The 115,343-nt window shown below is 42.6% G+C and carries 108 protein-coding genes, 2 tRNA genes, 1 other RNA gene and 1 pseudogene (1 of these 112 only partly in view); 63 read left to right on the top strand and 49 right to left on the bottom strand.

Annotated features, from left to right (window positions below):
- Positions 1 to 219, top strand: partial view of an NAD(P)/FAD-dependent oxidoreductase gene (locus GO009_RS07565; RefSeq protein WP_163625658.1) — the final stretch only. It extends 1,089 nt beyond the left edge of the window; the window shows 219 of its 1,308 coding nt (coding positions 1,090-1,308); its start codon lies off the left edge, out of view; it ends in the stop codon at positions 217 to 219.
- 95 nt (positions 220 to 314) lie between these two features.
- A complete protein-coding gene (locus GO009_RS07560) occupies positions 315 to 824 on the top strand; it encodes a hypothetical protein (RefSeq protein WP_163625596.1) in 510 nt (169 codons plus the stop codon).
- Positions 825 to 830: 6 nt separating this feature from the next.
- Here GO009_RS07560 and xerD read toward each other — a convergent pair whose 3' ends face one another.
- Positions 831 to 1,727 carry a site-specific tyrosine recombinase XerD gene (xerD, locus tag GO009_RS07555; protein WP_163625595.1) on the bottom strand — a complete coding sequence of 299 codons (897 nt, stop codon included), beginning with the start codon at positions 1,725 to 1,727 and terminating at the stop codon, positions 831 to 833.
- A gap of 228 nt (positions 1,728 to 1,955) precedes the next feature.
- Between xerD and GO009_RS07550 the strand changes: the two genes are divergently transcribed.
- The 3 genes from GO009_RS07550 (at position 1,956) to aroQ (ending at position 3,506) form a co-directional block, all read left to right on the top strand.
- Positions 1,956 to 2,480: a hypothetical protein gene (locus GO009_RS07550; protein WP_163625594.1), complete on the top strand. Its 525-nt coding sequence runs from the start codon at positions 1,956 to 1,958 to the stop codon at positions 2,478 to 2,480.
- A gap of 77 nt (positions 2,481 to 2,557) precedes the next feature.
- Positions 2,558 to 3,022: a hypothetical protein gene (locus GO009_RS07545; RefSeq protein WP_163625593.1), complete on the top strand. Its 465-nt coding sequence runs from the start codon at positions 2,558 to 2,560 to the stop codon at positions 3,020 to 3,022.
- Positions 3,023 to 3,089: 67 nt separating this feature from the next.
- The gene (gene aroQ, locus GO009_RS07540) at positions 3,090 to 3,506 is read left to right on the top strand and encodes a type II 3-dehydroquinate dehydratase (RefSeq protein WP_163625592.1); all 417 of its coding nucleotides are present in this window, start codon (positions 3,090 to 3,092) and stop codon (positions 3,504 to 3,506) included.
- Here the strand turns inward: aroQ and GO009_RS07535 are convergent.
- The 5 genes from GO009_RS07535 to GO009_RS07515 all read right to left on the bottom strand — a co-directional run bounded on the left by GO009_RS07535 (position 3,498) and on the right by GO009_RS07515 (position 6,931).
- A complete protein-coding gene (locus tag GO009_RS07535) occupies positions 3,498 to 3,779 on the bottom strand; it encodes a DUF3817 domain-containing protein (RefSeq protein ID WP_163625591.1) in 282 nt (93 codons plus the stop codon). The genes aroQ and GO009_RS07535 overlap by 9 nt on opposite strands.
- Positions 3,780 to 3,782: 3 nt before the next feature.
- Positions 3,783 to 5,174 carry a dihydrolipoyl dehydrogenase gene (gene lpdA / locus GO009_RS07530; RefSeq protein WP_163625590.1) on the bottom strand — a complete coding sequence of 464 codons (1,392 nt, stop codon included), beginning with the start codon at positions 5,172 to 5,174 and terminating at the stop codon, positions 3,783 to 3,785.
- Positions 5,175 to 5,338: 164 nt separating this feature from the next.
- Entirely contained in the window at positions 5,339 to 5,743 is a 405-nt protein-coding gene (gene msrB / locus GO009_RS07525) for a peptide-methionine (R)-S-oxide reductase MsrB (protein WP_163625589.1), read from the bottom strand.
- A gap of 16 nt (positions 5,744 to 5,759) precedes the next feature.
- Positions 5,760 to 6,251, bottom strand: coding sequence for a peptide-methionine (R)-S-oxide reductase MsrB (msrB, locus tag GO009_RS07520; RefSeq protein ID WP_163625588.1), 492 nt, complete (start codon positions 6,249 to 6,251; stop codon positions 5,760 to 5,762).
- 110 nt (positions 6,252 to 6,361) lie between these two features.
- The gene (locus tag GO009_RS07515; protein WP_163625587.1) at positions 6,362 to 6,931 is read right to left on the bottom strand and encodes a collagen-like protein; all 570 of its coding nucleotides are present in this window, start codon (positions 6,929 to 6,931) and stop codon (positions 6,362 to 6,364) included.
- A gap of 160 nt (positions 6,932 to 7,091) precedes the next feature.
- Here GO009_RS07515 and glgB point away from each other — a divergent pair, with 160 nt between their 5' ends.
- From glgB to GO009_RS07490, 5 genes are all read left to right on the top strand, one after another.
- Positions 7,092 to 8,987 carry a 1,4-alpha-glucan branching protein GlgB gene (gene glgB / locus GO009_RS07510; protein ID WP_163625586.1) on the top strand — a complete coding sequence of 632 codons (1,896 nt, stop codon included), beginning with the start codon at positions 7,092 to 7,094 and terminating at the stop codon, positions 8,985 to 8,987.
- A gap of 96 nt (positions 8,988 to 9,083) precedes the next feature.
- Positions 9,084 to 11,483 carry a glycoside hydrolase family 31 protein gene (locus tag GO009_RS07505; protein WP_163625585.1) on the top strand — a complete coding sequence of 800 codons (2,400 nt, stop codon included), beginning with the start codon at positions 9,084 to 9,086 and terminating at the stop codon, positions 11,481 to 11,483.
- A 37-nt stretch (positions 11,484 to 11,520) separates the two neighbouring features.
- Positions 11,521 to 12,330: a M48 family metallopeptidase gene (locus GO009_RS07500; protein ID WP_163625584.1), complete on the top strand. Its 810-nt coding sequence runs from the start codon at positions 11,521 to 11,523 to the stop codon at positions 12,328 to 12,330.
- Positions 12,331 to 12,439: 109 nt separating this feature from the next.
- On the top strand, positions 12,440 to 13,762 hold the full coding sequence (locus GO009_RS07495; protein WP_163625583.1) for an MFS transporter: 1,323 nt from the start codon (positions 12,440 to 12,442) through the stop codon (positions 13,760 to 13,762).
- 2 nt (positions 13,763 to 13,764) lie between these two features.
- The gene (locus tag GO009_RS07490) at positions 13,765 to 14,685 is read left to right on the top strand and encodes a polysaccharide deacetylase family protein (protein ID WP_163625582.1); all 921 of its coding nucleotides are present in this window, start codon (positions 13,765 to 13,767) and stop codon (positions 14,683 to 14,685) included.
- Positions 14,686 to 14,871: 186 nt separating this feature from the next.
- Here the strand turns inward: GO009_RS07490 and GO009_RS07485 are convergent, their stop codons facing one another.
- Genes GO009_RS07485 through GO009_RS07470 form a run of 4 tightly spaced genes read right to left on the bottom strand, consistent with a single transcriptional unit; the run spans position 14,872 to position 17,829 of the window.
- Positions 14,872 to 15,597: a head GIN domain-containing protein gene (locus tag GO009_RS07485; protein ID WP_163625581.1), complete on the bottom strand. Its 726-nt coding sequence runs from the start codon at positions 15,595 to 15,597 to the stop codon at positions 14,872 to 14,874.
- Positions 15,598 to 15,630: 33 nt separating this feature from the next.
- Positions 15,631 to 16,728, bottom strand: a complete 1,098-nt coding sequence (locus tag GO009_RS07480) for a DUF4097 family beta strand repeat-containing protein (protein WP_163625657.1) — start codon at positions 16,726 to 16,728, stop codon at positions 15,631 to 15,633.
- Complete coding sequence (locus GO009_RS07475) at positions 16,709 to 17,269, bottom strand: hypothetical protein (protein WP_163625580.1); 561 nt, start codon at positions 17,267 to 17,269, stop codon at positions 16,709 to 16,711. The genes GO009_RS07480 and GO009_RS07475 overlap by 20 nt, the downstream gene beginning before the upstream one ends.
- A gap of 2 nt (positions 17,270 to 17,271) precedes the next feature.
- Complete coding sequence (locus GO009_RS07470) at positions 17,272 to 17,829, bottom strand: RNA polymerase sigma factor (RefSeq protein WP_163625579.1); 558 nt, start codon at positions 17,827 to 17,829, stop codon at positions 17,272 to 17,274.
- A gap of 218 nt (positions 17,830 to 18,047) precedes the next feature.
- On the opposite strand from GO009_RS07470, the gene lon reads away from it, so the two are divergent.
- Entirely contained in the window at positions 18,048 to 20,498 is a 2,451-nt protein-coding gene (lon, locus tag GO009_RS07465) for an endopeptidase La (protein ID WP_163625578.1), read from the top strand.
- Between the two features lie 49 nt (positions 20,499 to 20,547).
- On the top strand, positions 20,548 to 21,246 hold the full coding sequence (cmk, locus tag GO009_RS07460; protein WP_163625577.1) for a (d)CMP kinase: 699 nt from the start codon (positions 20,548 to 20,550) through the stop codon (positions 21,244 to 21,246).
- A 12-nt stretch (positions 21,247 to 21,258) separates the two neighbouring features.
- Here the strand turns inward: cmk and GO009_RS17625 are convergent.
- Positions 21,259 to 21,483: pseudogene (locus tag GO009_RS17625) on the bottom strand (type II toxin-antitoxin system HigA family antitoxin); the annotation flags it as partial.
- A 381-nt stretch (positions 21,484 to 21,864) separates the two neighbouring features.
- On the opposite strand from GO009_RS17625, the gene GO009_RS07450 reads away from it, so the two are divergent.
- The 5 genes from GO009_RS07450 to GO009_RS07430 all read left to right on the top strand — a co-directional run bounded on the left by GO009_RS07450 (position 21,865) and on the right by GO009_RS07430 (position 27,365).
- Positions 21,865 to 22,725: a universal stress protein gene (locus GO009_RS07450; RefSeq protein ID WP_163625576.1), complete on the top strand. Its 861-nt coding sequence runs from the start codon at positions 21,865 to 21,867 to the stop codon at positions 22,723 to 22,725.
- The gene (locus tag GO009_RS07445) at positions 22,722 to 23,567 is read left to right on the top strand and encodes a universal stress protein (protein WP_163625575.1); all 846 of its coding nucleotides are present in this window, start codon (positions 22,722 to 22,724) and stop codon (positions 23,565 to 23,567) included. Before GO009_RS07450 ends, GO009_RS07445 begins: the two co-directional genes overlap by 4 nt.
- Before the next feature lie 756 nt (positions 23,568 to 24,323).
- Entirely contained in the window at positions 24,324 to 25,538 is a 1,215-nt protein-coding gene (locus GO009_RS07440; RefSeq protein WP_239057416.1) for a DUF5690 family protein, read from the top strand.
- The gene (locus GO009_RS07435) at positions 25,522 to 26,694 is read left to right on the top strand and encodes a TIGR03364 family FAD-dependent oxidoreductase (RefSeq protein ID WP_163625574.1); all 1,173 of its coding nucleotides are present in this window, start codon (positions 25,522 to 25,524) and stop codon (positions 26,692 to 26,694) included. Before GO009_RS07440 ends, GO009_RS07435 begins: the two co-directional genes overlap by 17 nt.
- Positions 26,691 to 27,365 carry a phosphonatase-like hydrolase gene (locus GO009_RS07430; protein WP_163625573.1) on the top strand — a complete coding sequence of 225 codons (675 nt, stop codon included), beginning with the start codon at positions 26,691 to 26,693 and terminating at the stop codon, positions 27,363 to 27,365. Before GO009_RS07435 ends, GO009_RS07430 begins: the two co-directional genes overlap by 4 nt.
- Here the strand turns inward: GO009_RS07430 and GO009_RS07425 are convergent, their stop codons facing one another.
- Positions 27,366 to 27,932 (bottom strand): XRE family transcriptional regulator, encoded by a 567-nt coding sequence (locus GO009_RS07425; RefSeq protein WP_163625572.1) that lies wholly within the window; start codon positions 27,930 to 27,932, stop codon positions 27,366 to 27,368.
- A 282-nt stretch (positions 27,933 to 28,214) separates the two neighbouring features.
- On the opposite strand from GO009_RS07425, the gene GO009_RS07420 reads away from it, so the two are divergent.
- The 13 genes from GO009_RS07420 to GO009_RS07360 all read left to right on the top strand — a co-directional run bounded on the left by GO009_RS07420 (position 28,215) and on the right by GO009_RS07360 (position 47,846).
- On the top strand, positions 28,215 to 31,502 hold the full coding sequence (locus tag GO009_RS07420) for a SusC/RagA family TonB-linked outer membrane protein (RefSeq protein ID WP_163625571.1): 3,288 nt from the start codon (positions 28,215 to 28,217) through the stop codon (positions 31,500 to 31,502).
- A 19-nt stretch (positions 31,503 to 31,521) separates the two neighbouring features.
- On the top strand, positions 31,522 to 32,976 hold the full coding sequence (locus GO009_RS07415; RefSeq protein ID WP_163625570.1) for a SusD/RagB family nutrient-binding outer membrane lipoprotein: 1,455 nt from the start codon (positions 31,522 to 31,524) through the stop codon (positions 32,974 to 32,976).
- A gap of 9 nt (positions 32,977 to 32,985) precedes the next feature.
- On the top strand, positions 32,986 to 34,656 hold the full coding sequence (locus tag GO009_RS07410; RefSeq protein ID WP_239057412.1) for an alkaline phosphatase family protein: 1,671 nt from the start codon (positions 32,986 to 32,988) through the stop codon (positions 34,654 to 34,656).
- Between the two features lie 29 nt (positions 34,657 to 34,685).
- A complete protein-coding gene (locus tag GO009_RS07405; protein ID WP_239057411.1) occupies positions 34,686 to 35,930 on the top strand; it encodes a hypothetical protein in 1,245 nt (414 codons plus the stop codon).
- Positions 35,908 to 37,278, top strand: coding sequence for an aspartate aminotransferase family protein (locus GO009_RS07400; RefSeq protein WP_163625568.1), 1,371 nt, complete (start codon positions 35,908 to 35,910; stop codon positions 37,276 to 37,278). The genes GO009_RS07405 and GO009_RS07400 overlap by 23 nt, the downstream gene beginning before the upstream one ends.
- Entirely contained in the window at positions 37,278 to 38,882 is a 1,605-nt protein-coding gene (locus tag GO009_RS07395; protein ID WP_163625567.1) for a fibronectin type III domain-containing protein, read from the top strand. Before GO009_RS07400 ends, GO009_RS07395 begins: the two co-directional genes overlap by 1 nt.
- The gene (locus tag GO009_RS07390; protein WP_163625566.1) at positions 38,872 to 39,948 is read left to right on the top strand and encodes a sulfatase-like hydrolase/transferase; all 1,077 of its coding nucleotides are present in this window, start codon (positions 38,872 to 38,874) and stop codon (positions 39,946 to 39,948) included. The genes GO009_RS07395 and GO009_RS07390 overlap by 11 nt, the downstream gene beginning before the upstream one ends.
- A gap of 786 nt (positions 39,949 to 40,734) precedes the next feature.
- Positions 40,735 to 41,820: a sensor histidine kinase gene (locus GO009_RS07385; protein WP_163625565.1), complete on the top strand. Its 1,086-nt coding sequence runs from the start codon at positions 40,735 to 40,737 to the stop codon at positions 41,818 to 41,820.
- A gap of 5 nt (positions 41,821 to 41,825) precedes the next feature.
- Positions 41,826 to 43,148, top strand: coding sequence for a sigma-54 dependent transcriptional regulator (locus GO009_RS07380; protein WP_163625564.1), 1,323 nt, complete (start codon positions 41,826 to 41,828; stop codon positions 43,146 to 43,148).
- 544 nt (positions 43,149 to 43,692) lie between these two features.
- Positions 43,693 to 44,985, top strand: coding sequence for a Glu/Leu/Phe/Val dehydrogenase (locus tag GO009_RS07375; protein WP_163625563.1), 1,293 nt, complete (start codon positions 43,693 to 43,695; stop codon positions 44,983 to 44,985).
- Between the two features lie 71 nt (positions 44,986 to 45,056).
- On the top strand, positions 45,057 to 45,476 hold the full coding sequence (locus GO009_RS07370; protein WP_163625562.1) for a GreA/GreB family elongation factor: 420 nt from the start codon (positions 45,057 to 45,059) through the stop codon (positions 45,474 to 45,476).
- Entirely contained in the window at positions 45,473 to 45,874 is a 402-nt protein-coding gene (locus GO009_RS07365; RefSeq protein ID WP_163625561.1) for a hypothetical protein, read from the top strand. The genes GO009_RS07370 and GO009_RS07365 overlap by 4 nt, the downstream gene beginning before the upstream one ends.
- Positions 45,875 to 45,977: 103 nt before the next feature.
- Complete coding sequence (locus GO009_RS07360) at positions 45,978 to 47,846, top strand: SulP family inorganic anion transporter (protein WP_163625560.1); 1,869 nt, start codon at positions 45,978 to 45,980, stop codon at positions 47,844 to 47,846.
- Positions 47,847 to 48,067: 221 nt separating this feature from the next.
- Here GO009_RS07360 and GO009_RS07355 read toward each other — a convergent pair whose 3' ends face one another.
- Positions 48,068 to 48,448, bottom strand: a complete 381-nt coding sequence (locus GO009_RS07355; protein WP_163625559.1) for a LysM peptidoglycan-binding domain-containing protein — start codon at positions 48,446 to 48,448, stop codon at positions 48,068 to 48,070.
- Between the two features lie 257 nt (positions 48,449 to 48,705).
- Here GO009_RS07355 and rpsA point away from each other — a divergent pair, with 257 nt between their 5' ends.
- The 8 genes from rpsA to ppk1 all read left to right on the top strand — a co-directional run bounded on the left by rpsA (position 48,706) and on the right by ppk1 (position 56,660).
- Positions 48,706 to 50,541 (top strand): 30S ribosomal protein S1, encoded by a 1,836-nt coding sequence (gene rpsA, locus GO009_RS07350; RefSeq protein WP_163625558.1) that lies wholly within the window; start codon positions 48,706 to 48,708, stop codon positions 50,539 to 50,541.
- Between the two features lie 114 nt (positions 50,542 to 50,655).
- Entirely contained in the window at positions 50,656 to 51,192 is a 537-nt protein-coding gene (gene pyrR / locus GO009_RS07345; protein ID WP_163625557.1) for a bifunctional pyr operon transcriptional regulator/uracil phosphoribosyltransferase PyrR, read from the top strand.
- 6 nt (positions 51,193 to 51,198) lie between these two features.
- Positions 51,199 to 52,125 (top strand): aspartate carbamoyltransferase catalytic subunit, encoded by a 927-nt coding sequence (locus tag GO009_RS07340; protein ID WP_163625556.1) that lies wholly within the window; start codon positions 51,199 to 51,201, stop codon positions 52,123 to 52,125.
- 3 nt (positions 52,126 to 52,128) lie between these two features.
- The gene (locus tag GO009_RS07335; protein WP_163625555.1) at positions 52,129 to 52,461 is read left to right on the top strand and encodes a ribonuclease Z; all 333 of its coding nucleotides are present in this window, start codon (positions 52,129 to 52,131) and stop codon (positions 52,459 to 52,461) included.
- Complete coding sequence (locus tag GO009_RS07330) at positions 52,458 to 53,369, top strand: ribonuclease Z (RefSeq protein ID WP_163625554.1); 912 nt, start codon at positions 52,458 to 52,460, stop codon at positions 53,367 to 53,369. Before GO009_RS07335 ends, GO009_RS07330 begins: the two co-directional genes overlap by 4 nt.
- Before the next feature lie 65 nt (positions 53,370 to 53,434).
- Positions 53,435 to 54,082 (top strand): pyridoxamine 5'-phosphate oxidase, encoded by a 648-nt coding sequence (pdxH, locus tag GO009_RS07325; protein WP_163625553.1) that lies wholly within the window; start codon positions 53,435 to 53,437, stop codon positions 54,080 to 54,082.
- A 13-nt stretch (positions 54,083 to 54,095) separates the two neighbouring features.
- A complete protein-coding gene (locus tag GO009_RS07320) occupies positions 54,096 to 54,584 on the top strand; it encodes a histidine phosphatase family protein (protein WP_163625552.1) in 489 nt (162 codons plus the stop codon).
- Positions 54,585 to 56,660: a polyphosphate kinase 1 gene (ppk1, locus tag GO009_RS07315; protein ID WP_163625551.1), complete on the top strand. Its 2,076-nt coding sequence runs from the start codon at positions 54,585 to 54,587 to the stop codon at positions 56,658 to 56,660.
- Here ppk1 and GO009_RS07310 read toward each other — a convergent pair.
- Positions 56,657 to 57,238: a tRNA-(ms[2]io[6]A)-hydroxylase gene (locus GO009_RS07310; protein WP_163625550.1), complete on the bottom strand. Its 582-nt coding sequence runs from the start codon at positions 57,236 to 57,238 to the stop codon at positions 56,657 to 56,659. The two genes, ppk1 and GO009_RS07310, sit on opposite strands and share 4 nt — an antisense overlap.
- Before the next feature lie 97 nt (positions 57,239 to 57,335).
- Between GO009_RS07310 and GO009_RS07305 the strand changes: the two genes are divergently transcribed.
- From GO009_RS07305 to GO009_RS07275, 7 genes are read left to right on the top strand one after another with little or no spacing between them, the layout of a single operon-like run.
- Entirely contained in the window at positions 57,336 to 58,181 is an 846-nt protein-coding gene (locus tag GO009_RS07305) for an EboA domain-containing protein (RefSeq protein WP_163625549.1), read from the top strand.
- A 4-nt stretch (positions 58,182 to 58,185) separates the two neighbouring features.
- Complete coding sequence (locus GO009_RS07300) at positions 58,186 to 59,094, top strand: TatD family hydrolase (RefSeq protein ID WP_163625548.1); 909 nt, start codon at positions 58,186 to 58,188, stop codon at positions 59,092 to 59,094.
- Positions 59,094 to 59,993 (top strand): UbiA-like protein EboC, encoded by a 900-nt coding sequence (eboC, locus tag GO009_RS07295; RefSeq protein ID WP_163625547.1) that lies wholly within the window; start codon positions 59,094 to 59,096, stop codon positions 59,991 to 59,993. Before GO009_RS07300 ends, eboC begins: the two co-directional genes overlap by 1 nt.
- Positions 59,994 to 59,996: 3 nt before the next feature.
- Positions 59,997 to 61,166 (top strand): 3-dehydroquinate synthase, encoded by a 1,170-nt coding sequence (locus GO009_RS07290; protein ID WP_163625546.1) that lies wholly within the window; start codon positions 59,997 to 59,999, stop codon positions 61,164 to 61,166.
- Positions 61,163 to 62,353, top strand: a complete 1,191-nt coding sequence (gene eboE, locus GO009_RS07285; RefSeq protein WP_163625545.1) for a metabolite traffic protein EboE — start codon at positions 61,163 to 61,165, stop codon at positions 62,351 to 62,353. The genes GO009_RS07290 and eboE overlap by 4 nt, the downstream gene beginning before the upstream one ends.
- Positions 62,350 to 63,723: an alkaline phosphatase family protein gene (locus GO009_RS07280; RefSeq protein WP_163625544.1), complete on the top strand. Its 1,374-nt coding sequence runs from the start codon at positions 62,350 to 62,352 to the stop codon at positions 63,721 to 63,723. The genes eboE and GO009_RS07280 overlap by 4 nt, the downstream gene beginning before the upstream one ends.
- Positions 63,724 to 63,725: 2 nt before the next feature.
- Positions 63,726 to 64,088: a transmembrane 220 family protein gene (locus tag GO009_RS07275; RefSeq protein WP_163625543.1), complete on the top strand. Its 363-nt coding sequence runs from the start codon at positions 63,726 to 63,728 to the stop codon at positions 64,086 to 64,088.
- On the opposite strand, the gene GO009_RS07270 is transcribed toward GO009_RS07275, so the two are convergent.
- The gene (locus tag GO009_RS07270) at positions 64,077 to 65,909 is read right to left on the bottom strand and encodes a DNA polymerase III subunit gamma/tau (RefSeq protein ID WP_239057410.1); all 1,833 of its coding nucleotides are present in this window, start codon (positions 65,907 to 65,909) and stop codon (positions 64,077 to 64,079) included. The two genes, GO009_RS07275 and GO009_RS07270, sit on opposite strands and share 12 nt — an antisense overlap.
- Positions 65,910 to 65,956: 47 nt before the next feature.
- Here GO009_RS07270 and rnpB point away from each other — a divergent pair.
- Positions 65,957 to 66,258, top strand: an RNA gene (gene rnpB, locus GO009_RS07265) — RNase P RNA component class A.
- Here the strand turns inward: rnpB and GO009_RS07260 are convergent.
- Genes GO009_RS07260 through GO009_RS07250 form a run of 3 tightly spaced genes read right to left on the bottom strand, consistent with a single transcriptional unit; the run spans position 66,254 to position 68,345 of the window.
- Positions 66,254 to 66,793 carry an RsmD family RNA methyltransferase gene (locus GO009_RS07260; protein ID WP_163625542.1) on the bottom strand — a complete coding sequence of 180 codons (540 nt, stop codon included), beginning with the start codon at positions 66,791 to 66,793 and terminating at the stop codon, positions 66,254 to 66,256. The genes rnpB and GO009_RS07260 overlap by 5 nt on opposite strands.
- Complete coding sequence (locus GO009_RS07255; protein WP_239057409.1) at positions 66,793 to 67,551, bottom strand: DUF3822 family protein; 759 nt, start codon at positions 67,549 to 67,551, stop codon at positions 66,793 to 66,795. Before GO009_RS07255 ends, GO009_RS07260 begins: the two co-directional genes overlap by 1 nt.
- Before the next feature lie 56 nt (positions 67,552 to 67,607).
- On the bottom strand, positions 67,608 to 68,345 hold the full coding sequence (locus GO009_RS07250) for a hypothetical protein (protein WP_163625541.1): 738 nt from the start codon (positions 68,343 to 68,345) through the stop codon (positions 67,608 to 67,610).
- 107 nt (positions 68,346 to 68,452) lie between these two features.
- On the opposite strand from GO009_RS07250, the gene GO009_RS07245 reads away from it, so the two are divergent.
- The 7 genes from GO009_RS07245 to GO009_RS07215 all read left to right on the top strand — a co-directional run bounded on the left by GO009_RS07245 (position 68,453) and on the right by GO009_RS07215 (position 74,795).
- A complete protein-coding gene (locus GO009_RS07245) occupies positions 68,453 to 69,886 on the top strand; it encodes an ATP-binding domain-containing protein (RefSeq protein WP_163625540.1) in 1,434 nt (477 codons plus the stop codon).
- A gap of 30 nt (positions 69,887 to 69,916) precedes the next feature.
- Positions 69,917 to 70,480, top strand: a complete 564-nt coding sequence (locus GO009_RS07240; protein ID WP_163625652.1) for a DUF4126 domain-containing protein — start codon at positions 69,917 to 69,919, stop codon at positions 70,478 to 70,480.
- A 40-nt stretch (positions 70,481 to 70,520) separates the two neighbouring features.
- Positions 70,521 to 71,234: a 3-deoxy-manno-octulosonate cytidylyltransferase gene (gene kdsB, locus GO009_RS07235; protein WP_203532412.1), complete on the top strand. Its 714-nt coding sequence runs from the start codon at positions 70,521 to 70,523 to the stop codon at positions 71,232 to 71,234.
- A complete protein-coding gene (locus tag GO009_RS07230) occupies positions 71,225 to 71,929 on the top strand; it encodes an HAD family hydrolase (RefSeq protein WP_163625538.1) in 705 nt (234 codons plus the stop codon). Before kdsB ends, GO009_RS07230 begins: the two co-directional genes overlap by 10 nt.
- Positions 71,929 to 73,056, top strand: a complete 1,128-nt coding sequence (locus tag GO009_RS07225; RefSeq protein WP_163625537.1) for an iron-containing alcohol dehydrogenase family protein — start codon at positions 71,929 to 71,931, stop codon at positions 73,054 to 73,056. The genes GO009_RS07230 and GO009_RS07225 overlap by 1 nt, the downstream gene beginning before the upstream one ends.
- A gap of 32 nt (positions 73,057 to 73,088) precedes the next feature.
- Positions 73,089 to 73,631, top strand: a complete 543-nt coding sequence (locus GO009_RS07220) for a 1-acyl-sn-glycerol-3-phosphate acyltransferase (protein WP_163625536.1) — start codon at positions 73,089 to 73,091, stop codon at positions 73,629 to 73,631.
- Positions 73,632 to 73,790: 159 nt separating this feature from the next.
- Positions 73,791 to 74,795, top strand: a complete 1,005-nt coding sequence (locus GO009_RS07215) for an amidohydrolase family protein (RefSeq protein WP_163625535.1) — start codon at positions 73,791 to 73,793, stop codon at positions 74,793 to 74,795.
- Positions 74,796 to 74,876: 81 nt separating this feature from the next.
- Here the strand turns inward: GO009_RS07215 and GO009_RS07210 are convergent, their stop codons facing one another.
- From GO009_RS07210 to thrA, 7 genes are all read right to left on the bottom strand, one after another.
- On the bottom strand, positions 74,877 to 75,587 hold the full coding sequence (locus tag GO009_RS07210) for a YebC/PmpR family DNA-binding transcriptional regulator (protein ID WP_163625534.1): 711 nt from the start codon (positions 75,585 to 75,587) through the stop codon (positions 74,877 to 74,879).
- 71 nt (positions 75,588 to 75,658) lie between these two features.
- Positions 75,659 to 75,940, bottom strand: coding sequence for a 4a-hydroxytetrahydrobiopterin dehydratase (locus tag GO009_RS07205; RefSeq protein WP_163625533.1), 282 nt, complete (start codon positions 75,938 to 75,940; stop codon positions 75,659 to 75,661).
- Between the two features lie 48 nt (positions 75,941 to 75,988).
- Positions 75,989 to 76,807 carry a sugar nucleotide-binding protein gene (locus tag GO009_RS07200; RefSeq protein ID WP_014033762.1) on the bottom strand — a complete coding sequence of 273 codons (819 nt, stop codon included), beginning with the start codon at positions 76,805 to 76,807 and terminating at the stop codon, positions 75,989 to 75,991.
- A gap of 7 nt (positions 76,808 to 76,814) precedes the next feature.
- Positions 76,815 to 77,903 carry a glycine cleavage system aminomethyltransferase GcvT gene (gene gcvT, locus GO009_RS07195; RefSeq protein WP_163625532.1) on the bottom strand — a complete coding sequence of 363 codons (1,089 nt, stop codon included), beginning with the start codon at positions 77,901 to 77,903 and terminating at the stop codon, positions 76,815 to 76,817.
- 101 nt (positions 77,904 to 78,004) lie between these two features.
- Positions 78,005 to 79,300, bottom strand: coding sequence for a threonine synthase (thrC, locus tag GO009_RS07190; protein WP_163625531.1), 1,296 nt, complete (start codon positions 79,298 to 79,300; stop codon positions 78,005 to 78,007).
- A 4-nt stretch (positions 79,301 to 79,304) separates the two neighbouring features.
- The gene (locus GO009_RS07185) at positions 79,305 to 80,228 is read right to left on the bottom strand and encodes a homoserine kinase (protein ID WP_163625530.1); all 924 of its coding nucleotides are present in this window, start codon (positions 80,226 to 80,228) and stop codon (positions 79,305 to 79,307) included.
- Positions 80,229 to 80,231: 3 nt separating this feature from the next.
- On the bottom strand, positions 80,232 to 82,676 hold the full coding sequence (thrA, locus tag GO009_RS07180) for a bifunctional aspartate kinase/homoserine dehydrogenase I (protein WP_163625529.1): 2,445 nt from the start codon (positions 82,674 to 82,676) through the stop codon (positions 80,232 to 80,234).
- A gap of 258 nt (positions 82,677 to 82,934) precedes the next feature.
- On the opposite strand from thrA, the gene GO009_RS07175 reads away from it, so the two are divergent.
- Positions 82,935 to 84,473 (top strand): NAD(P)H-hydrate dehydratase, encoded by a 1,539-nt coding sequence (locus GO009_RS07175; RefSeq protein ID WP_163625528.1) that lies wholly within the window; start codon positions 82,935 to 82,937, stop codon positions 84,471 to 84,473.
- Here GO009_RS07175 and GO009_RS07170 read toward each other — a convergent pair whose 3' ends face one another.
- Both GO009_RS07170 and GO009_RS07165 read right to left on the bottom strand, forming a co-directional pair.
- A complete protein-coding gene (locus GO009_RS07170; RefSeq protein WP_163625527.1) occupies positions 84,474 to 84,893 on the bottom strand; it encodes an STAS/SEC14 domain-containing protein in 420 nt (139 codons plus the stop codon).
- A gap of 157 nt (positions 84,894 to 85,050) precedes the next feature.
- Complete coding sequence (locus tag GO009_RS07165) at positions 85,051 to 87,609, bottom strand: ATP-dependent Clp protease ATP-binding subunit (RefSeq protein ID WP_163625526.1); 2,559 nt, start codon at positions 87,607 to 87,609, stop codon at positions 85,051 to 85,053.
- A 261-nt stretch (positions 87,610 to 87,870) separates the two neighbouring features.
- Here GO009_RS07165 and gyrA point away from each other — a divergent pair, with 261 nt between their 5' ends.
- Both gyrA and GO009_RS07155 read left to right on the top strand, forming a co-directional pair.
- Positions 87,871 to 90,399 (top strand): DNA gyrase subunit A, encoded by a 2,529-nt coding sequence (gene gyrA / locus GO009_RS07160; protein ID WP_163625525.1) that lies wholly within the window; start codon positions 87,871 to 87,873, stop codon positions 90,397 to 90,399.
- A gap of 51 nt (positions 90,400 to 90,450) precedes the next feature.
- Positions 90,451 to 91,713, top strand: a complete 1,263-nt coding sequence (locus GO009_RS07155) for a tetratricopeptide repeat protein (protein ID WP_163625524.1) — start codon at positions 90,451 to 90,453, stop codon at positions 91,711 to 91,713.
- A gap of 52 nt (positions 91,714 to 91,765) precedes the next feature.
- Here GO009_RS07155 and GO009_RS07150 read toward each other — a convergent pair whose 3' ends face one another.
- Positions 91,766 to 92,518 (bottom strand): NlpC/P60 family protein, encoded by a 753-nt coding sequence (locus tag GO009_RS07150; RefSeq protein WP_163625523.1) that lies wholly within the window; start codon positions 92,516 to 92,518, stop codon positions 91,766 to 91,768.
- A 118-nt stretch (positions 92,519 to 92,636) separates the two neighbouring features.
- On the bottom strand, positions 92,637 to 93,812 hold the full coding sequence (locus tag GO009_RS07145) for an acetyl-CoA C-acyltransferase (RefSeq protein WP_163625522.1): 1,176 nt from the start codon (positions 93,810 to 93,812) through the stop codon (positions 92,637 to 92,639).
- Positions 93,813 to 93,925: 113 nt separating this feature from the next.
- Between GO009_RS07145 and GO009_RS07140 the strand changes: the two genes are divergently transcribed.
- The 6 genes from GO009_RS07140 to GO009_RS07115 all read left to right on the top strand — a co-directional run bounded on the left by GO009_RS07140 (position 93,926) and on the right by GO009_RS07115 (position 98,903).
- On the top strand, positions 93,926 to 95,962 hold the full coding sequence (locus GO009_RS07140) for an HD family phosphohydrolase (protein WP_163625521.1): 2,037 nt from the start codon (positions 93,926 to 93,928) through the stop codon (positions 95,960 to 95,962).
- A 113-nt stretch (positions 95,963 to 96,075) separates the two neighbouring features.
- Positions 96,076 to 96,159: transfer RNA gene (locus GO009_RS07135), tRNA-Ser, on the top strand.
- 17 nt (positions 96,160 to 96,176) lie between these two features.
- A tRNA-Pro gene (locus GO009_RS07130) sits at positions 96,177 to 96,251 on the top strand.
- Between the two features lie 248 nt (positions 96,252 to 96,499).
- Complete coding sequence (locus GO009_RS07125) at positions 96,500 to 97,765, top strand: site-specific integrase (RefSeq protein ID WP_163625520.1); 1,266 nt, start codon at positions 96,500 to 96,502, stop codon at positions 97,763 to 97,765.
- A gap of 129 nt (positions 97,766 to 97,894) precedes the next feature.
- A complete protein-coding gene (locus tag GO009_RS07120) occupies positions 97,895 to 98,350 on the top strand; it encodes a helix-turn-helix domain-containing protein (protein ID WP_163625519.1) in 456 nt (151 codons plus the stop codon).
- Positions 98,340 to 98,903, top strand: a complete 564-nt coding sequence (locus GO009_RS07115) for a PIN domain-containing protein (RefSeq protein ID WP_163625518.1) — start codon at positions 98,340 to 98,342, stop codon at positions 98,901 to 98,903. Before GO009_RS07120 ends, GO009_RS07115 begins: the two co-directional genes overlap by 11 nt.
- A gap of 118 nt (positions 98,904 to 99,021) precedes the next feature.
- Here GO009_RS07115 and GO009_RS07110 read toward each other — a convergent pair whose 3' ends face one another.
- The 8 genes from GO009_RS07110 to GO009_RS07075 are packed head-to-tail and all read right to left on the bottom strand — an operon-like array spanning position 99,022 to position 105,821.
- Positions 99,022 to 99,822, bottom strand: coding sequence for a DUF4138 domain-containing protein (locus GO009_RS07110; RefSeq protein WP_163625517.1), 801 nt, complete (start codon positions 99,820 to 99,822; stop codon positions 99,022 to 99,024).
- Entirely contained in the window at positions 99,819 to 100,757 is a 939-nt protein-coding gene (traM, locus tag GO009_RS07105; protein ID WP_163625516.1) for a conjugative transposon protein TraM, read from the bottom strand. Before traM ends, GO009_RS07110 begins: the two co-directional genes overlap by 4 nt.
- An 11-nt stretch (positions 100,758 to 100,768) precedes the next feature.
- The gene (locus GO009_RS07100; protein WP_163625515.1) at positions 100,769 to 101,398 is read right to left on the bottom strand and encodes a conjugal transfer protein TraK; all 630 of its coding nucleotides are present in this window, start codon (positions 101,396 to 101,398) and stop codon (positions 100,769 to 100,771) included.
- A gap of 21 nt (positions 101,399 to 101,419) precedes the next feature.
- Complete coding sequence (locus tag GO009_RS07095; RefSeq protein ID WP_163625514.1) at positions 101,420 to 102,247, bottom strand: hypothetical protein; 828 nt, start codon at positions 102,245 to 102,247, stop codon at positions 101,420 to 101,422.
- Complete coding sequence (locus GO009_RS07090; protein WP_239057408.1) at positions 102,247 to 102,828, bottom strand: type IV secretion system protein; 582 nt, start codon at positions 102,826 to 102,828, stop codon at positions 102,247 to 102,249. The genes GO009_RS07095 and GO009_RS07090 overlap by 1 nt, the downstream gene beginning before the upstream one ends.
- A gap of 20 nt (positions 102,829 to 102,848) precedes the next feature.
- Positions 102,849 to 105,263 (bottom strand): TraG family conjugative transposon ATPase, encoded by a 2,415-nt coding sequence (locus tag GO009_RS07085; protein ID WP_163625513.1) that lies wholly within the window; start codon positions 105,261 to 105,263, stop codon positions 102,849 to 102,851.
- Positions 105,250 to 105,534 carry a hypothetical protein gene (locus GO009_RS07080; RefSeq protein WP_163625512.1) on the bottom strand — a complete coding sequence of 95 codons (285 nt, stop codon included), beginning with the start codon at positions 105,532 to 105,534 and terminating at the stop codon, positions 105,250 to 105,252. The genes GO009_RS07085 and GO009_RS07080 overlap by 14 nt, the downstream gene beginning before the upstream one ends.
- Positions 105,534 to 105,821, bottom strand: a complete 288-nt coding sequence (locus tag GO009_RS07075) for a hypothetical protein (RefSeq protein WP_123215865.1) — start codon at positions 105,819 to 105,821, stop codon at positions 105,534 to 105,536. Before GO009_RS07075 ends, GO009_RS07080 begins: the two co-directional genes overlap by 1 nt.
- A 193-nt stretch (positions 105,822 to 106,014) precedes the next feature.
- Here GO009_RS07075 and GO009_RS07070 point away from each other — a divergent pair, with 193 nt between their 5' ends.
- Complete coding sequence (locus GO009_RS07070) at positions 106,015 to 106,674, top strand: N-acetylmuramoyl-L-alanine amidase (RefSeq protein WP_163625511.1); 660 nt, start codon at positions 106,015 to 106,017, stop codon at positions 106,672 to 106,674.
- Between the two features lie 40 nt (positions 106,675 to 106,714).
- Here the strand turns inward: GO009_RS07070 and GO009_RS07065 are convergent, their stop codons facing one another.
- The 12 genes from GO009_RS07065 to GO009_RS07010 all read right to left on the bottom strand — a co-directional run bounded on the left by GO009_RS07065 (position 106,715) and on the right by GO009_RS07010 (position 115,115).
- On the bottom strand, positions 106,715 to 107,764 hold the full coding sequence (locus GO009_RS07065; RefSeq protein WP_163625510.1) for a CBASS cGAMP-activated phospholipase: 1,050 nt from the start codon (positions 107,762 to 107,764) through the stop codon (positions 106,715 to 106,717).
- Entirely contained in the window at positions 107,754 to 108,245 is a 492-nt protein-coding gene (locus GO009_RS07060) for a hypothetical protein (RefSeq protein ID WP_163625509.1), read from the bottom strand. The genes GO009_RS07065 and GO009_RS07060 overlap by 11 nt, the downstream gene beginning before the upstream one ends.
- Complete coding sequence (locus tag GO009_RS07055; RefSeq protein WP_163625508.1) at positions 108,242 to 109,507, bottom strand: nucleotidyltransferase; 1,266 nt, start codon at positions 109,505 to 109,507, stop codon at positions 108,242 to 108,244. The genes GO009_RS07060 and GO009_RS07055 overlap by 4 nt, the downstream gene beginning before the upstream one ends.
- A gap of 10 nt (positions 109,508 to 109,517) precedes the next feature.
- Positions 109,518 to 109,748, bottom strand: a complete 231-nt coding sequence (locus GO009_RS07050) for a DUF2188 domain-containing protein (RefSeq protein ID WP_163625507.1) — start codon at positions 109,746 to 109,748, stop codon at positions 109,518 to 109,520.
- 538 nt (positions 109,749 to 110,286) lie between these two features.
- Entirely contained in the window at positions 110,287 to 110,601 is a 315-nt protein-coding gene (locus tag GO009_RS07045; RefSeq protein WP_163625506.1) for a hypothetical protein, read from the bottom strand.
- 2 nt (positions 110,602 to 110,603) lie between these two features.
- A complete protein-coding gene (locus tag GO009_RS07040) occupies positions 110,604 to 111,266 on the bottom strand; it encodes an ATPase (RefSeq protein WP_163625505.1) in 663 nt (220 codons plus the stop codon).
- Positions 111,263 to 111,802, bottom strand: coding sequence for a hypothetical protein (locus GO009_RS07035; protein ID WP_123215873.1), 540 nt, complete (start codon positions 111,800 to 111,802; stop codon positions 111,263 to 111,265). Before GO009_RS07035 ends, GO009_RS07040 begins: the two co-directional genes overlap by 4 nt.
- On the bottom strand, positions 111,802 to 112,080 hold the full coding sequence (locus GO009_RS07030; protein WP_123215874.1) for a helix-turn-helix domain-containing protein: 279 nt from the start codon (positions 112,078 to 112,080) through the stop codon (positions 111,802 to 111,804). The genes GO009_RS07035 and GO009_RS07030 overlap by 1 nt, the downstream gene beginning before the upstream one ends.
- Before the next feature lie 334 nt (positions 112,081 to 112,414).
- Positions 112,415 to 113,260, bottom strand: a complete 846-nt coding sequence (locus GO009_RS07025; protein ID WP_163625504.1) for an RteC domain-containing protein — start codon at positions 113,258 to 113,260, stop codon at positions 112,415 to 112,417.
- Between the two features lie 28 nt (positions 113,261 to 113,288).
- The gene (locus tag GO009_RS07020; protein WP_163625503.1) at positions 113,289 to 114,125 is read right to left on the bottom strand and encodes a helix-turn-helix domain-containing protein; all 837 of its coding nucleotides are present in this window, start codon (positions 114,123 to 114,125) and stop codon (positions 113,289 to 113,291) included.
- Positions 114,126 to 114,169: 44 nt separating this feature from the next.
- Entirely contained in the window at positions 114,170 to 114,439 is a 270-nt protein-coding gene (locus GO009_RS07015) for a hypothetical protein (protein WP_123215877.1), read from the bottom strand.
- Positions 114,426 to 115,115, bottom strand: coding sequence for a hypothetical protein (locus GO009_RS07010; protein ID WP_163625502.1), 690 nt, complete (start codon positions 115,113 to 115,115; stop codon positions 114,426 to 114,428). Before GO009_RS07010 ends, GO009_RS07015 begins: the two co-directional genes overlap by 14 nt.
- Positions 115,116 to 115,343: the final 228 nt, after the last annotated feature.

The following is a 115,343-nucleotide window of genomic DNA, read 5'->3' as shown; positions in this document are numbered from 1 at the left end:
GCGGTGGTGGATTTGCCAAAATTCCGGTTTCAAGGCGTATTTGCTTGGTTTGTTTGGATGTTTGTGCATCTATATTTTCTGATCGGTTTTAGAAATAGGGTAGTGGTCTTTATCAATTGGGTGTACAATTATATTCGATTTGACCGTGAAGCCCGATTGATTATCCGACCTTTTAAAAAACAGAACAAGGTAGAAAAGAATACCCTGATGCAGGACTGATGTAGTTTGCTGAATTCCAAACATCAAGGTTAAAATTTAGCTAATAGTTATGGTGGGTTGTTCAAGCTTTGGTAAATTGTAGTAAAACACTCACCATGAACAGATTAGCCTTTTTTCTCACCTTAGCCATGTTGTTCAGTCTGACGATTCACGCTCAAAATAGTACTGTTATTTCCAAAACCGCGGAGTCTCCAATCTATATTGAGGGTTTTAATTATCCAAAATTTGATGAATTATCACATTTTGCCTGGTTCAGTATCAATTTTGAAGCTTTGGAGGGTACAGAAATTCAAGTTATTGGCGAACATTACCGACGCTACCACGCAGACAGATTCAGTTTAGGTGCACAGCTAAACCAAAGGATCGGTAAAAAACTTTACATGTTGGGAGGATATCAAAAAGAATGGGATTTATACAATAGTGGCAGGGGATATCCAAATCCCGACCCGCGCCATGAAATTTTTCTTGGTATGGAACACCAAGTTCGTGAAAATATGCTTTTGGATGTAAAGCTCGTCCGCCCGATCAAAGCATCCAATTTTTATAGTATGGGGCTGGAAGGAGTGGGCACACGACTTGAGATGGGAACCCGAATAAAATTTTGAGATTTTTTATCTTCTCGGATGAAAATTTTTGAGAACCTGTGTCAAATGTGTACGGTTCACATGCATGTACACCTCGGTAGTGGTAATGCTCTCATGCCCCAACATTTGCTGTATGGCCCTAAGGTCGGCACCATTTTCCAAAAGATGGGTAGCAAAGGAATGCCGAAAGGTATGGGGGCTGATATTTTTGTCCAACCCAATTTTTTCTGCAAGTCTTTTAACAATGGTGAAAATCATGGCCCGGGTCAATTGGTTGCCCCTACGGTTTAAAAAAACAAAATCCTCGTGTTCTTTTTTTATGGGCAAATGCACCCGGACCTCTTTCCAATATATGTTGATGTATTTTTGGTTCACATCACTGATCGGAACAAAGCGTTGTTTGTTCCCCTTTCCCGTTACCTTTATAAAATCCTCATCAAAATACAGGTCGGATAGTTTTAGATTGATGAGTTCCGACACCCGAAGGCCACAGCCATACAAGGTTTCCAAAATTGCCCTATTGCGTTCCCCTTCGGGTTTGGATAGGTCGATGGCGGCAATCAAATTGTTTATTTCCTCCTCGGAAAGGGTGTCGGGCAACTTTCTTCCAATTTTTGGGGTTTCGATAAGGTCCATGGGATTATCCTCCCTGTAATCCTCAAAAACCAAATAGGTAAAAAAACCTTTTAAACCCGAAATAATCCTTGCCTGCGTTCTAGGGCTCACTATTTTGGCAATATCATAAATAAACTGTTGAACCGTTTCCCGAGAGATTGCCACGGGTTTTTCATCAATTGAATTATCCTCAAGAAAATGGACGAGCTTTTGAAGGTCCATGGCATAACTTAAAATGGAATTTTGGGAAAGACCCCGCTCTATCTTCAAATAATTTTGGTAGTCTTTTAGTGCTTGCTGCCAGTTCATATCACCAAATATAGTGACATTCCATTTTCAGGATCGATTAAAAGTATGGATTGGTCAACCCAAACAGCCCTTTGGTCAATTGAGGGGAATAAAAAACCACAAGTTTTAATACTTTCCCAATAGAAATTGAATGGATAAATAATTGAAAATGTCCATTTTGTAGGAAAATTACATCAAAAGACACTTTTTTGCTGATGATGACGTTCTGTTGTTAATAAAATTTTAACAATGAAGAAAAAGACATTTGTAATGGCGATCATAGCCTTGGTTGCCGTAAGTTTTTCATCCATGGCGCAGCGAGTGGATCGGACAAATTTTAAAGCAGGGGTTCATTTAGGGATTCCATTTGGAGATATTTCCGATGTTTCAAATTTTGAACTAGGTCTGGATTTAGGATATCATTGGGGGGTTTCGGAACTCATTGATGCAGGTATCTCAACAGGATTTATGAATGCCTTTATTAACAACGATACGGCAGATTTTGGCCCAGTGGAGAGGGAGGGTGACTTTCCCAATATTCAATATGTTCCTGTAGCGGGTGCTTTTAGAATATACCCTACCTACGATTTTAAGATCGGTGCCGATGTAGGGTATGCCGTTGGAATAAATGATGGTAATACAGGAGGGCTTTATGTAAGGCCCATTATTGGTGCCAACCTCAATAGCACCACCGAAATAAACATTTCTTATGTAAAAATAAGTGATGATTACGATTTCTCGATGGCGACATTGGGAATTTTATTTTTGTTTTAAAAAGAAAAAGCAACTGTTTTTAACCCCAAATCTTGCAGTTTAAACTATGAATATTAACCATTAATTACACTTAACAAATGAAAAAATTACTTTTAGTTGTTGCTTTGTTTATGCTTGGTAACCTGGCCGTTAAGGCCCAAACAAATTACAGGGCTGCCTTGGGGTTGGGCATTGACCTTTATGATGAAGCTACCTTTTTTGGAGCTACCGGTAAATATTTTTTTTCCGATAATCATGTAGGTCAAGCGGATTTGGGTTTTGAGGATAATGCCACCATAGCCACATTTTTGTATTCTTTCCACAAAGGATTTTTTAGGGCACCCGGCTTACGCTGGTATGCTGGTGTGGGACCGAGTATTATTTTTATTAAAAACTCGGACAATATTTTTGCGCTGCGACCTCATTTAGGACTCGACTTTAAGATAGATGGAGTTCCCTTTGTGCTTAATTTTGATTGGCGTCCATCGGTGGTACTCAGTGATGTAGGTGAAAATGAAGTGGCAGCTTTTGGATTTGGGCTTCAATTCGCCATTAACAATTGATTTATAAATAGTATGAATTGGGGGGCGGGTTTATTCCGCCCTTTTTTTTTATTGTATTTTTGATGGCATGAAACTAATGATCATCAACGGACCCAACCTGAATCTGTTGGGAAAACGAGAACCCGAAGTATACGGGAAAACCACTTTTGAAGATTACTTTAAACAATTGCAAGAAAAGTTTCCCGATGTAGCATTGGAATACTATCAATCCAATATAGAGGGGGAGCTGATCGGTAAAATACAGGAAGTAGGTTTTGATTACGACGGTATCGTTCTAAATGCCGCTGCCTATACGCATACTTCTGTAGGCATTGGTGATGCGGTGAAAGCTGTGGAAACTCCGGTAATCGAGGTGCACATTTCCAATACGCACCAGCGTGAGGAATACCGTCATGTGTCTTACATATCACCTGGAGCCAAAGGTGTTATCCTTGGATTTGGGCTCCAAAGCTACGATTTGGCCATCCAGAGCTTTTTAAGCTAAACTTTTCAAGTATTTTTTATCGGCATAAAAGGTACCGAATGGGAGCAAGGATGCAACAAAGAGTATAATAAACCTTTTTAGTTTCCATTTTCGTTCCCAACAAAAAACGATGGCCACCACTACATATAGAATAAACAATATTCCATGTGCCATACCAACAACTTGGTTCGGTTCAGGAATATCTGCCCAATGCTTTAACGGCATGGTCATTCCGAAAAGGAGTAGATAGGAAATACCTTCTAAAATAGCAGTGGCCCTAAAAATCTTCAGCATAGTCTATAGGTGGATTACTTCATCATAAGCATCGGCAACGGCTTCCATTACCGCTTCGCTCATAGTTGGGTGTGGGTGAACAGCTTTTAATACTTCGTGGCCTGTGGTCTCCAATTTTCGGGCAACTACGGCTTCGGCGATCATATCGGTTACACCAACCCCAATCATGTGGCAACCTAGCCACTCACCGTATTTGGCATCAAAAATAACCTTTACAAAACCATCCGGGGTCCCTGCAGCTTTTGCTTTACCACTGGCGGAGAAAGGAAATTTCCCGATTTTAAGGTCGTATCCCTTTTCTTTGGCTTGCTTCTCTGTCAAACCAACAGAGGCTATTTCGGGGATACAATACGTGCATCCTGGAATATTACCATAATCCAAAGCTTCCACATGCATACCTGCTAATTTCTCCACACATATGATTCCTTCTGCGGAGGCAACATGTGCCAAGGCCTGTCCAGGTGTTATGTCACCAATGGCGTAGTAGCCGGGAATGTTGGTCTGGTAGTAATCGTTCACCAATATTTTATCTCTGTCCGTGGCAATCCCAACATCTTCCAAACCTATGTTTTCAATGTTGGTTTTAATTCCGACGGCAGACAGTACGATGTCAGCCTCAAGAACCTCTTCCCCTTTTTTGGTTTTTACGGTGGCTTTTACGCCATCGCCAGAGGTGTCAACTTTAGTGACCTCTGCAGAAGTTTTGATTTTTACGCCTGATTTTTTGAAGCTGCGCTCCAATTGCTTGGAAATATCTTCGTCCTCAACAGGAACAACGTTCGGCATATACTCCACAACGGTAACTTCTGTGCCCATGGAGTGATAGAAATAGGCGAACTCCATACCAATGGCGCCACTGCCCACCACGATCATTTTCTTGGGTTGTTTTTTCAAGGACATGGCCTCGCGGTAACCGATTACCTTTTCACCATCCTGTGGAAGACTTGGCAGCTCACGACTGCGCGCTCCGGTGGCTATTATAATATTGTCGGCTGAATACTCGGTGGTGTCACCGTTTTCGGCCTTTACTTCAACTTTTTTGCCAGGTTTTACCTTTCCAAACCCATTAATGACCTCAATCTTGTTCTTCTTCATCAAGAATTGAACACCTTTACTCATTCCATCGGCAACCCCACGGCTTCTTTTTACAACGGCATCAAAATCATGTGTAACATCTTTGGCGTTCAAACCGTAGTCTTCGGCATGTTTTAGATATTCAAAAACCTGAGCGGATTTTAGAAGGGCCTTGGTCGGGATACACCCCCAATTAAGGCATACGCCTCCCAAACTTTCTTTTTCTATAATGGCTGTTTTGAAACCTAATTGTGATGCCCTGATGGCAGTAACATACCCACCTGGACCACTTCCCAAAACAATTATATCGAACTTGCTCATTAGATTTTGATTTTAGTTGTTAGATTAGAAATATGCCGTCTCGGCAGGTGCAAAAGTACGGAAAACCATCCCCATTTCCCAAGTTGAAAAAACGCAAATATGGATTAGTTTGTGAAACGGCCAAAAACTTGCGCTTAGGGCGAAAGTTATGTTGAGAACCCAATTTATTCCTCAGGGTCAAAATCAATGCTCACCGAGTTGATGCAATAGCGTTGTCCTGTAGTTTCTTTGGGACCATCATTAAAAACATGTCCCAAATGGCTGCCACAATTGGCGCAGACCGTTTCGGTACGAACCATGCCATGACTGGTATCACGAATGTATTCAATGGCACCGGCTACGGCTTGGTCAAAAGAGGGCCATCCGCAACCACTTTCAAACTTGTGTTCGCTTTCAAATAGTTTGGCATTGCATGCTTTGCAGTGGTAGTCGCCATTTTCAAAATGGAGGTCGAATTTGCCCGTGTAGGGGCGTTCGGTTCCTTTTTGCCGTAAAACATAATATTCCTCAGCGGAAAGCTCTTGTTTCCACTCCTCTTCGGTTTTGTTTACGCCGTATTTTTTGTCCATAAAGGTTTAAGTTTTTTTAGTTGTTGTCTGGAATAAAATCAAGAGCGGCCCCGTTTATGCAATGCCTTTTTCCGGTGGTGTTGCTGGGCCCGTCGTTAAAAACATGTCCCAAGTGGCCGCCACAGACCGCGCAATGCTCCTCGGTGCGCGGCACCCCTATTTTATAGTCGGTATCGTATGCTACGTTGCCCTTGATCTCTCGGTCGAAACTAGGCCATCCTGTTCCTGATTTAAACTTATGCTCACTTTTGAAAAGGGGCGTGCCGCAACCTGCACAAACATAGGTGCCTTTTTGCTTGTTATCCAAAAGCTCGCTGGAAAAAGCGTTTTCCGTTGCAGCTTTTCGGAGTACGTAATACTCCATATCGGTGAGTTCCGCCCGCCACTCGGCATCGGTTTTATTTACTTTGAAGGCTGTTTCCTTGGTAGTTTCTTTTTTCTCTTCTTGTGATGTGCCTTTACATCCGGCAAATACGACTAAAAGAAGTAATAGCAATCTTTTTCCCATGATTCGTTTTTTATGTGTTTGGACGGAATTGGATAGGAATCCTTTCAAGAAATTCAACAAAAAAGTCTCATTGGTTACCAATGAGACTTAAGATACTATTTTTATGGGACTTAGTTGATGTCCAACTTTGTCACCTCTTCTTCGCCAATATTTAGGGCGGACATTACGTTTTCAATATTTGAAGTGTCCAGTTTTGAAGCTTCTGCAAACTCGCTGGGCACAAACACGATCCTGAAGATTTGGTCATCCGTAAAATCGGTGCTTATGCCTGATAGGTCAAAATTTCCATCAATAAAGATTTCCAAGTCCACAAAAGTGTGTGCAAATACATATTGAATGGTACCTCCCTCCAAAAAATAATTTTGAGGTATTTGGGTCCAAGCATCTGCGGTGGAACCGTCACTAAGATCAATTAAACCATCATGGCGGTATACCAAAACAGCATCAGATTCAAATACTTCGAAATTGGTCACATCTGAAAAAGTGATTAAGGTGCTAAAAAGGTTGGCCTCGCCATCGTAGCCAAAGTTTACACCCTCCACTTCAACAACCTGCCCTTGGATACCGTCTTGCCCATCTAAACCATCAAGTCCATCAAAACCGGGTGGGCCTTGAGGGCCTTCGCATGCTGCGAGGACAAAAACGATTACGACACCTAAAATTGTACTAAATTTATTCATGATTTTGGATTTTTAGTTTGTGTTCATTTTATCTGTTGCTGCAATAAAATCAAAAAGCGTTCCATTTTTAAAAAAATGTGGTTTCCATGGTCAAATATGTTGCGGGAATCGTATTCTTGCCTAAAGATGCTTATTATTGTATAGTACTAAACCCGCACATATGTCCAAGGTAGTTGCCCATAGTTTTTTTACGGATTTTGATATCGACCTTTTTAAAGGGGGAAAGCATTTTCGGCTTTATAATAAACTGGGTTCGCACCTAACGGAGGTCGATGGCGTCAAAGGTACGTACTTTGCCGTCTGGGCACCTTCTGCCAAATCGGTAAGTGTTGTTGGCGATTTTAATTATTGGAACGCCGACGAACATAAATTAAATGTGCGGTGGGACAGTAGTGGTATCTGGGAAGGTTTTATACCCGGTGTGGACAAAGGCACCAAATACAAATACAAGATACACTCCAACAACAACGATATTTGGACAGAGAAAGCCGACCCCTTTGCGCGTTTTTGTGAACAACCACCACAAACGGCTTCGCTGGTTTGGGACGATGCCCATCAATGGAAAGATGGGGACTGGATGGAAACCCGTGAGAAAAGGAACGGCTTGGACAGGCCCTATTCCGTCTACGAAGTACATTTGGGTTCCTGGAAGAAAAAGAACGGCTGGGAATCCCTCAGCTATCTGGAGATGGCGGAGCAATTGGCCGATTATGTAGAAGAAATGGGCTTTACCCATGTGGAGTTGATGCCCGTGATGGAATATCCCTACGATCCTTCGTGGGGGTATCAAATAACAGGGTATTTTGCGCCTACTTCGCGTTTTGGCAAACCAGAGGATTTTAAGGTTCTGGTAGATGCCTTGCACCAACGCGGTATCGGTGTTATTTTGGATTGGGTGCCGTCGCACTTTCCCGAAGATGCACATGGACTTGGCTATTTTGATGGGTCACATCTATATGAACATCCGGATAGAAGAAGAGGGTATCACCCAGACTGGAAAAGCCTTATTTTTAACTACGGAAGAAACGAAGTAAGGGCGTTTTTGATCAGCAATGCCATTTTTTGGCTCGATCAATATCATGTAGATGGATTACGGGTCGATGCCGTGGCTTCCATGCTCTACTTGGATTATTCCCGTGAAGATGGTGAATGGGAACCCAACATGTATGGCAATAACGAGAATTTGGAAGCCATGTCCTTTTTGCGGGAGATGAACCAAGAGGTATATGCAAGTTTTAAAGGGGTACAGACCATAGCAGAGGAATCAACAGCGTTTACCGGGGTAACCAAACCAGTCCATTTTGGCGGATTGGGTTTTGGTATGAAATGGATGATGGGTTGGATGCACGATACCTTGGAGTTCTTTAAAAAAGACCCTATACATCGCTCATACGATTTAAATGCCATTAGTTTTAGCCTTACCTACGCCTTTACAGAGAATTTTATGCTTCCTTTTTCTCATGATGAGGTGGTGTACGGCAAACAATCCTTGTTGTACCGAATGCCAGGGGACGAATGGCAGCGCTTTGCCAATCTGAGATTGCTCTTTGGGTATATGTTCACCCATCCAGGAGGAAATCTCCTGTTTATGGGGGGGGAGTTTGGCCAATCTTCGGAGTGGAACTATCAGGAAGGGCTACCGTGGCACCTGACGCAATATGATTTTCATTCTGGCATTCAGGAAGTAATCAAGGATTTGAACAAAATGTACAAGACCAGTCCGGCATTGTACCAAAAACAGTTCAAACCGGAAGGTTTCCAGTGGATCGAGTACAATGATCAGGAAAACACCGTTATTTCATACATAAGAAAAGGGGAGGACCCTAAAGATGATTTGATCGTTGTGTGCAACTTTACCCCTGTGCCACGCGAAAACTATAGGTTGGGCATTCCAAAGACTTCGACCTTAAAATTGCTCTTTAATAGCGACGATAAAAGATACTCGGGTAGCGGAGTGGGCAAAAAAACAGTAAAGCCTTCCAAAACCGAATGGAATGGGTATGGGCAATCTGTTGTATTGAACCTTCCACCCTTAGGTGTGATCGTCTATAAATAAAAAGACAACTAAAACGTTGTAGTTGATTGCTTTTCAAAACATATTTTTAATTATTCAGGCTTTTGTAGTTCTTTTGCTAGCCTCAACTGATTACAGATGATAACCAATACGGAAATTGAAAAAAGAGGGAATCAACTCCCCAATCACATAGTCGATTTTAAACAAGAAAACGACAAAATATATTTCACCACCCAAAACGGTGTCATTCTACAAGTCACCATTCTAAGGGACAGTGTGGTCCGCTTTAGGTATGGTACGGAATATGTTTTTGAACCCGACTTCTCCTATGCCATAAACGAAGATGTCAACCTAGGGTACAACGAACTTACCGTAGAGGAGGAAATACCGGAGTATGTGATAATTACCTCCAAGATCAAAATATATATCAACAAGGCCAATCTCAAGGTTCAGATTGTTGATATGGACGATGTGATCCTGACCGAGGACGAACTCGGTTTCCATTGGGAGGAAAACTTTGACTTTGGCGGGAACGTGGTAAAAATGAGCAAAGTGTGCCATTCCGGCGAAAGCTATTATGGAATGGGGGACAAGGCATCGCACACCAACCTAAAAGGAAAAAGGGTGAACAACTGGGTGACGGATTCCTACGCCTATGGAAAAGATCAGGAACCACTGTACAAGTCCATCCCTTTCTATATTGGGCTAAAGGAAAACATAGCTTACGGTATATTTTTCGACAATTCGTTCAGTACGTATTTTGATTTTGCTGCCGAAAAACGAAATGTCACCAGTTTTTGGGCCGATGGGGGCGAAATGAACTATTACTTTTTCTATGGTCCCAAAATGCAGGAGGTCGTGGAATCTTATACCGATCTAACCGGCGTCCCGGAACTTCCGCCACTTTGGGCCTTGGGTTTCCACCAATCCAAATGGAGTTATTACCCGGAGCAAAAGGTAAAGGATATAGCCTCGAAGTTTAGGAAGTTGAACATACCCTGCGATGCCATCTATCTGGATATTGATTATATGGAAGGGTTCAGGTGTTTCACCTGGAACAACCAATATTTCCCCAATCCCAAAAAAATGATCGAGGAAATGGAGGGTGATGGCTTTAAGGTCATCACCATGATAGATCCCGGAATCAAGATAGATCGTGAGTATTGGGTATATCAACAGGCCATGGACAATGGTTTCTTTTGTAGACGGGCGGATGGGCCCCATTTTAAAGGCAAAGTATGGCCAGGCGAATGTAAATTTCCAGACTTTACCAATCCCAAAGTTCGGGAGTGGTGGGCGGACCTTTACAAAGAAATGATTGCGGACATGGGTGTAAGCGGAGTTTGGAACGACATGAACGAGCCCGCTGTAATGGAAGTGCCCACAAAAACCGCCAATTTGGATGTGAGGCACGATTATGATGGTCACCCTTGTAGCCATAGAAAAGCACATAATGTATATGGAATGCAAATGGTGCGCGCAACTTACGAAGGTGTCAAAAAGTATATGTTCCCTCGAAGACCTTTTGTACTTACCAGAGCAGCCTATGCCGGTACACAGCGCTATTGTGCCACTTGGACAGGCGATAATGTCGCCACATGGGAACACCTATGGATTGCCAACGTACAGATGCAACGTTTGTGCATGAGCGGATACTCCTTTGCAGGTTCCGATATTGGTGGATTCGCCGAACAGCCCAATGGCGAATTGTTTGCCCGTTGGATGCAGTTGGCCGTTTTCCATCCATTTTGTAGGGTGCACTCAAGTGGTGACCACGGAGATCAAGAACCTTGGTCGTTCGGTGATGAAATCACGAACATAGTAAGAGCGTTTATCGAGCTGAGGTACCAACTAATGCCTTACCTATACACCATGTTCTATAATTACGTCAAAGAAGGTTCCCCGATGCTTCAATCCTTGGTTTTTTACGATCAGGAAGACCACCAGACCCATTTCCGTACCGATGAGTTCATATTTGGAAAACAAATGTTGGTATGTCCGGTGCAAGAGCCCAATGCACAAGGTAGGAGAATGTATTTTCCAAAAGGGAAATGGTACAACTATTGGACCGACGAATTAATAGAAGGCGGTGTTGAACGTTGGGTGTCCGCAGAAATCCACCGCATTCCATTGTTCATTAAAGAAGGCGCCATGATTCCTAAATACCCGGTACAGCAACATGTTGGGGAAAAGGAGATCGAGAAGTTGGGTATTGATGTGTATTATAAAGAAGGTACCGAAAACTCCGTAGTATACGAAGATCAACAAGAGGGTTACGATTACAAAAAAGGAAGGTATAGCCTAAGACGGTTTAAATTGACGGGCAAGGAAAACGAATTGATCATTCAGCAGTTTAAGGATGGCAATTTCATTACACCTTACAACAAATTTAAAATGACCTTCCACGGACTCCCCTTTACCATTGAAACCGTGGAGCTTGACAATGAAGAAGTCGATTTGAACGATATTAAGTTGAACGGCAATAACTCGATAGAAGTTGGTAAGGATTTCACGGAGCTTCACATCTTCGGAAAATAAAATTTTGTAATTTTCATAATACAAAACAATTTTACCTATGAAAAAGCTTAGTCTTACCTTTTTGGTGTTTTTGGCAGTGATGGCTTGCAAGACCAATCCATTTACTGGAAAGAGCACACTTAATTTTTATGACAATAGCCAAATGTTTCCCATGGCTTTCTCCCAATATGATCAGTTTTTGGAAGAAAACAAAGTGGTCAAAGGAACATCCGAAGCCCAAATGATCACAAGGGTAGGGCAGCGGATTGCTTCAGCTGCGGAACGTTGGTTGGACGCCAACGGATATCCAGGGTATTTAAAGGACTATCAATGGGAATATAATTTGGTGGAGGACGAAACGGTAAATGCGTGGTGTATGCCGGGGGGGAAGATTGTGTTTTATACAGGAATTTTGCCCATAGCCCAGAACGAGACAGGTATCGCGGTTGTAATGGGACACGAGGTAGCGCATGCACTGGCTGATCATGGTGCCCAGCGTATGAGTGCAAGTACTATACAACAGATTGGTGCGGTGGCCGGAAATGTGGCCATAAAGGATGACCAGACCAGAGGATTGTTCAATCAAGCCTATGGTGTGGGCTCCCAAATTGGGGTAATGCTTCCCTTTAGCAGAAACCACGAAACCGAGGCCGATAAAATAGGATTACAGATTATGGCAATTGCCGGATACAATCCGGATGAGGCCGCCAAACTTTGGCAGCGCATGAAAGCGGAATCGGGAGGACAGGCACCACCGGAGTTTTTGAGCACGCACCCGTCCAACGATACCAGAATCAATAATTTGACCCAATGGGCCCCTGCTGCAAAACAAGAAGCACGTAAATTTGGGGTAACATCGTTCAAATAGATGTAAAGAATAATTTGTGAATGTCACTTCGAACCAAACGGAAAATCCAGCAATACCATAAAGGGTTTTTCAAAAAGATTCGAAGTGACATTTTTTTGTGATAAAAGTTATGGTACAAACATTGGCATTAAAGGGGAGTAAGAAATTGTTGAACGCTTGGGCATTTTACGACTGGGCCAATTCGGTGTACAGTTTGGTTATATCCTCGGCCATTTTCCCCCTTTTTTATGGGCTATTGTTTAGGACAGCAGGCATAGAGCAGGTCACTATTTTTGGTGGTGAAATCGCTAGGGCACCATTGATCAGTTATGTAACCTCCCTGGCTTTTGTTTTTATAGCCATTGTAACCCCTCTCGTCTCGGGCGTGGCGGACTATTTGGGAAACAAAAAAGTATTCCTCAAGTTTTTCTGCTATTTGGGGGCTGCATCCTGTATTGGGTTGTATTGGTTCTCTTTGGAGCATATTTATTTTGGACTGGCCTGTTACTTTTTTGGGCTTGTCGGGTTTTGGGTCAGTTTTGCCATCAACAATTCCTATTTGCCTGACATCGCTTTTCCGGAGCAACAGGATAGCATAAGTGCCAAAGGTTTTTCGCTTGGGTATATAGGTAGTGTGATTCTGTTGGTATTCAATCTTTTTATGGTCATGGAGCCCGATTTCTTTGGAATTACCGATAGTGGCGGGGAGCTTGCAGAGATCAAGGCCATGAAGTATTCCTTTATCTCCGTTGGAATTTGGTGGATACTATTTAGCCAGTACACTTTTGCACACCTACCCAAAGGGTACAAACGAGAAGGAGAACGCCATCACATCATCCTGAATGGTTTTAAAGAGTTAAAGCAGGTCTGGCACCAACTTGGACATAATAGGAAGTTGAAACGCTACCTAGGTGCATTTTTTACCTATAGTATGGCGGTACAGACCATTATGTTGATCGCCACCTATTTTGGAGAAGAAGAAATTGTATGGGGTTCGGACGATGAACGTACCATGGGATTGATTGTAAGTATTTTGCTGATTCAGCTTGTAGCTATTTTAGGGGCAACGGTAACCGCAAGGGCCTCCAAGGTTTTTGGAAATATCCGGACACTTATCGTAATCAATGTAATTTGGACATTGCTTTGCGTGTATGCCTATTTCCTACAGACCCCCATGGACTTTTACATTGCCGCTGGATTGGTAGGGATAGTCATGGGAGGCATTCAAGCCCTGTCCCGTTCTACTTATTCCAAATTTTTGCCCGAGACTACCGATACTACATCGTTTTTCAGTTTTTATGATGTTGCGGAAAAAATAGGCATTATCATTGGAACACTTATGTACGGAATGGTGGCTCAACTTACGGGGAGCATGCGTAACAGCACTATATTCTTGGCTATATTCTTTTTAATCGGTATCTTTTTGCTGACTCGCGTCAATAAAAGGAACTAGACATGAAAAACATACTATTGATTACCCTCTCAATATTGTTGACAGGAAAAGGACTCCATGCCCAAAAAAGTCTCCAGGAACGACTTGGATTCCCTGCGGACACCAAACTTTTGATCATTCATGCCGATGATCTTGGAGTGACCCATACCGTGAACAAAGCTACATTCAATGCCTTGGAAGAAGGCTCCGTGAACAGTGCCAGTATTATGGTGCCCACACCATGGTTCCCCGAAGTGGCCCAATATGCAAAAGCAAACCCAGATCATGATCTGGGCATACACTTGACCTTGACCAGCGAATGGAAACTGTTACGATACGGGCCTGTGGCATCCCGCTCCAAAGTACCAAGTTTAGTGGACGCCAATGGATACTTTTATAGTGATTGTAATGAACTTTGGGAAAATGCCAAGATAGAGGAGGTTGAAATTGAACTACGGGCACAGATTGATAAGGCGATTGCTATGGGAATCAATCCAACTCATCTGGACAGTCACATGGGGTGTTTGTTCGCAACAGACCCTCGATATTATAAATTGTATACAAAATTGGGTAGGGAATATGGTATTCCGACCATGGTCAACCATCAAATAAAACAATTGGGAGGAGAAGGTGCTCCCGAACCCATGGCGGTGATCAATCAAATTTTTGGGGCTGCACCCCAAGACTTTGATAATGATACCATGTCAACATATTATGCCGATACGCTTAAGGCCTTGGAGCCTGGAGTTCATGTAATGATCATACATTGCGCTTATGATGACCTGGAGAGTCAAGGTATGTCTTTTGAACATCCGTACTGGGGGGCCAAATGGCGCCAAAACGATTATGATTTTTTTACCAGTGAGGAATGCGCTAAGATTTTGGAGGAAGAAAACATAAAGTTGATCACTTGGAAAGAAATAGGGGAGTCAATGCGAGAATAGGTGCAAAACAAGTTGCATAAAAAGGAGCTGTTTTAAAAGTATTGAAATGCGTCATTCTGAATTTATTTCAGAATCTCATCATCATAATAAACAAATTGTTATGAGAACCTGAACCAAGTTCAGGTTGACGAAAATCGACATTTTAGACAGCCCCTTTTCATTTTTTGATTGATGATAAACTCGGTGTTATCCTTTGGTAATATCTCCGGAACCTGAAGACTTGGAGTTTATTTTTTTAGGATTGCCCCGGTAATGGATATCACCCGAACCGGACACTCTGGCATCAATGGATTGGTTGGCGGTAACCTTGATATCCGCAGAACCAGAGACAGTTGCCTTTACAAAGTCAGCTTCAAGGTCATACGCTTTTACGTCGCCAGAACCAGAAACGGTAACCGTAAAGTCGGTAGCTCTACCGGATAGGTTGATGTCGCCGGAACCGGATAACGAGGCATCCAATTCATCGGCCTCGATGGTTAATGTTACATCACCCGAACCTGACATGGCAGTACTGAAACGGTCAGCCCTGATGGTTGTTTTCCCAACAAGGTCACCAGAACCGGAAAGACTTGCCCCATTGATGGATTCAACGGGCACGGTCACATAGATACCATTGTTCCAGTTGGAAGGCCTAAGGTTCATGCCTTTTTCAACCTTGATGACCAGTTTGCCGTTTTTTACCTCCGTTTTAATGTGCTCGAGCAAATTGGACTCCCCTTTTAAGGTAATTTCACCCTCGGTGCCAGATACCAGTTCTACATCGAACCATCCAGCCATTGCAACCTCGTCATAGTCGCCCACGGAACGTTCAATGGTAACAACGTCGCCGTTGCCCTTTACTTTTCTTCCCCATTGTGCGCAAGAAATTGTAATCATTCCCAATGCAAGCGTAAGTGTGATAAGTTTTCTCATGATTTTGTGTTTAAAATTGTTTTTTGATTGCTATTAATTCTGATAAAATGAAATTCCACCGTAGTCACTGGTAATACTTATCCTGTTTCCGGAATTTGCTTTTCCGTAGTAACCACTATAATATTTCTGGGTAGATTTTTCCTTGCTGATGTTGATTTCAAAATCCTCCTTGCCACTTACTCCGGCATATTCGGTGGAAATCTCAAAGTCAAAATGATAATCGGGATCATAACCAATTTTGATTCCCGTGTAATCTGAACGGATATCCACGTTTCCGGCATCGGCCGCCATGCGGTCAATTTTGATGGATCCATAGTCGCTGGTAATCGCCACATTTCCGTGCACATTGCCCAGTTTTACGCCGATGTAGTCACCATTGCCATCCACATTTTTAACGTTTCTTATGTCGATGGAACCATAATCGCTGGCATACTGTAAATTGTCCATTTCTTCCACGACCGCATTGGTATAGTCCGCTTTAATATTCAGATTGCCCGCCTTTTCAATGGTAAACCCAGAATAATCCGCAATAATTTCGGCACTGTTGATGTAATCGAAGGTCGACCTGGAAGTATAATCGAACCGAAGCTCGTTATTGCGCCCCCGTAATTCACCGATTTCCAGTTTCCCGTAATCGCAACTGATCTTGGCATGGCCATCGATTCGGTCCAAAATAATGCTTCCATAATCGTTGCTGAGGTTAACACTGTTCTTTACGGGCAGTTTTATGGTATAGTTGACCTGTACGCTTACTTTTTTGCGCCCTCCCCAGCTCCAGCCCCAACTATTGCTCCTGTCCCCAAATCGGGTAGTGGCGGAAACCATGTCAGAGCTGTTTTCAAACTCCACATTGATTTCATCCAATCGCTCCTGCACACGGTCTTCGTCGTTGCCATTGGTTTTGATGTGCACCTCGATTTCCACGCGGTTTTCGTTCCAAGAGGTAAGAGTTACGTTGCCGTAACTGTTCTTTACCTTAAAGAGGGCATCTGGATTAACGTTGTATTCCTTTCTTATGGTTTTTTCCTTGGTGTACCTGCCGTTTAGCTTATCGTTGTCCACATGGGCCATCGCTACAAGGGGAATCAAAGCCAAGGCGAAAAAGAGGGATTTAAATGGTAAAACTTTCATCATGTTGTGATTTTAGATTCTTAATATTTTCTATTTGGCTCAAAACTTCTTTTAAAAGGTCGATTCGTGTTTGGAAATTGGTAATCATCGCACTCAGGATGATTTTGCTGTCCCCACCATTGACCAAATCTTGCTCCAGGGTTTGGTAGTCCTTGTCCAGTTTGGCCAATTGTGCCAAAGTGTCGTCTACCAATTGTGCCGTTTCCGGTGTTTTTTCTTCTTTGAGTTCTTCCACTTGTACTTCGATTAAATTGGCAAAGTAGAACTCCGTCTGGGAAACTTCAGGAGCAATTTTGGTGACCTGTTGCTTTATGCTGGGCTGTGGCCCAAAGGCTTGGTACCCCAACATGGCAACTAGGACTATAGATGCGGCAATGGACAACGGTTTCCACCACGAGCGTTTTTTCTTACCCAAGGCAATGGTGCCCTGTTGCTGGTTCAATTTTTCCAAAAACCGCTCTTGGTGCCCGTTTTCCGGCTCCTCCACATCGAATGCTCCGTGGAGTCGCTCGAACAGATGGTCTAAATTATCTTTCTCCATAACTAAACATTTACGGTCAATTTTTTTCTAAGACTTTCTTTGGCCCTCGAAATGGTGGTCCTACAATTAGCATAGCTAATGTTCATTATTTCACTTATTTCTTCATAATCGTACCCTTCTATTAAATGTAAGGTCAAAGAAACTCTGTAATTGTCTTTCAAACTTTTCATGGTTTCCATCACTTTTTGAGCCTTCAGTTCTGTATAACCATTCTGATTCGAAGCAACCTCATCGTTATCTTCGACCTTGTACATTACATCATCCAAATCAGTAGCACGTTTTTTCTGCTGCTTTTTGTAATGATAGATACTGTTATTGATCACAATCCGCTTTAACCATGCCCCAAAGGCGACGTCTCCTTTAAAGGTGTGCAGCTTGGTAAATGCACTCAGGAACGATTCCTGCATCACATCCTCGGCCTCGGCCGTATGCTTTACAATCCTCAAAGCGGTATTGTACATCGCTTTGTAATAGCGGTTGTAAACTTCTAGCTGTGCACTTTGTTTGCCCTGCTTGCACAATTCGAGCAGCGTGTCAATATGTTCATTTTGTCGGCTCAAAAAATGATTGGTTTGTCTTATAGATTATGGAATTCACCAATTGTTACACTTTATTTCGTATAATTTGATTTTTAATGGCACAAGAATTGCCAATTAATGGGTGATAATAAGCTTGTGAGTTATTATAAACATTGATTTTGAGATATTTATACAAGCTTTAATGTAGAATAAAAATATAGGTTGTTTGTAGATTATGACAAAATGACCGAAAAGTTGATATGGGAGAAATGAAAATTACCAATTTTGACAATATAGATTTACAAGGGCTGGACGAAGATGCCGAGTTGATTCCGTTGCTGACCCCAGAGGACGAAGAACAGATGAACAGGGAGAGCTTACCGGAAACTTTACCGGTATTACCGCTCAGAAATACGGTATTGTTCCCTGGCGTTGTTATCCCTATAACCGCAGGGAGGGATAAATCCATCAATTTGATCAAGGACGCCAACAATGGTTCCAAGGTTATCGGGGTGGTATCCCAAAAAGACGAAGGTGTTGAGAATCCGGGTCCAGAGGACATTAATACCGTAGGAACCGTGGCCCGTATCTTAAGGGTGCTTCAAATGCCCGATGGCAACACCACGGTAATCATCCAAGGGAAGAAGCGATTTAAGATAGATGCCGTCCTTACCGAAAAGCCCTATATCACGGCAAAGGTAAGCGAAGCTAAGGAAGAACGACCCGATGAGCGAAGCAGCGAGTTTGAAGCGATTATCGATTCCATCAAGGAACTGGCCTTTAAGATTATCAAGGACAATCCAAACATTCCCAGTGAGGCCACTTTTGCCATCAAAAACATTCAGAGCAATTCGTTTTTGATCAATTTTGTATCCTCCAACTTAAATCTTCCCGTAAAGGAAAAACAGCAACTTTTGGAGATGCCAAATCTTCAGGAAAGGGCTTTGGCCACGTTGAAGTACATGAATATGGAGCTTCAAAAATTGGAACTGCGCAACGATATCCAAAGCAAGGTTCGAAGTGATATGGACCAACAGCAACGCGAATATTTCCTTCACCAACAAATGAAGACCATTCAAGAGGAGCTTGGTGGTCTATCCTATGAGGAAGAGGTGGATGAAATGGCCGAAAAGGCCAAAAAGAAAAAGTGGGGCAAAAAAGTGCAGGAGCATTTCGAGAAGGAACTCTCCAAATTGCAGCGTATGAACCCGCAGGTGGCCGAATATTCCATCCAACGTAATTATTTGGACCTGTTGTTGGATTTACCATGGAACGAGTATTCCAAGGATAAGTTTGACCTGAAAAGGGCTCAAAAGATTTTGGATCGAGATCATTACGGTCTGGAGGATGTAAAGCGCCGAATTATCGAATATTTGGCGGTCTTGAAACTGCGTAACGATATGAAATCGCCCATTCTTTGTTTGTACGGACCTCCGGGGGTGGGTAAAACCTCTTTGGGTAAATCCGTGGCAGAGGCCTTGGGCAGGGAATATGTACGCATGTCCTTGGGTGGGCTTCGTGATGAGGCAGAAATCCGCGGACATCGAAAAACATATATCGGAGCCATGCCAGGTAGGATCATACAGAGTTTGAAGAAAGCAGGAACCTCCAATCCAGTATTTATTTTGGATGAGATAGATAAGCTGGCCAGTAGCCATCAGGGAGACCCATCTTCGGCCATGTTGGAGGTATTGGACCCTGAACAGAACAGCGAGTTCCATGATAATTTCCTGGAAATGGGCTACGATTTGTCCAAAGTCATGTTCATTGCCACAGCGAACAACCTGTCTACTATACAACCTGCTTTGCGCGACCGTATGGAAATCATAAACGTTACGGGCTACACCATCGAGGAAAAGGTGGAGATTGCCAAGCGTCATTTGTTGCCCAAACAGTTGGAGGAGCATGGACTTTCCAAAAAAGATTTGAAAATTGGCAAGCGTCAATTGGAGAAAATTGTGGAGGGCTATACCCGTGAATCCGGGGTGCGAAGCTTGGAAAAACAGATAGCCAAGGTGGTACGCTACGCTGCAAAATCCATAGCCATGGAAGAGGAGTACAATGTTACCTTGACCAACGAGAATATCGAGGAGATTTTGGGCCCTGCCCGATTGGAACGAGATAAGTACGAAAACAATGATGTGGCAGGTGTTGTTACAGGTTTGGCGTGGACCAGTGTGGGAGGCGATATTTTGTTCATCGAATCCATTCTTTCCAAAGGAAAGGGTGCCATGAACATTACAGGTAACCTTGGTAAAGTAATGAAGGAATCCGCCACCATTGCCATGGAATACATAAAATCCAACGCTGAAACTTATGGAGTTGACCCAGAGGTCTTCGATAAATACAATGTGCACATTCACGTGCCCGAAGGAGCTACACCAAAAGATGGCCCTAGTGCGGGTATCACCATGTTGACCTCGCTGGTATCCCTTTTTACACAACGCAAAGTGAAAAAGAGCTTGGCCATGACGGGAGAGATTACCCTTCGTGGCAAAGTATTGCCCGTAGGCGGAATCAAAGAAAAAATCTTAGCGGCAAAAAGGGCACGTATCAAGGAAATTATTCTTTGTGCGGACAATAAAAAGGATATCGAGGAAATCAAGGAAGAGTACCTCAAAGGGCTTACTTTCCATTATGTAACGGACATGAGCGAGGTAATCGACATTGCCATTACCAAACAAAAGGTAAAGAATGCAAAGACACTTTAAATGATAGATGTCATAACAGCTTAATACCTTTTCTGCCTATTTTTGGCGTATGGGAAAAATAACAATAGCAATAGATGGATATTCCTCCACAGGAAAAAGTACCATTGCCAAACGGTTGGCTTCTGCCTTAAATTATATTTATGTGGATACGGGTGCCATGTACCGAGCGGTGACACTTTTTGCTTTACAAGAGGGCATCATCAACGCTGAAGGGGAGTTGGATGAAGCTACTTTGATAGAAAAACTATCGGAAATACACCTCAAATTTGTGCCCAACGCAGCAACAGGGCGTTCCGAGATGTTCTTGAATGGTGAAAATGTGGAACGTGAGATTCGAACCATGCGCGTGTCAGGTTTTGTGAGTAAGGTGGCAGCCATTAAGGAAGTCCGTGAAAAGCTCGTCAAGATTCAACAAGAAATGGGCAAGGACAAAGGCATAGTAATGGATGGCCGTGATATCGGCACCGTAGTATTCCCCGATGCGGAGCTAAAATTGTTTATGACGGCCTCTCCTGAGACCCGTGCGGCTCGCCGCTACAAGGAATTGTTGGAGAAAGGGGAGGAAGTGACCTATGCGGCAGTACTTAAGAATGTGGAAGAACGCGACCTAATTGATTCCACCCGTACCATTTCCCCTTTGACCAAGGCCAAAGACGCCATTGAGTTTGACAATAGCGATATGGGCTTGGAGGAACAATTTGAGCGTATCTTTGATTATTCACAGCGGGTGATTGTGAAGTTGGGCTGATGTGTTTGTATTTTAGATTATTGGCAATACGCTGTACTGCCGTTTTTTAATAATCCTGAACCAAACTTCAGTTGGAATATGAAGCGTGGTGTTTGGTTTTCGAATCATTCCCAAAGTTCAACTTTCTTTTTTTGTTTAAAACTTCGCGGACCCTACTTTTAAACCCTACAACTTCTGCCAAGTCTTTCTGTTTCATCCCATTTGCGCCATTAGGAATTTGATGGCTTCAATTGGGTTACAGCTCTTCAAAACATTGGGGAGTAATGCTGTTGGAAATTGGGTTAGGCCGGAATATCAAGTTCATTCTGAAATGATTTTGCTTTGCGTGTATATTTTCTGAACATTGTTTAAGACCTTCAAAAGAGCATACGAAACATATAGGTTTGCCAATAGCCCAAGTAATGCCCTGTACTCCTTGTTTCCCATACCATTCTGGTCAAAAAAATGATTTCCCGTATACCTAACTGTATTGAGTATAAGTAGCCCTATTTTTCTTGATTTAGTCTGTTAGCTGCTGATCTAGGTCATGGTGGAATTTTGGGATTCAGCGTAATATTGATAAGGCAGGAACCAAATCTGCATTCAAGTTCAACAATCGTTTTTAAAGAGATTTATGTGATGAGAAAAATAGTTTTGCCCACCGATTTTTCTAAGAATGCCTGGAACGCCATACTTTATGCTCTTGAATTTTTTAAAAAGGAGTACTGTACGTTCTATTTGGTAAATGTCTATACGCCTGTCCTATATCGGATGGATAATTTACCCGGCCCTTCCATGCAAGGTGCCGATTGGAATCTGGACCGATCGCTGGATGGTTTGGAAAAAACATTGGCCCGTATCAAAGAGGAATATTTCAACTATAGGCACAACTTTGAACTTTTATCTGCCTTTAATACGCTTCCCGATGAGCTAAAGGATATCGGTCGTAAACATAAGGTCGATCTGATTGTTATGGGAACCCAGGGTGCTACAGGGGCGAAAGAGCTGTTTTTGGGCACGAATACCATGCATGTTATAGGAAAGGCAGAAGTACCTGTACTTGTTATACCCAAGGATTATGGCTTTCGAGAAATCAAACATGTCCTTTTTGCAACGGGCTATAGATCAAAACACAGTAAACGTGAGCTGGCACCATTAATGGACCTGATAGAACGTTTTGGTGTCGATCTTCATGTTTTGCATGCTTTGGAGCATGAACAACTTCTCGAGGAAGAGATCAAAAACAGGGAACATCTTAAAAAACTACTGGTAGAGATACCCCATGTTTCATTTGTCCAGAGCAACGGAATCAATGTGCCCAGTTTGATCTACGACTACGTTGAAGAGAATCATATCGGACTTGTGGTGATGATGAATACAAAGCATTCTTTTTTGGAACGTCTGTTGGTCAAACAAAAAATAGATGTGGTGGGATATCACTCAAAGGTACCTTTTTTGGTTATTCCCGAGCCTGCCCAATTATACACGAAAAGGTCATGAAACATATTCTCTTACTTACCGATTTTTCAGAAAATTCTTGGAATGCCCTCTTTATGGCCGTCAAACTCTTTGCTCCCTGGCGGTGTAAATTTTATATCCTGCATACCTTTGAGCCAAAGGATTGGCAAATAGGGGGCGATGACGCAGGCGACATGGAAGTAATTACCCCGGAACAACAGGAACCGATGGATAAATTGAATGGGATAACGGATTATCTGCGCAAAAACCACGGAAATCCCAATCATACGTTTTCTACCTTACTTATGGCGGGCGACTTAGTAGATACCGTGCGTGCATTGGTTCCCAAATACGATCTGGATCTTATTGTCTTGGGAACACATGGGAAAACGGGGGCCAAAACGGTCTTTGCGGGCAACAATGCGCGCAAGGTCTTGCGAAAGCAAATAAACTGCAATCTGCTCTTGGTTCCGGGCTCCTATAACTTTCAAAAGTTACGCCATGTGATTTACCACACTGATTTTACGCATTTCACCCCAAAATATATATTGATGCCCCTGTTTGAGCTATTGGAGCAATGGAAATCAAAGGTCCATATCGTTCATGTGGCTTTGGAGTTTAGTTTAACGGAGCAGCAAAACATCAATAAGAGCGTCCTAGAAAAACGTTTTAAAGGCTTGGAACTTTCATTTGACCAAGTCGATCTAACCAAATCGGTTGCGTGGGATATTCTTAAAAAAGCCAATGATTTGAAATCGGATATGATTGTCACCACAAAATACAACCATAGCATTTTTGAAGTTTTGTTACATGAGTCCGTTCTTAAAAAGCTGAGATCTCGTACAAAGGTTCCTATATGGGTAAATCCAGACTTTCAACCCTAAATAATGTAATATCAATATGTTAGAATCAAACACTATCATTGTCAGAACCTTGCATTTGATTAAATTCGGATTAGATGTACCATCCCTATTTGGCTTGGATTGAAGAAAAGGAAAGTCGTCAATCCACACAATTGCCTTTCCTCCTTTATTTGAGGGATGGAGTATGCTGAAACTGATACGGTTTCGGAATTGGAAGACATTGCCGAAGGAGGAGCCGCAATAGTGGTCTAGGCCAAGCCTCAATATGTGGATATGAAACCAATAGAGCGTGATGCAATTACTAGGGACACTTTTAAAATATTTGAGTTGGATACACTGGCCACTGTAATGGTATACGGGTATTTAAGGTGTGGCACCGTTGGATTTAAATAATGAATGTAAGGGCGGGACGCAGTTAAGAGCTGTTTCAAAAATAGGGACAAAGACAGTTGTTAAAGAGGATTAGACACAACATCAAGCCACTAAAGGGTCATAGATTTCACCAATAGACTGGATTTCCATCGTTAATTCCTAATTCTCATATCATCCAAACCTTCACTCAAGATCAGGCTATCTCCACATTACTTATTTCAACACATAATTTTTTGCTAACAATAATTTAATCCTGAGTACGTATTTGTTTTCTTGAAATTTGAGTAATTTTAAACATAATTTTATTATTTGTAAACTTTGATTAATAAAGGTACGGTCGCCAAGCGGCCAGGATTCTTATTTGTTCTGCATGCTTCACTGGCTGCTTTTGGCACTTATTTTTGCATGTATGCCTTTAGAAAACCATTTTCTGTGGCCACTTTTGATGGGCTGGCTTTTATGGGAGTGGATTACAAAATACTATTGGTCATCACTCAGGTTTTGGGGTATGCGCTTTCCAAATTTGTTGGAATAAAGGTCATCTCCGAACTTCAACCCAATCGAAGGTTGTTTTACCTAATTTCCCTTATTGTACTGGCCGAAATTTCCCTTTTGCTCTTTGCATGGGTGCCCGCACCCTACAATATTCCCTTTATGTTCCTTAACGGGTTTCCTTTGGGAATGATCTGGGGAATTGTTTTTTCTTATATAGAGGGAAGGCGTTTTACAGATATTTTAGGAGTAGTATTGTCCGCTAGCTTTATTGTGTCCAGCGGGGTAGTAAAATCAGTTGGACTCTTTGTGATGAATTCTTGGGGAGCGAGTGAATTTTGGATGCCATCGGTAACTGGAGCGCTTTTCTTTGTTCCACTTTTGATATGCTCCTATCTCTTACAGCGGGTGCCGCCACCCACCCCGGAAGATATTGTCAACAGAACAGAGCGGATTCCAATGACCGCTACGGATAGAAAAAACTTGGTCAAGAAGTTTCTTTTTCCACTGCTTTTGATTGTGTTGTTCTACACATTTTTGACGGCTTTCAGAGATTTCAGGGACAATTTCGCGAGGGAACTTTGGGACAGTATAGGGTATAAAGGGGATGTTTCTGTTTTTTCCACTTCGGAAATCATAATCGCCATAGTGGTGCTGTTGATCATAGGGGCCATTTTTTATATCAAGGACAACTTCAAAGCTTTGCTTACCTATCATATATTACTGATTCTTGGAACGGTGGTTTTGGCCGCGAGCACCCTTATGTTTCAAACGAGGATATTAGATCCCTTTGTCTGGATGGTATGTACCGGTTTTGGTCTGTACATTTGTTATGTGCCTTTCAACTGTCTCTTTTTTGACCGTTTTATAGCCACGTTCAAGGTAAAGGGAAATTCAGGTTTTCTTATTTATATAGCCGATGCTTTTGGGTATGTGGGCAGTGTTTTGGTATTGCTCTATAAAAACTTTGGACAGGGCAACCTGTCTTGGCTCAACTTTTTTGTTTACGGTACCTATGCGGTTGCCTGCATTGGCATTTGTAGCACGATAATTCTATTCATCCACTTTGCCTCTCGCCGCAAAGAGGAACAATTCAACAATCAACTGGATTATGGACAAAAGATTTGATGCCGTTATTATAGGTGGCGGTATTTTAGGGACCTTTCATGCCTATCATGCACTGGAATTGGGTTTAAAAGTATGTTTGGTGGAAAAAGATGCCTATCCCAAGGGAGCGACCACCCAAAATTTTGGACAAGTGGTTCCTTCGGGCATGAATACCAAATGGCAAAAATTTGGACGTGAAAGCCTTCGAATATATAAAGAGGTTCAATCGCAGTTCGATATCAGTATCCGTCAGAACGGAACGGTGTACTTGGCATCCAATGAAGAGGAGGAACAATTGTTGGTAGAGCTCAGGGCCATAAACAGCGGAAACGATTACACCTCCAAAATGCTGACTAAGCAAGAATGTTTGGAAAAATACCCTGGACTCCGAAAGAATTACGTGGTAGCGGGATTGTTTTTCCCACAAGAGGTTACCGTAGAACCCAGAACCATGATCCATAAGCTCCAAGAATATTTGGTGGCACAAAAAGGGCTGGACATCAAATTTGATTTTCCTGTTGTTTCCTGTGAATCCGATGGGGAATGGGTGACGGTCCAAAATACAAAAAGCGAAGTAGTTTATGGCAAAAAGGTGATTATATGCAACGGAGCGGATTTTAAAAACCTTTACCCGGAGACCTTTGCATCCAGCAATCTTGAAGTTTCCAAATTACAAATGATGCAGACCAAACCACAAGAAAACTACGAGCTGAAAGGTTCGATTCTTACAGGATGGTCCATTCGCCGGTACGAGGCATTTCACGAATGTCCTTCCTTTGCGAGGATCAAGGCCAATGAACCAAAGCAAAGCCTTCAAAAAAAATGGGGTGTACATATTCTTTTTAAACAAGCAGCCGATGGCTCGGTAATTTTAGGGGATTCCCACCAGTATGCCGATGCGGCCAAAATTGAAGATTTGGGGTATGACCTAGATGTGGATATTGACAATTTTATGATCGAGGAGGCCAAAAAAATAATCGACCTGCCCACCTATCAAATACAAAAAAGATGGTACGGGATGTACTCACAATGCAAGAACAGTGATATTTTTCAAAAAACCATTGATGACAATATTCATATTGTAACGGGAATCGGTGGAAAGGGAATGACAGGCAGTGCCGGATTCTCGAAAAAAAATATTGCTTCTATATTTAATAAGCAGAAAATCAATTTATGAAAAAAATAGAACTGGCCGTTTTTGATATGGCGGGCACCACGGTGAACGAGGACAATGTGGTGTATAAAACCGTTAGGGCTGCTCTGGCCAAATCTGGAGTAGCGGTTTCTTTGGATACCGTTCTCGAATTTGGGGCAGGTAAGGAAAAATTCAAGGCTATTGCCGATATCTTGAAAGAAACCAAAACAACCGGGGTAGAACCTAAGGCAGTTTTTGAAGATTTTAAAGGAATGTTGGAAGAGGCCTATGCCAATTTAGATGTAACTCCTTATGATGGTGTCGAGGAACTCTTTAAACTATTGAAGTCCAAGGATGTGAAGGTGGTTCTCAACACGGGGTACGATCAAAAAACGGCAAAATCGCTTTTAAACAAACTGGGCTGGGTGCCAGGAGAACAGATTGATGCCTTGATAACTGCAGATGATGTGGTCAAAGGAAGGCCATCTTCGGAAATGATAGACAAAGCCATGGCGATGTTCAAAATTACAGATTCGGAAAAAGTATTGAAGGCTGGTGACTCCGTAATTGATATTAAAGAGGGCAAAAACGCAAACTGTGGTTGGACTGTAGGGGTACTGACCGGAGCGCAGACCCGTGAACAATTGGCAACCGCTGAACCCTCCATGATCTTGGATTCCTTGTCCGATTTGGCCGAGCAGTTGTTTCCTTGATCAGATAAAGAAATACACCACCAACATTTTAGAGGGAATCTTTCCCCTATTAATTGGAACATGGGGGATTCTGCCGTCAAAAAATATAGAATCCCCCTCTTTTAAGAGTACTTCTTGGTCACCTATCTCGTAATAGCACTCTCCCGTTAGAATATATTTGAACTCAAAGGCATCGGTAACCACTTTCTCCCGTTCCGAGTTGGGTTCCACTTCCAAAAGCACACTTTCAAAACCAACGGAGTTCAATTGTTTGCCAAAAATGTAATTATAGGTAAACCCGACAGCTTCGTCTTCTTTTTCTATGATGGATTGCTCATCTTTACGGGTCACTAAAAAAACCTGGCCGTTTGCCCTGGGAATGCCATCAAAAAAATCCGTCATCTCCGTTTCCAAGGCCCCCACTATTTTCAAAAACACAGGCAAGGAAGGTATGGTTCGTCCATTTTCAATACGGGAAATAAGCCCGGCCGTTACTCCGGCACTGATGGCAATATCGTTTATGGTCCTTTTATTGTTCTTGCGAATTTGTTTGATTCTTTTTCCAATACCGATGAGGTAATCTTCCATTTGTATACGTGCTTATAATGTTTAGTATTTATAATATTATTCGGTCAATCAAGATTAGTAAAAAAATCGGTTAATCCACTACAACACTAGGATATATTGTAAAAACTGGTGCTCGCAGCGATTTTTAAAAATTGCATATTTGTAAATAATGTTTACATAACATTAAGGTGTTTCTTTTAACCTTTCCGTATCATTTTTTTAATCTGTTTAAAGGGCTGCCTTAACTCTTGTGTTGGATATTTGTTGATAAATAATTAACCAAATTTTACAAATACTCAACAAATGAAAAAATCAATCTTAACGTTTTTACTTGCCTTTACTGTAAGTATCATTGGTTATTCCCAAGTTACTTTTACAGGGCAGGTGGTTGACGAGAACAACGTGCCCTTGCCTGGGGCATCGGTTGTTGTAAAAGGTAGTAGCGTGGGTGTTGCTACAGACTTTGATGGGAACTTTGAAATAGAGTTGCCCCAGGGAGGAGAAACCTTGGTAGTTTCCTATATAGGTTATATCCCTTTAGATTTTGACACTACTGGAAAAAATACGGCAACCATAGTGTTGCAAGAAGATTCCCAGCAGTTGGAAGAGGTTGTCGTAACTGCCCTGAACATTACCCGGGACGAAGAGTCCTTGGGATATTCCGTTCAAAAAGTTGCAGGAGAGGAAATCTCACAATCCACAAGTACAAACACCGTAAGTACCTTGTCCGGTAGAACGGCAGGTGTTCAGGTGGTTACCAACGGTACGGGACCTGGACAGTCCTCATCGGTCGTCATCAGGGGATATTCCTCCATGCAAGGTGACAACCAACCATTGTTTATTGTGGATGGTATCCCAATTAACAACAATACTGACACAAGGACCAACACGTTGGGCGGTGCTTCCAACATGAACTTGGATTATGGTAATGGTGCAGCCGAAATCAACCCGGATGATGTGGAATCCATATCCGTACTTAAAGGTGCAAATGCAACAGCGCTTTACGGTTCCAGAGCAGCGAACGGTGCGGTCATCATTACCACTAAATCCGGTAGAGGTCGTAAAGGAGGAGTGAGTTTTAGTTCCAAGACCACTTTTGAGAGTGTATTGAAAGCTCCGGAATATCAAGGCGTATATGGTCAAGGTAAAAACTTTGATTTCTCCTTTGTAGATGGTTACGGAAGTGGTACATACGATGGTGTGGATGAATCCTGGGGCCCGCTTTTGGACGGTACCTTGCGTGCGCAGCACGACTCCCCAACATCCAACGGTCTTCGTGGTGGTGATGTTCACGGATTGGATTATGTACTTGGTTCTTCTGGGGTCGATTTAGATAGAAGAGGGACCATTACCCCAACACCTTTTGTGTACGGAGGAAATCCCGCAGAAGAATTTATGGAAACCGGTAGAACCTTGATCAATACGGTTTCATTCTACGGGTCTAACGATAACGGAAATTACAGAGTAAGCTATACCAACTTGGACAACAAGGGTATTGTTCCAAATACGGATATCAAGAGGAATACTATATCTGCTTCGGGAGATTATCAAATTACCGATAAATTAAAGGTATCATCCAAGATCAATTATATACGTTCGGACTCGGATAACCGCCATGTGAATGGTTACGGTACCGAATCTGTGATGTATCTGTTCATGTGGTGGGGGCAACAGGTCAATGTAAATAGTTTAAGAAACTACTGGCAAGATGGTCTGGAAGGCTTCCAACAGTTTAACTACAACTATAATTACCACGACAACCCATACTTTACCATGTACGAGAATACAAATGGTTTGGCAAAGGATAGGATCATAGGAAATCTTTCTGCTACTTATGACATCAGTGATGACTTTAAATTCATGGTAAGAGGAGGGCGTGATTTCTTCTCTGAATACAGATTCATAAAAAGAGCGTATTCTACGCAGCGTTTTCCAAACGGTCAGTACAGGGAAGATAAAATCAACTTTCAAGAGACCAACTTGGATTTCTTGTTGACCTTTGATAAGGATGTTACCGATAAATTCCATGTAAACGCCAACTTTGGTGGCAATAGAATGGTACAGAAAAACCACTTTAACTCCGTGATGGCCAACAAGCTTTTGATACCTGGTATCTATTCTTTATCCAATGTGGATGGAGCCTTGGTTCAGCGTACAAGCCGTCCCGAAAAGCAAATCAACTCCTTGTATGCATTTGCCCAATTGGGATGGAACAATAGTATTTACTTAGACCTTACGGCCCGTAATGACTGGTCGTCTACCTTGCCAGAGCAGAACAACTCCTATTTCTACCCATCCGCATCTTTGAGTGTGGTACTTTCTGACTTGTTCAATTTTGGAAATCAGGATGTGTTGAGCTTTGCCAAACTTAGGGGTGGTTGGGCACAGGTTGGTAGCGATACCGATGCCTACAGGCTTTCCGATTTTTACGCCTTGGGAACACCGGTGGGTGATAATCCAACGGCTAGCCCTTCCAATACATTGCCAAACTTTGATTTAAAACCAGAGATTCAGACATCATATGAGTTCGGTACCGATTTGAGGTTCTTCAACAATAAGCTGTCGCTGGATGCTACCTACTATAACACAGTTTCCAAAAACCAGATTTTGGATATTGATTTGCCGATTACCTCTGGTAAAACCGCAAGAACCATCAATGCGGGAAAAATACGTAACCAAGGTTTGGAAATCATGTTGGGAGTTAATCCAATTCGCAACGAGGACTTCAACTGGAATTCTTCTTTCAATTTTGGTTTGAACCGAAACAAGGTTCTGGAATTGGCCGACGGAGTTGAAAGATATCAGTACGGAGGCAATGGTATTTCACTTATTGCAGAAGAAGGAGGCTCCCTTGGCGATATGTGGGGAACAGGTTTGGTAAAAGTGGAAGATGAGAACAGTCCTTATTATGGAGAAGTCATCTTTAACGAAGGTTTGGTACAGCAGGACAATACCTTGAGAAAAGTTGGAAACTTTAATCCGGACTTTACCTTGGGCTGGAACAATACCATAACCTACAAAAACCTTTCACTTAATTTCTTGTTTGATTGGAGACAAGGTGGAGAACTATTGTCCAGAACCCGTTTGATCGCTGCCACTTCCGGTAATGTTGTGGAAACACTTTGGGGCCGTTCGCCAGAATACGGAGGGCCTCATCCGGGTATTACCGACTCAGGTCTTTCATATACCGATGACAATGGTATCACCCAAACAGATGGTATTATCGGAGATGGTGTAAAACTACAAGATGGCGAATATGTGCCCAACGACGTCATTGTGCCTGCCAATGCATACCACAACAACAGATACAGAAGGGATAATGATACCGAAGGTATTTACGATGCCACTTTTGTGAAACTGAGAGAAGCCAGATTGACCTACGATTTCCCGACCAAATTGTTCAAGGGAGACGATATTAAAAAATTGAGCTTCTCAGTGATTGGGACCAACCTTTGGTTGTGGGCCAAGGATTTCAACCATGGAGATCCAGAACTATTGTCCTTCGGGAGCGGAAGCTATGTGCCAGGGGTGGAAAATGCCACCGTACCGACCACGCGTAGCTTAGGATTTGCAATCAACGTAGAATTTTAATCAGGTTAACAATAACAACATGAAAAAGATATTTTTAATAGCGACAGTACTTGCGATGACCCTGTGGTCTTGCGACAAGTTTGACGTGAGCAACGAGAACCCGGATGTTGCCTTGAACATCAACCAAAACCCCGAACTTCTTTTGACCAATCTTCAAAGAAGGTCCATCAGGGAAGCTGTAAGTGGATCTTGGAGCGAAGGTAACCTTATGGGGCAATATGGAGCCCGAATTGTATTTACCTCTTTTGATTTGTTTGATTGGGGAGATCAGAGCGGGGCATGGAACAATTATTACTATACGATTAGAGATGCCAAGGAATTGGAAAAATTGGCCAGTGAGACCGATTTGAACAGTTATGTTGCCGTTTCCAAGATCATGCAGACATGGGCTTTCAGTATCTTGACCGATATGTGGGGCGATGTGCCTTACTCCGAGGTAAATCAGGCGAGTGAGGAAAACTACACACCGATGTACGATGAACAAGAGGCCATTTACACATCAATGCTTTCCGAGCTTGCTGCTGCAAACACGCTTCTATCAGGTTCAAATTTGACACAAATCAAAGGAGATTTACTTTTTGATGGCGATGTGGACATGTGGAGAAAGTTTGCCAATTCACTCAGGATGCGTTTGGCACTTCGATTAAGCGAAGTTTCTCCGTCGGTTGCGTCTGGGGTAATAAGCGAGATTTATGGAAACCCGGGCCAATTCCCGATTATGGAATCCAATGGGGATAATGCGGCTCTTACATTTTTGGCAGCAAATCCAGATGCACACCCGGTAACCGAAGAGTCCGTTTATCGTGTGGGATCTTATAACGAATACAGGATTTCAGAGCATTTCGTGACCATGTTGAAAGACTTGAACGACCCTCGATTGGAGTTCTTTGCCGATCCAACGGCCAACTCGGTGGAAGAAGAATCCCCAAAGATTGTTGGTATGTTGAATGGAGTTGTGGACGGACCCGCATACACTTATCAAGGTGGGGATGCATTCCTATCAAAATTCAATATCGATTATTTCTACTTTCAGCCCAACACCAACCAAGCCAGATTGATGCTATATTCAGAAGTGCAGTTTATTTTGGCCGAAGCGGCCCAAAGAGGTTGGATCAATGCCGATGCCCAAACATTTTATGAAGAAGGGGTTACTGCCAACTTCGAATATTGGGGAGTTGAATTACCAACTGATTATTTGACAAGCGCAGGAGTTGCTTTCGACAATAGTTTGGAAACCATCATGACCCAGAAGTATATCAACTTGTTCTACACGGATTACCAAGGATTTATAGAGTATAAAAGAACTGGATTCCCATCAACCATTGAGCCAGGACCGGATGCTTTCTACGATGTCTACCCAAGTAGATTCGAATATCCTAGTAACGAGGAATCTTTGAACAACGCAAACTATTCGGAAGCCTCCAACAGGATAGGAGGAGACCAGATAACCACCAAGGTTTGGTGGGAAAACTAGGGTTTAGCAATGTTTAAAGGAAAACTTCATAAAGCAATGATCATGACCACGGGAATTTTGTTCCTGTGGTCTTGTTCCTCCAAAAAGAAACATACTCCAAAGGGAATTGATCACATTGTTGTCATTGGAATAGATGGGATGAGTCCCGACGGAATTCAAAAAGCAAATACCCCAACCTTGGATTCCATGGTTCAGCATGGAGCCGCTACCATGCACGCCAGGTCGGTACTTCCATCCAGTTCCAGCCCCAATTGGGCCAGCATGATCATGGGTGCCGATACCGAACAACATGGGGTGACCTCTAATGGCTGGGAAAAGTTCGATCATCAGTTGCCCCCCGTTGTGGTTACCGAAAACGGTGCTTTTCCAACGATATTCACACTTTTTAAAGATCAGCAACCCCAAGCTCATGTAGGGGCCATCTACGATTGGGACGGGTTCGGACGCTTGTTCGAAAAAGCTGATGTGGATTTTGATATTGATGGGGACCACGAGGATAAAACCACCGAAGCTGCTGTAAACTATATCAAAGAACATACGCCAAAATTCACATTTGTGCACCTTGATCATGTGGATCATGCAGGTCATGCTTTGGGACACGGAAGCCCTGAGTATTACAAATCCGTGGAAAAGGCTGATTCCTTGATTGCAGAAATCGTAGATGCCACCAAACAAGCTGGAATCTTTGAGAAAACCATGTTCATTGTTTCCGCAGATCACGGAGGATTGGGATTTGGTCATGGAGGCGAAAGCTTGGCTGAAATGGAAATTCCGTTCATCCTATATGGAACGGGCATCAAAAAAGGCTACAAGATTGAAGAAACCGTTTACCAATACGATAATGCGCCGACCGTTGCCTACGCCATGGGGTTACAAACACCTCAATCTTGGATAGGCCGACCTGTAAAGGGCGCTTTTGTAGGAAATGAAGCCCCAAAACTGATCTTCAAGCGAAAAGAGCAAATTACGCCCCCCAAAATTCTTCCGGATGCAGGCTATTTTGAGCCGGCCGGAGGAGTTTTTAAAGCGGATTCTGTGGCTGTGGTCATGCAGAACCCGAACAATATTGGGGAGATTCGATATACCATTGGCAATAATGTGCCCACCTTGGGAAACAGTCAAGTTTACCAAGATACCTTTTATCTAAAGGAGACAAATATTATCAAAGCTGGTGTTTTTCAGAACGACCGATTGGCGAGTACCGTTGCCGAAGGAAGCTTTAGAATTCTATCGGAGAGCAAACAAGACCCTGTGAAATTTCAGGTGTACCAAGTGGGCGGTATAGAAAAGCTGCCCGACTTTACATCTCTGAACCCTACTTACAAGGGTTTTGTTACCGAATTCTCACATAAACAGGCGCTTTTTGATGATATGCCCCAAGAACAAGTAGCTGTGGTTTTTGAAAGTTATTTGGAAGTTCAGAAAGCAGGGAAATATACTTTTTTTACCAATAGTGATGATGGGAGCAGGCTATTTGTGAACGGTTCTGAAATCGTGGACAACGATGGCGACCATGGCGTTAGGGAACGCAGCGGTTCTTTGAAGTTATCCGAAGGAAGGCATTTGGTGCGCGTTGAATTTTTCAATGGAGGTGGAGGCTATCATTTGGATGTAAAGTATTCAGGTCCCGATATTCCAAAACAGATTATTCCAGCAAATCAATTGTATAGAAAGAAATGAGTATGCATTTCAACCTTAAAAACCCTTTTATGCTCATCATCATTTTAATGATACAATTTTCACATGGGCAAAAACAACAATTGCCCGATTGGGAACCTGGTTTTTTGGATATCCACCACATTAATACGGGTAGGGGAGATGCTGCTTTTATGATCTTCCCCGATGGCACGACCTTGTTGGTGGATGCCGGCGATATGTCCGAAACACATGCAAGGACCACCTCGAGCAGAAATGCAAAGCTGGTTCCCAATGGGTCCAAAACGGCACCTGAATGGATTGTGGATTATATCGACCAATTCCTGCCCACAAAACAAGAACGAAAACTGGATTATGCCTTGATCACCCATTACCACGACGATCACTTTGGTGAGGTCGATTCCTTGCGAAAAATAGCTCTTGGAGGATATCAGCTTACGGGAATCATGGAAGTGGGCACTTTGATCCCGATCAATACATTGATCGATCGTGGATTTGAATTTCCCGTCAACCTGAAGGATGGAAAAGTGCAATCCCAAGAGCGATTTTCCAAGGATAACTATGGAATGATTCCTACCTTGAAGGAGTATTGGAAATTTATCGATTACCAATCGGAAAAAGTAGGGTTGAAAAACGAAGCCTTGCAGGTGGGCAGCAACCATCAAATTGTATTACAACAACATCCGACGGATTATCCTGATTTTTCAGTACGGAACATTGCCTCCAGTGGTACTATTTGGGCGGGTTATAATGATACTTTTTATACCCTTTTTGAGCAAGGGGAATACCATGGGGAGAATCCTTTGAGCAATGTCATCCGAATAGATTATGGGAAATTCAATTACTATACTGGAGGTGATATTTCGGGTATAGATGGCTTTGGGCAAACAGATTTGGATGCATTGGAGTCGCATGTGGCACCCGTGATTGGAGCTGTGGATGTGGCCACGTTGAATCATCATGGGAACCGGGATTCCCAAAACCCATTTTATGTACGGACCATTAGGCCGCGGGTCTGGATCCAACAAAATTGGACGGCCGATCATCCCGGAGAGGAAGTCCTCCGAAGGATAACATCAAAAGAACTATACCCCGGAGACCGGGATATTTTTTCGACCATTATGCTACAAGGCACCAAAGATGTGATTGGTGGCAGGTTGGATCAATATAAAGGTCAAGAAGGACATATTGTTGTTCGGGTGTACGACAACGGCGATTCTTACGATATTTACGTGCTGGATGATACCACCGAAGAGCGAGAAATAAAAAGCAAGCATGGACCATACAAAGCGCGATAGGCACAACGCAGAATCTGTTGTGGAAGGCGACATCAACCTGACTCCTGCCCGGAGCCAATGGTTGCAGAACGAAGTGAGCGAGGAAACCAAGGAACTATTGGAAAAGGATGCCAAATATTTTATGCATCAATCCATGTCGACACCCTGTTTGGATGTACTTCAAAATTGCGAGGGCTCGCATATAATAAGTGTGTCGGGCAAGAAATACCTCGATTTTCATGGGAACAATGTGCACCAAATTGGTTTTTCGCATCCAAAGTTGGTTGCACGGCTAACGGAACAGCTACAAAACCTGACGTTTTCCACAAGACGCTACGCCAATGAAACAGCAGTTCAATTTGCGGAGAAATTGACTTCCTATACGCCTAAAGGTCTCAATCGCATCTTGTTGACGCCAAATGGAAGTTCGGCCATAGGCATTGCCTTAAAATTGGCCAGGGCCATAACGGGCAAGCACAAGGTGGTCTCGTTTTGGGATTCGTTCCACGGAGCCTCCCTGGATGCCATCAGTGTGGGTGGTGAAGCGGTCTTTCAGGAACATATGGGACCATTGATGCCCGGTGTGGAACGTATTCCGCCACCAATTACCTATCGGGGTATATTCGAAGGAAACGAGGACAAGGCATTGGAGTATCTACAATATGTTTTGGAAAAAGACCATCAAATTGGAGCTTTTTTGGCAGAGACCATTCGCAATACCGATGTGCAGATTCCATCAAAAAAATTCTGGAAAGCGGCTAGGGAGCTTTGTACCAAACATGGTGTTTTGTTGATTTTGGATGAAATCCCGATCGCTTTTGGAAGAACGGGGACCATGTTCGCCTACGAACTTTTTGATATAGAACCCGATATTCTATGTTTGGGAAAAGGCCTTGGAGGAGGGATTATTCCACAGGCCGCCATTGTTACCCGCGAAGAATACAACAAATTCGGACATATCTCACTTGGTCATTACACGCACGAGAAAAGTCCGTTGGGATCCATGGCGGGATTGACACTTTTAGAGGTGTTAGAAGAAGAAAACATCCTGCAAAAGGTTAAGGAGGATGAGGAATTCATGAAAAAGGCCCTGTACAAAATGCATCGGAAATATTCCTTGATAGGGGATGTACGTGGCGTAGGACTGCTTTGGGGCATTGAACTGGTGACTAATAGAATGACCAAAGAAAAAGCAACGGCCGAAGCCGAAGAAATTATGTACGAGTGCCTAAAACAAGGATTAAGTTTTAAAGTTTCCAAAGGAAACGTACTGCAACTGTCACCTCCATTGACCATAACCAGGGAAGAACTGGAAAATGCCTTTGAAATTTTAAACGAGGCGTTTCTAAAAACCAATGCCATAGCCTAATGAAAAAAATCAACCAATTACTTATCGTTTGCTGTTTGGGTTTGATGAAACTATCAGCCCAAACCGAGCCCCAAATTTTAGTTCAACCCTATCTTCAAGATGCCGAACCGAACTCCATTGTAATCATGTGGGAGACCACTAGCGGGGAAGAAAGCATTGTTGAGTGGGGAACCACGGAAAAATTGGGTAAAAAAACCTCAGGGAAAGCTGAGGATATCAATTTTTCCGATTCAAGGGTGCATACCGTGAAATTGGAAGGCCTCGAGCGCTTTACGGAATACTACTACCGGGTAAAAACGGGAAAAGCAAAATCGGACATCCATCAATTCAAGACCCCACCTTTTTCAAGTGACGAGGAATCTTTCAATATTGTTGCCATGAGCGATATGCAATACGATAGTCAGCATCCGAACAAGTTTTCTGAAATCGTGAACCAAGGGGTTCTTCAGTATTTGGAACAGGAGCATGGAGGTAAGTTGCCCGATAATCTGGCCATGGTAATGATACCCGGCGATCTAGTGCAGAGCGGCAGCAAATATTACCAATGGAAAGAACATTTCTTCGACCCTGCTCAAAAACTCTTTGCTGAGGTGCCCGTATATCCAGTTTTGGGCAATCATGAGCGCAATTCCGTTTTCTACTTCAAATACTTCAGCCTTCCAGAAAATGGAACGCCGGCCTATGCCGAGCATTGGTGGTACAAGGATTATGGAAATACCCGAATCATCGGTTTGAATTCCAACGACGGTTATCGGGACCTTCGCGAGCAATATGAATGGTTGGAACAAGTGCTGTCGGATACGGAAAAGAACGATGACATTGATTTTGTGTTCGCACAACTCCATCATCCGCACAAATCGGAACTATGGATTCCGGGCGAGGAAGAATCCACAGGCAAGGTGGTAAAAATGTTGGAAGCCTTCTCGACCAAAACAGGAAAGCCCAGTATCCACTTTTTCGGGCATACCCATGGCTATTCAAGAGGGCAGTCCAGAGATCACAAACATTTGTGGATCAATGTGGCCTCTGCAGGTGGCGCCATAGATAACTGGGGCGAGTTCGAAGGCAGGGATTATGATGAGTTTACCGTTACACAGGACGAATATGGTTTTGTAATGGTAGAAGTGGACGGAAACCGTAGTGATCCAAAATTTACCATCAAGAGAATAAGTCAAGGGAACAATATTGAAGGAAGGGACAATGAACTTCGCGATAGCATTACCATCTGGCGATTGGAGAAAAAGCCCAAAGCCCCCAAAGTGGTTTCTCCAATAAACAATGAAATGGTGAATGAAGAATTTGCAATGCTGAAAGCTGGAGAATTTTCAAGTCCACTGAGTGGTGCTTTCCATGCGGCTGCACATTGGCAAGTTTCCCAAACCCCGGATTTTAAAAAGTTGGATTTGGATAGTTGGAAACAGTTCCAAAACTGGTATTACAAAGAAAACCGTCAAAAAGAGGACGATTTGACCGATGAGAAAACCAAACGATTACAACCCAATACTACTTATTATTGGAGGGTTCGGTACCGTGACCAAAACTTGAACTGGAGTGGTTGGTCCGAAACAGCAACATTTAAAACACCACAGGAAAATGAAAAATAGAATTTTATTTTTGATGGCTGCTTTTGTAGCAATACTCAATATCCATGCACAAAATGAGACAGACACAAAAGTGGTATTGATTACATTGGACGGTTTCCGTTGGCAGGAACTCTTTTTGGGAGCGGATTCCCTTTTGATCGGTAACAAGGATTATGTGCATGATGCGGAAATGTTGAAGGAGGCTTTCTGGCGAGAAACAGCGGAAGAACGACGAGAAGCATTATTGCCCTTTTTCTGGAGACAAGTGGAAAAAATGGGCCAGATACATGGTAACCGAAATAAGGGAAGTAAAGTCGACTTGACCAATAGTATGTGGTTCTCCTATCCAGGGTACAACGAAATTTTGACGGGAACTGCTGATGATAAAAACATTCGGAGCAATGATAAAATCCCAAACCCAAACACTACCATTTTGGAACGATACAATAATACTCCCGAAGGAAAAGGTAAAGTAGCTGCCTTTGGCAGTTGGGATGTATTTCCGTACATCATCAACGAGGAGCGATCAGGGGTTCCCGTCAATGCAGGATTTGAGTCTGTTAGGGGAAAGCTGAACGAAAGGGAGAAGTTTTTGAACCAGCTACAGCGACAGATTCCAAGTCCGTGGAGCTCTGTTAGATTGGATGCGTTTACCCATCATTACGCCTTGGAGTATATGAAAAAGGAGCATCCCAAACTGGTATATATCTCCTATGGAGAAACGGATGACTTTGCCCATGATGGGGACTATCAAGCATATTTAAAATCGGCACACAACACCGATGCCTTGATAAAAGAGATTTGGGAATTCACCCAACAGGATACATTTTATAAGGACCAAACCGTGTTTTTGATTACCACGGATCATGGACGGGGAACGGAACCCTTGGATACTTGGAAGAGCCATGGAAGTCAAATAAAGGGAGCCGATGCTGTTTGGATGATAGTCTTCGGAAAGGGCATTAAGGCCTTGGGCGAGGTGGAGCAGGAGAAACAATTGTATACCAACCAGCTTGCGCCCACTGTCTTACAATTATTGGGAATGCCCATTGCCAAAGAGATCAAGGGTGAACCTTTGAAACTTTGAGTTGGAATGGAAGCTCAATTATCCGTCCTTGGATAGGATAATAGGGACCAATATAGGTAGTTGAATTCAACCATCCTGTAGGTTAATTTAATCGAAAAGAATTCCCCGCATGCTTGCATCGGGGTTTCCGTTACAATTGTCATTCCTGTGAAAACGGGAATCAAATAATAGAATTTAGGTTTTTTGCCCTAGTGCCAAAATAAAACCGGCGAAATACCCCTGTGGCTTGATCCAGGGATAGCTGGTTTCAAGGAATTCTTTATTTAAACATATTTTGCACACGAACGGATTCCCTTACATTTTTTTGAAATCCTTAATATGTAACTTGCCGAATCCCAGGATAGGCAAATCCACATTATGGTACAAACTCTACTTCTTCCTGCCATGAATGTTGCTACGATATAATGATATCAATGGCAACGAGAATAAAGGAGTCTTTTATTGCCTATTTTTGTAGCAGTTTCGATAAGTGCGAATATGCTATATGTAAAAGAAAATAGGTGGGTTTCTTCTTTAATTAAATAGAATTCCCTGCATGCTTGCATCGGGGTTTCCGTTGCAACTGTCATTCCCGTGAAAACGGGAATCCAATAATAGAATTTCGGTTTTTGACCTTGGTATCAAAATGAAACGAGCAAAATACCTCTGTGGCTTGCCCTAGGGATAGTTGGTTTCAAGAAATTATTTATTTCGAAACGAATTTACAGATTCAAAATGCTGTGTGATTTAAATAAGATATTAATTAAAGGATCCATGCGACTTAATGGTCAATAAGTTTTAAGTACCATGATAAATACAGAAGAAAAATTAAAGGAAAGGGTTAAAGAGTTGACCTGTCTCTACGAGGTCACTTCAATTATTGTGAATTCCGGATACGACGAACTGTCCACTTCTTTGGAAACCATTGCCTATTGTTTAAAAAGGGGGTGGCAGTTTCCTGAGGATGCCGAGGCAGTAGTATCCATTGGTACATATCAAGTGCAAACCAATGGGTTCAACGAGCAAATGACCTGTCTATCTTGTGATGTCATTGTGTTTAATAAGGTGGAAGGAACCATATCCGTGGGTTATCCAGCTTCTGCCTATACCCTTGAAGATTTTCTTCGAGAAGAAAGAACCTTGTTAAAAAATGTATGCCTTGCAGTCGGAAACTTTATGGAACGTAAGCAGATCCATGATAGCGAAGCAGAAACGAAAAAGCAGATGGAGCGTAATGATCGTTTGCATATCATGGGAGAGATTACCGCTGGAATAGCCCATGAACTCAATACTCCTTTGGCCAATATTTTGGGATTTGCCGAATTATTGTTGGATGAAACTACAGATACGAAGACTAGAAGGGATTTACAAACGATTTTGGACAATGCCATTTTCAGTAGGGAAATTGTCAAAAAACTTATGTTCTTTACCTGTGAAATGCCGCAACAGATGGAATTGGTAGAGCTGAACAGGGTAATGGACAGTGTGATACGCCTGATGGGACCTTCCCTTAGGGCTAAACAATTATCGGTTGCCAAATCCTATGCTAGCGGCGACATACTGGTTCGTGCCAATACCGTACAATTGACCCAGGTCATGTTCAACCTTATTATGAACGCGGCCTATTATTCACCGATACGGGGAGAAATCAAGGTTGAAATATTTAGCGAGAAGCAAAAGGTTATCATTAATATCATCGATCAAGGAGAAGGCATTGCACCTGATAAGGAAAACAAGGTGTTTGAACCTTTTTATACCACTAAACCGATCGGGGAAGGGACAGGTCTTGGCCTAAGTGTCGTTCACGGTATCATCAAAAGTTATAAGGGCACCATTGAGCATAGGCCCAATGTGCCAAAAGGAACTATTTTTACCATAGAGTTTCCAAATTGATGCTTATGCCATTGAACAAAGAGAACATTCTTATTGTAGATGATGATATCAAGATTTTGGAACTGTTGGCAAGAAGGCTCAAAGAGTTCAACTACCATGTTTTTAAGGCGATATCGGTTAAGGAAGCCTTGTTTATACTGAAGGATACTTCCATTGACCTATTGATTACGGATATTCAAATGCCGGAAGTCGATGGCATTCAATTATTAAAGTATACCAACGAGCATTACCCCAATATGCCAAAATTGGTGGTTACGGGATACCCATCCGTTGACGGTGCCTTGGAAGTGTTCAAGTCCGGTGCCATGGACTACATGACCAAGCCCTTTACAAAAACAGAACTCAAACTGGCCGTGGAGAGAGCATTGGAAAAAAGGCAAGAACAGCAAGGAGCACTTACTTTTTCCCGAACGCAAAATCTGCCGTTCAAGGAAATGGTGGGCGATTCTACCACCTTCAATCAAGTTCTTACCATTATAGATAGGGTCAAGGATAACAGGGCAACGGTATTGATACAAGGGGAAAGTGGTACTGGAAAGGAATTGGTGGCGCGGGCCATCCACTACTCGGGAAAATACAGCAAAGGACCCTTTATTGCAGTAAACTGCGGAGCGATTCCGGATAACTTGCAAGAAGCGGAATTGTTTGGATATACTAAAGGGGCTTTTACCGGGGCAGACCAAAATCGCAACGGTTTTTTTCAGGCGGCATCCGGGGGCACGCTCTTTCTGGACGAAATAGGTAATGCCTGTTTGGATGTACAGGCCAAATTATTGAGGGCATTGCAAGAAAAGGAAATTACCAAGGTCGGTTCCAGAACTTTGGAAAAAGTTGATCTACGTATTGTTGCGGCCACCAATATGGACCTTTTGGAAGAAATCAAGAAAAAAAACTTTCGGGAAGACCTTTATTATCGTTTGACCGTTGTGGAGATAAAGGTGCCCCCATTACGCAAACGAAAATCCGATATTCCCCTACTGGTGGATCGGTTCCTTCAAAAATACGGTATGGAGTATAGGGACCAATTGTTGCGAATCGATTCTGAAGCCTTGAAAATACTGAAACGTTATCCTTGGCCGGGAAATATAAGGGAACTTGAAAATGTCATACAACGATCGGTAATCATGGCGGATGGCCCAATTGGTGTCAAGGACTTACCAGACTTTTTAAAATATGAGATAGATTTTCCAGAAGAGGAATTTATGCCCTTAAAGGATATGGAAAGAAAGTATATCAAACGAGTGCTACTCCATGCCAAAGGGAACAAGACCAAAGCTGCAGAGATTTTACAGATTAGTCGAAAAACGCTTCGTGACAAGCTCGATTGATTCGGTCAACTTCTTACCAACCGGGTAGAAAACTCCCGGTATTTATTTTTTGAGCACTTCACTTCAATATTGTAAAATGCTGATAATAAGGAATTAAAATAAAGTGTGTTTCTTTTTGTCTTTCGAGGCATGCCATTTGCCATGTAGTGTACCAAATAGTTGTTAAGTCAATCGGGTCGAGGTAATACTTCCCGAGCTATTGTAATATGAAATCATTAATGACGATAAGATACTCTTTGGGATATGGAAACTTACAATACCTATAATGGTTTTTCGGCCCATTAAAACACTATATCCCATTCACTGATAAAAAAGAACAAGAACCCATAAAAATAAACAGTCTTATGAACGAATTTGTACGCAGCTTATGTTCTACCTGTATTCACAGATCGTTTTGTGCTTTGACAAAAGAAAGATCATATATCAATCTATGTAATGAATACTATCACTATCTGGAAGATGATAAAGAAGCCACTATAGTGATTTCGGATGAAATGTATTAAACAATGAAAAATAGGTGCTCAGTACCCCAAAATATTTAATTATGACAACAACGATAACATCTAAAAAAAAGCAACCAAAACAAGGGATGTTGGACAATGTAATGCGCCAGTTCAACAATGCAGCCAATATTATTGAACTCAATACCAACATTAGAAAAATCCTTGAAGTTACCAATAATGAATTTGTGGTTCATTTTCCAGTGCGAATGGATAATGGCGAAGTAGAAATTTTCACAGGCTACCGGGTTCAGCACAATAATGCTCTAGGGCCCTACAAAGGTGGATTGCGTTACCACCCTACTGTAGATATTGATGCGGCCAGAGCCTTGGCCATGTGGATGACCTGGAAAACCTCTTTGGCAGGATTGCCCTATGGTGGAGCCAAGGGAGGGATACAATTGGATCCCACCAAATATTCCCAAGATGAACTGCAACGGATTACCAGAAGGTTTACATACGCCCTTGGTGACAATATTGGACCGGAACTGGATATCCCAGCGCCGGACGTCAATACCAATCCCCAGACGATGGCCTGGATATTGGATACCTATATGTCCACCAAATCCCCCAACGAACGCTCGAAGAATCTGCATGTGGTCACGGGCAAACCCATTGGTGCCGGTGGTTCCGAAGGAAGAGACCGGGCAACGGGCTATGGTGTTTTTCTGACTATCAAATTTTGGGCGGAACACAAAGGGATTGACTTAAAAGGTAAAAAGTTCATTGTACAGGGATTTGGTAATGTAGGCTATTGGGCGGCCTATTTCCTAAAAAAAGAGGGAGCGATACTGACCGCTGTACAGGATGCCTATGGAAGTATCCATAACGAAGAGGGCATTTCCCCAGAAAATCTTTTGGAATATGCAAAGGCCAATAAAGGAAGTATCTCTGGCTTTGCTGGGGCAAATCCTATTGATAACACCGATTTTTTTGGTTTGGATTGTGATATCTGTATTCCCGCTGCCTTGGGCAACCAGATTACGGTGGACAATGCCCATAAAATTAAGGCCAGCCTAATCGCGGAAGGTGCCAATGGGCCAACCGATGTAAAGGCGGAAGAGATTCTTCTAAACCGAGGTATTGATATCATACCGGATATCCTGTGCAATTCAGGTGGTGTTATAGGTAGTTACTTTGAATGGTTGCAAAACCGCAATGGTGAAATATGGCATTTGGACGAAGTATTGGAAAAACTGGAAAGAAAGATGCGGGAATCGTTCAACAAGGTGGTTCAGAAAACGAAAACAAAAAACCTGGACATGCGAACAGCAGCCTTTGTTATCGCCATAGAGCGACTTGAGGATACCTATGTTCAAAGGGGCATATTTCCATAATGGACCTATAAAATGTAAGGGTTTAGCTGGAGGTATAACAGTAAAACCCATAATGCTTTAAAATCGATACTATGAAATACGGCAGTTTGTTGATAGAAAAAAAGGAATATGTACTTCTCAAAAGGCTGATGAACCTTTCTGGGTACCATCTGGACAATACATGGAAAAAATCGGTAAGGAAGTTGGCGGAAGAATTGGAGACCGCAAAAATCTTAGATCAGGATGATATGCCCAAGGATGTGATACGGTTCAATTCAAATATCACTGTTGTCTCCGAGAATGGATGGCATAAAAAATTTAAGTTGGTACTACCCAGCAAAAGCGATGTGAAGAACAACTGTATATCTATATTGACTCCTATGGGGGCCGCGGTGATGGGCTATGCCAAAGGGGATTCCATTGTTTGGGAATTTCCGTCCGGCAACCAGAAACTGACCATTGAGCATATAGAACAAGAAAATGAGTCCATCAACCTAAACAGTGTACTATGAAATCGGTGAACAGACCCTACTTGCATGAATCCATAAATCGGATTATAAGTAAAAAGGACAAACTGGAAATAAGCAATTGGACCGAGACCATGGAAGGGATCAATGAAGAACTGCAGTATTTGATCCAGTTGGAAAAACGGTTATTGGGGAATCCCTCAATGCATCAAAGGCTTTTGGTGATCCAAAGGGAAAATCAACTTCGATTGGGAACATTGTACCGTTATGAACGTACTATGTTGAATGCCTTCGAATGCGATACCATGGAGTGTGATGCCTATTACCTCAATACCCATGAAAAAAATCGCGATGGTTATATGGGCCATATAAAAAACTATGCACAAATTAAATTGTTGCTGTTCTCCAAGATTTTGGAACGCTTCAACAGAAAACCTCAATAACAAGGACTGATTGGCGAATAGCACAAATTTGAAGGTAGGGTAGAATACGCTTTCCTAAAAATAGTTACGCCTTAGGTCGATTAGATAAACAATCAACATTTTTATGAAGGATTTTTTTGCCAATTTTAAAGGAGATTTATTTGGTGGTATTACTGCGGGTATTGTAGCCTTGCCCTTGGCGCTGGCCTTTGGTGTCAGCTCGGGCATGGGACCCAGTGCCGGGTTGTACGGTGCCATATTCATTAGTTTTTTCGCAGCCTTGTTTGGTGGCACCAATACCCAGATATCCGGACCTACAGCTCCCATGACCGCCGTTAGTATGGTTGTTGTTGCCGGTATTGTGGCCATAAACGATGGTAATCTTGAGAAAGCATTGCCGGCCATTTTACTGGTGTTTCTATTGGCGGGGCTAATACAGGTCATATTGGGACTTGCAGGGCTTGGAAAATACATTCGCTATATTCCATACCCCGTGGTCTCAGGCTTTATGACGGCTATTGGGGTAATCATTCTTGTTACCCAAATGTTACCTTCCATAGGCTATTACCCAAAGGAGGATATAGCATTTGTGGATCAATATAGACCCCAGGCGGAAGAGGTTATTCTAAAAAATATTCTTCAGGAAGAATCCAATGAAGGGGTACTTGTACTTGAGGATTTTCAAGAAACCATTGATAGGGCCGGGGAGGTCTCCGAGGAAAATATCCAGAGAGAAGCCCAAACCTTGGCAAATAAAGATGCTTCAGGGGTTGTTGGTACGATAAAGGTATTGCCAAGGGCCTTACAACAGATAGATTGGTTGGAACTAGCCTTGGCATTGTCCACTATTGTGATCATCTATGGCTTTAAAAGAATTACAACCGCTATTCCAAGTGCATTGGTGGCTCTATTGGTCGTTTCTGGGGTGGCCTATGGGTTTGGACTGGATTACAGGCCCATACAACAAATACCCAGCGGTTTTCCTGTTCCCCATCTGGAAATTTTTAGTGAATTTAAATTGAGCTCAGTAACTCCCTATGTTTTTACGGCCTTGACACTGGCTCTTTTGGGAGCCATAGATTCGCTATTGACTTCTGTGGTAGCGGACAACATGACCAAAACACAGCACAAGCCAAACAAAGAATTGATGGGACAGGGAATTGGAAACAGTATTGCAGCAATTTTTGGGGGTATTCCTGGCGCAGGGGCGACAATTCGAACCGTGGTCAACATCAATGCCGGTGGCAGGACCAGACTGTCAGGGATGATTGCAGGAATTCTGTTATTGGTCGTATTGTTGGCCTTGGGACCGATTGCATCCAAAATACCTGCCGCCGTTCTTGCCGGTATACTGGTTACCGTGGGTATTGGGGTTATTGATTATAAGGGACTCAAAGCCATACCGTACCTGCCCAGAGATGTCAAATTCGGACCTTTTAAGATAAGTTCCGAAGTGGTAATTATGTTGGTCGTTATGGTGTTGTCCTCCATTTGGAATCTGGTGTATGCCGTGGGAATTGGTTTGGTTATCGCTTCCCTAATGTTCATGAAAAAAATGGGCGACCTAACGGCCAAAAGGTCGGATGTCAAAACATTGTCGGAAGAAAAGGGATGGGCAGACGAGGCCAATTTTCCGGAACATCTTAAAAAAGAGGTCTTCATCAAACATTTAAAAGGACCTTTGTTTTTTGGATTTACAAGCGAGTTTCAACAATTGGCCAAACAAATACCAAAAACCGCCTCTACGGTGATAATCCGAATGGATCGGATGCAGTATTTGGACCAATCCGGACTGTATACCCTTGAGGATGTATTGATAGACCTTAAAAATGAAGGTATTACCGTACTTTTGGTACATGTCCAAGAGCAGCCCAAGTATATGATGGAGCGGGTAAACTTGATTCCATCATTGGTTTCTGAGGATCAAATATTTGATGATTTTGAGGAATGTACGGCATTTATTAAAAGCAAGGACAGGAGACTCATTGATTGACCAAACATCTTTTTTAATGCTTTTTAGCATGCGATAAGTGATGTAAGTATTCTTTTGGTTAAAACTTTAGTATGGATTGATGGATATAATAGCTGAGTTGACACAGCACGGGTTTTAAATGATTGTGGAAAACCCCAAAAATAGAAAAGGCGCTCTTTGGGCGCCTTTTTCTATAACTTAGTCAATCGAACGCCACGGAAATGCTCGAACTGACGATGTTTTTACAAATTCGGAATCACCAACACCTGATCGGGGTGGATTACGTTCGGGTCCTTTAAAATATTGGTGTTCGCATCAAAAATTTTGGTGTACTTCATTGGGTCGCCATAGTAATGCTTCGCAATTTTGCTCAAGGATTCCCCGCTCTTCACCGTATGTCTGTGGTAAACGGATTCGTCTTCCACAGTAATATTGGCCTTAATGTCCGATGGCTTCTCACCTCCAATTTCCTTGATCTTGTCCCATAAAAGGTTCTTCTCATATTGGGTCTTGGTCATTCCCTTTATTTTTAAGATATCGCCTTCAACATTTACATCGCCATTTTTCACATTCAATTTTTCACCTAGATCCAATACAGGTTGATATTTTGCTTTTACACTCATAATTCGATTTTTTACAGTTAACAATTAGAATTCTCAAGATAGTTAATATGTTCAAATTTTACTATTAAATAATTGTAATACTTTTTTTGTGTAAACCTTGCTTGTAGACTTTGTATATCAATAATTTAATTGTATTTTTGCACCCCTTTTGGCAAGGAGGCAAGAGAAAAGGGAATTAAGAAAATCATTTTAAAAACCACTTCCGCGGTAATTGTTTGGCTCTTGTAAAACGTGGAATACAAATTTTGATCAGCAGCATGGCTGAAGAAAAACAAAACGTTGAGGTAGAAGAAACTGCCGCAGCACCAGAAGTAAAAGAAACAGAACCCAAACAAGATCCTCAGGAATTTCTTGAGAATTTTGATTGGGACAAGTACGAAGAAGGAATTGAGCGAGTGGACGATACGAAGCTCAAGGAATTTGAAACACTTGTAGAGGAAAACTTTGTGGACACTGCCGACGAGGAAGTAGTTGAAGGAAAAGTAGTTCACATGACAGACCGTGAGGCTATCATTGACATCAACGCAAAGTCCGAAGGTGTGATTTCCTTGAATGAGTTCCGCTACAATCCCGACCTAAAAGTTGGTGATAAAGTTGAGGTACTTATAGATATCCGTGAAGACAAGACCGGTCAGTTGGTATTGTCACACAGAAAAGCAAGAACCATAAAAGCGTGGGAGCGTGTCAACAACGCACACGATAAAGAAGAAATCGTTACTGGATTCGTTAAATGCCGTACCAAAGGTGGTATGATCGTGGACGTATTCGGAATCGAGGCGTTCTTGCCAGGTTCTCAAATTGATGTGAAGCCTATCCGTGATTACGATCAGTATGTAGGTAAGACCATGGAGTTCAAAGTAGTGAAGATCAACCACGAGTTCAAGAACGTAGTGGTATCGCACAAAGCTTTGATCGAAGCGGACATCGAAGAGCAGAAAAAAGAGATTATCGGCCAATTGGAAAAAGGTCAAGTATTGGAAGGTATCGTGAAGAACATCACATCATACGGGGTATTTATCGACCTTGGAGGTGTGGATGGATTGGTGCACATTACCGACCTTTCTTGGAGCAGAATCAACCACCCGAACGAGGTTGTGGAGCTAGACCAGAAATTGAACGTGGTTATCTTGGACTTCGACGATAACAAGTCAAGAATCCAATTGGGTCTTAAGCAATTGGAGAAACACCCATGGGATGCCCTTGGTGATGAAATCAAAGTAGGTGACAAAGTAAAAGGTAAAGTAGTTGTAATCGCAGATTACGGTGCATTTATCGAAGTTGCCGAAGGTGTTGAAGGTTTGATCCACGTTTCTGAAATGTCTTGGAGCACTCACCTTAGGTCTGCCCAGGATTTCGTAAACGTAGGTGATGAGGTTGAAGCTGTTGTGCTGACCTTGGATAGAGAAGATCGTAAAATGTCGTTGGGTATCAAGCAATTGACTCCAGACCCATGGACCGATATTACCTCTAAATATCCTGTGGGATCACGTCACAAAGGAATCGTTAGAAACTTTACCAACTTTGGTGTATTCGTAGAGTTGGAAGAAGGAATCGACGGTTTGATTTATATCTCCGACCTTTCTTGGACCAAGAAAATCAAGCACCCATCCGAGTTTGTTACCGTAGGTGATACTTTGGAAGTAGAGGTATTGGAATTGGACGTGGAAGGACGCAAATTGAGCCTTGGTCACAAGCAGACCACAGAAAACCCTTGGGACAAGTACTCCGAGGAGTTTGCTGAAGGAACAATTCACAAAGCTGCAATTGCAGAGGTTGTTGACAAAGGAGCAACTATCAACTTCAACGAGGATATCGTTGGTTTTGTTCCACAACGTCACATGGAAAAAGAAGACGGCAAGAAACTTGTAAAAGGAGAAGAGGCCGAATTCAAGATCATCGAGTTCAACAAAGATTTCAAGAGAGTTGTGGCCAGCCACACTGCAATCTTTAGAGAGCAAGAAGATAGAAATGTGAAGGCTGCAGCCAAGAAAAGAGCCGCATCTAGCGATGAAGCTGCTCCGACCCTTGGAGATGCCAACTCAGCATTACAAGCATTGAAAGACAAAATGGAAGCTGATTCCAAGAAAAAATAATCGGACTTTTCAATGATACAAAGCCCCGCTGGAAACAGACGGGGCTTTTTTATGTCCCGAAAATTTAAAGAATTGCTTACTTTTGTATTCAACCGAGTTGGTCGCACATAGTATATGAGTCAAAAAGTTCTGCTTACTTCAAAGGAAATCAACATCATACTGCACCGGTTGGCCTGTCAGCTAATGGAAAATCATTTGGATTTCAAGGATACCGCATTGATCGGTATTCAGCCCAGAGGTGTTTTTTTGGCAGAAAGATTGGTAAAGATTCTCAAAAAGGAATACAAGATCAAACATATAGACCTTGGTTTTTTGGATATCACATTTTTTAGGGACGATTTTGGACGGGGGGAAATCCTCAAGGCCAATACCACACAAATGAATTTTTTGGTGGAGGACAAAAAAGTGGTGTTCATTGATGATGTGCTTTATACAGGAAGAAGCATCAGGGCGGCACTAACGGCCATCCAATCCTTCGGTAGGCCAAGCAATATTGAACTTTTGACATTGATAGATCGACGTTTTAGCAGGCATTTGCCCATACAGCCAACGTATAGGGGCAGGCAAGTGGATGCCATCAACAAAGAGAAAGTAAAGGTAATGTGGCAAGAGAATGACGGTGAAGATAAAGTGTATTTAGTAAGCAAATAAAAGGGAATGAGCGAGTTAAGTGTAAACCACTTGTTGGGAATAAAGTATCTGAACAAAAAGGATATATCGCTTATTTTTGAAACGGCAGATCATTTTAAGGAAGTAATCAACCGTTCCATTAAAAAAGTACCCACCCTTCGCGATATCACCATTGCCAATATCTTTTTTGAGAATAGTACCCGTACAAAACTCTCTTTTGAGCTGGCAGAAAAACGGCTATCTGCCGATGTGGTGAACTTTTCGGCAGGGCAATCCTCGGTAAAAAAGGGTGAAACCCTTATCGATACCGTAAACAATATTCTGTCCATGAAGGTGGACATGGTGGTGATGCGACACCCCAACCCTGGAGCGGGAATCTTTTTGTCACAGCATGTAAAGGCATCCATTGTAAATGCAGGTGACGGTGCCCACGAACATCCAACACAGGCATTATTGGATTCCTTTTCAATCCGTGAAAAACTGGGCGATGTAGGAGGTAAGAATGTTGTTATTGTTGGGGATATCCTACATTCCCGTGTGGCCCTCTCCAATATTTTTGCACTTAAACTACAAGGGGCCAACGTAAAAGTTTGTGGTCCAAAAACATTGATTCCAAAGCATATTGAATCTTTGGGAGTAGGTGTGGAGACCAATTTGAAAAAAGCCTTGGAATGGTGCGATGTGGCCAACATGCTCCGTGTGCAGAACGAGCGGATGGATATCAGTTACTTTCCATCCACACGTGAGTACACCCAACAATTCGGGGTCAACAAGGAACTGCTGAACAGTTTGGACAAACAAATTGTGATCATGCACCCGGGCCCTATAAACCGTGGTGTTGAAATTACAAGCGATGTAGCAGATTCCGACCAATCCATTATATTGCATCAGGTAGAAAACGGAGTGGCAGTGCGTATGGCCGTACTTTACCTATTGGCATCAAAAATTAAGTAAGAGATGATTTTCGACAAAGACGGAACAACAACGATTGTTTTTCAGGAAAAGACAACACTTTCCGGGTTTTTGGAAAACCTGAACAAAGCATACCCAAAACTCAAGCACGACAATATCGTTGTCAACCTTTTTTCTTTCAATACCTTAAAAATTGGCGATTTATTGGAGTTTTTGGACATTTCAAACACCCACAAAGGTTCTGGTAGGTCATTTGTTTTGGTGACCGATAAGTTAAACTACGACGAGATTCCTGAAGAGATAAGCGTAGTACCTACCCTGCAAGAGGCCAAGGACCTTATCGAAATGGAAGAAATAGAACGCGACCTGGGTATATGAAATTGACCGTACTTGGGTGCTATGCCGCTACGCCACGAACATTTACCAACCCTACTTCACAGGTGTTAGAGATAAAAAACCACCTTTTTTTAATTGATTGTGGTGAGGGAACCCAAGTTCAGCTTAGAAGGTATAAGATCAAGTTTTCTAGGATCAACCACATTTTTATCTCACACCTACATGGGGATCATTTTTTTGGTTTACCTGGGCTAATTTCCACCTTTAGGTTGTTGGGCAGGGGCAAGGAACTGCACATTTATGGTCCAAAGGGCATCAAAGAGGCCATTACCTTATTCTTAAAATTAGGGGATTCTTGGACCAATTATCCCTTATTGTTCCACGAATTGGAATCCAAAGAATCCGAACTGGTTTTTGAGGATGAAAAAGTCACCGTCCGAACAATTCCATTGATCCATAGGGTATACACCAATGGTTTTTTGTTTCAAGAGAAAGAATCACCGAGGACCCTCAACATTGAAGCGGTCAGAAAGTATGGCATAGATAAGAGCCAGTTCAACAATATTAAAAAAGGGATTGATGGATTGGATGCATCAGGAAACAAAGTGCCCAATAAGAGGCTCACTTTGGACCCACCCGAACCTAAAAGCTACGCTTTTTGCAGCGATACGGTCCATAATGAGGCCATTGTGCCCATTATCAAAGATGTGAAGGTGCTGTACCACGAATCCACTTTTTTGGAATCAGAAATCCACCTTTGTGAGAAAACAAAACATTCCACATCCAGGCAGGCCGCACAAATCGCTAAAAAAGCCAATGCCAAGTTGCTGATATTGGGCCATTATTCCACGCGCTACAAATCCATCGAACTATTTAAAAAGGAGGCCGAAGAAGTTTTTCCTGTTGTGGAACTAGCGGATGATGGCAAGGTGTTCGACTTTGGCAGCTGAAAAATTACAAAACTTTTACAGACCCCTTACTTTGAGGAGACCCTATTTTTGCCGAACTTCACATCATGCAAAAAGACTTGGGAAATTACAGAAAAACTTACGAAAAAAGTGAGCTGACCGAGGCTTCCATAAGACAAAACCCATTGGAGCAATTTCAGAAGTGGTTTTATGAGGTAGAAGCTTCAGAAGGGGTGGACGAACCCAATGCCATGACGATTTCTACCATTGGATTGGATGGATTTCCGAAAAGCAGGGTAGTTTTAATGAAAAAATTCACTTTCGAAGGTTTTATTTTCTACACCAATTATCAAAGTGAAAAAGGCAGGGCCATTGAAGCAAATCCATCGGTTTGCCTATCTTTTTTTTGGCCCAATATGGAACGTCAGGTTATCATAAAAGGAAAAGCTGAAAAAATAGCTGAAAATCTTTCTGATGGATACTTTGAATCCCGACCTCATGGCAGTAAACTAGGTGCTATTGTTTCTGACCAAAGCGAGGTAGTTCCGTCCCGCGAATATTTGGAGGATAAGTTGAAAAAACTCCAACAGAAATATGAAAACAAGGAAGTGCCCAGGCCTGAGTATTGGGGAGGGTATCTCGTAAGACCTATTACTATTGAGTTTTGGCAGGGACGTCCCAATAGGTTACATGATAGAATTAGATACTCCCTGCAGGAAGATTTTGATTGGAAAATAGAGCGATTGGCACCATAAATTCCAAAAAAAGATGAAACAATTGATATTAATGAGACATGGGAAATCCTCATGGGATTACGATGTCTCCGACAAGGACAGACCCTTAAAACAAAGAGGTATAAACGATGCCCATTTGGTTGCCAAAACCTTTGGTTTGAAAGCCCCTTCAATCGATTTTATATATTCGAGTCCCGCCAATAGGGCCTTGCACACCAGTATGATTTTTGTGAGGAACCTTGAATTTGATCTTTCAAAATTTAATGTCACCAATGCACTTTACGATTTTTCGGGCAACAGTGTAGAGCAATTTGTGAAAAAGCTCGACAATAGTTTGGCCACCGTTGCAATATTCGGGCATAATTATGCCTTCACCTCGCTTGCAAATACTTGGGGAGATCAGTATATTGAGAACGTTCCCACGGCTGGATTGGTCCACATTACATTTGGTGTGGACGATTGGTCCAAAATTGCAAAAGGAACCACAAAGCAAATGGTCTTTCCAAAACACTTGAAAAAATAGATGATAAAAACAAAGAACGAGTATATAAATAGGGAAATCAGTTGGTTGCAATTTAATGCAAGGGTATTGCAGGAAAGCAAAGACCATAGAGTCCCATTGATTGACCGACTACGGTTTTTAGGGATTTTCAGCAATAACTTGGACGAATTCTTCAAGGTGCGTTATGCCACGGTAAAACGCATTGTAGATGCAGGAAAAACCGGTAAAAGTGTCTTAGGGGGAGAAAGGGCCAAAGATCTTTTGGAAGAGATCACCAAAATTGTAATAGATCAGCAGGCACGTAGTTTGGAGATTTTTAAACAAATTGATAAAGAACTTCGACAAGAAAATATTTTTATTATCCGGGAAACCGAAGTAAATGAAAGCCAAGCCGAATTTATTCGGGACTATTTTTTCAAAAAGGTGAACCAAGAGTTGATGACCATCATCTTGAACGACCTTACCGAGTTTCCATTGTTGAAGGATACGGCTGCCTATTTGGCGGTCAAGATCGTGATGAAAAACGGTTCCGTAATGGGAAGGCACAACCGATATGCTCTTATCGAGATACCCAAAGGAATAGACCGTTTTGTGGTATTGCCGAAAGAGGGAGACAAGAACTATGTCATCATATTGGATGATTTGATTCGTTTTTGCTTGGACAGTGTGTTTACCATGTTCGAGTTTGAATCCATTTCGGCCCACATGATCAAGATTACCCGAGATGCGGAACTGGATATAGACAACGATCTGAGTAAAAGTTTTATTGAGAAGATTTCATCTAGCGTAGAGCATCGAAAAATAAGTGATCCTGTACGTTTTGTCTACGATAAAAGTATAGATAAGGACACGCTCCAATTCCTAAAGGAAAAAATGGACATTATGGGCACGGATAGTGTGATTCCAGGTGGCCGTTATCATAACAGAAGGGATTATATGGGCTTCCCGAGCTTGGGGAGACACGACCTTATGTACGATATAATAGAGCCCTTACCCGTAAAAGGCCTCAGCATGAAAGGAAGTTTGTTGGACATGATCGCCCATAAAGATTATATGATCTATGCTCCCTATCATACCTTTAGTTATGTGACCAAATTTTTAAGGGAGGCAGCACTGGATCCACAGGTACGCAGCATAAAAATTACCATATACCGATTGGCCAGTGACAGTCAGATTGCAAATGCTTTGGTCAATGCGGTTAAAAACGGAAAACAGGTAACGGTTCAAATAGAATTACAGGCACGGTTCGATGAGCAGAACAATATTGAATATGCCAATCATTTACAAGACGAAGGGGTAAACCTTATTTTTGGTGTTCCAGGTTTAAAAGTGCACAGCAAAATTTGCTTGGTAGAGCGCGAGGAGGAAGAAGGTATTAAAAGATACGGTTTTATAAGTACCGGCAACTTTAACGAATCAACAGCAAAGATTTATACGGATTATACCCTGTTTACGGCTCATCAAGGTATTTTGAAGGATATGAACAAAGTGTTCGGTTTCTTTGAGACCAACTACAAAATCAATAAGTACAAGCACTTGATAGTATCCCCGCATTACACCAAATCAACTTTTATGAAGTTGATCGATAAGGAAATTGCTTTGGCCAAGGCAGGAAAAGAGGCTTACATCAAAATAAAGATGAACAGCCTTACTTCTTACAAGATGGTGGACAAATTATACGAGGCCAGCAGGGCAGGAGTTAAGATACAGATGATTGTTCGGGGAATTTGCTGCTTGATTCCCGGTGTGGAAGGTATGAGCGAGAACATAGAGGCAATAAGTGTGGTGGACAAGTTTTTGGAACACCCGAGATTGTTCATTTTTGGCAATGATGGCGACCCGAAAATCTATATTTCATCAGCGGACTGGATGACGCGCAACCTGGACTTTAGGGTAGAGGTGGGCTGTCCCATTTACGACCCCGATATTAGACAGGAATTGCTCGATACTTTTGAGATTTCTTGGAGGGACAACTCCAAGGCACGTGTGTTTTCGGCAAAGCAGGACAATGCTTATAGAAAACGTACAAAAGGAGAGCCCGAACTACGATCACAGTTCAAGATGTACGATTACTATAAAAGCAAGTTGGAGATTTAACCATGCATGGTTTCCCTTTTACCGAGGTCTTTCATTAATTGGGCCTCGTACTCCAAGAGGGCTTCCCATTTTTGATCTACCTCCTCTTTTTTGCCGTATTTGCGGGCAAACTTTAGGAACATGGTGTAGTGGTTGGCTTCGCTTACCATAAGATTTCGATAGAACTCGGATAACTCTTTGTCGGCTATTTCTTCAGAAAGTAATCTAAAACGTTCACAACTGCGGGCTTCGATCAAAGCAGCATACAAGAGTTTGTGGACCAAGTGGGTTTCCCTGCTGCCGCCTTTTGGGAAGAATTTCATCAACTCGATAACATATTCATCCTTGCGTTCGCGGCCCAAGACCCAGCCGCGCTTTACTATTTTATCGTGCACCATGTTAAAATGCCCCATTTCTTCACGGGCAAGAGCGGTCATCTCCTTTACCAATTCCGACTTTTCCGGAAAGCCAATAATCAACGAAATGGCAGTGCTGGCTGCTTTTTGCTCGCAATACGCATGATCCGTCAGAATCTCTTCGATGTTCTTTTCAACAATGTTTACCCATCTTGGGTCGGTTGGTAATTTTAAGCCTAACATGATGTGTATTTTTCCGCAAAGATAATCCGACAGGATTAAATAAATTCGTCGGACCCTCGTTATATTTGTAAAACCAACAGATTCTAGTCTATATCTTATGGCCAAAACCTCTAAAGATTATCTCTCCGATATTCTGAAATTAAATTTAAATGAATTAGAATTCCAATGGTTGACAGGTGCTGTAACGCAAGTCTCAAAAGCCAAAAGCAAAAAGGATCTGTACATGACCTACAGCCTGTGTACTTCCAAAATCCAAAATACGCACATTGCTGATTTTGGTACACAGGATTTTGCATGGAAAACTTACTTGGAAACACAAAGGGCATCCACCTTGGAGATTTCCAGAATTTTTATACTTTCTTCTGCCCTCGAAGCAGGGGATGAATTTTTACAGCCCGTACAGCAATTGATTCAGGTTGCGGATAAAACCGAATTGGAAACTTTTCTAAAATACCTGGTCTTGCTGCCCGAACCAGAAAATTTCAAATTTGCTGCGGTGGAGGCATTACGGACCAATATTGCCACGGTTTTTAATGCCATATCCCAATATAATCCCTATCCATCCCAATATTTTACTACGGCAGAGTGGAACCAAATGTACCTAAAAGCTGCTTTTATGCAGCAAGATTTAAAAAAAATACCTGAGGTTGAAAAAATGGCCAACAAGGATTTGGCACGGATCATATCTGATTATGCACACGAAAGATGGGCGGCATCAAGAGATGTGGACCCTATGTTTTGGAGACCCGTATCCAATTTTTTGGAAGGCAACTTGGTCGATGACATTGAGCGTTTGTTCAAAAGTGATGAAGAAAGGGAGCAAAAAGCGGCCACTTTGGTCTGCTTTAATTCCAACTCCGAAAAAGCAAGAAAATTACTAGACATATACAAAACCCATCTGCAAAAAGTAGAAAAGGGTGATATAACCTGGAAAAATTTATAATATCATGGATGATAAAATAATGATAATAGACCCACACGTCCACATGACCTCAAGGACCACCGATGATTATGAGGCCATGGCAGCGGCTGGTGTTGTGGCTTTGATAGAACCATCGTTTTGGTTGGGTCAGCCTAGGACTCAGGTGGGCTCATTTCAAGACTATTTTAGCAGCCTCGTGGGCTGGGAGCCGTTCAGGGCCTCACAATTTGGGATAAAACACTATTGCACCATCGGACTGAACTCAAAAGAAGCCAACAATGTGCCCTTGGCCGAAGAGGTGATGGAATTGTTGCCCCTGTATCTGCACAAAGAAAATGTGGTGGCCATTGGCGAGATTGGTTATGATGATCAAACCGAGGCCGAGGACCGTTTTTTTCGGGAGCAATTGGAGTTGGCCAAGGCTTTTAACATGATGGTCCAAGTGCATACCCCGCATAGGGATAAAAAGGCGGGCACAATTAAAAGTATGGAAGTTTGTCTGGAACACGGCATAGACCCGGGAATGGTGGTGATAGATCACAACAACGAAGAGACCGTTAAGGATGTTTTGGACCGAGGATTTACAGCGGCATTTACCATCTACCCCAAAACTAAAATGGGCAACCAAAGAATGGTGGAAGTGGTGAAAAAATTCGGTAGCGACAATATTATTGTGGATAGCTCTGCCGATTGGGGTGTGAGTGATCCGTTGGCCGTTCCGAAAACGGCAAACCTGATGCTGGAAAGTGGAATTGCTCGTGAAGATGTGGTAAAGACTTGTTATCAAAATGCCTTGGACTTTTTCGGCAGATCTGGAAAAATGAAAGAGGAACACTGGTTGAACCCGGAGGCCATTGATCAACGAAAGCTATTTAATGACAATAGTGTTTTGCGCGGTCAGGAGCCAAAGGTAGAGGATAACAAAATTGTTTAATGGGGCCACGTGTAAAGGCATATCTCCAACTGTGTAGGCCTCCCAATTTACCTACCGCTGCAGCCGATATTTTGGCAGGTATCTCCATATCGGGTCTATTTGCTGGAATAGGGACATTTGCAATACCAACAGTGGATTTGTTTCCATTTTTGATGTTGATATTGGCCTCTGTGTTTTTATATGCTGGCGGAGTAGTGCTCAACGATGTTTTTGATATTGCAATTGATAAAGTGGAGCGACCAGAAAGACCTATTCCAAGTGGGATAGTTCCTTTGGGCAAAGCAAGGTCTTTTGGCTTTGGTTTGCTCTTGGTGGGAATCTACTTTGCTTTTTTGGTCAATGTCAATAGCGGTATCATTTCCATTTTTTTGGCTTTGGCCATTTTGTCCTATAACAAATTTGCAAAGCACCATGCTTTCTTTGGCCCTCTCAATATGGGTATTTGTAGGGGACTCAACCTTTTGATGGGTATATCTTTGCTGAATTCAATGGAAAACTGGCCCTATGTTTTGGTTCCCATCGTATTTATTTTTGCTGTAACCATGATCAGCAGGGGAGAGGTGCACGGAAAGAACAAGGGCAATATACTGCTAGCGGGTTTGTTGTACGTTACAGTATTGTCGGGCGTGTTTTATTTGCATCAAGTGTATGCAAATGGCGACCTTTGGTATCTATTGTTTTTGGGACTTTTTGCTTTTATGGTTTTCAAACCTTTGATCAGGGCATATCAACATAATACACCAGAAAATATAAAGAAGGCTGTAAAGTCCGGTGTGCTGTCCATTATATTGCTGGATGCCGCTATGGCTGTTGCGCATGCCAATCTAATTATTGGAGTGTTGACGCTCTTACTGTTGCCATTATCCATGTATTTGGCCAAACAATTTGCAGTTACCTAGCTTATGAATAAAATTACGCTACCTACGATTCGACAAGAGTTTCAAGTACGGTATACATATCAATTGCTTTTTACCCAGCATTTATTTGCGGTTGGGAATCCTTTGTTCAAAAATGTGTTGGCCGACTATCGTCCAAACCATGCTATCAAATGTCTTTTCGTGCTAGATCAAGGAGTATTGGACCATCATCCGAATCTAGGAAGGGAAATCGAAGAATATTGCAATCACTTCAAGAATCAAATCCAATTTACTGATCTTATCGCCGTTCCAGGTGGGGAACAGAGCAAAAAAGACCAATCCAGTGTTAACAAATGTCTTGAAGCCATCAATAATAATGCTATTTGCCGACATTCATTTGTAGTGGTCATTGGAGGTGGGGCAGTGGTTGATATGGTGGGTTATGCCGCCACTATTGCTCACAGAGGTGTGAAGCTTATCCGAATTCCAACCACCGTTTTGGCACAAAATGATGCTGCGGTAGGTGTGAAGAACAGTGTAAATGCTTTTGATAAGAAAAACTTTCTGGGCACCTTTTCAGTTCCCTACGCCATCATCAACGACTTGGAATTCTTAAAAACCTTGGAACAAAGAGATTGGATAGCAGGAATAGCAGAAGCAATCAAAGTTGCCTTGATAAAGGACAAAAAATTCTTTGAATACATCGAATCCAATGCAGAAGCACTCGCCAACCGGGAAATGGAGCCCATGGCCTATCTGATTCACCGTTGCGCAGAATTGCACATGGAACACATAGCCGAGGGTGGAGACCCTTTTGAGAGCGGCTCTTCGCGGCCTTTGGATTTTGGGCATTGGTCCGCCCACAAGTTGGAATATATGACAGGGTACAGCCTCAGACACGGTGAAGCCGTGGCGATAGGTATGGCCATTGATATGGTCTACGCCAGTTTGGTCGGTGTGTTGCAAGATGATTTGGAGCGAGTGCTATCGGTCATGAAAAAAGTAGGCTTTAACTTGGAGGTTCCTTTGGAAAAAGATGCGGAAATCAAAGAGCTCCTCAACGGGATTGAAGAGTTCCGGGAGCATTTGGGAGGCGAACTCACCATTCCCTTAATTCCCAATATAGGGGCCAAAACCGATGTCCACAGTATCGATTATGAATTAATGGAAAAAGCAGTGCGAAGCTTTATGTACAAACCGCAAAACTCTTTATGAGGATCAAGGACAAATATCACCTGACCTATTGCACCAATATCCACGCAGGTGGAGATTGGGAAGAAACCTTTACCAGCCTAAAGCAACATTTACCAAAAATTAAGAAATCCGTTTCTCCAAACAAGGCGTTTGGTTTGGGGCTTCGATTGGGCAACACGGCCAGTTTGGAACTGGACAATGGGCAGCTTCAGGGTTTCAAAGATTGGCTATCCGAAAATGACTGTTACGTTTTTACGATGAATGGATTTCCCTACGGGAATTTCCATGGAGAACCTGTAAAAGACCAGGTTCACGTACCTGATTGGACCACACATGAGCGGTTGACGTATACCTTACGATTGTTCAAACAATTGGACTTTTTGGCCCCGGAAGGCATGGAATGCGGTATTTCTACATCCCCCGTTTCCTATAAGCATTGGTTTGACGGTGAGTCTGAAAAGCAACAGGCCTTTGCCAAAGGAGCTGAAAATATGGTCAAGGTCGCGCTTGAATTGTACCAAATTGAAAAGACAACGGGCAGATACATGCATTTGGATGTGGAGCCGGAACCTGACGGGTTTTTGGAGAATACCCAAGAAGTACTGGATTATTTTGACACATATCTGATTCCCGAAGCCATCAAAGCTTTTAAGTCACTCCAACTCCATGAGGATGAGGTTGAAAAGTTGCTCAAGCGGTATATTTCGGTATGTTATGATGTGTGTCATTTCGCATTGGCATACGAAGCTCCAAATTTAACCTTTGAAAAGTTTAAGGCAGCCAACATTTATGTAGGTAAGATTCAAGTGAGTGCAGCCCTCAAAATAATGTATGACAGCGATAAGGAAGAGGAGTTGTGGAACACTTTGGCCCAATTCAACGAGCCCGTGTATTTGCATCAGGTTACGGAATTGGTGGATGGAAAAGTGAAAATATATAACGATTTACCCATTGTTTTGGAAAAAAGGAAGCCTTTTAAAGAGTTGCGCTCCCATTTTCACGTGCCCATATTTTTAAAAGATTATGGGTTGCTTCAATCCACACAAGACCAGATTGAGAAGGTTTTGGACTATTTGAAGGGTAATTTTGTCAGCAATCATATTGAGGTGGAAACCTATACGTGGGATGTTTTGCCCAATGAACTAAAGGTGCCGATTACAGAGTCTATTGCACGGGAATTGGACTGGATGAAATCAAGATTAAAATGAAGAAGACCGTTGTAATCAACATAGTTGGACTTACCAATAGATTGATAGGTGAGCACACCCCATTTATAAAAACTTTTCTGGAAAAAGGAAAGGGCAGCGTGATTAAACCAGTTTTACCTGCTGTTACCTGTTCGGCCCAAAGCACCTATCTTACAGGCAAGTGGCCAACAGAACATGGAATTGTGGGCAATGGATGGTTCTTCAAGGAAGAGTTGGAGGTGAAGTTTTGGCGGCAGGGAAATCCTTTGGTGCAGTCCAATAAAATTTGGGATGAGCTAAAAGCGTTGAACCCAGAATTTACGTGCGCCAACATGTTTTGGTGGTACAATATGTACAGTACTGCGGATTTTAGTGCCACACCACGCCCCAATTATCTGGCTGACGGTAGAAAGATTCCGGACATTTATACCTATCCGGCTGAGTTAAGGGATAAGCTTCAGGCGAAATTGGGAACGTTTCCGTTGTTCAAATTCTGGGGCCCCAAAACATCCATAGCATCCAGTAGGTGGATTGCCGATGCCACGATGGAAATGGATAAGGAAAACAATCCGACCTTGACTTTGGTTTATTTGCCCCACTTGGATTATAACACCCAACGCCATGGACTGAATTTCGATGTTCTGCAGAAGGATTTAAAGGAAATTGATGCTGTGGTCAAGGATTTGGTGGAATATTACGAGGGACAATCGGCCAATATTGTTTTGTTGTCCGAGTATGGCATCACCAACGTGTCCAACCCTATCCACATTAACCGACACTTACGAAAAGAAGGGTATTTGGGTATTAGAGTAGAGCGAGGCTTGGAACTTTTGGATGCAGGCGCAAGCAAAGCTTTTGCGGTTGCCGACCATCAAATAGCGCATGTTTATGCAAAAGATTCCGTTGACTACGACAAACTTTATGAATACTTAAAAACAATTCCGGGGGTGGAAGAGGTTATTCCGAAGAGCGAAAGGGAAAATCATCACATAGATCACGAGCGAGCGGGCGATTTTGTGCTTGTGGCGGACAAGGATAGCTGGTTCACCTATTATTTTTGGGAAGATGATACCGTGGCACCCGATTATGCCAGAATGGTGGACATACACAAAAAACCGGGTTACGACCCCGTTGAAATGTTTACCGACCCTGCAGATAAGCTTGTTGTACCTAGAGTAATGTGGAAACTTTTAAAAAAGAAGTTGGGCTTTAGAACTGTAATGGATGTGATTCCCTTAAAGGCTGAATTGGTGAAAGGATCTCATGGAAGAATTCCGGAAGACAGGGAGGATTGGCCCATTCTAGTGACCAATAGTGTAAGCAATCTGCCCGAAGAAGAATTACTTGCCACAGAAGTTTATGGAGTGCTAAAAAATCATCTAATTCAATAAATATGGAAACGTTTTTCAAGATTTTCGCGGTAGTTTTCACGCTCTTGTTCGGCTATGCCATAGCAGTACAGTTCAATGATCCAGATGCTATAAAATGGATGCTGATTTATTTGGCCGCTGCGGTGGCATCAATACTTTTTCTATTGAAGAAGCTTAAGCCTGTCATCTATTTTTTGCTTACGATTTTCTTTTTGGTGCTGTTCTTTATGTATTGGCCAGAAACCTATGAAGGTGTTCGGTTGGACCAAGGAATGAAAACCGTAAATATTGAAGAGGGAAGGGAATCATTAGGCTCTTTGATTGCCGCGGTAGTGATGTTGGTGTATGGATTGAGAACGCGGTTTATGAATAAATCAAAAGTCTAGATCAAACTCTTTTCTGAGCAAATCCAAATTTGGGTTTTTCTCTCTTAGTTTTTCATACTTCTCTTCTGGAGTAAAGGCAAACTTTTTGGCTACCTCCTCATTAACGGTAATGTAAAGAGAAATGGAATAGTTGTTCAATTTTTGCTTAAGGTAGTCTAGCATCAAGCTTTGTTCCCGTTCTATTTCCTTTTTCATGGTGCCGTTGGGAAGCTCTATCCAAATGGTATTTTCATTTTTGAGTTTGGGAACATCGGTCTGGAGATTACTGGCCAAAATTTTTCGGCCCTGTTTCTCCAATTGGTGGACAAAATCGTCCCAATGCTGCTGCATCTCTTTCTCTTCAAAAGGATCTTTGGGCAAATCTTTTTCGTCTATGCTAGGTGCTTTGGTATTCTCATGTGCCTTTTTAACCTTAATACTCGATAAAGAAAGTCCGGAAACCCGTTTTTCTGAAGTCTTAATTTCAATTTTTTTGGGTTGATAAGGCTCCTTTGGCTCACTTAGCTGTTCCTTTGCCGCTTCTTTTGGTTCAGGAGCATTATTTACGGGTTCTTTTGGGGAGGAGGGTTGCTCGGTTGCTCGGTTATCTTCTTTTGGTGGGGCAGGAGTGCCATTACTGTGGGGTGGCTTTGTACCGTTGGATGTAATTGTTTTTCCTGCAAAATAAGAAGCAGGTATTATGGAACTAGAGTTTTTTTTTTCTCCATCAAAAGTGATGGACGCTAACTTCATGAGGGTGAGCTCGACGAGCAGCCGCTGGTTTTTACTGGATTTGTACTGCAGGTCACAATCGTTTGCCAGGTCTATGGCTTTTAATAGAAATTGTTTTGATGCCTTTTTGGATTGTTCCTGATATTGTTGCGTTACATCTTCACCTACTTCCAAGAGGTTCAAGGTATCGGGGTGTTGACAAACCATCAAATCCCTAAAGTGTGAGGCCAATCCAGTAATAAAATGGTGACCGTCAAATCCGAGCGACAAGGTCTTGTTAAAAAGTACCAAGAGCTCCGGTATGTTGTTCTCCAAAATCAAATCCGTGGCCGAGAAATAGATATCGTAATCGAGAACATTGAGGTTTTCCGTTACGGCCTTTCTCGTCAATTCTTTCCCAGAGAAACTTACCACACGGTCAAAAATGGACAATGCATCCCGCATGGCGCCATCTGCCTTTTGTGCGATGATGTGCAATGCACTTTCTTCAGCTTCAATACCTTGTTGCTCTGCTATATGTTTTAGGTATTCCGAGGCATCCTTTACCGTGATGCGCTTAAAATCAAAAATTTGGCATCGGGATAGAATGGTCGGGATTATTTTGTGCTTCTCCGTGGTTGCCAAGATAAATATGGCGTGTTTTGGAGGTTCTTCCAGGGTCTTCAAAAAAGCATTGAAGGCAGATTGGGAGAGCATGTGGACCTCATCTATAATGTAAACCTTGTACTTTCCAGTTTGAGGTGGAATCCGTACTTGATCTATCAAACTACGAATGTCGTCCACAGAGTTATTGGAGGCTGCATCCAATTCAAAAATATTGAAGGCAAAATCCTCATCTTCCCTTTCAGTGCCATCTTGGTTTATTTTTTTGGCCAAAATACGGGCACAGGTGGTTTTACCTACACCTCTTGGACCACAGAACAACAGGGCTTGTGCCAAATGGTTGTGCTCAATGGCATTCAACAGGGTATTGGTAATGGACGACTGGCCCACAACATCCTTGAATGTCTGGGGTCTATATTTTCTAGCTGATACTATAAATGGTTCCAATGCTGGGAAAAATAGAATTACTACAAATATAAAAATAGGAACGGGCAAAGTTGCCTGCATGTGCACAGTTAACCCGTTTTTTATTAACAATTGGATTACCTTTGCAAATAGCAGGCCACCTTATCGCTGCAAGTATGGGCAACTATGCTTGGAGAGGAAAGTCCGGACACCATAGTGCGGCATAGCGGGTAACGCCCGTCCGCCGTGAGGCGAGGACCAGTGCAACAGAAAGCAAGTACAGTTCGGCTGTAGTGAAATCGGCAAACTCTATGCGGTGAAACGTCATGTAAACCAATGTTTGAGGGCTGCACGCCCGAGTTGGAGGGTAGGCGGTTGGAACACTTGGGCAACCATTTGTCTAGATAAATGATAAGGGTATACAGAATCCGGCTTATGGCCTGCTTTTATTCTACTTCAAAAAAACTGAAGATACTACCCCCATATTTTCGTTGCCCCGAAAATTTTGGATGTTGGGATAGATTGGTTTGGTCGGAATGTTCAATGATCAAAAGCCCATCATCCAGCAATAACTCTTGTTCAAATACCAGATTGGCACTGTTTAAAAATTGTTCGGTATCAAAATCATAAGGTGGGTCTGCAAAAATGAGGTCGAACTTTTCCGGTGTTTTTTGCAAAAACTTGAACACGTCGGATTTCACCGTGTTGATAGTAAAATCCAGTTCCTGTGCCGTTTTGGAGATGTATCGCACACAACCTTGGTGGCCATCTACGGCTGTTATCTTTTGCGTACCCCGCGAAGCAAATTCAAAACTAATGTTCCCTGTTCCCGAAAATAGGTCCAGCACTTTGAGCTCGTCAAAATAAAAGCGATTGTTCAAGATGTTGAACAAGGCTTCCTTGGCCATGTCCGTTGTGGGACGAACAGGTAGTTTTTTTGGGGCAGTCAATCTTTTGCCCTTGTATTTTCCTGAAATAATGCGCATTAAAGAGAGCTTAAAATGGAAAAGTCTATGCTCTCGTTTTCCAATTGATCCATAGGAAAGGAAGGATTGCTGGGCGCAAAAACGGAAACATTTTTTATGTATTGGTAGCAGAGGTCGTAGATAGGGTCTCCCTCTTCAATAGCTCCGAAGAGTTTAAGCTGAATTTTTTCCAAATCCATTTGTAATTGCTCCAAACTGAACAACAGATAGTATAGGAAATCTTCTTTGTTCTTGTACTCGAACTGGTTGTAGAAGAGCAATTTTTTATCGGACATCACCATCATTTCCATCTCGCGTTCGGATACCTGTACATAGCAAATCGGTTCCGAAGTAGTTCTGTTTTGGTTCAACAGGGTGTTGATGAGAACGGTACCGCTATGCTTAAATTCAAACTCCCCAAAAAGCTCAAAAATATAGTTGTTTACATTGGTGTAGGGAATGTAAACGTTCATAATTTCTTGGTTGGGAACCTCATCGTATGCAATAAGGTCGTTTGCCATGATCTTGGCGTTGAATTTTAGGTAGTTGGGCAGCTCTTCTTTGTTAAAAAGTGGCTTTGGTACCAAACCGAACATATTGTTTTTGTGGACGACCATTACTTCGGAAAAGTTTCTTCCAATCCCGCCCTGCTTACTTAGTTTTTCTTTTAATTCCTTTAGCATCAGGTAGGGGGTGAGCTGTGTTTGGAAATTCACCCTTTCAAAGGCTAAGATTTTATTGGTAATGGTATCCAGTGCACAAAAAGAAAGTCCATTCAAGCCAGCTTGAATGGACAGTTTTCTATGGGCGCTATTTGTATCGTTCGGTACTATAGCTAATTTATCTTTTTCCTATCGTATATAGGTGGCCAGTTTCCATTGGTACTAACATCGGTCAAGGAGCCAACCTTTATTTCCGAACCATTAACTTCTTCAACACTCTGGTAAGAATTTTCCTTTTCCACCAAGTCTTCTGGTTGATCGTAAAGCACTACACTTTTCTTGACCTTGGCTTCGAATACTGGGGCTTTATATCCGCTTTTGTCGATAATGTCGGCCTTCATTTCAAACTTTTCATCGTTCTGGGCGTAGGGAACGTTCATCATTGTTTTGTAACGGTCATCTGCTCCAAAAAGGGAATCTTTTACCTTAACAGTACCCAAAGTGTCAATAATAATGGTATCCTGTTGCATTTCAATTTGGTATACCCTATCATACCTCATAAAAGAGGAGTCGCGCTGTGTAGTAATGGTATAGTTGCCGGTGTCGATGAATTTGATCAAGCTTTCAAAATCGTTGGCGTATTTTCCATTTACTGTTTTGTAAGCTTCTTGCGAGTCTCTAATGTCCTTTAACTTGTTGATTACTTTGGCAAATCTTTCATTTCTTACCTTGTTAAACTCAATAGGAGCGTTTATGGAATGATATATTTTATAGCCAAGGTAAATGCTCAGGATTCCAAATAGAATTATTAAAACGGGCTTTACTTTTTGAGGTAAAAATCTATCAATAACGAAAACAAGCCCTATGGTCACAAGGCATATTAATACAACAATAAGAATTAAGTTTAACATATCTGATACTGTCTTTCAAAGTTAATTTAGTGGTTACAGACAAATCTACAATATTTTTTTTATTGGGAAACTTTTTGCTTTAAAAAAGACCACTATATTTAGCACTCATGAAGGATTTTGACGCACCTACTTTTTTAAAGATTTTAACTGAAAAATTCCCGCACGCACCTACCCAAAAACAAGGTCTTGCACTTAATAAGCTGGCTAACTTTGTTTTAGATGGTCAAAAGGACAAAGTGTTCCTTTTAAAAGGATTTGCTGGAACGGGAAAAACGACATTGGTGGCCACATTGGTGAGCAGTCTTTGGAAAGTTAAAATGAGTTCGGTTTTGATGGCTCCTACGGGCAGGGCCGCAAAAGTTATGTCCGTTTACTCCGGAAATAAAGCCTTTACCATTCATAAAAAGATATATTTTCCGAAGAAACAATCGGGCGGGGGGATTCAATTTGTTTTGGCACCGAACAAACATCGCAACACCGTTTTTATAGTGGACGAAGCATCTATGATTCCGGATACACCCGCAGATTCCAAACTGTTCGAAAATGGTTCGCTTTTGGATGACCTTATGTATTATGTGCACTCTGGGCATAACTGTAAATTGATATTGATCGGGGATACCGCCCAATTACCGCCCGTAAAATTGGAGTTGAGTCCTGCACTCGATGAAAATCGCCTATCCTTAAATTATGATAAAGAAGTGGAATGTTTGGAGTTGGATGAGGTAATGCGGCAATCGGATGATTCGGGCATCCTTTATAATGCGACCAACCTTCGGGAGCAATTGCAATCTGAGTTTTTTGAGGACTTTAAATTTGATTTGGCCCACTACAAGGACATTGTCCGTTTAATAGATGGTAACGAAATACAGGAAGCCATTGATTCATCTTACGGTGAAAACGGAAAGGAACAAACGGCCATAATTGTGCGCTCGAACAAAAGGGCCAACCTTTACAATCAGAACATTCGTGAACGTATTCTTTTTTTGGATAATGAAATTTCGGTCGGGGATTACATGATGGTCGTAAAGAACAATTACTTCTGGCTAAAACCCAATTCCGAAGCCGGTTTTATAGCCAATGGAGACATTATAGAGGTGCTGGAACTCTTTGCCATCAAAGAATTGTATGGGTTTAAGTTTGCGGAGGTAAAGGTGAAAATGGTTGATTATCCCAACCAGAAACCTTTTGAAACTGTTCTTTTGTTGGATACGATTACCGCGGTGACGCCTTCCCTCTCTTATGAAGATGGAAACAAACTCTACCAAGAGGTAATGAAGGACTACGCACACGAAAAATCCAAATACCGAAAGTTTTTAGGGGTGAAGAACAACAGGTTCTTTAACGCACTGCAAGTCAAGTTTTCCTATGCGATTACTTGCCACAAATCGCAAGGGGGGCAATGGGATACCGTTTTTGTGGAGCAACCCTATCTGCCCAATGGAGTGGACAAGGATTATTTGAGATGGCTTTACACTGCTGTTACGAGGGCAGAACGACAACTCTACTTAATAGGTTTCAAGGATGATTTTTTTCTTGACTAGGAAAAACCTATTTTAGACATCAGCATGAATATTGAACCAGATACCATAATAAGTTTGTTCCTCGGAATTGGATTGGCGGCCTCGGTCGGTTTTCGTGTTTTTTTGCCACTTTTTGCCCTAAGTTTTGCGGCATATTTGGGAGTTTGGGATCTAAACGAAAGCTGGCAGTGGATTGGAAGTTTGACAGCTCTCATTACCTTGGGAGTGGCTACCATTGTTGAGATTTTCGCCTATTTCATTCCTTGGGTGGACAATGTTTTGGATAGTATTGCCATTCCCTTGGCCGGAATTGCAGGTACCGCCGTAGTGGTGTCCACAGCAGCAAATTTGGACCCCGTGGTCACTTGGTCCTTGGCCATTATCGCCGGGGGCGGAACGGCAACGGCCATAAAAGGGGCCAATGCAGCAGGTAGGTTAACATCCACCGGAACCACAGGAGGATTGGCAAATCCTTTGGTATCGACGGTGGAAACCGGGGCAGCTGTGGCCGTTAGTACGGCATCCATCTTGGTGCCGCCCATTGCAGCTATTCTGGTAATCATCATTTTATTGATCATATTCAGGATTTATAGAAAGATCAGACCCAAAAAATAACATTCATTCAAGCAACAGAAATAAAGTGAATATAATTTCCATGATTCCCGCTCGCTATCAGGCCTCCAGGTTTCCCGCTAAACTGATGCAGGACCTTGGTGGGAAACCCGTGATTGTCAGAACCTACGAAGCAGCCGTTAATACAGGACTTTTTAACGAAGTGTACGTCGTCACCGATAGCCCCATAATCTCCGATGTGATCAAAGAGATAGGAGGTAATGTGATCATGAGCAAAACAACACACGAAAGCGGTAGCGACCGAATTGCGGAGGCTGTGGAAGATATGGATGTGGATATTGTAATCAATGTTCAAGGGGATGAGCCTTTTATTGATGCCGAAAGTTTGGAAAAAATTATCAAAGTATTCAAAAATGATACAGCGAAAGAAATTGACCTAGGATCATTGATGACACCGATTACCGACTGGGATGAAATATCCAACCCCAACACCGTAAAGGTTATCGTGGACAATCAAGATTTCGCCCTTTATTTTTCACGTTCCCCGATTCCTTATCCAAGGGACAAAGAAGTGGAGGCGCCCTACTATAAACATAAAGGGGTATATGTTTTCAGAAAGCGGGCACTCATGGATTTTAAAAAGTTGCCCATGTTGCCTTTGGAGGCCAAGGAAAAAATAGAGGCCATCCGATTTTTGGAGTACGGTAGGAAAATAAAAATGGTGGAAACCCATGTTACGGGTATAGAAATTGATACCCATGAGGATTTAGATCGAGCCAGAAAAATATGGAAGTAGATTTCTCCAACATAAAAACAATTGGTTTTGATGCAGACGATACCCTTTGGGTAAACGAGACCTATTTTAGGGATACCGAAGAAAAGTTTGCTGAACTCTTGGAAGGTTACGAAACCAAGAACAAGATAGACCAAGAGCTATTTAAAATAGAAATGGCCAACTTGGATATTTATGGATATGGTATAAAAGGATTTATGCTCTCCATGATAGAATCTGCGCTGGACCTTTCCAATAATAAGGTTTCGCAAGAAACCATTGGAGAAATATTGAACCTGGGCAAGAAAATGATATCCCATCCCGTGGAATTGCTCGATGGGGTGGAGGAAGTGCTATCCAAATTGGTAGGAAAATATAGGTTGGTCGTTCTGACCAAGGGAGACCTGTTGGACCAAGAGCGAAAGTTGGAAAAGTCCGGGCTTTCCAAATATTTTCACCATGTAGAAGTTTTAAGCGATAAAAAAGAGAATAACTATAAAAATTTACTAGATCATTTAAATATAGATGTGGGCGAGTTTTTGATGATTGGCAATTCCTTAAAATCGGATATATTGCCCATCTTGAATATTGGGGCCCAAGCTGTTCACGTTCCATTTCATACCACATGGGCGCACGAAATGGTTTCCGAGGACGAGTTGGTGAACAACCATCTAAAACTTAATGGTCTAAAAGAAATTTTGAAGTATTTGAATAACTAATGAAGATAGAAAGCAATTTGAAAAAGCATAAAATAAACCCTGCAAATAAAACCACCTACCGAAACTTTCCCATGGTACCCAAAGTTATTTTTGGAGCGGGAAGCTTTTCACAGTTGAGTGATATTTTGCTGCCAATGCGAAAAAGTTCGGAGGCACCCTTTATTTTTCTGGTAGACGATTTCTTCGAAAACGAACAGTTCTTGGCACAGGTTCCTTTGATGTTCAATGACGAGGTTATTTTTATTTCCGCGGAAGAGGAGCCCAAAACAGCACAAGTTGATGCGCTTGTTGCCCAGATCAGGGAAAAATACAGCGAACTTCCATCGGGCATTATAGGTATTGGGGGAGGAACGCTATTGGATTTGGCCAAGGCCGTATCCATATTATTGAACAATAAAGGACTCGCCAAGGACTACCAAGGATGGGATTTGGTGAACAAGCCGGCATTGTACCATGTTGGAATCCCCACCATTAGTGGAACAGGAGCCGAAGTGTCGCGTACCACAGTATTGTTGGGACCAGAAAAAAAATTGGGGATCAATTCGGATTTTACACCTTTTGACCAAGTACTTTTGGATCCCGATTTTTCAAAAACTGTTCCCAAAGACCAATGGTTCTATACCGGTATGGATTGCTTTATCCATTGTGTGGAATCCTTAACGGGTACTTACCTGAATGCTTTTAGCCAGAGTTATGGGGAGAAGGCCATGGAACTTTGCCAAGATGTATTTCTTGGAGATATTCCAGCAGAAGATTCCAGGGACAAGTTGATGATGGCATCTTGGCACGGGGGAATGAGCATCGCTTATTCACAGGTTGGGGTGGCACATGCCATGAGCTATGGTTTATCATACGTCTTGGGGGTAAAACACGGAATAGGAAATTGTTTGGTGTTTCAACATTTGGAAGAATTTTATCCCGAGGGCGTAGTGTTGTTCAATAAAATGATGGATAAGCACAATATTCAATTACCAAAAGGAGTTTGTGCCGACCTTACCCAAAACGATTTTGATGTGATGATCAATGTGTCCATGAGTTTGGAACCCCTTTGGGAAAACGCCCTGGGCAAGGATTGGAAAACCATAATGACGCCAGAGCGTCTTCAATCACTTTATGAAAAAATATAAGATTTGCTCTTGATAGGGCAAATGGCCAAAAAATGCAATGGCTCGCTAAATTTATTTACTTCAATATTTTGGGATGGAAGCTCAGCGGTTCCTTTCCCGACGTGAAAAAGTGCGTTGTAATCGTTGTACCGCACACCCATTGGTTGGATTTCTTTTTGGGATTGTTGATCAGGAAAGTGGTCAACCAAGAAATTAACTATATTGGCAAAAAGAGCCTTTTTAAGCCCCCGTTCGGATGGTTTTTTAGGTGGACTGGAGGTGCACCCGTAGATCGTTCCAAAAATTCCAATACGGTAGATAATATCGTTCAGGTTTTCAATGCCAGAAAAATATTCCGCCTAGCATTGGCTCCAGAGGGAACACGAAAAAAGGTAGAACAGCTCAGAACGGGATTTTATCATATCGCCAAAAAGGCCCATGTGCCCATTGTGATGGTCGCTTTTGATTTTGGCAAGAAGGAAATCAAAATAGGGGAACCGTTTTTTACTACGGACAATCAAGAAAACGACTTCCAAAAAATTCAAGACTTTTATAAAGGGGTAAAGGGAAAAGTGCCCGAATACAGCTTTGATTAAATTACACCCCCTTCCAATATTTTTGATGGCTATAAATCAAACATGCAAACATGTTATGATACCAACTTATATTTTAAAAATGGTGTGATTGTACAATATGGAAGTTCTTTTGCTTAAAAAACCATTATCTTGAATTGATTATTAACTAACAAACTATTTATGAAATTATCAACCTTCCAATCTATTGGTAAAGCTATTCTCTGTTGTTTTTTATCCTTTTCTTTTGCCAATACTTCAATGGCACAAGAATCCAAAAAAAGACTGCCCATTATTGATGTGCACGTGCACGCCATGGGAGGCAATCCGAATGCTTCGCCTATGTGTCCATGGTTTTTAAAAGATATGCCGGGCAGCGGCCCAAACCAGGAGCCACCATCTTTTATAAATACCAATTGTATTTCTCCCTTACAACCCGCCAGAAGCGATGCCGAAATGGATGCAGCCATTCTTAGGGCCAATAAAGAATTGAACATTACTATGGTGGTGAGCGGAGATGCTAAAGTTATCCATAGATGGCATAAGGCAGCACCCGACCGTATAATTCCATCTTTGGGAATCAGCAATGCCAATGAGATGACAGTTGAAGCATTTAGGGATTCATTGTCCTCAGGCTTTTATAAAGTAATGGGCGAAGTGGCTCCCCAATACCAAGGAATGTCCCCAAGCGATATGTCGCTGGATGAATACTTTGGTGTGGCCGAAGAATTGGGTATCCCTGTTGGAATACACATGGGAACAGGCGGCAATGGCATGGCCAATATTACACGACCTAAGTACAGGGCCTCTCTTGGTCAACCCTTTTTGTTGGAAGATATGTTGGCAAGACACCCTAAACTGAAAATTTGGGTAATGCATGCCGGTTACCCTATGGCAGACCAAATGATTGCACTCATGGGCGCCAATGCTTATGTTTATGTGGATTTGGCCGGCTTTATTTGGTCGTATCCGTTGGAGGAAATCCATGCGTATCTAAAACGTTTGGTACAGGCAGGTTTTGCCAAAAGAATTATGTATGGAACGGATTTGATGATGTGGCCGGAATTGCTCGAAACTTCCATTGAAGTGATTGAAAGTGCCAACTACCTTTCCGAAGAGCAGAAAAGAGATATATTCTTTAACAATGCAGTGCGATTTTTTAATTTGGATGCTTCCAAATTTGAATGATCACTAAATAAGGAATGAACAAAAGGGGGCTTGCCAACTGGCACCCCCCCCCTTTTTTTTGTTTATAATAAAGGGAAGTTTCTATTCTTTCATGCTATGAAAAACGTTCTGCACATCATCGTCCTCTTCGATTTTTTCCAGAAGTTTCTCTACATCGGCCATTTCTTCTTCATTGAGTTCTTTGGTTACTTGTGGAATGCGGTCAAAACCAGAGGAAACAATTTCAATCTCTCTCGATTCCAATTCTTTTTGAATGGCACCAAAATTTTCAAAAGGCGCATAAATATGGATACCGTCTTCATCCACAAATACTTCTTCGGCACCAAAATCGATCATTTCCAGTTCCAGTTCCTCAGGGTCGATACCCTCACCGTTGATGGTAAAGTTGCAGGTATGGTCGAACATAAATTCAACAGAGCCCGATGTGCCCAAACTTCCGTTACATTTGTTAAAGTAGCTTCGGATATTGGCCACGGTGCGTGTATTATTGTCGGTGGCCGTTTCAATTAAGATGGCAATACCGTGGGGTGCGTAGCCTTCAAAAAGCACTTCTTTGTAATCACCCTGACTTTTGTCCGAAGCCCTTTTAATGGCACGCTCAATATTGTCCTTGGGCATGTTTACGGACTTGGCATTCTGAATTACGGCACGTAGCTTGGAATTGGCATCGGGGTCGGGGCCACCTTCTTTAACGGCCATAACAATATCTTTCCCAATACGTGTAAAGGCTTTGGACATGGCTGCCCAACGCTTCATTTTACGTGCTTTTCTAAATTCGAACGCTCTTCCCATATAATCTTAAATTCTGGATGATGGCAAATTTAGCAAAAAAAGCCCCTTTGTCAAGATGAATATGGGTTGTGCTACCCAACTATTTCATCTATGGATTTTGCCAGGTCGATATCCTTTTGGGTAAGCCCGTCGGCATCATGTGTGCTTAGTTTGATCGTGAGGTTGTTGTAGACATTTTCCCAATTGGGATGATGGTTTCGCTTTTCACATTCAAAAGCAATGTGCGTCATTGTCGCAAAGGCCTCCTTAAAGTCCCCAAAAGTGAAGGTTTTCTCGATCATATCATCTTTTAAGGTCCAACCTGATAAGTTTTTCAAGGCTGCTGTAATTTCATTTGTGGTCAACTTTTTCATACATCTTCATTTTCCAAGAAGATAATCAATTAAGCGATCAAAAGAAAACTATACTGGGAGATGGTGCTCTATAATTTCTTGGCAACTGATACGCAGGTTCTTTGGCAAGACATTGTCCTTGGGCAAAGCAGCCAAATATCTATCCTCGTTGGTGGTGTAGACCCTTTTGTAAATCGGATGATAATTTCCCAAATGCTCGATGACCTCTTTGATGAATTCCTCATGCTGGATAAGATCGTTACTGCCCAAATGATAAATGCCTGTTTTGTTTCTATTGATGAGGTAGTGGATTTGTTGTGTAAGCCTATCATCGTTGGTCACGTTAATGATAAGGTTCGGGAATACCTCAATAGGTTCTTTGTTTGCTATGTTTTCCTTGATTTCTTTGATTCGGGGCGAAGCATTTCCAAAAACCATAGGTACACGAAGTATTGCGGTTTTACCTTTAGGTAAACGCATCATCATGTTTTCGATTTTTATTTTGAGGCGTCCATAGACACTTAACGATAGGGTTTTGTCATGCTCATACGATGGAAACTTGCTGTAGGCATCAAAAACATTGGCAGATGAAATAAAGTACAATTTTGTATCTGTTTGCATCAAATACTCCATCAAATGTTGATGGGCTTGAATTTGTGCGGGAAAATTTCCCCGGAGCGATGAAACAATTACATCTGGCTTAACCTTTTCAAGAACCTTAAAAATATCATCTTCCTCAATATCGTAGCGTAAAAACTGTTTGTTCTTGGCAAAAGAACGATTGGAGCAGTAAGTACCGTAAGTATCAAAATAGGAGCAGAGTTCTTTGTATATGGCATTGCCCACAAATCCACTCGCTCCCAGTATCAATATCTTTTTTTTATCCAAATGTTAATTAGGTGTTTTTGTAGAATGGCAATTTTACAATGCTTGCCAAAACAGTATTTTTTCGTATTTGAATATGGATAGGGGTATCCACTTTTGAAAACTCGGTGGTCACATAGCCGAGCCCGATTCCTTTGGAGAGGGATGGCGACATGGTGCCCGAGGTTACTTTTCCTACTTCGTTGCCATCGGTATCCAAAATAGGGTATCCCGCTCTTGGGATCCCCCGCTCTTCCATTTGGAATGCTACCAGTTTTCTTTTGGGACCTTCGGCTTTTTCTTTAGCAAAGTTTTCGCTGTTCACAAATTCCTTCGTGAACTTGGTAATCCAACCCAAGCCAGCTTCAAACGGAGAGGTAGTATCGTCAATGTCGTTTCCGTAAAGACAATAACCCATTTCCAAGCGTAGGGTGTCACGGGCGGCCAAACCAATAGGTTTAATGCCAAAATCGGCTCCAGCTTCCAAGACTTTGTCCCACACTTGTTGCACTTCGGAATTCTTGCAATAGATCTCAAAACCTCCGGAACCGGTATATCCAGTGGCGGATATGATTACATAATCGATCCCTGCAAAATCACCTACAACAAAGTTGTAGAACTTAATGGCGGATAAATCCACAGAAGTGATGGATTGCATAGCCTCTACCGCCTTGGGTCCTTGGATGGCCAATAGGGAATAATCATCTGAAATATCCCGCATTTCAGCATCAATGGTTTTATTATATTTTGTAATATGGTCCCAATCCTTTTCAATATTGGATGCATTCACCACCAACAGATAGGTCTCGTCTTTTACCCTATAAACAATTAGATCGTCCACGATTCCGCCCGTTTCGTTGGGCAAACAACTATACTGCGCTTTTCCAACGGCCAATTTGGAAGCGTCATTTGTCGTCACTTTTTGGATCAGTTCCAAAGCCTGTGGGCCCTCGATCAAAAACTCCCCCATGTGCGAGACATCAAAAACGCCCACACCTTTGCGAACGGTTTCGTGTTCAATATTTACACCTTCGTAGGAAACGGGCATATTATAGCCCGCAAAAGGTACCATTTTAGCTCCCAATGCCTCATGCGTTTTGGTAAGTGCAGTATTTTTCATTCCTTTTGGTTTTGAGGCAAATTTATTGATTTCACCGCAGATGCACCTTCATCCAAAAGAATGTTTTAAACAACGCTTTGTTAAAATTGCCGAGTGTTTGACTAAATATCGAGCAAATAGGATTTTAGATTTTCGTATTCAGAGATTTGATGCGACTTTTTCTGTTTGTGCATTACCCTTTTAATTTGATTTGGGATTTTCGGACTCAATCCCAAAGTATCCTCCACCACATCCAAAAACTTAACAGGATGCGCCGTTTCCAGGAAAATACCATAGGTATCTGGATGGGATTTTTGGTATTCCTTAAACCCTAAGTACCCTACTGCTCCATGAGGGTCCATGACATATCCAGTTTTGGAATATACCTCTTTCATGGTTGTTTTGGTGGCTTCATCTGTAAATGCATAGGAGGAAAGGTGCTCTTTGAGCGTTTCCAAATCATTTTTGTGCATATGTCGAATCCGTACAAAATTGCTTGGGTCGCCCACATCCATGGCATTGGAAATAGTGGCAATGGATGACATCGGTTTGTATACCCCATTCTCCATAAATTTGGGAACCACATCGTTTACATTGGTGGAGGCCACAAAATGTTTGACGGGCATACCCAATTTTTGGGCGACCATCCCTGCACAGATATTTCCAAAATTCCCAGAGGGTACGGAGAAAACAATTTCCTTTCCTTTTGATTTTGCTTGTTTGTAGGCAAATAAAAAATAGAACAATTGGGGCAACCATCTGGCCACGTTGATACTATTTGCCGAGGTCAATTTCTTATGGTCCGTGATCTCTGTATCCAGAAAAGCAGTCTTTACCATGCGTTGACAATCATCAAAAACGCCATCCACTTCCATGGCCTCAATGTTTTGTCCCAATGTGGTCAATTGTTTTTCTTGTATTTCGCTCACTTTTCCGCTAGGGTAAAGGATAACCACTTTTACACCATCAACCCCTAAAAAACCATTGGCAACGGCACCACCAGTATCCCCTGAAGTGGCCACCAAAACGGTAACATCTTGTTTTTCTCCCTGAGAGAAGTAACCGAGGCAGTTGGCCATAAAACGCGCGCCAACATCTTTAAAAGCCATGGTGGGGCCGTGAAAAAGCTCCAAGGTGGCCACATTTTCTTCGATGTCGACCACAGGAAAATCAAAATCCAACGTATTGGCGATGATTTCTTTCAAGGCCTCATCAGGAATATCTTCGTTTACAAATTGATGAATGGCTTGGAACGCTATTTCCTGATTGGAAAGCTCTTCAATATGTTCAAAAAAAGCAGTAGGAAGTGGTGTGATGCTCTCCGGAAAGTAGAGTCCCTTGTCCGGAGCGATTCCTGCTATGACCGCCTCTTTGAACGAGGCCTGTATATTTTGGTTGTTTAGACTGTAGAATTTCATGGATTTAAGCATTTTTTTTTATCCCTTGGCTGTTGACTTTGGAAATGTGAATATCGAAATCCACCCCAATATTTTGATAGGTTTTTTTCATGGACTCGGCCACCCGTTTGGCAGTTTCCTCGCCTTTGCTCAGGGCAAAAATTGATGGCCCCGACCCTGAAATTCCACTTCCCAAGGCACCTGATTCAAGAGCATTTTTTTTAATATCATCGAAAGCGGGAATCAAAATGGAACGGATGGGCTCCACGATATGGTCGTGCAATGAGCGTCCGATGAGTTCGTAATCATTCTGGAACAGTCCGGCGACCAGTCCGCCCAAATTGCCCCACTGTTGAATGCCCTGTTGCATGGAAATAGTGGTCTTTAAAATTTTACGGGAATCCGAGGTTTTGATTTCAATCTGCGGATGGATGACCGTTGCGAATAATTCCGATGGTGTTGGTATCGGGATAATGTCCAGTGGCTCATAACTCCGAACCAAGGTGAACCCACCATAAATGGCTGGGGCCACATTATCGGCATGGGCCACATCACTGGCCAATTTTTCCCCTTGCATGGCAAACTGTACTAATTCCAATTTGGTAAACGGCCTGCCCAACAATTCGTTCATGGCCCAAACAGCCCCCGTCGAACTTGCCGCACTGCTACCAATACCACTTCCTGGTTTAATGCGTTTGTCGATTTCAATTTCAAAACCTCCATCGTAATCGCTTTTTTCCAAAAAGGCCAAACCCGCTACGCCTGCTACATTGTTTTCCGTTTCCAAAGGAAGCTCTTGCCCTTTTATTTTGGTGATTCGAATGCCTTTTTCGGAAGTTTTGCGAATGGTCATTTCATCGCCGACCGAATCGAGTGCCAAACCCAGTACGTCAAATCCGCAGGAAACGTTGGCAATGGTTGCCGGGCAAAATACTTTGATTTCCTCCATAATCTAGAAATTACCTATTCTAACAATATCCGCAAAGATACCCGATGCGGTAACATCGGCACCTGCTCCGGCCCCTTTTATGATCAAAGGTTGGTCCACATAACGGTCGGTAAAGAACAGTACAATGTTGTCGCTCCCCTCCAAGTTGTAAAAATCGTGTCCTTTTGGAATTTGCTGTAAGCCCACTTTGGCCTTTCCATCTTCAAATTGGGCCACATATTTTAGTTTGCTATCGGCATCGGCTGCAATTTTGTACAATTTTTGGAAGTCAGCTTCATATTTTTTCAAGCTTTCAAAAAATGCTTCGTTGGAATCGGCCTCTAGGCTTTCTTTGGGAAGGAATGCTTCGTTTTCGATATCCTCAATATCCAATTGATGGCCACTTTCCCGAGCTAGAATCAAGATTTTACGCATGACGTCGACACCACTTAAATCGATGGTGGGGTCGGGTTCTGTATAACCCTGTTCCTGTGCCTGCTTTACCACATCGTGGAAAGTAGTGGTATCATTAAAACTGTTGAAGACAAAATTTAAACTACCGGATAGCACAGCCTGAATTTTTCTCACTTTGTCACCCGAAGCGATCAAGTGCTTTAGGGTGTCAATAATGGGCAAACCGGCCCCCACATTGGTCTCGAACAAATAAGGGGCACTGTATTCCTTGGCCAAGTGTTTTAGTTCCTTGTAGTACTCGTAATCCGAAGAGGATGCAATTTTATTACAAGTGACCACGGAAATACTGTTTTTGAGATAGCTCGAATAGCTTTCAGAGACTTCGGCACTGGCCGTATTGTCCACAAAAATACTGTTGCGATAGTTTAGTGCATTGACGCGGCTAAAAAATGCTTCTTTATTGGCAGGTTCTCCCTGACCTATTACTTTTTCCCAGTCTTTGAGTGAAATTCCACTTTCATCAAAAGCCATTTTTCTGGAGTTGCTGATTCCAATAACTCGAACATTAAGTTTTAGCTCTTCTTTTAAATATTTTTTTTGCTGACGGATTTGCTGCAAAAATTTGGAACCCACATTGCCAACGCCCATCACGAAGAGGTTAAGCTGTTTAATGTTTTCCTCGAAAAAGGTTTCGTGCAACGCGTTCAGCGCTTTTTTTACATCCTCTTTTTTGATGACTGCAGAAATATTACGTTCCGATGCCCCTTGGGCGATTGCCCTAATATTTACATTGTTCTTGCCCAAAGTACTGAACATTTTACCGCTCAACCCTTGGTGACTTTTCATGTTGTCCCCCACCAAGGCTACAATGGTAAGGTCTTTTTCAACGATAACGGGTTTTATCTTTTTCCTTGATATTTCATATTCAAAGGTCTCGTTGACCGCTTCGGCTGCCATGTCCACATCTTCATCGGCAATCCCTACACAGATGGAATGCTCGGATGATGCTTGGGTAATCAGGACAATACTGATGTTCTTTACGGAAAGGGTTTCGAAAAAACGCTTGGAAATTCCAGGAATCCCGATCATACCGGGCCCTTCCAATGACAGAAGGCTTATGTTGCCCACATGGCTGATGCCTCGCACTGTTTTCCCATTCCCATTGTTGTTTTTGGTAATCAAGGTTCCGGGGCTATCTGGGTCAAAAGTATTTTTTATCGCAATAGGAATTTCTTTGCCCAAAATCGGTTGGATGGTAGGGGGATACAATACTTTGGCTCCAAAATGGGACAGTTCCATGGCTTCTTGGTAGCTTATGTTGGCGATACATTTTGCCTGCTTTACCAGTTTGGGGTTAGCGGTGTACATACCGCTAACGTCGGTCCATATTTCTAATATTTCCGCATCTACGGCAGCGGCGATAATGGCGGCGGTATAATCGGAGCCGCCTCTGCCGAGGGTAGTAAGATTTCCACTTTTGCTAGATGCCACGAACCCAGGTAAAATTGTGATTTGGTTTTCTGTGGATATAAAATACGTCTCGCAATTGGCATTGGTTATGTTGAAATCCACATTGGCCTTTCCGAAATTGTTGTCGGTTTTAATGAGTTCCCTGCTATCTTTAAAAGTAACGTCCAATCCTTCGGATTTTAGGAACTCGCTAATGATGAAGGACGATAGCAATTCGCCATAGCTAACAATTTTGTCAGACAATTTGGGAGTGAGTTCACCAATTAAAAAAGCACCTTCCAGCAAAGTTTCCAAAATATTGAGTTCGCTTTTTACTTTGCTCAAAGCGGCACTTTGCGATTTTACGGGGATCAATTCCCTGATGGCGGAAATGTGTCTGTCCTCAATTTCTTTGAGGCTGTTTTTGTAGCTTTCATCTTGTTCGGATGCCAAACGCGATGCATTCAAGAGTAGGTCGGTTACACCTCCAAAGGCTGATACCACAACGGCAATTTGCTCGTTATTTTGGTTGTTGAGGATGGATTTGACCTTATTTATATGTTCTGGATTGGCAACAGAAGTGCCTCCAAATTTTAAGACTTTCATAAAGAAATAGTGTTGAAAAAAATTGTAAATAGATTAAAAAACGGACGGAATTATATATAGCAGACTTACCCCAAAGGGGTGGTAATGGTAATAGTGAAGGTAGATGAAAAGGGATTCATCAAATTAAGGTTACTATCCGTTTGTTTTAACTCCATTGCTCGTTAATGAGGTGATAAATGTAGTACTTTTGAATACTCCATCAAATCGTTGGCGTTGTTTTTTACGAAATCTTTATAAATAACCATTTTTTATTGCTGAATGAAAATTTTTAATGCACATCAAATCTATCAGGCTGATAAATCCACAATCCAAAAAGAGGGAATAAAGAGCGATGAACTGATGGAGCGTGCCGCTACCCAGTTGTTCGAATGGATGCATTCCCGTTTGCGAGGCACCAAGGTCAATATTAAATTGTTCTGTGGAATAGGAAATAATGGGGGAGATGGTTTGGTACTTGCCAGAAAATTGAATGAACACGGTTATTCCACTGAAGTGTATGTGGTAAATTATAGTGATAAACGTTCGGAGGATTTTCTGTTGAACTTAGAACGGTTGAAGGAGCAAAAAGTTTGGCCGGATTTTATCAATATAGAAAGTGACTTGCCCCAAATAACACTTAATGATATTGTGGTGGATGCCATTTTTGGTATCGGGCTCAATCGCCCTCCGGATGATTGGGTTGGTAATTTGATACAGCACATTAATGCTTCCCAGGCTTTTGTATTGTCCGTGGATGTTCCGTCGGGATTGCCTGTGGACAGAAGTCCGTGGGAAGCGGAGTTTGTGATTCGGGCTAGTTATGTTTTGAGCTTTCAAGTGCCCAAATTGGTTTTCTTTTTACCGGAAACAGGTGTATATGTTAACCAATGGGAGATTCTGGATATTGGTCTGGATCAAGATTTTATTGCTAAAACGGATGTTGATTATGAGCTTATAGGCAGACCGGAGGTGCTGCCCATATACCGGCCGCGACTTAAGTTTTCGCATAAGGGGATTTATGGTCATTCCGTTATCATTGGTGGAAGTTATGGAAAGATTGGTGCCGTACAATTGGCTGCCAATGCCAGTTTGAGCGTTGGAAGTGGTTTGGTGACCGCCTTTGTGCCCAAATGCGGGTATGATTCTTTGCAAACAGCGATTCCTGAAGTAATGGTATTGACAGGATCTCGGGAGAAGTGTATTTCGGAAATAGAGATTCCTTTTGAACCTTCGGTGGTGGGAATAGGGATCGGAATTGGCCAAGATGATGATACGGTTTCGGCTTTCAGTGCTTTTTTGAAAAAGGTCGATACTCCCATGGTCATTGATGCGGATGGATTGAACATGCTGTCCCAAAACCCGGAAATGCTCAAGGATGTCCCCAACTTATCGGTTCTAACCCCTCATCCAAAGGAATTGGAGCGATTGATCGGACGTTGGTCATCTGATTTTGAAAAGTTGGAAAAAACCAAGGCATTTGCATCCAAGTATAATCTAGTGGTGGTTATAAAAGGAGCACATACGGTTACTATATATAATGGTAAAGGCTATGTTAATACTACAGGAAACCCTGGTATGGCAACAGCGGGGAGTGGCGATGTTTTAACAGGGATGATTACCGGGCTTATCGCACAAGGCTATTCATCTGTAAAGGCAGCCATATTTGGTGTGTACCTGCACGGTTTGGCAGGAGATTTAGCGGTACCCTCAACAGGTTATGAGGCGCTTAAGGCATCCATACTTGTGGAACATATTGGAAATGCCTATTCCGAACTGTTCCGTCAGCCGGAAATGGAACAGAAGGATAATGCCCAGTAGTTAGGCACTGTTTCTTCCCTTTTTTGGTTTTATTCTTTTTAGCACCCAATCCAAAGCATTGTCAAATTCTATAAAAAACTCCATTGGTTTTTTGTAGAACATTTTTTCAATGTTGAAATTGTGCATATCTATCTCCTTTTTGGAGACTATGGCAAAGGCCTTTAAGTTGTCCAGGCCTCTGAGGTAATTGTATACAGTAGGGTCTATCGCATAGGAGTTCTTTCTAAGGCTGATATAGCCAAAGTCTTTGTCTCTAAAGTGTATTTCCGAAATTCCAATGATTTGATAGGTCCTTTCTAGAGTTATAGTAGCACCTTCATCAAAAGAAGCGACCATATAGTTGTCAAAAACTTGCACGGTCCCGACCTCCAGGCGATACTCGCGTACCACCACAGTCTTCTTATTAGAAGTAATTTTCATCCCCAATGTAATTATAGTGTCTCGCTTACGAAAGTAGCGGGGAGGGACAGTCAACGGAAAAATAATAGATTAAACGCTAAAATATCTTATGTATGGTAAATTCAAGGCATAAAAAAAAGCTGACAGTAGTCAGCTTTTTTTAAAGTTTTATCAGGTTTTATTTTTCAGCCTCAGGTGATTTTTCAGCTTTTTTTATTTTAATGGTGAGTTCTTCTTTTTCTTCATCCAAGTCCATAAAAATACTGTCGCCCTCTTCCAATTTGGAGTTTACGATTTCCTCGGCGAGGGCATCCTCTATATATTTTTGGATGGCCCTCTTGAGTGGTCGTGCTCCATATTGCTTATCAAAGCCTTTGTCGGCGATATAGTCCTTGGCTTTGTCGGATAGATTTAAATCGTAACCAATTTCCTTGATTCTTTTATAGAGCTTGTTCAGTTCTATATCAATGATTTTGTGGATATCCTCTCTTTCCAAAGAATTAAAGACTACTACATCGTCTATCCTGTTTAAGAATTCGGGAGCAAAGGCTTTTTTCAATGCGTTTTCGATAACGCTTTTCTGATGGTCGTCGGCCTGTGCCTTTTTTGCAGCGGTACCAAAACCAACTCCCTGTCCAAAATCCTTCAATTGTCTTGCACCGATATTGGAAGTCATGATTATGATAGTGTTCCTAAAATCAATTTTACGTCCAAGACTATCGGTAAGGAAGCCATCATCCAACACTTGCAGCAACATATTGAATACATCGGGATGGGCTTTCTCCACTTCGTCCAATAAAATCACGGAGTAAGGCTTACGACGAACTTTTTCGGTCAACTGTCCACCTTCTTCGTAACCTACATATCCCGGAGGCGCTCCTACCAATCTTGAAATGGCGAATTTTTCCATGTATTCGCTCATATCGATTCGTATCAAGGCATCTTCGGAATCAAATAGTTCCTTGGCCAAAATTTTTGCCAATTGGGTTTTACCAACCCCGGTTTGGCCCAAGAAAATGAACGAGCCAATGGGTTTGTTCGGGTCCTTAAGCCCGGCACGGTTCCTTTGGATTGCTCTTGCTACCTTGGATACAGCTTCATCTTGACCGATTACAAATCCTTTGATAAGATTGGGCAGTTCTGCCAATTTGTTGCTTTCGGTCTGCGCTATTCTGTTTACGGGTATACCGCTCATCATGGAAACAACATCGGCAACATTGTCTTCGGATACGGTTTCCCTGTGAAGTTTGCTTTCTTCCTCCCAACGCTCCTGTGCGGTTGCCAATTCTTTTTCCAGACGTTTTTCATCATCCCTTAGCTTAGCAGCTTCTTCGTATTTCTGTTTTTTGACAACGCTGTTCTTCAGCTCTCGAACATCTTCGAGTTGGCTTTCCAGTTCCAAAATCTGTTTGGGAACATCCATGTTGACGATGTGTACTCTTGACCCGGCTTCATCCAAGGCGTCAATGGCCTTGTCCGGTAAAAAGCGGTCCGTCATGTAACGGTTGGTCAATTTTACACAGGCCAAAATAGCCTCGTCCGTATAATTTACATTGTGGTGTTCTTCGTACTTGCCTTTGATGTTCATCAAAATTTCGATGGTTTCTTCCACGGAAGTGGGCTCTACCATTACTTTTTGGAAACGACGTTCCAAAGCACCATCTTTTTCTATGTATTGTCTGTACTCGTCCAACGTTGTGGCCCCGATACATTGAATTTCGCCTCTGGCCAATGCAGGTTTGAACATGTTGGAGGCATCCAGGCTTCCAGTTGCACCACCTGCACCCACAATGGTGTGAATCTCGTCAATGAACAGGATGATGTCGTCATTCTTCTCCAGTTCGTTCATAACGGCTTTCATACGTTCCTCGAACTGGCCGCGGTACTTTGTACCGGCCACCAAAGAGGCAAGGTCCAAGGTTACTACTCGCTTATTGTAAAGTATGCGGGAAACCTTCTTGTTGATAATGCGTAGTGCCAATCCTTCGGCGATGGCACTTTTACCTACACCGGGTTCACCAATAAGCAAGGGGTTGTTCTTTTTACGCCTGCTCAATATTTGGGAAACACGCTCAATTTCCTTTTCTCTGCCCACTACGGGATCCAATTTGTTCTCTTCGGCCAAACGGGTAAGGTCGCGTCCAAAATTGTCCAAAACTGGGGTCTTGGATTTTTTGTTTCCTTTTTGTGCAGCGCTTCCGGAACCGAAAGAACTTTCTTTGCTATCTCCCATATCGTCTGTATCCCCTGGAAAAGATTCCGCCTGTGGGGTGTCTATAAAATCATCATCGCTGGTAATCATGGACTTGAACTGTTCCTTGACATTGTCATAGTCCACTTTCAGTTTGTGCAATAGTTTGGTTGTTGGATCATTCTCGTTCCTCAAAATACAGAGCAGCAAATGTGCTGTGTTGATGGAAGAACTTTGGAAGAGCTTTGCTTCCAAAAAAGTGGTCTTCAGGGCCCGTTCTGCTTGGCGGGTCAGGTGAAGATTCTTTTTGTCCTTCTGTATAGTTCCTGTATTCGGATTTGCGGGACTTAGGATTTCCACCTTTCTACGCAGGTGATCTAAATCCACATCGAGTGCATCCAATATATTTATGGCTTTGCCATTTCCGTCTCTTAAAAGACCTAGCATAAGGTGCTCCGTGCCAATAAAATCATGGCCCAGTCTCAGGGCTTCTTCCTTGCTGTATGCTATAACGTCTTTTACTCTGGGGGAAAAATTATCGTCCATACGTTTCTTTTTCAGCAATTAAAATTAATAAAAGTATTGTTACGGTGGTCAAATACCGTACCCTTATTCGATAAAGTAGTGGTAAATGTCGAAATAATTACTGTTTTTTTCTGATTTAACAAAGGTTTATTATCACATTCTCGATTATGTCCACACTGTTGATAATTTTTTTAATAAAGTATTCGCAAAGCGTTATAAAGGCTGCTATTTTCTGTATATTGCCATGATAATTTAACCACAAAAAATCTATAATAAATAAGCATGGCGGAAGGAGAAAAGTTAATTCCCATTAATATTGAGGATGAGATGAAATCTGCCTACATTGATTATTCAATGTCGGTCATTGTGTCACGTGCCCTGCCAGATGTTCGTGATGGTTTAAAGCCTGTTCACCGGAGAGTGCTCTATGGAATGCACGATTTGGGTGTCAGGTCCAATAGTTCGCATAAAAAGTCCGCCCGTATTGTGGGTGAGGTTTTGGGTAAGTATCACCCACATGGTGATTCTTCAGTATATGATACCATGGTGCGTATGGCCCAGGAATGGAGCCTTAGGTACATGTTGGTGGATGGTCAGGGTAACTTTGGTTCAGTGGATGGAGATAGCCCTGCGGCCATGCGTTATACCGAGGCCAAAATGCGCAAGATCGCAGAGGAGATGTTGGCCGATATCGATAAGGATACCGTAGATCATCAACTTAATTTTGATGACACCATTGAAGAACCTACCGTGTTGCCGACCCGTATTCCCAACTTATTGGTGAATGGAGCTTCCGGTATTGCCGTAGGTATGGCCACCAATATGCCACCGCACAATTTATCCGAAGTGGTGGACGGTACAGTAGCCTATATAGACAATCATGATATTGAGATAGATGAGCTGATTACACATATCAAAGCTCCTGATTTTCCCACTGGAGGGATTATTTATGGGTACGATGGGGTAAAAGAGGCTTTCCATACTGGTCGTGGACGTGTTGTAATGCGTGCCAAGGCAACCATTGAAGAGGTTCAAGGGAAAGAAAGCATTGTTGTTACGGAGATTCCATATCAGGTCAATAAGGCGGACATGATCAAAAAGACCGCCGATTTGGTGAATGAAAAGAAAATAGAGGGAATATCGACCATTAGGGACGAGTCCGATAGAAACGGAATGCGCATCGTATATATATTGAAGCGCGACGCCATTCCGAACATTGTGCTTAACATGTTGTACAAGTACACGGCACTTCAATCCTCGTTCAGTGTAAACAATATTGCACTGGTTAACGGAAGGCCGGAGCTTTTGAATCTAAAGGAGATTATCCATCACTTTGTGGAGCATAGGCACGAGGTTGTAGTTCGAAGAACAAAATTTGAACTGAAAAAAGCCGAAGACCGTGCGCATATATTGGAAGGACTCATCATTGCTTCGGATAATATTGATGAGGTAATTGCCATTATTCGGGGGTCTTCCAATGTTGAAGAAGCACGAAATAGTTTGATCGAGCGTTTTAAATTGACCGAGGTTCAGGCCAAGGCCATTGTGGAAATGCGCTTGCGTCAGCTTACCGGTCTGGAGCAGGATAAATTGCGTGAAGAACATGCGGAACTTTTAAACACCATTGAGGATTTAAAAGATATTCTTGAAAAGAAAGAACGCAGAATGCAGATCATCAAAGATGAGCTTCTTGAAGTTAAGGAGAAGTATGGTGATGAAAGAAGGTCCGAAATCAACTATGCCGGAGGGGATTTGAGCATCGAGGATATGATTCCGGACGAGCAGGTCGTCATTACCATTTCCCATGCCGGCTATGTCAAAAGAACACCACTTACAGAGTATAAGACCCAAAATAGGGGAGGAGTAGGCCAAAAGGCGTCCTCTACCCGAAACGAGGATTTCTTGGAACATTTGTTTGTGGGCACCAACCACCAGTATATGTTGTTCTTTACCCAAAAAGGAAAATGTTTCTGGATGCGCGTCTACGAAATTCCCGAGGGCAGTAGGACTTCCAAAGGAAGGGCCATTCAAAATTTGATCAATATAGAACAAGATGATAAGGTAAAAGCCTTTATCTGTACCCAAGACCTCAAGGACGAGGAATATGTGAACAGTCATTTTGTGATTATGGCCACCAAAAAGGGAACCGTTAAAAAAACTTCTTTGGAGCAGTATTCCAGACCACGTCAAAATGGGATCAATGCCATCACCATTCGCGAGGACGATGAGCTTTTGGAAGCCAAATTGACAACGGGTACCAGTCAAATATTCCTTGGGCTCAAATCTGGTAAAGCCATTCGTTTTGAGGAATCCAAGACAAGGCCAATGGGTAGAAACGCATCCGGTGTACGAGGTATCAGACTGGCCGATGATAATGATGAGGTTATAGGAATGGTGTCTGTTCATAATTTTGAAGACGATATTCTAGTAGTTTCGGAAAGAGGCTATGGAAAACGTTCCAATATAGAAGACTACAGGATTACCAACAGGGGTGGGAAAGGTGTCAAAACCATTTCTATTACAAAGAAAACAGGTAATCTTGTCGCTATCAAAAACGTTACGGACACGGATGATTTGATGATTATCAACAAATCTGGAATTGCCATCCGGATGGGCGTTGAGGATCTTAGGGTTATGGGAAGGGCTACCCAAGGGGTGCGCTTGATCAATCTTAAAGACAATGACTCAATTGCCGCAGTGGCCAAGGTCGTCAAAGAAGATGATGATGTCGATGATGTTGATATACGCGACATCGAGGTAAAAGGAGAAGATGGCACGGCTATTGATAACAATACGGACGAAAAAGAATAATTAGTATATTAAGTAATAAACGATAAACACTAAATAATTTCAATTTTAAACATGAGAACAAGAATATTAATGCTATTGGCCGTAGGGGTATCTGCAATAGGATTTGCCCAAAAGGATGAGATGAAGACGGCAGAAAAAGCTCTTAAAGATGGTGATGCCGCCGCCGCAAAAGCTGCTTTGGTAAGTGCATCTTCCACAATCGGTTCGGCCAAGGAGAAAGATCAGGCCGAGTATTATGCCTTATTGGGAAATGCAAACTACGAATTGGCCAAAAAAGGAGAAGTATCTGCATTTCAAGAAGCTGTTGATGCTTACAACAAAGTAATCGAGATAGAAGAAGCTGATGGAAGATCCAAATACACTTCTGTGGCACAAGAAAAAATGAGCCAAATGACAGCTGATTTGGTAAACTCAGCTGTTGAGGACAACAACAATAAAAAGTTCAGCGAGGCTGCAGAGAAATTGTACATGAGCTACCGGCTTAGCCCTAAGGATACAGTATACTTGTACTATGCTGCCAGTAGTGCGGTAAACGGGCAAGACTACGAAGAGGCCTTAAAATACTACAAAGAGCTTAAAGATGTAGGTTATAATGGAGAATCTGTAACCTATACTGCGGTCAACGTTGAGTCTGGCGAAACTGAAAGCATGGACAAGGCAACCCGTGACCTATATGTAAAAGCAGGTACGCACAAAGACCCAAAAGAGGAAGTTAGCCCATCCAAAAAACCGGAAATCGTAAAGAACATCGCATTGATCTACCAGCAAATGGGAGAGAACGAAAAAGCAATCGAAGCGTATGCGGATGCGAGAGCTGAAAATCCGGACGATGTAAATTTGGTATTGGGAGAAGCAAACTTGTACTATGCCATCGGAGACAAAGAAAAGTTCAAGGAGTTAATGGGGCAGGCTTCTGCCATGGCTCCCGATAACGCCGATTTGCTTTACAATATTGGTGTAATCAACATGGAGCAAGGTAACTTGGAAGATGCAAGGGATGCCTATAAAAAAGCATTGGCTATCGACCCAGGTTATATCAATGCCTTGTTGAACCTATCTACAACGTATGTGAATGAAGGTAACGGCCTTATTGATGAAATGAACGAATTGGGAACTTCAAAAGCGGATATTGCCAAGTATGATGAGCTTAAGGAGAAAAAAGACAGCCTTTTTAGAGAAGGAGCAGCAGTTTTAGAGGATGCTCTTCAGTCCAATCCGGACAACGAAAGTATCTTGACCCAGTTGAAAAATATCTATGGAGCTTTGGGAGATAACGAAAACTTCATGAGAATCAAAAAACTTTTGGGAGAGTAATCACAATACAATCCTTCCCAAAAAAGACAGCCCCGAATTATCGGGGCTTTTTTTATATCACTTTTTTAATGACCCTGAGCTGGTGGGTGTATCGTTTTTCTTCTGAATTGAAGATACCGGTATGGTCTATCCTATCAATTCGAACGAGACCATTTACGTGTATAATATAATTGTCCTTTAAAATAACCCCGACATGGTCAATAACACCCTCGTTATCATCAAAAAATGCCAAGTCGCCCGGTTCGCTTTCTTCAATAAAACTCAGTGCTTCTCCTTGCTTGGATTGATCTTCCGCTGTACGTTCCAACATATGGCCATTTATTTTATAGACCATTTGGGTAAACCCGGAACAATCAATTCCAAATGGAGTTTTTCCACCTGCAAGAAATGGAGCTTTTAAATACATAATGGCCGTATCGACCAAACTGTCCTTCGGGTTTTTACCGCTATGGATACTGCCCTCAAAAGTGTGGTTCAATAATTCCGGAGCGTTGATCATAGATCCCATAAGGATGGGCAATAGCATACCATCGTTCGTGCAGATATGGGATATAACATCGGAACATATTTTTTTCGGTTCCAGCGCTTCTAGGTTATTGTATGTTTCCTCGGCAATAAGTTTGAGTTGGTTGTTGGGAATCCAACCCTCAAAATTGTCATAAGCTGCTCGAATTCTGCTCCATTTTTTTCTGCTCTCCAAAACCTTGAAATGCTCGCCATATAATAATTGGGATGACATTTCGGCACAATCGTCCGGGTTTGTTCTAATGGGAACAATACTTAGAGGACAAATTCCATATTGCATTTACTGTACAGATTGAATCCCTCATTGAGGGTTTTATTCCCCGACGTTCTATGTCGAAATGAATTAATTATTTTCGTTTGAATACCTCACGGGATTGCCCCGCGAGGTAGTTGGTTCACTAATTTCTTTCCAAAACAATTGATGAAGCTCCACCGCCACCGTTACAAATGGCCGCAGCTCCCAGTTTGGCATTGTTTTGTTCCAATATATTCAACAATGTTATGGTTATTCTTGCTCCCGAACAACCCAAAGGGTGCCCCAAAGATACCGCCCCACCGTTTACATTTACATTTGAATCGTTAAGACCAAGGATTTTCATGTTGGCCAATCCAACCACAGCAAACGCTTCATTGAACTCAAAGTAATCAATATCCTCAATGGAAACCCCGGCACGGTCCAGAGCCTTGGGTAAGGCCTTTGCAGGTGCGGTTGTAAACCATTCGGGTTCATGGGCAGCATCAGCATATCCTTTAATGGTGGCCAAAGGTGCTAAACCAAGCTCTTTGGCCTTTTCTTCACTCATCAAAACAACTGCGGCAGCACCATCGTTAATTGTTGATGCATTGGCTGCGGTAACTGTTCCATCTTTGGTAAAAGCAGGTCTTAGCGACGGTACTTTTTCCAATATCACATTTTTAAATTCTTCGTCTTCGCTTACAACTATAGGTTCTCCTCTTCGTTGAGGTACTTTAACGGGAACCACTTCGTTATCAAATTTTCCGCTCTTCCAAGCTTCTGCAGATCTTTTGTAGGACTGTATGGCATAAGCGTCTTGGTCTTCCCTGCTGAATTTATATTCGATGGCGCAGGCATCGGCACAAACTCCCATGGCATTTTGGTCGTAGGCATCTACAAGGCCATCTTTCTGCATTCCATCCACTAGGGTTGTTGGACCAAACTTGGTTCCATTTCTCATATAGGCATAGTGAGGTATAAGGCTCATGTTCTCCATACCTCCGGCCACGACAATGGAATTTTCGCCCAAAGCAATGGATTGAGCGCCTTGCATGATAGCTTTCATACCGGAAGAGCATACTTTATTTACGGTTGTGCAGGGCACGGTATTGGGGATGCCTGCAAAAATAGCAGCTTGTCTGGCAGGAGCCTGTCCCGTACCTGCCTGTACCACGTTGCCCATCAAAACTTCTTCAACAAGTTCGGGTTTTAGACCTATTTTGTCCAAAGCTCCTTTTATGGCCACAGCACCCAATTTTGGGGCAGGAACGCTGGATAGTGCTCCCATAAAACTTCCAATTGGGGTCCTTGCAGCGGAAACGATTACTACTTTTTTCATATGTGCATTTTTACTCTTGCGAAAATACTAAATTTAAATGCAAACCGATAAGGGTCTCGGGCAACGGACTTCTTATATATATTTTCTATTTTTGAAGCTAACAGTTTTAGGGAATGGGAAAAACTTTGGATAATATATATAAACACCAATCGCTGGTCTACAAATATTTCCTGTATGTAGTTTCGATTGCCCTGATCGTATTCTTTTTCCCAAAAGGGGGAAAATTTAAGTACGAGTTTCAAAAGGGCAAACCTTGGCAATATGAAAACTTGTATGCCCCAATTGATTTTTCCATAAAAAAGACCCAAAAGGAGATAGAAGAAGAAAAATCCTCGATCAGGGCCAATAAAACCGACTATTACACCTATAACGCCTCTGTGGTTTCCGATGTTAGAGCAGAAGTTGCTGCGGAGTTGAATACGCTTTTTCAATCGGGCAACTTTTCGGCGCAACAACGACAGTCCTTGAGGAGTCTTTCCGAAGAAGTTATTGAAGACATTTATACTAATGGAGTTTTCCAAAACTTACCGGAATCCGAATCCACTGTAGTAGTAAAAAATAACGAGGCACAACCTGTTTCCCCAAGCGATTATTTGGTTCTTGAGCAAGCTAAAAGAGAAATGTCGAACCGTTTTTCAGGGGCCAATATGGTCGGGGCTCCTCGTTTGACCGAAATATTGAGAAATAGCCTAAAGGCAAATCTTTCTTTTGATGAAGATTTAACAAAGAGTGCCTTAAGCGATGAGCTTTCAAAGATCTCGTACACGCGTGGCGAAGTCGACCAAGGGAAATTGATCATTGCCAAAGGGGAAATTGTGGAGTCGGAGGACTTTAAAATATTGAACTCCCTTAAAGATGAGTACGAATCGGAGCTCTGGATGGGAAGCAATTATTATTTTATTTTACTCGGGTATACCGTATTGGTTGCGTTGGTGCTCATTATGTTGTTCTTGTTTTTGAAACGATACAGGAGCGAGATTTTTCAGAACAACAACAAGGTTACTTTTATTTTCTTCAACATTTTGTTGATGGTACTCGCCACCACACTGATGACGAAGCATTACGAGAACTATATCTATATGGTTCCCCTGTGTATTTTGCCATTGGTATTGAAAAACTTTTTTGATGCCAGGTTAGGATTGTTCGTCCATGTGTTGACTGTTTTGATTCTTGGTTTTGTAGTTCCCAACAGTTTTGAATATATCTTTTTACAGACCATAGCGGGTATTGTTACCATTTTAACGGCCTCAGAGCTATACAAGAGAGCCAATCTATTTATATCGGTGGGTCAGATTACCTTGATCTACATAGTTGGTTATTTTGCCTTCCATGCCATTCATGAAGGTAATTTGCAAAATATTGAGTGGATATTGTTTGGTGTTTTTGTGCTGAATGGCCTTTTGACGCTTTTTGCCCAACCGCTGATCTATATGTTCGAGAAAGTGTTCGGACTTGTATCAGATGTGTCGTTGTTGGAGCTTTCCGACACCAATTCTAAATTGCTCAAAGAATTATCGGACAAAGCGCCGGGTACCTTTCATCATTCTTTACAAGTAGCAAACTTAGCCGAGGCTGCGGCCAACGAAATAGGTGCAAATGCCATGTTGGTTAGGGTAGGAGCGCTTTACCATGATATTGGTAAGATGGAGCGTCCGACTTATTTTACCGAAAACCAGATTACCAACGTTAATCCACATGATGACTTACCGCCCAAGGAGAGTGCCAAGATTATTATAGATCATGTAATCAATGGTATTGAAATAGCCCGAAAAAACAATTTGCCAGACCGTGTAATTGATTTTATCAGAACCCACCATGGAACAACTATGGTCTACTATTTCTATAAAAAACAACAAGAATTGGATCAAGAGGTGGATAAGGAAGATTTTAAATACCCTGGGCCAATACCTTTTTCAAAGGAAACCGCTATATTGATGATGTCGGATGCCGTAGAGGCCGCCTCGAAGAGTTTAAAGAACCCGACATTTACCATGATAGATGAGTTTGTGGAGAAAATAGTAAAGGGACAGATGCAGGCCAACCAGTACTTGAATGCCAATATAACCCTTAAGGAAATTGAAATGGTAAAGAAGGTGCTCAAGCAAAAGCTTACTAATATCTATCATTTACGAGTGGAATATCCTGAATAGCAGGGAAGTGATAAAAGTTCCGTGAAAAAAGTGTAAAAATAGTTGCGATCTTACATCTGAAAAGGTACATTTGCATCCGCATTTTCAGAATGCATGTTCATAATAAATTAATTGGAGAGGTGCCGGAGTGGTAACGGAGCAGATTGCTAATCTGTCAGCGCGTAAGTGCTGCCCGGGTTCGAGTCCCGGTCTCTCCGCTTTTTCCAACATATTTCGGGGTGTAGCGTAGCCCGGTTATCGCGCCTGCTTTGGGAGCAGGAGGTCGCAGGTTCGAATCCTGCCACCCCGACTTTTTAACATATCAGATGAATTCAAAACCCTGTTAATCGTATGATTTTCAGGGTTTTTCATTTTTTTTGATTTTTTTTTAAATCAATTAAAACGGGAATTAGCGTCAACAATTCGGATAACAAAATAATTTTAACATTTGTGTTGACCGATTTGTTAAAATTTTTTGGGCAGACGCGTTAAAGAACGTAACTTTAAAGGGATTTGACTTTCGTCCGGGAACTCATGTGTAACCTAAAGACGAAAGAAATGAAGACTTCTTCGACATTCAGTATCATGTTCTGGGCGAACATCCCCAGGGCAAAAGAAAACAAAGCGACTATTTATGTAAGGATCACCGTTAATGGCAAACGGGCCTCCATCAGCCTGAACCGCAAGGTCGATCTCGCCATTTGGGACCCCCATAAGAACCGTGCCCTTGGGAACAGCCAAAAGGCCAGGATGCTCAACAGCTATCTGGATGAGACCTATAACCACATCTTCCAATGCTACCGAGACCTGAAAATGGATGGTAAACTCATCACCGCAAAGGGTGTCAAGGCAAGGTACCTGGGAGAGGATGAGAAGAGCCGTACCCTATCCGATATTGTCGCCTACCACGGTGAGGATATGGTGGACCAGTTGAAATGGGGCACCCAGAAGAATTATTTTACCACGCAAAAGTACCTTACCAAGTTTTTAAAGGCCCGGTACAAGACTACAGATATGTACCTCAAGGAACTGGACTATGACTTCATCATCAAGTTTGAAAGGTTCCTCCGGAACCATAAGCCGACGGACCACCAAAAGCCCATGGGGAACAATACGGTGATGAAGCACATCGAGCGCTTTAGGAAATTGATCGGGCTGGCCATCAAGCTGGGTTGGCTCGACCGGGACCCCTTTGCTTATTTTAAGCCCAAATTCATCAAAAAGGAAAGGGATTTTTTGAACAGGGAAGAACTTGCCGAAATTGAGAAGAGGGAATTTGACATGCCGAGGTTACAACAGGTAAAGGATTTGTTCGTGTTCAGTTGTTACACCAGTTTGAGTTATATCGACGTGATCAATCTGAGCAAGGGCAACATCCATTTGGGAATAGATGGAGAGCAATGGATCGTCTATCAGAGGGAAAAGACGGCCAAGCCCATCCGTATTCCCATTTTGCCCGTGGCCCTTGAGATCATTGAAAACTATAAGGACCACCCCAAGTCCAGGGCAAACGGAACACTGTTCCCCAAAATATCGAACCAAAAACTCAACTCCTATTTAAAGGAGATTGCGGACCTGTGCGGTATCACCAAAAAGCTGACCTTCCATGTGGCCCGGCATACCTTTGCCACAACGGTAACCCTTTCCAACGGTGTACCCATTGAAACGGTTTCCAAGCTTTTGGGGCACAGCAAGATTGCCACGACCCAAATTTATGCCCGGGTGATCGAGCGTAAGGTCAGTGAGGATATGCAAAAGCTGAAAAGTCAGTTTCTGATCAACAATTCCAATAGAAATGATACGGGTGAGCAATCAATCCGATAGGTTTGGATGTAATCAATTTCATAAAATAATAAATTACAAAATATGAATGCTATTAAGGATTTAAAAGTACTTCACAATGTTGTTTCGTTTATTTCGTTTATCTTTGTATTAACCAAAGAACAAGTCGCAATGAAATCTTTTAATGAAATCAAAAAACCTTCCAAGGAGGAACAGAAATTGGCCATTGAATCCTATGGCGCTTTAGTATCGGCCATTTCTCAATTGAAATCCGATGAGCCGGAAATTGAAATTGAAGAGACCAGGGAGCGGATCAAGATACCATTGAGTGCATTGAAGCTTTTGGGAGAAATACTAGATGCCATGGGCAAGGGAAAACCTTTTTCCTTAGTACCGATAGCCACTGAGGTGACTACCCAGAAGGCAGCCGAAATACTTGGTTGTTCCCGCCCCCATTTTGTGAAATTATTGGAAGAAGGGGAAATAGGGTTTACCAAGGTCGGTAAGCATAGACGGGTAAAGTTTGAGGATGTGATGCGATATAAAAGGAAGATGAAGGAAAAACAGAAAAGGCACATTATCGACATTATGAAGGCGGACGAGGAAAGTGGTACGTATGATTCATAGCGTACAGTTTACTTGTGTTCTGGATACCAATGTTATCTATCCGATTAACATTCGGGACCTCTTGTTCTGGTTCGCCTATTACGACCTTTATACCCCCAAATGGAGTAATCATATTTTCGACGAGTGGGATGAAGTTATGGAAAGAAAGGGAGTGCCCGAACATGAACGTAGAAAACGAATGGAATGGGCCAATCTGGCCTTTCCTGATGCCTTGGTGACCAATTATATCGGATTAATAGAAGGTCTTACACTTCCAGATCCAAAGGATTGCCATGTATTGGCGGCTGCCATTAAGACAAATGCCAATGTCATTGTAACTAACAATCTAAAGGACTTTCCCGCGAGCTATTTATCTTCTTTCGGTATTACCGCAAAAACAGTGGATGATTTCTTGACGGATATAATTGATTTAAATCCGGAGAAAGCAACAATGGCTTTTAGGGAAATGGTATTGAACAGAACCAATCCTGATCTTGATGAATACGAGGTCCTTGACATTCTTAGGAAGAACGGACTTAAGGATACCGCAGACTTTCTTCATTCCCAACTCTGAAGAATTAAGTATAGTATACCAAGTAGTTTCCGATACCAGTAGTATTTGGCGGTTTTAGGGCTTGGATTTCGAAAATGGTTTTATAAGTAATAAAATTGTTGTTATTATTGAACAGGAATTAGGGGGTTGTTTTCAAAATCAGCTTCCTATTTCCCTTCAATTCCCGTAATTCCAATTGCAGCTTTTCCTTATCCCCCAGCACAAATTTGGGCAGGACGTAAACAAACCGAAAGGATTGGCTGTTCCGTAACCTGGATGGCATCTTATGGGTATAGATCGGTTCCATTTCCAATTGTTGAAATGAAGCCTTGCGCTTTTTGTTCCCACTGACCCTGTACACCTTTAAAAAATCAATATCAAATGAAATGCCGGATGTATTGGAAAGTTCCATGACCAGATAGGTTTCCGGTCCGTTGTAGACGAATCCTTGCAACTGGAGCTTGATACCCTTTTTATTCCTGGAGTTGAGTCGTTTCTGTTTTGATTTCAAAAGATGTTCTGCAAACCGTTCAAAATATTCTATTCGTAGGGTAGTGCTATCCTTCACTTTTTTGGAAGGTCCGGGAGTGGCCTTGATTGGCATTTCAGTTCCGATGCGCTCTGATTTCGGAATGAAATAGTTCAGTTTGGACAGATTTTCTTCATATTTCAGGATATAGGAGAATACACTTCCATCATCCGTGACCACCAGGAGATTACTTTCCACTCCGGGCTGCGCCTGTAACAGACCAAAGTACTGTTCCTTTTCCCGGTTATAGGTAAATACAAAATGTATTGCCCCGGTAACGGCCTGACGGATGGCCCCTGGAAAGAACAGGGCCACGTTCTTTTTGTCATTTGCGTATAGGGTGTCTAACTTTTGTTGCGCATGCAATGCCCTGCAAAACATCAGGGCCAATAGTAGAAGTACTGTTCTCATGGTTCTAGTTTTAATATTATTTGATAGTCGTCCAAAACGGTCACCTTGACCTGTCGGTTGTTCCTTCTAAAAAGTTGTTTGATACCACTGACCTGTGGGACACCGGGGACATTGACATCGTCCACTACATCGCCGACCACCTGTCTTTGGACTTCTTCACGGAAACTGTTTTCGATATAGATGCCTTCACTACCATCGGCCAGGTCATAGGCCCCAAAGGTGATAGGCCGGTTATCGATATGTTCAATGGTGATCAGGGTCCTGTTGGGCTTGAAGCTTACAAAACCATAAATGAGGGTGTTCCTTGGGACCAATTTTCCACTGATCTTTGCCGGGTGGTTTAACCGCATCCGGAGGCGATAATGTTGTTTGACTGTCTGGGTGCCATCCACCCGGACAGATAATTTACTGTCTGTGTTTAAGCTGGTTGCCAATGGATTTTCATTGGGATCGGAAGCAAAGAAGAGTTGGTGCTCCAGTCCGATTTCCTTGGCAACGATCTCCCTCTGTTTAATCTTTACTTTTTTGGGGACCATGTCCATGGGGATGGGTTTTGGTACTGTGCCGGATGTGGACGGGGCATGACGATAGGTCTTTTCGGTGTAGTCGATCTTTCCCTGGGCATAAATGCTGTCAATGATCCGCATCTTTTCCTTGTCGGGAAGATCGGGGTCGTAGGTTCCAGTGGAGTCCAGCAAGCGTTCATCATAGACACTGGGGGCATTGACCTCCCGTTCCTCCTTCAGGGCATCCAAAGCCTCCAGTTTACTCTTATATTGCTTTTGGCCGTCCCCCAGTTTGGGGACAGGTACCTGGTTGTCCTTGACCTCTGGATCTTCTTTTTTTCTAAAGGTCAGTATGGAATACCCCACGATGAAGAGGACCACTCCAACTATGGTCAGTACTGCTATGAGCTTGTTTTTCTGTAGTTTCATCCTATTGTTGTTTAATTTCTTTTTTGGTTGTCATCGGTCTGTATCCTTCTTAAGGAATTCTCAAAAAATTCGGTGATCAACAGCCCATGGGTATTGTGGGGGAAATTCCGGTCCACGTGCACCAGCTTTCCGGTGGTGGTCAGTTCATAGGTATCTGTGACCGATCCACGGTTGATCTTGAAGAGGGTCACCGACCGGAACCGGTACGGTTCCCTTTCAAGTTCCAACTGGCTTTCCACCTGGACCACTTCCTGTACCAGGGAATATTGCAACAGTCGGTTAAAGACCCCTTCGGCCTGTTTCTGACGGTAGAGGTCTGTGACGGAAACATCCCCCAGCCAGAGGGCCTTTTCCAGGTTTCTTTCATAATTACTGGCATCGATACCGTAGAAATAGCGGTGGAAGAGCTCCAGGTGAGCCTTGGCCTCCACAGCAAAGTTTTCCCGTTGGGAGACCAGTTGCAGGGGCACCACTGTACCGTCCCCATTCACGACAAAGGCACTGTTGGTGCTCTCACGGTGGAGTTGGATAACAAATAGGACGGATACCACACAGGTCAAGGTGGAAGCGATGACCACGGACAGGACGATAAAGCGGTTCGTCCTTAGTACATCATAGATATTTTTATAGGGTATTTTCATTTTCATAAGGGTTTTGCAGGTTTACCCACCAGTAAAGAGCCTGAGCACAAAGGTGCTGGCCTTTCGGTAGAGCTTGAATTTTAACATTACGATAAATCCTATGGAGGCACATTCGACGACGGGAGCAAAGAATTCGCTGCCCCAATCCGTTCCCAATAGGTCTTCGTAGAAGTGGGTATTGATCTCCGTGTAGAGGTTATTGACAAAGACATTGACCAGGAAGAAAGCCGGGACCAACATATACACTCCTGCATAAAGCTTAAAAAAGGTATAGGCCAGGGTACGGAACTTTTCGAAAACGGCAAGGCTGATCACCAAAGGGAAGAAGGCCTGCATGATCCCGAGCAGGAAATACCGCTCTGCCAGGAAAAGGGGATAGATGAAGAGGTCCAGAAGCCACAGGATGACCGCTATGATAAAGGCGGACAATTTCAATCCGTACAATGGTGTCACCAGCGCCTCATAAAGGATGGCCATGGCCTTTTTGGCGGCCTCCAGGGCACCCACATCCTGTTCCAGGTCCACGTCCTGTAGCTGTAACGGGAGGAGTGCCGGGGCCGTGTCCCTGTACTGGGCCTCAATGGCCACCAAAATGGAGTCAAAGACCCCCAGGACCTGGGTGGAGAAGATCACCAAAAGGACGATGGCAAAGTTCTTGGCCAGTTCCGCAGGGGTCAGCCCCCAGGTATGTCCATCGGTGGTGGCCACGCCCTCATTATATTTTTTGAGGATGTTGATGAGGAAAAAGAGCACGGCCAGTGCCTTCATCCCCGTGATGGTGTATTGGGAGAAGTCACTGTTCTTGATGGTCTGGAAGACCGTATCCACATATTCCAAGCCGATGCTCATCAGAAGCCTGTTTCACGGTTGTTGATCCTGTCCTGCATTTTCCGGAAGGAAATGATCTCTTTGTACCGCCGTGCCCTGTTGGACACCTCGGCGACCATTTCATCCGATCGCGCCTCGTGGTCCTTCAATACCGTGGCACGTTCCGCATCGGTCATTTTCAGGTAGTCGCTGGTCAATATCCTTTCGATGTAGTCCACACTTTCCATGGACCGTTCCAGGATCTCTTCAAAGGATGCCGTGACCCGGTCCACTTCCTCCGGTCTGATATAGGGGGAGTTAAGGATGTCCCTCAGGTCCCCCTGTACCATTTGGAACAGTTGCTGGTTGTTCCGGATCAGTTGGGCCACGGCATCCAGTTGTTGGATAACATTGCTGACTTGTTCGATGCGTTCCTTTTGCTGCTTCAGGAATTCCACCGTCTTCAATAGTTCGGAAGTCTGTTTGGCGGATTCGATGAGCTGTTTGGCCAGGCTGACAAAATTGGTATTGTCATATACTGGCATGCCTTGCGCCATAGCACGGCCGGGAAGGAAAAGGGCCAGGGTCAGGGACAATATCAAGGTTAGTGTATATTTTCCCATGCTATATTTTTTGAATGCTTTCATGTTGAAGTGGTTTTTTGATTTAAAAATTCTTGAATGGCCCGCTCCATATCTTGGGTCTCTTCATAGATCCGTAGGATGGCCTCGTTTTCAACACCATCAGTGAGATAGGCAGTATAGACCTCCGGGGGCACTTCCAGTCGGAAGATGTTGCTCTCCTTTCCGATTTTGATGAAGATTTCCGTGTATTTTCGGTCCCCGGTCAGGTTGTTGCGGATGGAACGCAGTTGGTTCAGATCGTGATGGGAAAGGTGGAGCCTTTTTTGCAGTTCGTCATAGCCCTTTTCATTTCTAAGGCTATAGATGACCTGGGTATTCTCCAGGATACTTGCAGAAGTACTGTTTTGGGGCAGCTGGTTGATGGACTGAAGGATGATGCCAATTGCCCCGTTCTGTTTCCGGATGGCCTGGTAATAGAATTCCACGGATTCAAGCACATTTCCGAACTTCAATTGTTTGGCAAACTCGTCGAAGAGGATGATGCCCCGTTCGGAGCGGTTTCGCCATATGGTACGCTGGATGGCCGATTTGATCAGTTTGAGCATGACTGAGAGGATTTCCTTGTTGTCCCTGACCTCGTCCAGTTCAAAGACGATAAGCCTTTTATCCTCGATCTTATAGGTCTGGTCCTCGCCCACATTGAAGAGGAAGCTGTATAGTCCGCCCTCCACATATTCCGATAGTATATGCAGAAAGTCATAGATACTGAAATGAGCCTCCTGAATGCCCAGTTCCCGAACAAGGGTTTCCTTGTTGGCATCCACGAAGGCGTAGAGGGAAGCCAGGGAATGGGACTTTCTGACCTGTCGATAGTAGTGCAGCAGCACTTTTTTCATGGCCACTTCCTTGCCCTTGGACACCTGCTTGCCCTCGGCCAGGAGTTCCAACAGGAAAACGGCCAGATCTTCCAGACGTTCCGGGGTCAGGTCGGCTTCCCCTGAAATGTAAAAAGGATTGATGCCCAGGTTCTTCCCCTGTTCGTAGCGGAGAATAGTGTGCTTTCCGGGGTATAGTTTGGCAAACTTGGCATAGGAGCCGCCCAGGTCGATGATGACCAGCCGGACACCGGCCTCGAAATATTGGCGCAGGATGTTGTTGGCCAAAAAGGACTTGCCTTCCCCGGTCGGGGCAAAGATGGCAAAGTTCCGGGCCTTGATACGTTTCTTTTTTTCGTCCCATACATCCTTGAGGACGGGGATGTTGTGCTGTCGGTCATTGAAGATGATGCCCGTGGCATCCGATCGATAATTCGTGTTGTTGATGTATAGGCAGAGGGCGTGCTTCAGGTCGGTCACATACAAGTCCCCATCTGAAAAGTTGGAGGCAAAGCAGGGGTAGGAGTTCAGGAAATAATGTTTGCGTTCTTCTCCCCTGGGATAATAGGGCAACATATCCAGTTCCTTGAATTCTGTTTTGATCTTTGAAGCGATCCTGCCCAGTTGTGCGGAATCATCCGACCAAAAGACCACATTGAGGTGACCCCTAATGATACGGGAGCTGTCATCTTCATTGATCCGGTCCAAGATATGCCGGATTTTTTTCAGCAACACTTTGTTCTGTGTTCCGAAGTTGGAGCTCTTGCTGAGCTCTTCGATCTTCTTCTCCAACAATTTGCGCCATTTGTGCTTGTCATCCAGGTACAGGATATGGTTGACAATATGGTCCTCGTTCAGGTCAAGTCCCAGCCCATCGATAAAACCCTGGTGGAACGTAAAATCATCCGAGGTGAATTTTTCATTGACCTTGCTGCTTTGCAGGGATTCCCCAAAACAACGCTCGCTGTTGATGGCCAGGACATCAAAATGGTGATCGCCAATGGCCACACCCTTTTTGGACAGTTGGATATCGGTATCAAAACCCTCATTGAAGCCGTTGAAGTAGGTGTGTGTCAATCCCAGTATCGTGTCCTCACCAATGGGTTCGATGGACACTTTTCTGCTGTTGTTGATAAAGGAAACGGCATCGTTCACGGCCCCGACAAATTCGAGTACCCGATGGTCGAGTTTTCTATGGATACCGTTTTCGACCCTTCGGAACGGATTGACATACTTGGAGGCTTTCAGGTTTTTTTCCAAGGGCAGCACAAAGAACAGATAACTTTGGTGCTGCATGTACGGCCTCCCTTTAAAATGATTATATGTGGCCTTTTGGAGGAAGCTTTTATTAGGTAGTTTTTCTGCCGTATAGTGGCCTTTTCTGTAGATGTCCTGCTTATGGATCACCGTTCCGGAGGGAAGGGATTTGAAGGCCTGGAACCAGCTTGCGTGCAGTTCGTCAAAGTCCGTTTCGGACTGGGAATAGATTTCGGGCAGGGAAATCCTATAGCATAGAAGGACATTGCCATTGGAGGCAAAAACGGTATGGCCCTGTATGTCCAGAATAGGGTGATGTGCGGAAAAATTAATCTTCTTCATAAAACATATAGCTTGTTATCTTGTTGCTGATGGTCTGCGGAAATACGTTTTGTCGATGGAACATTCCAGGGTCTTGGGCAAGCCTGGACAAAATGGCATATAACAACAGGTTCCAGATCAATACGGATGCAATGGCCCCAAGGCTAAAGGAAAAAATGATGACCAAGAGGGAGCCTATTACCGAGATCATCTGAAGGGCGAAATAGGGCAGGGGCAGTCCCAGGACCATGGCTTGTTTCCGTACGTTCTTATAGGGAGTAAACTTTTTCATCAGACTACAATACCCATGAGATAAGTGAAAATGCCCACTACGGCACCTGCTATCAGTACAAAGACCAAAACCCGGGTAATCCCTTTTTTTAGGTCGGCGTTCTCCCCGAAGAAATGCCCGGCATTGAACAGGAAGCCCACCAAAAAAATAACGGCCAGGATTATCGGGAAAATGGTCCGGATGGTGCTGGAAATATCATTGACCGAATCCTCGATGCCCCCGATCTGGGCCAAAACGGTTCCGGAAACAAAAAATGATGTCAGGGAAAGAAACAGTGCTTTTTTCATATCAAAACAATTAAAGGTTCAACTGGTTTTTTGCTATGAAAAAAGTACTATATTAATCCTTGTAAATAACGGATAATCAGGTATTTGTGAATAAAATATTATTTGAAGCGGATTGGTTTTTTTTGCTGCCGATTGGCATCAGATTTTATAGAAATTCCGAAGGCACTTGTTGATAACCTAAAAATCGAAACGCATGAAAACTGCCAAAAACGTCATTTTCCTCCTTTTGGTCCTGCAATTCTGCTCCATTTTCGGTCAAAGTCTATCCGAAAGAACAATTGTGGTCATAGATCCCGGGCATGGCGGAATGGATTCCGGGGCCTTAGGTATAAATGGAATGAAGGAAAAGGATATTGTACTGCAAGTGGCCTATGAGATGGTCAACCTGAACGAGGTATTTTTTAATGACAAGGTGGATATCTATCTGACCCGGTACAGGGATACATTGGTGTCCCTTTCGGACAGGGCCAAATTGGCCAAAGGGCTTAAAGCAGACCTGTTCATCTCCCTGCACTGCAACCGTTCCATTAATCCCAATGCCAGTGGGGTGGAAGTATATGCTTATCAGGGAAAAACCCCTTTCTCAAATACGTCGGTTTGGTTGGGCTATGGATTACAAAAGGAACTGAACGGGAAATTGGGGTTTAAGAGCCGTGGGGTAAAGTTTGCCGATTTCCAGGTGCTGCGAGAAACTGCGGGGGTGTGCCCGGCAGTGTTGGTGGAACTGGGATTTTTGTCAAACAGTGATGAATTCGGTTATTTAGAGGATCAAGGGAATATTAGGGCCATGGCACTAGCTATTTTAATGGAATTGTATAATTACATCAATGCTGCATTTTCAAAATATTTATGATCTGATCATTAAAAATCAAACCTTTTTGAGTACAGTTTTTTCAATAAAAATGTTTCCCCAGTATGTGGCTTCCATTTTCATGATATTCAGCCATTGCCAGTTCAGCAAAGTTTTGGATTCTAGCCGGATCTTTTTCATCCATTTCAATGTAATCGTCTTCGCATAAAGAAACATTTATTCTATCATATACGAAATTGGGATTGTTCCTTTCCGTTTTATCTATTCCCTGATAAAGCAGGCTGATATAATTTTCAACTAATTGTGATTGGCTTTGCATAAATAATTCTATTAATCTCTTTCGGCCATTTTTGATCATCCAATAGAATAAACCCCACTTTTTTCTGTTGGATTCACCCTCAGTAAATTTTTTATACCCAGTTCCCAAGGAAAGTATTTCCAAATCTTCTAAATCAACATTAAATGCTTTTAATGCTTCCAAAATACCAACCATAGTTGGATTATTTGCCATTACGCCTCCATCAATTTTATTTCTAAAAGGTTTTGATAAACCCTCCATGTCGATATATTCTGATGAGTAAGGATTAAAATAAGTAGGTGCAGCCGATGTAGCCATTGCTGCTTTATAAGCAGGAATATGCAAATCTCTTTTAAAATTGGGATGATAGGGTGACTTTAAAACACTTGGATTACCTTTTATCAAATCGTATATTGGTATGGCCACATTTGTTAAACAGTCATTTAATCTTGGATCTTCTCCATCAAAGTATTCCTTGAATTTATCCCTGACCAAAATCTCCAAATAATCCTTTTTATGTGCTGAATTCCATATTTGCAAGATAAAGGATTGGACTTTACCTAGTAAGGACTTTTTTTTGTTCTTGAAAATTTTATCTGCGTTTTCAATATACAGTTCATATATCTCTTTGGCTGGGATACCAAAGGATAAAGCCAAGGCGATAATCCCACCTGTAGATGTTCCTGTTATTAATTGGAAATGATCCTTAATCTTCGTTTTGCCGTCACTCCTTTTAGTTAATTCTTGCTCAATCAAGGCCAAGTAATAAGCGGGAAACACCCCTTTAATTCCACCTCCATCAATCGATAAAATTTTAAACTTCTTATTTGACATCTAAATCTCTTATTTTTTCTATATCTGTAATTTCATATTCAGGGTGTCCTCCTCCTTTCCATTCCCCATCTATAAGCCAATGTTCATAATAATACAGCCATTCACTCGCCCATGGGACAATAGTGGAGACAATAGATTTATCTTTTGTCCAACTTCCTCCTGTCCTTGAGTATAAACAGATTTTTTGTTCCGTATGGTTGAATACATGGGGCAATACGTCACGATTGGTAGCGACGTCAAGCTTTTCATTCACGATAAAAACATCTACCGTAGCCCGTCCTTCGTATACAATTCGCACATCATATTCTTTACTAAAAATATCCGGTCTAAGTTTTATCACAACACTAAACCTATTTTCGCTATACTCTTCCTCTACCAAGTTTGGAAAGCTTGATTTAAGTCGTATAAATTGTGATTTGACCGTAATGGCAGCACACTGCTTCTTAAATTTTGTTCTATTCCTTTTTATATACCTACTCATTCTTGGTTTTTGCTTCCAAAAAATTCATGGTTTTTGACCTTAGTCCCGACTTCTCCCAATAGCCCCGTCCCTAAGGCCATTTTTAATTTTCCAGATTCCCTGAGAGATTTTTTTTCTTCAGCAATATTAGAAAACACGGTTTTCGTTACCTTTTCCCCGAACATCTCACTAAAGGATTCGCAGAGTATGTTTTGCCCTTTTCCTAAACTATTGTTCACAAGGTCCAGATCACATTCTAATTTGTCTAACCACTTATAGAAATAATCTTGCTTTTGTTTGACCTCGCTCCATTTATCGGCAAAATTTTCTTCTTTATTGACAGGATTAGAGACCCATTTTTGAGTTTCGCCAGTAAAAGGGTTTGTTGGTTCAATAAAATCACGCATTCTTTTCACAGTGTTTTCAAAGGCATCATTTATATTTTCACTTTTATCATAAGCCCTAGCTGCTAAAGTGGTTATAATAATAGATATTGGTTTGTTTTCGCTATTGTACTCTTCGGAAGAAAACATGATATCTCTATGTCTTTTTAGTAATTGTACGACCCTTTGCAAAGGCAGCTTTGGATTTTCGAAAGCCCCAACTGGATCAACAGACTCCTTAAGAGAAAATAATCTTTTGGAGTGGATTAATGCTTTATCATAAAACCATTTGGCATATCCAAATGGATTACTTTTTAGCCAATTAGCTTCATCAGTTTCTGTAGAATATTTTTCATCTTCCAAATCCGTAATTCGGATGGCTAGTTCACTTGTATTCAAATCGCTACCAACTGTAAATGCCTTTTCTAACAATAGGGTTAAATTTTCATCTGCGAATGAGGGCAAAATATCCATGTGATAACCTGCTACCTCTGAGTACTTCAAAGTCCAACACCTACGTCCCCCTTCCTTATATTTACTTCCATTTTCATATCCTTTGAGCATCCGATCATAGGTATCTTTCATTTTCAACCTATTGCCCACAGCCTGTTTTAAATTCCTTTGAGTCCAAGACATTGGTTTTCTCTCAAGCTTACAAACTAAATCTATATCAATATCATCTTCATCACATATAGGCTTTACCACAGTTCCTAGCATAAAAGAACCTTGTGGCATGATTCTAGGATTATAACCAGCTAATTCGGAGGTCTCTTCAGATAACCAGTTTCCAACAGCTGTATAACTTTTAACAACTGCTTCATACTCACTTTTTGAAATATCCAATTCCTTACCTAAATCCTCTAAAATTTTGTTGGTTTCATTTTTATATAATTGTTCCATAATTTAGAAATCAACCTTTAGATTTTTTTGGATCAATTGACTTAGGATATGTCCTTTCTTCTTGAAAACCACCTTTATTCTTATGAATTTTTAAAGAGCCTCCGCCATTGTCAGTGATAAATTTCTTAGCCTGTTTAATGGCTTCCTCTTTATTCGAGTCAATAACTTTCGATGCCCTTTCGGCATGCTCTCTTTTCAGTTTGTACTTTCCGTCCTCATGGACCAAATGAAAATTTTCCATTTCTTTTTATCTTATTTAATACATCAGCATTTATCGGGGCTGAGCAATAACCGAGAAAGGAAATTAAGAGATATTTGAAGGAAGAAAATAATTACTATATTTGCACCCATTAAATAAGAGCGGTTTTTCCCTTTCTAAGCAAACCGCTCCTTCGATTAAGTCAAAGTCCTATCGGTCAGAGGTTAGGACTTTTTTGCTGTTAAAAAAATTAACAACCATTATGCCAGTTTCTAAAAGTCTTGTTAAACTGCCATTGTGTCGCAATTTTGTTTGTTTTGTCATTTTTTTACCATTGCAAATGACACACTTCCCTGATTATTAGATACAACCGCTATTTTAAATGTCAGTTTATCGTTTTTCCATACGCTCTTTATCAGAGGCTATCAGATTGAACAACTCTTAGATCCAGAACCATAAGTTGCCACGGTATCCTACCAATTGGGGTCGGCGAAGAGATATTCTTTGTCCTTTTATCTTAAGAGCAGATGTTTTTTTGGCTTTCAGGGATTTGGCACTATTGCATTGGTTTGTAATAAAATTACAGTTTTGATGGTATGATAAAATTTTCATCCGCGGGCTGGTACCGGTAAGTGCCACCATCATCGATCCTGATGACCCTGTATCTGGTGGAGGCGTTGATTTCTCCGATGGAATTGGCATAGTAGAGTTTTACATAAACCTTGGGGTTGTTGAAATAGGGCGGGTTTCCCCGAAGGCCATCACCTTCCCGGACGCCTACGATAAAGAGTACCTGTCCGATGGATTGCCAGGTGCTTTCCCGCAGGAAAAAGCCATACTTTTTGCCGTTCTGATAATATTGTTCGTAGATGTTCAATAATCCATTTCGGTCCATGGTCACTTTCTTTTATCCTTGGTCTTGGCACTGAAGGCCACCAGATTGAAGAGCTCCCGCATCCTGCTCCGTACCCGGTTGCCGTAACGCTCTTCCAGTTCCTCCGCATTGAGGTTGGAAGTGGCATGTGTCCGCACCTTGTGTTTTATAAAGAGATCATAGCGGGAGAGCAATATTTCCCCGATGACATTGCAGTCCTTGCCGAAATGCCGTCCGGTGGGTTCCACTCCCAGGTCGTCCAGGCAATAGAACCTACGGTCGCCATAATGCTCGATGACGGTATATCCGATGTTGTTGAATCCAAACACAATGTTTCGAGTGGGGATGACCTCAAAGGGCCGTTTGTGGGGCACCATGTGCCGGAGCAGGCGCATCAGTGAAGTTTTGCCGCAGCCCACCGGTCCCGTGAGCAGGAGCCCTTTATTGGTGTCGATCCCGAATTTGTCACAGACACCCCTGTCCCCGATAAAGTAGGAGCATAGCTTAAATAGGATTTCCCGGTCTTCCTCGTGGATCTTGAAGTTCCTGCCGAACAGGAGTTTCCCTTTGGCATCCAGGTAAATGAGCATCTTGTCAAAGTCGTATTGGATACATTTCCCCTTCAGTGTTCCAAGGGGGTATTGTACAGCGCCTTCGATGATGATATGTGGGTTCTTGTTGCTCATAGGGGATCGTCGTAGGTTTTATCGGAATTGGTTCCCAGGTTGTCCGGATATGGGACACTTGACCCCGGTTTGCCATTTATTTTCGAGCCATTGAAGTGTCTTTTTTTAAAGAACGGCGGTTTGTTGTGGTTTGTTTTGTTTTCTATAGTTTGAATATGTTTTATTATAGGTACCACTGCTTGTCCATTGCTTGTCCCGATTTTGGTACGGCTTAGGTCCACTACTTGTCCAGTACTTGTCCCAAAATCGAACATCTTGATGCGACTCCCCTTGAAGGGATTATGTGAGGGCGTGTACAGAATATAGTCCCAATGGCTCAGTTCCTTGATGCAGCGGTGGTATGTGGACTTGGAACCGATCTTGGCAAGTTCCATCACTTCCTCCCTGTTGATGTAAAACCCGTCCTTAAAGAAATTGATGTTCCACAATTGGAACAGGGCCACATAGAGACTGATATGGGTGGGGTTCAGCCGGCTGTCCCTGGCAAACTGTTCAAATACCCCGTTCAGATGTTTGATATAGTTGATGTCCTCCATCAAAACGTGTTGGCTACCTTGTTGTTTTCCATCAATTGTGCTATATCTTCATAATCGTAATAGAGCGTTCCCCCGACCTTGGTATAGGGAAGGGTACCGTTGATCCTCAAATTCTGGAGGGTTCCGGACGATATGCCCAACAGCTTCATGACTTCCGGGGATTTGAGCCATTTTTTGAGGGGATGGCCGTTGTGGTTTTGCAATAGTTGCTTGATGTCGTCCAGGAGTTCCAGTTTGAATTCCATCAGGTCTTCTGTTGTAACGATCGATGCTCCCATAATAAAACGGTTTTGTGATAAGGGACCACTGCTGTACTGTCACCTACTTTGGTGGCCCCCCACCTGATTTAGCTCACGAACATTCATATTTTAAGAAATAGGTGTTCGTGAATCTTCGATTTGACTTTCGTTGTACAAACTTGATGGGATTTGTTGGATTTTTTTCCCAAGACGTACCCAAGTTGGGTGTTTTTTTTCGCCCATTTTATGGGTACCCTTTTTGATGTTTTTTGCCCAAAGGGATAGTCACGTACCGTCCCAAAACACATCAAAAAATATGGTACACGGCCTATTTGTAAAAAACACCCAAGATGTACCCAAGTTGGGTGTTTTTTTAGCCGTCCAGTTCCTGCATTTTTTGCAATAGGGAAGCCTTGAGAAGGTCCAGAAATTTGGTCGGATTGATCTTGCGGGAACGTATCTCCAGGAAGCTGTGGTAATAGTCCCCCAGGTCGATATTGAAGAGCTGTTCGAAGGCATAGGCCAGTTCCTTGATGTCCACCTTTCCGTGATTGACGACCGCGGAACTGTGCAGGGAGTAGATCATTTCGATTAGATCGACCTTGTTGCCCGTCCAAAAGAATTTGGTGGTCTTGTCAAAGGGATTGTGTTGTGGTTCCATGCCGTTATAGTTTTCCAGTTTGTCAATTTCTGATTTCAGGTGGACGATAAGCATATCGTAAGCCAGAATGGTGGCCACGGTATTGTCGTGGCTGGTAGAGAATTCTTCATCGGAGAAGCAAAAATGGGTATCCAGGCCAAGGCGGACATCCGTCTTACCACGGAGGAAGTACTGCTGGTCCAGATAGGTGCTGTTCCGGCGATAATAGTGATAGAATTCCAGGTTGTCGTGAAAATAGTCCTGCAACTTTCGGATATGGTTATAGAAGTATTTGACCTGGGACTTGTTGCTTCCCCTGGGACGTTTGCTTTCTATATTGAAGAGTTTGGCGTAATAGATCAATTTACTGCACAGCCGGGGTTTGATTTTTTTGAAAAAGGTAATTTCGTCCGTATTGGAAGCAAAAGGGTTTTCCAATACTTGTTTTCTCATGTTCCGCATGGCCAACCGGGAATACCGTATTCCTTTTTCGGCCTTTTCCAGCACATCTTCCGTTTCCTGTTCCAAAAGGTCCAGATCCTCATTGAGCTTTTGCAATATGTATTTATGGGCGTCCATTTTTCATTACGATTTAAAGGCCCCATAGCTATTTCTCCCGTAATGCCCATTGTTGGTAATCCGATGGCGTAAGGGAGGTATGCTTTTTGAAAAAAAAGCTGAAATGTGATGATGTCTTGAAACCCAATACATTCCAGATCCTGGTAATGGAGCTTTTTTTCCGTAGCATTTTCAGGGAGGCAACGACTAAACGTTCCTCAATACATTGTTTTGCCGTTTTACCCGTGATGTCCCGGACCACTTTGGTCAGGTAATCCGGGCTCACCGAAAGGGCGTCTGCATAGAAATGCACGGCATGGTACCTTCTGAAATGGGTTTCGAGCACCTGTAAGAACTTAAAGGCAAGGATTTGGGTATGTTGCCATTCATAAAGGGTTCCCGGGACATATTTCATATGGATTTCCCACAGTTCCTGCAAAAAGGACCGAATCTCCCGGTGCCATTGATTGCTATACCGTGAATTGTGATGCAAGGCCTCCAAAAACCTGAGCCGTTGAAGTAGCAGGGTGGCATCCATGGCATTCAAGGAAATCTTCGAAAATCCCAGGTTTTCCAGAAAACAGAGCAAAGCCGGGGTGTTCCGGAACAATCCTTTTCCATAAACGTGGTCAGGGTTCAGGGACAATGCCCATAGGGCAGTCGTATGATTACTGATTTGTACCTTTTTGGGCAGGATACCGGCCAACAGGCAAAGATCCCTGGAATTAAGGGTGACCCTGTCCCTATCGTTTTCGATGTCCAGGCAGCCATTGTCCACTAGTAAAAGGATAAAACGGTTTTCCTCCAGTATGCTTTTCAGCTTCCGGATGGGGTCCTTAAGGTCTATATGAACAACGGAATAGGGACGGGGTAGTGCCTTTTCCATAACGGTTGATGGGTCAGATTTGGGATGTTGGATTGTTGGTTTGGTTACCGTGAAAGCCGGGCCATCAGGCAGATGAACAGGAGCAGCATGTTAGCCAGGCTGTTCAAATACAATGGGATGGCAAGGTTCCTCGGGGATTGGCTTTTCATGGAATTATCGGGTAGGTACTTGATAATCTCATGATAACCATACAGGTCAAAGACAAAATAAAGGTTGACCAGGTTACAACAGATGACCGCTGCCAGGAGGATATTGAGCAGCCTGTTCCCCAATTTTACATAGGGTTCGGTGTAAAACCTGTCAAAAAGGCTCATAACGGGAGGTGTAATAGACAGCCAGGGTAACCACGGTCACCGTATTTTCCAAAGCGTTGGCGACCACGGGTGATTTGTTCCCGACCCCTATGTCCCAGTCCTCGTCCTCCCGGTTCCCATCTTCTGCATATAGCGTTAGGTCTGTCTGGCCAATGATTGAGATAGCAGACATGATGACCCTCCGGTCTTCCTCGGTCCATGAAGTTTGTTGGGCCACTTCTGAACCATAGGAGAGGACCAGGTCCTGCCGACCGTTGGAGTCGTTGGGTGGATACGTTGCAAGGTTTTTCAGAAATGCCAAAAGGCTGGCCCGTGCAGGTTCCGAAAGGGTAAAACCTTCCAGAACGGTTTCAAAGCTTTCATCACTGGTGGGCCCGGTATCGTAGAGAGGTCTGTTCGCAGCGACGGATACCTCATGGCCGTGTTCACGGAACAGGGAACGTACTTCCCGGTCTATGTCGGCAAGGCTCCAATGGGAAATGTTTTTGGTCCCATGCTGTTCCATAAATTCGAGGTATAATTGTCCGGCCAGTCCGTTGTTGTCCGTTGTACTGGTCGAATCGGCAAGGGAATGTTCCATGCGCAGGGCAAGGGGTTCGGTGTTCAATTCATGGTCAGGGCTACAGGATACGGTAAGGCATACCATACCTATACAAAAGATTGCCAAAGTTTTCATGGTGTAATTGTGTTATGTCCGATTTTGGTTTCAATCGGTTCATTCCACCCGGGTAAGCAGAACCAGACTCTTGGAATCCTGGGACAAATCTATGTGCAGCCTATGGGCGCTGCAAGGCAGTGCTAGTGCATTTTCCGAAAATGATACCTACATTTTCCGAAAATAATAGTGTGGTTTTTTTATGTTAAAACAACACGTATTCTGGATTGATTTTGCTAAATTTGAGAT

It is taken from the genome of Allomuricauda sp. TY007, from assembly GCF_010468565.1.
Lineage (GTDB): Bacteria > Bacteroidota > Bacteroidia > Flavobacteriales > Flavobacteriaceae > Flagellimonas.
The sequence above is the reverse complement of the archived record's forward strand: the minus strand, read 5'-3'. Positions and strand labels throughout refer to the sequence as shown.

What these genes read in the sequence shown, in the direction of transcription:
- thrA (WP_163625529.1), bottom strand. Translation starts at nt 82,676, where the DNA reads ATGAAAGTCTTAAAATTTGGAGGCACTTCTGTTGCCAATCCAGAACAT.
- GO009_RS07245 (WP_163625540.1), top strand. Translation starts at nt 68,453, where the DNA reads ATGAAGGATTTTGACGCACCTACTTTTTTAAAGATTTTAACTGAAAAA.
- GO009_RS07535 (WP_163625591.1), bottom strand. Translation starts at nt 3,779, where the DNA reads ATGCTGAAGATTTTTAGGGCCACTGCTATTTTAGAAGGTATTTCCTAT.
- gyrA (WP_163625525.1), top strand. Translation starts at nt 87,871, where the DNA reads ATGGCGGAAGGAGAAAAGTTAATTCCCATTAATATTGAGGATGAGATG.
- GO009_RS07270 (WP_239057410.1), bottom strand. Translation starts at nt 65,909, where the DNA reads ATGCAGGCAACTTTGCCCGTTCCTATTTTTATATTTGTAGTAATTCTA.
- GO009_RS07085 (WP_163625513.1), bottom strand. Translation starts at nt 105,263, where the DNA reads ATGAAGAAGATTAATTTTTCCGCACATCACCCTATTCTGGACATACAG.
- GO009_RS07430 (WP_163625573.1), top strand. Translation starts at nt 26,691, where the DNA reads ATGAAAAAAATAGAACTGGCCGTTTTTGATATGGCGGGCACCACGGTG.
- GO009_RS07215 (WP_163625535.1), top strand. Translation starts at nt 73,791, where the DNA reads ATGAAATTATCAACCTTCCAATCTATTGGTAAAGCTATTCTCTGTTGT.
- GO009_RS07090 (WP_239057408.1), bottom strand. Translation starts at nt 102,828, where the DNA reads ATGGGAAAATATACACTAACCTTGATATTGTCCCTGACCCTGGCCCTT.
- GO009_RS07145 (WP_163625522.1), bottom strand. Translation starts at nt 93,812, where the DNA reads ATGAAAAAAGTAGTAATCGTTTCCGCTGCAAGGACCCCAATTGGAAGT.
- GO009_RS07385 (WP_163625565.1), top strand. Translation starts at nt 40,735, where the DNA reads ATGATAAATACAGAAGAAAAATTAAAGGAAAGGGTTAAAGAGTTGACC.
- GO009_RS07495 (WP_163625583.1), top strand. Translation starts at nt 12,440, where the DNA reads ATGGTACAAACATTGGCATTAAAGGGGAGTAAGAAATTGTTGAACGCT.
- GO009_RS07220 (WP_163625536.1), top strand. Translation starts at nt 73,089, where the DNA reads ATGCAATGGCTCGCTAAATTTATTTACTTCAATATTTTGGGATGGAAG.
- GO009_RS07025 (WP_163625504.1), bottom strand. Translation starts at nt 113,260, where the DNA reads ATGGACGCCCATAAATACATATTGCAAAAGCTCAATGAGGATCTGGAC.
- GO009_RS07415 (WP_163625570.1), top strand. Translation starts at nt 31,522, where the DNA reads ATGAAAAAGATATTTTTAATAGCGACAGTACTTGCGATGACCCTGTGG.
- GO009_RS07075 (WP_123215865.1), bottom strand. Translation starts at nt 105,821, where the DNA reads ATGAAAAAAGCACTGTTTCTTTCCCTGACATCATTTTTTGTTTCCGGA.
- GO009_RS07290 (WP_163625546.1), top strand. Translation starts at nt 59,997, where the DNA reads ATGAATAAAATTACGCTACCTACGATTCGACAAGAGTTTCAAGTACGG.
- GO009_RS07175 (WP_163625528.1), top strand. Translation starts at nt 82,935, where the DNA reads ATGAAAATTTTTAATGCACATCAAATCTATCAGGCTGATAAATCCACA.
- rpsA (WP_163625558.1), top strand. Translation starts at nt 48,706, where the DNA reads ATGGCTGAAGAAAAACAAAACGTTGAGGTAGAAGAAACTGCCGCAGCA.
- GO009_RS07110 (WP_163625517.1), bottom strand. Translation starts at nt 99,822, where the DNA reads ATGAGAACAGTACTTCTACTATTGGCCCTGATGTTTTGCAGGGCATTG.
- GO009_RS07305 (WP_163625549.1), top strand. Translation starts at nt 57,336, where the DNA reads ATGGCCAAAACCTCTAAAGATTATCTCTCCGATATTCTGAAATTAAAT.
- lon (WP_163625578.1), top strand. Translation starts at nt 18,048, where the DNA reads ATGGGAGAAATGAAAATTACCAATTTTGACAATATAGATTTACAAGGG.
- GO009_RS07015 (WP_123215877.1), bottom strand. Translation starts at nt 114,439, where the DNA reads ATGAGCCTTTTTGACAGGTTTTACACCGAACCCTATGTAAAATTGGGG.
- GO009_RS07440 (WP_239057416.1), top strand. Translation starts at nt 24,324, where the DNA reads ATGTATGCCTTTAGAAAACCATTTTCTGTGGCCACTTTTGATGGGCTG.
- traM (WP_163625516.1), bottom strand. Translation starts at nt 100,757, where the DNA reads ATGAAACTACAGAAAAACAAGCTCATAGCAGTACTGACCATAGTTGGA.
- GO009_RS07355 (WP_163625559.1), bottom strand. Translation starts at nt 48,448, where the DNA reads ATGAGTGTAAAAGCAAAATATCAACCTGTATTGGATCTAGGTGAAAAA.
- GO009_RS07400 (WP_163625568.1), top strand. Translation starts at nt 35,908, where the DNA reads ATGGACCATACAAAGCGCGATAGGCACAACGCAGAATCTGTTGTGGAA.
- msrB (WP_163625588.1), bottom strand. Translation starts at nt 6,251, where the DNA reads ATGGGAAAAAGATTGCTATTACTTCTTTTAGTCGTATTTGCCGGATGT.
- GO009_RS07405 (WP_239057411.1), top strand. Translation starts at nt 34,686, where the DNA reads ATGCTCATCATCATTTTAATGATACAATTTTCACATGGGCAAAAACAA.
- GO009_RS07365 (WP_163625561.1), top strand. Translation starts at nt 45,473, where the DNA reads ATGAAATCGGTGAACAGACCCTACTTGCATGAATCCATAAATCGGATT.
- GO009_RS07275 (WP_163625543.1), top strand. Translation starts at nt 63,726, where the DNA reads ATGGAAACGTTTTTCAAGATTTTCGCGGTAGTTTTCACGCTCTTGTTC.
- GO009_RS07095 (WP_163625514.1), bottom strand. Translation starts at nt 102,247, where the DNA reads ATGAGCATCGGCTTGGAATATGTGGATACGGTCTTCCAGACCATCAAG.
- GO009_RS07035 (WP_123215873.1), bottom strand. Translation starts at nt 111,802, where the DNA reads ATGGAGGACATCAACTATATCAAACATCTGAACGGGGTATTTGAACAG.
- GO009_RS07140 (WP_163625521.1), top strand. Translation starts at nt 93,926, where the DNA reads ATGGGAAAAACTTTGGATAATATATATAAACACCAATCGCTGGTCTAC.
- xerD (WP_163625595.1), bottom strand. Translation starts at nt 1,727, where the DNA reads ATGAACTGGCAGCAAGCACTAAAAGACTACCAAAATTATTTGAAGATA.
- GO009_RS07380 (WP_163625564.1), top strand. Translation starts at nt 41,826, where the DNA reads ATGCCATTGAACAAAGAGAACATTCTTATTGTAGATGATGATATCAAG.
- GO009_RS07390 (WP_163625566.1), top strand. Translation starts at nt 38,872, where the DNA reads ATGAAAAATAGAATTTTATTTTTGATGGCTGCTTTTGTAGCAATACTC.
- ppk1 (WP_163625551.1), top strand. Translation starts at nt 54,585, where the DNA reads ATGATAAAAACAAAGAACGAGTATATAAATAGGGAAATCAGTTGGTTG.
- aroQ (WP_163625592.1), top strand. Translation starts at nt 3,090, where the DNA reads ATGAAACTAATGATCATCAACGGACCCAACCTGAATCTGTTGGGAAAA.
- GO009_RS07100 (WP_163625515.1), bottom strand. Translation starts at nt 101,398, where the DNA reads ATGAAAATACCCTATAAAAATATCTATGATGTACTAAGGACGAACCGC.
- GO009_RS07410 (WP_239057412.1), top strand. Translation starts at nt 32,986, where the DNA reads ATGTTTAAAGGAAAACTTCATAAAGCAATGATCATGACCACGGGAATT.
- GO009_RS07505 (WP_163625585.1), top strand. Translation starts at nt 9,084, where the DNA reads ATGATAACCAATACGGAAATTGAAAAAAGAGGGAATCAACTCCCCAAT.
- GO009_RS07420 (WP_163625571.1), top strand. Translation starts at nt 28,215, where the DNA reads ATGAAAAAATCAATCTTAACGTTTTTACTTGCCTTTACTGTAAGTATC.
- GO009_RS07010 (WP_163625502.1), bottom strand. Translation starts at nt 115,115, where the DNA reads ATGAAAACTTTGGCAATCTTTTGTATAGGTATGGTATGCCTTACCGTA.
- GO009_RS07170 (WP_163625527.1), bottom strand. Translation starts at nt 84,893, where the DNA reads ATGAAAATTACTTCTAATAAGAAGACTGTGGTGGTACGCGAGTATCGC.
- GO009_RS07150 (WP_163625523.1), bottom strand. Translation starts at nt 92,518, where the DNA reads ATGCAATATGGAATTTGTCCTCTAAGTATTGTTCCCATTAGAACAAAC.
- GO009_RS07545 (WP_163625593.1), top strand. Translation starts at nt 2,558, where the DNA reads ATGAAAAAATTACTTTTAGTTGTTGCTTTGTTTATGCTTGGTAACCTG.
- GO009_RS07225 (WP_163625537.1), top strand. Translation starts at nt 71,929, where the DNA reads ATGAAGATAGAAAGCAATTTGAAAAAGCATAAAATAAACCCTGCAAAT.
- eboE (WP_163625545.1), top strand. Translation starts at nt 61,163, where the DNA reads ATGAGGATCAAGGACAAATATCACCTGACCTATTGCACCAATATCCAC.
- GO009_RS07060 (WP_163625509.1), bottom strand. Translation starts at nt 108,245, where the DNA reads ATGAGTAGGTATATAAAAAGGAATAGAACAAAATTTAAGAAGCAGTGT.
- kdsB (WP_203532412.1), top strand. Translation starts at nt 70,521, where the DNA reads ATGATTCCCGCTCGCTATCAGGCCTCCAGGTTTCCCGCTAAACTGATG.
- GO009_RS07310 (WP_163625550.1), bottom strand. Translation starts at nt 57,238, where the DNA reads ATGTTAGGCTTAAAATTACCAACCGACCCAAGATGGGTAAACATTGTT.
- GO009_RS07445 (WP_163625575.1), top strand. Translation starts at nt 22,722, where the DNA reads ATGAAACATATTCTCTTACTTACCGATTTTTCAGAAAATTCTTGGAAT.
- GO009_RS07210 (WP_163625534.1), bottom strand. Translation starts at nt 75,587, where the DNA reads ATGGGAAGAGCGTTCGAATTTAGAAAAGCACGTAAAATGAAGCGTTGG.
- GO009_RS07335 (WP_163625555.1), top strand. Translation starts at nt 52,129, where the DNA reads ATGATTTTCGACAAAGACGGAACAACAACGATTGTTTTTCAGGAAAAG.
- GO009_RS07115 (WP_163625518.1), top strand. Translation starts at nt 98,340, where the DNA reads ATGATTCATAGCGTACAGTTTACTTGTGTTCTGGATACCAATGTTATC.
- GO009_RS07020 (WP_163625503.1), bottom strand. Translation starts at nt 114,125, where the DNA reads ATGGAAAAGGCACTACCCCGTCCCTATTCCGTTGTTCATATAGACCTT.
- GO009_RS07300 (WP_163625548.1), top strand. Translation starts at nt 58,186, where the DNA reads ATGGATGATAAAATAATGATAATAGACCCACACGTCCACATGACCTCA.
- GO009_RS07475 (WP_163625580.1), bottom strand. Translation starts at nt 17,269, where the DNA reads ATGGAGAAAGATAATTTAGACCATCTGTTCGAGCGACTCCACGGAGCA.
- GO009_RS07250 (WP_163625541.1), bottom strand. Translation starts at nt 68,345, where the DNA reads ATGTTAAACTTAATTCTTATTGTTGTATTAATATGCCTTGTGACCATA.
- GO009_RS07485 (WP_163625581.1), bottom strand. Translation starts at nt 15,597, where the DNA reads ATGAGAAAACTTATCACACTTACGCTTGCATTGGGAATGATTACAATT.
- GO009_RS07550 (WP_163625594.1), top strand. Translation starts at nt 1,956, where the DNA reads ATGAAGAAAAAGACATTTGTAATGGCGATCATAGCCTTGGTTGCCGTA.
- GO009_RS07490 (WP_163625582.1), top strand. Translation starts at nt 13,765, where the DNA reads ATGAAAAACATACTATTGATTACCCTCTCAATATTGTTGACAGGAAAA.
- GO009_RS07370 (WP_163625562.1), top strand. Translation starts at nt 45,057, where the DNA reads ATGAAATACGGCAGTTTGTTGATAGAAAAAAAGGAATATGTACTTCTC.
- GO009_RS07375 (WP_163625563.1), top strand. Translation starts at nt 43,693, where the DNA reads ATGACAACAACGATAACATCTAAAAAAAAGCAACCAAAACAAGGGATG.
- GO009_RS07125 (WP_163625520.1), top strand. Translation starts at nt 96,500, where the DNA reads ATGAAGACTTCTTCGACATTCAGTATCATGTTCTGGGCGAACATCCCC.
- GO009_RS07045 (WP_163625506.1), bottom strand. Translation starts at nt 110,601, where the DNA reads ATGGACCGAAATGGATTATTGAACATCTACGAACAATATTATCAGAAC.
- GO009_RS07185 (WP_163625530.1), bottom strand. Translation starts at nt 80,228, where the DNA reads ATGGAGGAAATCAAAGTATTTTGCCCGGCAACCATTGCCAACGTTTCC.
- GO009_RS07205 (WP_163625533.1), bottom strand. Translation starts at nt 75,940, where the DNA reads ATGAAAAAGTTGACCACAAATGAAATTACAGCAGCCTTGAAAAACTTA.
- GO009_RS07515 (WP_163625587.1), bottom strand. Translation starts at nt 6,931, where the DNA reads ATGAATAAATTTAGTACAATTTTAGGTGTCGTAATCGTTTTTGTCCTC.
- lpdA (WP_163625590.1), bottom strand. Translation starts at nt 5,174, where the DNA reads ATGAGCAAGTTCGATATAATTGTTTTGGGAAGTGGTCCAGGTGGGTAT.
- GO009_RS07435 (WP_163625574.1), top strand. Translation starts at nt 25,522, where the DNA reads ATGGACAAAAGATTTGATGCCGTTATTATAGGTGGCGGTATTTTAGGG.
- GO009_RS07395 (WP_163625567.1), top strand. Translation starts at nt 37,278, where the DNA reads ATGAAAAAAATCAACCAATTACTTATCGTTTGCTGTTTGGGTTTGATG.
- GO009_RS07450 (WP_163625576.1), top strand. Translation starts at nt 21,865, where the DNA reads ATGAGAAAAATAGTTTTGCCCACCGATTTTTCTAAGAATGCCTGGAAC.
- GO009_RS07065 (WP_163625510.1), bottom strand. Translation starts at nt 107,764, where the DNA reads ATGTCAAATAAGAAGTTTAAAATTTTATCGATTGATGGAGGTGGAATT.
- pyrR (WP_163625557.1), top strand. Translation starts at nt 50,656, where the DNA reads ATGAGTCAAAAAGTTCTGCTTACTTCAAAGGAAATCAACATCATACTG.
- eboC (WP_163625547.1), top strand. Translation starts at nt 59,094, where the DNA reads ATGGGGCCACGTGTAAAGGCATATCTCCAACTGTGTAGGCCTCCCAAT.
- GO009_RS07030 (WP_123215874.1), bottom strand. Translation starts at nt 112,080, where the DNA reads ATGGGAGCATCGATCGTTACAACAGAAGACCTGATGGAATTCAAACTG.
- GO009_RS07330 (WP_163625554.1), top strand. Translation starts at nt 52,458, where the DNA reads ATGAAATTGACCGTACTTGGGTGCTATGCCGCTACGCCACGAACATTT.
- GO009_RS07165 (WP_163625526.1), bottom strand. Translation starts at nt 87,609, where the DNA reads ATGGACGATAATTTTTCCCCCAGAGTAAAAGACGTTATAGCATACAGC.
- GO009_RS07230 (WP_163625538.1), top strand. Translation starts at nt 71,225, where the DNA reads ATGGAAGTAGATTTCTCCAACATAAAAACAATTGGTTTTGATGCAGAC.
- thrC (WP_163625531.1), bottom strand. Translation starts at nt 79,300, where the DNA reads ATGAAATTCTACAGTCTAAACAACCAAAATATACAGGCCTCGTTCAAA.
- GO009_RS07040 (WP_163625505.1), bottom strand. Translation starts at nt 111,266, where the DNA reads ATGAGCAACAAGAACCCACATATCATCATCGAAGGCGCTGTACAATAC.
- GO009_RS07280 (WP_163625544.1), top strand. Translation starts at nt 62,350, where the DNA reads ATGAAGAAGACCGTTGTAATCAACATAGTTGGACTTACCAATAGATTG.
- GO009_RS07360 (WP_163625560.1), top strand. Translation starts at nt 45,978, where the DNA reads ATGAAGGATTTTTTTGCCAATTTTAAAGGAGATTTATTTGGTGGTATT.
- gcvT (WP_163625532.1), bottom strand. Translation starts at nt 77,903, where the DNA reads ATGAAAAATACTGCACTTACCAAAACGCATGAGGCATTGGGAGCTAAA.
- GO009_RS07480 (WP_163625657.1), bottom strand. Translation starts at nt 16,728, where the DNA reads ATGAAAGTTTTACCATTTAAATCCCTCTTTTTCGCCTTGGCTTTGATT.
- GO009_RS07320 (WP_163625552.1), top strand. Translation starts at nt 54,096, where the DNA reads ATGAAACAATTGATATTAATGAGACATGGGAAATCCTCATGGGATTAC.
- GO009_RS07055 (WP_163625508.1), bottom strand. Translation starts at nt 109,507, where the DNA reads ATGGAACAATTATATAAAAATGAAACCAACAAAATTTTAGAGGATTTA.
- GO009_RS07070 (WP_163625511.1), top strand. Translation starts at nt 106,015, where the DNA reads ATGAAAACTGCCAAAAACGTCATTTTCCTCCTTTTGGTCCTGCAATTC.
- pdxH (WP_163625553.1), top strand. Translation starts at nt 53,435, where the DNA reads ATGCAAAAAGACTTGGGAAATTACAGAAAAACTTACGAAAAAAGTGAG.
- cmk (WP_163625577.1), top strand. Translation starts at nt 20,548, where the DNA reads ATGGGAAAAATAACAATAGCAATAGATGGATATTCCTCCACAGGAAAA.
- GO009_RS07050 (WP_163625507.1), bottom strand. Translation starts at nt 109,748, where the DNA reads ATGGAAAATTTTCATTTGGTCCATGAGGACGGAAAGTACAAACTGAAA.
- GO009_RS07340 (WP_163625556.1), top strand. Translation starts at nt 51,199, where the DNA reads ATGAGCGAGTTAAGTGTAAACCACTTGTTGGGAATAAAGTATCTGAAC.
- GO009_RS07560 (WP_163625596.1), top strand. Translation starts at nt 315, where the DNA reads ATGAACAGATTAGCCTTTTTTCTCACCTTAGCCATGTTGTTCAGTCTG.
- msrB (WP_163625589.1), bottom strand. Translation starts at nt 5,743, where the DNA reads ATGGACAAAAAATACGGCGTAAACAAAACCGAAGAGGAGTGGAAACAA.
- glgB (WP_163625586.1), top strand. Translation starts at nt 7,092, where the DNA reads ATGTCCAAGGTAGTTGCCCATAGTTTTTTTACGGATTTTGATATCGAC.
- GO009_RS07425 (WP_163625572.1), bottom strand. Translation starts at nt 27,932, where the DNA reads ATGGAAGATTACCTCATCGGTATTGGAAAAAGAATCAAACAAATTCGC.
- GO009_RS07080 (WP_163625512.1), bottom strand. Translation starts at nt 105,534, where the DNA reads ATGAAAAAGTTTACTCCCTATAAGAACGTACGGAAACAAGCCATGGTC.
- GO009_RS07155 (WP_163625524.1), top strand. Translation starts at nt 90,451, where the DNA reads ATGAGAACAAGAATATTAATGCTATTGGCCGTAGGGGTATCTGCAATA.
- GO009_RS07120 (WP_163625519.1), top strand. Translation starts at nt 97,895, where the DNA reads ATGAAATCTTTTAATGAAATCAAAAAACCTTCCAAGGAGGAACAGAAA.
- GO009_RS07500 (WP_163625584.1), top strand. Translation starts at nt 11,521, where the DNA reads ATGAAAAAGCTTAGTCTTACCTTTTTGGTGTTTTTGGCAGTGATGGCT.
- GO009_RS07260 (WP_163625542.1), bottom strand. Translation starts at nt 66,793, where the DNA reads ATGCGCATTATTTCAGGAAAATACAAGGGCAAAAGATTGACTGCCCCA.